83 protein-coding genes, 4 pseudogenes and 1 riboswitch are annotated in these 107,424 nt (G+C 63.8%); of the genes and pseudogenes, 29 read left to right on the forward strand and 58 right to left on the reverse strand.

Annotated features, from left to right (window positions below):
- The 6 genes and pseudogenes from LO50_RS01270 to LO50_RS01295 form a co-directional block, all read right to left on the reverse strand.
- Positions 1 to 218, reverse strand: a pseudogene (locus LO50_RS01270) (esterase-like activity of phytase family protein); the annotation flags it as partial.
- Positions 215 to 2,101 carry a DNA topoisomerase IV subunit B gene (parE, locus tag LO50_RS01275; RefSeq protein ID WP_044313840.1) on the reverse strand — a complete coding sequence of 629 codons (1,887 nt, stop codon included), beginning with the start codon at positions 2,099 to 2,101 and terminating at the stop codon, positions 215 to 217. The pseudogene LO50_RS01270 and the gene parE, both read right to left, overlap by 4 nt.
- 152 nt (positions 2,102 to 2,253) lie before the next feature.
- Positions 2,254 to 2,859: a YqiA/YcfP family alpha/beta fold hydrolase gene (locus tag LO50_RS01280; protein ID WP_044313841.1), complete on the reverse strand. Its 606-nt coding sequence runs from the start codon at positions 2,857 to 2,859 to the stop codon at positions 2,254 to 2,256.
- Positions 2,860 to 2,995: 136 nt separating this feature from the next.
- Positions 2,996 to 3,808 (reverse strand): 3',5'-cyclic-AMP phosphodiesterase, encoded by an 813-nt coding sequence (gene cpdA, locus LO50_RS01285; protein ID WP_023444890.1) that lies wholly within the window; start codon positions 3,806 to 3,808, stop codon positions 2,996 to 2,998.
- Positions 3,809 to 3,960: 152 nt separating this feature from the next.
- Positions 3,961 to 4,407, reverse strand: coding sequence for a DUF1249 domain-containing protein (locus tag LO50_RS01290; protein ID WP_003301652.1), 447 nt, complete (start codon positions 4,405 to 4,407; stop codon positions 3,961 to 3,963).
- Positions 4,404 to 5,021: an NUDIX domain-containing protein gene (locus tag LO50_RS01295; RefSeq protein WP_044313842.1), complete on the reverse strand. Its 618-nt coding sequence runs from the start codon at positions 5,019 to 5,021 to the stop codon at positions 4,404 to 4,406. Before LO50_RS01295 ends, LO50_RS01290 begins: the two co-directional genes overlap by 4 nt.
- Before the next feature lie 216 nt (positions 5,022 to 5,237).
- Here LO50_RS01295 and LO50_RS01300 point away from each other — a divergent pair, with 216 nt between their 5' ends.
- Positions 5,238 to 5,975: an RsiV family protein gene (locus LO50_RS01300; protein ID WP_044313843.1), complete on the forward strand. Its 738-nt coding sequence runs from the start codon at positions 5,238 to 5,240 to the stop codon at positions 5,973 to 5,975.
- Between the two features lie 71 nt (positions 5,976 to 6,046).
- On the opposite strand, the gene thiC is transcribed toward LO50_RS01300, so the two are convergent.
- Entirely contained in the window at positions 6,047 to 7,927 is a 1,881-nt protein-coding gene (gene thiC, locus LO50_RS01305; protein WP_003285206.1) for a phosphomethylpyrimidine synthase ThiC, read from the reverse strand.
- A gap of 100 nt (positions 7,928 to 8,027) precedes the next feature.
- A riboswitch (TPP riboswitch) is annotated at positions 8,028 to 8,134 on the reverse strand.
- A gap of 175 nt (positions 8,135 to 8,309) precedes the next feature.
- Here thiC and LO50_RS01310 point away from each other — a divergent pair.
- On the forward strand, positions 8,310 to 9,770 hold the full coding sequence (locus LO50_RS01310) for a TolC family outer membrane protein (protein WP_003301646.1): 1,461 nt from the start codon (positions 8,310 to 8,312) through the stop codon (positions 9,768 to 9,770).
- 200 nt (positions 9,771 to 9,970) lie between these two features.
- Here LO50_RS01310 and waaA read toward each other — a convergent pair whose 3' ends face one another.
- Positions 9,971 to 11,239, reverse strand: a complete 1,269-nt coding sequence (gene waaA, locus LO50_RS01315; RefSeq protein WP_044313844.1) for a lipid IV(A) 3-deoxy-D-manno-octulosonic acid transferase — start codon at positions 11,237 to 11,239, stop codon at positions 9,971 to 9,973.
- Between the two features lie 119 nt (positions 11,240 to 11,358).
- Here waaA and LO50_RS01320 point away from each other — a divergent pair, with 119 nt between their 5' ends.
- From LO50_RS01320 to LO50_RS01335, 4 genes are all read left to right on the forward strand, one after another.
- Complete coding sequence (locus tag LO50_RS01320; protein WP_044313845.1) at positions 11,359 to 11,691, forward strand: DMT family transporter; 333 nt, start codon at positions 11,359 to 11,361, stop codon at positions 11,689 to 11,691.
- A gap of 60 nt (positions 11,692 to 11,751) precedes the next feature.
- A complete protein-coding gene (locus LO50_RS01325) occupies positions 11,752 to 12,927 on the forward strand; it encodes an NAD(P)/FAD-dependent oxidoreductase (protein WP_023444874.1) in 1,176 nt (391 codons plus the stop codon).
- On the forward strand, positions 12,924 to 13,733 hold the full coding sequence (locus tag LO50_RS01330; RefSeq protein WP_023445102.1) for an aldo/keto reductase: 810 nt from the start codon (positions 12,924 to 12,926) through the stop codon (positions 13,731 to 13,733). The genes LO50_RS01325 and LO50_RS01330 overlap by 4 nt, the downstream gene beginning before the upstream one ends.
- Before the next feature lie 91 nt (positions 13,734 to 13,824).
- Positions 13,825 to 14,712, forward strand: coding sequence for a hypothetical protein (locus LO50_RS01335; protein ID WP_044313846.1), 888 nt, complete (start codon positions 13,825 to 13,827; stop codon positions 14,710 to 14,712).
- 70 nt (positions 14,713 to 14,782) lie between these two features.
- Here the strand turns inward: LO50_RS01335 and hldE are convergent, their stop codons facing one another.
- The 3 genes and pseudogenes from hldE to LO50_RS25620 all read right to left on the reverse strand — a co-directional run.
- Entirely contained in the window at positions 14,783 to 16,204 is a 1,422-nt protein-coding gene (hldE, locus tag LO50_RS01340) for a bifunctional D-glycero-beta-D-manno-heptose-7-phosphate kinase/D-glycero-beta-D-manno-heptose 1-phosphate adenylyltransferase HldE (protein WP_044313847.1), read from the reverse strand.
- Positions 16,205 to 16,289: 85 nt separating this feature from the next.
- Entirely contained in the window at positions 16,290 to 18,104 is a 1,815-nt protein-coding gene (msbA, locus tag LO50_RS25260) for a lipid A export permease/ATP-binding protein MsbA (protein ID WP_044313897.1), read from the reverse strand.
- Between the two features lie 255 nt (positions 18,105 to 18,359).
- A pseudogene (locus LO50_RS25620) lies at positions 18,360 to 19,280 on the reverse strand (O-antigen ligase family protein); the annotation flags it as partial.
- Between the two features lie 92 nt (positions 19,281 to 19,372).
- On the opposite strand from LO50_RS25620, the pseudogene LO50_RS01350 reads away from it, so the two are divergent.
- Positions 19,373 to 20,001, forward strand: a pseudogene (locus LO50_RS01350) (BUD32 family EKC/KEOPS complex subunit).
- Here LO50_RS01350 and LO50_RS01355 read toward each other — a convergent pair.
- The 15 genes and pseudogenes from LO50_RS01355 to glnE all read right to left on the reverse strand — a co-directional run bounded on the left by LO50_RS01355 (position 19,926) and on the right by glnE (position 37,462).
- Positions 19,926 to 21,077, reverse strand: a complete 1,152-nt coding sequence (locus LO50_RS01355) for a glycosyltransferase (RefSeq protein WP_044313848.1) — start codon at positions 21,075 to 21,077, stop codon at positions 19,926 to 19,928. The pseudogene LO50_RS01350 and the gene LO50_RS01355 overlap by 76 nt on opposite strands.
- A 30-nt stretch (positions 21,078 to 21,107) precedes the next feature.
- A complete protein-coding gene (locus tag LO50_RS01360; RefSeq protein WP_044313898.1) occupies positions 21,108 to 21,971 on the reverse strand; it encodes a DUF6625 family protein in 864 nt (287 codons plus the stop codon).
- A gap of 53 nt (positions 21,972 to 22,024) precedes the next feature.
- Entirely contained in the window at positions 22,025 to 22,984 is a 960-nt protein-coding gene (locus LO50_RS01365) for a glycosyltransferase family protein (RefSeq protein WP_044313899.1), read from the reverse strand.
- A 21-nt stretch (positions 22,985 to 23,005) separates the two neighbouring features.
- Positions 23,006 to 23,827 (reverse strand): hypothetical protein, encoded by an 822-nt coding sequence (locus LO50_RS01370; RefSeq protein WP_044313849.1) that lies wholly within the window; start codon positions 23,825 to 23,827, stop codon positions 23,006 to 23,008.
- Positions 23,828 to 24,002: 175 nt separating this feature from the next.
- On the reverse strand, positions 24,003 to 25,121 hold the full coding sequence (locus tag LO50_RS01375; RefSeq protein ID WP_044313850.1) for a glycosyltransferase: 1,119 nt from the start codon (positions 25,119 to 25,121) through the stop codon (positions 24,003 to 24,005).
- Complete coding sequence (locus LO50_RS01380; RefSeq protein WP_044313851.1) at positions 25,118 to 26,860, reverse strand: carbamoyltransferase family protein; 1,743 nt, start codon at positions 26,858 to 26,860, stop codon at positions 25,118 to 25,120. The genes LO50_RS01375 and LO50_RS01380 overlap by 4 nt, the downstream gene beginning before the upstream one ends.
- 108 nt (positions 26,861 to 26,968) lie before the next feature.
- Entirely contained in the window at positions 26,969 to 28,390 is a 1,422-nt protein-coding gene (locus LO50_RS01385; protein WP_044313852.1) for a lipopolysaccharide kinase InaA family protein, read from the reverse strand.
- A 65-nt stretch (positions 28,391 to 28,455) separates the two neighbouring features.
- Positions 28,456 to 28,722, reverse strand: a pseudogene (locus LO50_RS01390) (lipopolysaccharide kinase InaA family protein); the annotation flags it as partial.
- The gene (locus LO50_RS01395) at positions 28,719 to 29,456 is read right to left on the reverse strand and encodes a lipopolysaccharide kinase InaA family protein (protein WP_003301617.1); all 738 of its coding nucleotides are present in this window, start codon (positions 29,454 to 29,456) and stop codon (positions 28,719 to 28,721) included. The pseudogene LO50_RS01390 and the gene LO50_RS01395, both read right to left, overlap by 4 nt.
- Complete coding sequence (gene rfaP, locus LO50_RS01400) at positions 29,453 to 30,268, reverse strand: lipopolysaccharide core heptose(I) kinase RfaP (RefSeq protein WP_003301615.1); 816 nt, start codon at positions 30,266 to 30,268, stop codon at positions 29,453 to 29,455. The genes LO50_RS01395 and rfaP overlap by 4 nt, the downstream gene beginning before the upstream one ends.
- A gap of 43 nt (positions 30,269 to 30,311) precedes the next feature.
- A complete protein-coding gene (locus tag LO50_RS01405; RefSeq protein ID WP_003301613.1) occupies positions 30,312 to 31,433 on the reverse strand; it encodes a glycosyltransferase family 4 protein in 1,122 nt (373 codons plus the stop codon).
- Positions 31,433 to 32,434, reverse strand: coding sequence for a lipopolysaccharide heptosyltransferase I (gene waaC, locus LO50_RS01410; RefSeq protein ID WP_044313853.1), 1,002 nt, complete (start codon positions 32,432 to 32,434; stop codon positions 31,433 to 31,435). Before waaC ends, LO50_RS01405 begins: the two co-directional genes overlap by 1 nt.
- On the reverse strand, positions 32,435 to 33,469 hold the full coding sequence (gene waaF, locus LO50_RS01415; RefSeq protein ID WP_044313854.1) for a lipopolysaccharide heptosyltransferase II: 1,035 nt from the start codon (positions 33,467 to 33,469) through the stop codon (positions 32,435 to 32,437).
- Between the two features lie 74 nt (positions 33,470 to 33,543).
- Positions 33,544 to 34,467, reverse strand: coding sequence for a branched-chain-amino-acid transaminase (gene ilvE, locus LO50_RS01420; RefSeq protein ID WP_023445089.1), 924 nt, complete (start codon positions 34,465 to 34,467; stop codon positions 33,544 to 33,546).
- Positions 34,468 to 34,516: 49 nt separating this feature from the next.
- Positions 34,517 to 37,462, reverse strand: a complete 2,946-nt coding sequence (glnE, locus tag LO50_RS01425) for a bifunctional [glutamate--ammonia ligase]-adenylyl-L-tyrosine phosphorylase/[glutamate--ammonia-ligase] adenylyltransferase (RefSeq protein WP_044313855.1) — start codon at positions 37,460 to 37,462, stop codon at positions 34,517 to 34,519.
- A gap of 266 nt (positions 37,463 to 37,728) precedes the next feature.
- Here glnE and aceE point away from each other — a divergent pair, with 266 nt between their 5' ends.
- Both aceE and aceF read left to right on the forward strand, forming a co-directional pair.
- Positions 37,729 to 40,374, forward strand: coding sequence for a pyruvate dehydrogenase (acetyl-transferring), homodimeric type (gene aceE / locus LO50_RS01430; RefSeq protein WP_044313900.1), 2,646 nt, complete (start codon positions 37,729 to 37,731; stop codon positions 40,372 to 40,374).
- 27 nt (positions 40,375 to 40,401) lie between these two features.
- A complete protein-coding gene (gene aceF, locus LO50_RS01435) occupies positions 40,402 to 42,408 on the forward strand; it encodes a dihydrolipoyllysine-residue acetyltransferase (RefSeq protein ID WP_044313856.1) in 2,007 nt (668 codons plus the stop codon).
- Positions 42,409 to 42,495: 87 nt separating this feature from the next.
- Here aceF and LO50_RS01440 read toward each other — a convergent pair whose 3' ends face one another.
- On the reverse strand, positions 42,496 to 42,984 hold the full coding sequence (locus tag LO50_RS01440) for a hypothetical protein (RefSeq protein WP_044313857.1): 489 nt from the start codon (positions 42,982 to 42,984) through the stop codon (positions 42,496 to 42,498).
- Positions 42,985 to 43,133: 149 nt separating this feature from the next.
- Between LO50_RS01440 and LO50_RS01445 the strand changes: the two genes are divergently transcribed.
- Entirely contained in the window at positions 43,134 to 45,806 is a 2,673-nt protein-coding gene (locus LO50_RS01445; RefSeq protein WP_044313858.1) for a bifunctional diguanylate cyclase/phosphodiesterase, read from the forward strand.
- A gap of 111 nt (positions 45,807 to 45,917) precedes the next feature.
- Positions 45,918 to 46,565 (forward strand): peptide-methionine (S)-S-oxide reductase MsrA, encoded by a 648-nt coding sequence (msrA, locus tag LO50_RS01450; RefSeq protein WP_044313859.1) that lies wholly within the window; start codon positions 45,918 to 45,920, stop codon positions 46,563 to 46,565.
- 414 nt (positions 46,566 to 46,979) lie between these two features.
- On the opposite strand, the gene LO50_RS01455 is transcribed toward msrA, so the two are convergent.
- From LO50_RS01455 to bioB, 9 genes are all read right to left on the reverse strand, one after another.
- A complete protein-coding gene (locus LO50_RS01455; protein ID WP_044313860.1) occupies positions 46,980 to 48,758 on the reverse strand; it encodes an acyl-CoA dehydrogenase C-terminal domain-containing protein in 1,779 nt (592 codons plus the stop codon).
- Positions 48,759 to 48,897: 139 nt separating this feature from the next.
- The gene (locus LO50_RS01460) at positions 48,898 to 50,187 is read right to left on the reverse strand and encodes a GGDEF domain-containing protein (RefSeq protein ID WP_044313861.1); all 1,290 of its coding nucleotides are present in this window, start codon (positions 50,185 to 50,187) and stop codon (positions 48,898 to 48,900) included.
- Between the two features lie 162 nt (positions 50,188 to 50,349).
- Positions 50,350 to 52,155, reverse strand: a complete 1,806-nt coding sequence (locus LO50_RS01465; protein WP_023445082.1) for a phenylacyl-CoA dehydrogenase — start codon at positions 52,153 to 52,155, stop codon at positions 50,350 to 50,352.
- Positions 52,156 to 52,530: 375 nt separating this feature from the next.
- Positions 52,531 to 52,788: a hypothetical protein gene (locus LO50_RS01470; protein WP_044313862.1), complete on the reverse strand. Its 258-nt coding sequence runs from the start codon at positions 52,786 to 52,788 to the stop codon at positions 52,531 to 52,533.
- Positions 52,789 to 52,875: 87 nt separating this feature from the next.
- Positions 52,876 to 53,562, reverse strand: coding sequence for a dethiobiotin synthase (gene bioD / locus LO50_RS01475; RefSeq protein ID WP_044313863.1), 687 nt, complete (start codon positions 53,560 to 53,562; stop codon positions 52,876 to 52,878).
- A complete protein-coding gene (bioC, locus tag LO50_RS01480; protein WP_044313864.1) occupies positions 53,562 to 54,377 on the reverse strand; it encodes a malonyl-ACP O-methyltransferase BioC in 816 nt (271 codons plus the stop codon). The genes bioD and bioC overlap by 1 nt, the downstream gene beginning before the upstream one ends.
- Entirely contained in the window at positions 54,370 to 55,095 is a 726-nt protein-coding gene (locus LO50_RS01485; RefSeq protein WP_044313865.1) for an alpha/beta fold hydrolase, read from the reverse strand. The genes bioC and LO50_RS01485 overlap by 8 nt, the downstream gene beginning before the upstream one ends.
- The gene (gene bioF / locus LO50_RS01490; RefSeq protein WP_044313866.1) at positions 55,088 to 56,266 is read right to left on the reverse strand and encodes an 8-amino-7-oxononanoate synthase; all 1,179 of its coding nucleotides are present in this window, start codon (positions 56,264 to 56,266) and stop codon (positions 55,088 to 55,090) included. Before bioF ends, LO50_RS01485 begins: the two co-directional genes overlap by 8 nt.
- Before the next feature lie 117 nt (positions 56,267 to 56,383).
- Complete coding sequence (gene bioB, locus LO50_RS01495; protein WP_044313867.1) at positions 56,384 to 57,439, reverse strand: biotin synthase BioB; 1,056 nt, start codon at positions 57,437 to 57,439, stop codon at positions 56,384 to 56,386.
- A 93-nt stretch (positions 57,440 to 57,532) separates the two neighbouring features.
- Here bioB and LO50_RS01500 point away from each other — a divergent pair, with 93 nt between their 5' ends.
- A complete protein-coding gene (locus LO50_RS01500) occupies positions 57,533 to 58,237 on the forward strand; it encodes a ComFC family protein (RefSeq protein ID WP_044313868.1) in 705 nt (234 codons plus the stop codon).
- A gap of 71 nt (positions 58,238 to 58,308) precedes the next feature.
- Positions 58,309 to 59,283, forward strand: a complete 975-nt coding sequence (locus LO50_RS01505) for a serine/threonine protein kinase (RefSeq protein ID WP_044313869.1) — start codon at positions 58,309 to 58,311, stop codon at positions 59,281 to 59,283.
- A 137-nt stretch (positions 59,284 to 59,420) separates the two neighbouring features.
- On the opposite strand, the gene LO50_RS01510 is transcribed toward LO50_RS01505, so the two are convergent.
- Entirely contained in the window at positions 59,421 to 60,260 is an 840-nt protein-coding gene (locus tag LO50_RS01510) for a 23S rRNA (adenine(2030)-N(6))-methyltransferase RlmJ (protein ID WP_044313870.1), read from the reverse strand.
- Positions 60,261 to 60,395: 135 nt separating this feature from the next.
- Between LO50_RS01510 and LO50_RS01515 the strand changes: the two genes are divergently transcribed.
- Together LO50_RS01515 and LO50_RS01520 are read left to right on the forward strand one after the other, a co-directional pair.
- Positions 60,396 to 61,439: an NAD(P)H-dependent flavin oxidoreductase gene (locus LO50_RS01515; RefSeq protein WP_044313871.1), complete on the forward strand. Its 1,044-nt coding sequence runs from the start codon at positions 60,396 to 60,398 to the stop codon at positions 61,437 to 61,439.
- An 82-nt stretch (positions 61,440 to 61,521) separates the two neighbouring features.
- The gene (locus LO50_RS01520; RefSeq protein ID WP_044313872.1) at positions 61,522 to 62,055 is read left to right on the forward strand and encodes a sterol desaturase family protein; all 534 of its coding nucleotides are present in this window, start codon (positions 61,522 to 61,524) and stop codon (positions 62,053 to 62,055) included.
- Here LO50_RS01520 and crtB read toward each other — a convergent pair.
- From crtB to fni, 5 genes are read right to left on the reverse strand one after another with little or no spacing between them, the layout of a single operon-like run.
- Positions 62,015 to 62,941, reverse strand: coding sequence for a 15-cis-phytoene synthase CrtB (gene crtB, locus LO50_RS01525; RefSeq protein ID WP_044313873.1), 927 nt, complete (start codon positions 62,939 to 62,941; stop codon positions 62,015 to 62,017). The genes LO50_RS01520 and crtB overlap by 41 nt on opposite strands.
- On the reverse strand, positions 62,938 to 64,455 hold the full coding sequence (locus LO50_RS01530; protein WP_044313874.1) for a phytoene desaturase: 1,518 nt from the start codon (positions 64,453 to 64,455) through the stop codon (positions 62,938 to 62,940). Before LO50_RS01530 ends, crtB begins: the two co-directional genes overlap by 4 nt.
- Positions 64,452 to 65,618, reverse strand: coding sequence for a lycopene beta-cyclase CrtY (gene crtY, locus LO50_RS01535; protein WP_152623945.1), 1,167 nt, complete (start codon positions 65,616 to 65,618; stop codon positions 64,452 to 64,454). The genes LO50_RS01530 and crtY overlap by 4 nt, the downstream gene beginning before the upstream one ends.
- Positions 65,608 to 66,894: a glycosyltransferase gene (locus tag LO50_RS01540; protein ID WP_044313876.1), complete on the reverse strand. Its 1,287-nt coding sequence runs from the start codon at positions 66,892 to 66,894 to the stop codon at positions 65,608 to 65,610. The genes crtY and LO50_RS01540 overlap by 11 nt, the downstream gene beginning before the upstream one ends.
- 19 nt (positions 66,895 to 66,913) lie before the next feature.
- Positions 66,914 to 67,954 (reverse strand): type 2 isopentenyl-diphosphate Delta-isomerase, encoded by a 1,041-nt coding sequence (gene fni / locus LO50_RS01545; protein WP_044313877.1) that lies wholly within the window; start codon positions 67,952 to 67,954, stop codon positions 66,914 to 66,916.
- 158 nt (positions 67,955 to 68,112) lie between these two features.
- Between fni and LO50_RS01550 the strand changes: the two genes are divergently transcribed.
- The 5 genes from LO50_RS01550 to selO all read left to right on the forward strand — a co-directional run bounded on the left by LO50_RS01550 (position 68,113) and on the right by selO (position 77,762).
- Positions 68,113 to 69,003 carry a polyprenyl synthetase family protein gene (locus LO50_RS01550; RefSeq protein WP_044313901.1) on the forward strand — a complete coding sequence of 297 codons (891 nt, stop codon included), beginning with the start codon at positions 68,113 to 68,115 and terminating at the stop codon, positions 69,001 to 69,003.
- 102 nt (positions 69,004 to 69,105) lie between these two features.
- A complete protein-coding gene (locus LO50_RS01555; protein ID WP_044313878.1) occupies positions 69,106 to 70,908 on the forward strand; it encodes an acyl-CoA dehydrogenase in 1,803 nt (600 codons plus the stop codon).
- A 135-nt stretch (positions 70,909 to 71,043) separates the two neighbouring features.
- Positions 71,044 to 72,789 (forward strand): potassium/proton antiporter, encoded by a 1,746-nt coding sequence (locus LO50_RS01560; protein WP_044313879.1) that lies wholly within the window; start codon positions 71,044 to 71,046, stop codon positions 72,787 to 72,789.
- Between the two features lie 128 nt (positions 72,790 to 72,917).
- Complete coding sequence (mscK, locus tag LO50_RS01565) at positions 72,918 to 76,211, forward strand: mechanosensitive channel MscK (RefSeq protein ID WP_044313902.1); 3,294 nt, start codon at positions 72,918 to 72,920, stop codon at positions 76,209 to 76,211.
- A gap of 90 nt (positions 76,212 to 76,301) precedes the next feature.
- A complete protein-coding gene (selO, locus tag LO50_RS01570; RefSeq protein WP_044313880.1) occupies positions 76,302 to 77,762 on the forward strand; it encodes a protein adenylyltransferase SelO in 1,461 nt (486 codons plus the stop codon).
- Between the two features lie 109 nt (positions 77,763 to 77,871).
- Here the strand turns inward: selO and LO50_RS01575 are convergent, their stop codons facing one another.
- The 5 genes from LO50_RS01575 to LO50_RS23955 form a co-directional block, all read right to left on the reverse strand.
- On the reverse strand, positions 77,872 to 79,062 hold the full coding sequence (locus LO50_RS01575) for a hybrid sensor histidine kinase/response regulator (protein WP_023445222.1): 1,191 nt from the start codon (positions 79,060 to 79,062) through the stop codon (positions 77,872 to 77,874).
- Between the two features lie 2 nt (positions 79,063 to 79,064).
- Positions 79,065 to 79,667: a chemotaxis protein CheB gene (locus tag LO50_RS01580; protein WP_042921919.1), complete on the reverse strand. Its 603-nt coding sequence runs from the start codon at positions 79,665 to 79,667 to the stop codon at positions 79,065 to 79,067.
- Positions 79,664 to 80,482, reverse strand: a complete 819-nt coding sequence (locus tag LO50_RS01585) for a CheR family methyltransferase (protein WP_044313881.1) — start codon at positions 80,480 to 80,482, stop codon at positions 79,664 to 79,666. The genes LO50_RS01580 and LO50_RS01585 overlap by 4 nt, the downstream gene beginning before the upstream one ends.
- Position 80,483: 1 nt before the next feature.
- Positions 80,484 to 84,005, reverse strand: a complete 3,522-nt coding sequence (locus LO50_RS01590; RefSeq protein WP_044313882.1) for a response regulator — start codon at positions 84,003 to 84,005, stop codon at positions 80,484 to 80,486.
- A gap of 188 nt (positions 84,006 to 84,193) precedes the next feature.
- Positions 84,194 to 84,352 carry a YqaE/Pmp3 family membrane protein gene (locus LO50_RS23955; RefSeq protein WP_003282625.1) on the reverse strand — a complete coding sequence of 53 codons (159 nt, stop codon included), beginning with the start codon at positions 84,350 to 84,352 and terminating at the stop codon, positions 84,194 to 84,196.
- A 427-nt stretch (positions 84,353 to 84,779) separates the two neighbouring features.
- Here LO50_RS23955 and LO50_RS01600 point away from each other — a divergent pair, with 427 nt between their 5' ends.
- Entirely contained in the window at positions 84,780 to 85,772 is a 993-nt protein-coding gene (locus LO50_RS01600; RefSeq protein ID WP_044313883.1) for an SDR family oxidoreductase, read from the forward strand.
- On the opposite strand, the gene LO50_RS01605 is transcribed toward LO50_RS01600, so the two are convergent.
- Complete coding sequence (locus LO50_RS01605; RefSeq protein ID WP_044313884.1) at positions 85,769 to 85,966, reverse strand: hypothetical protein; 198 nt, start codon at positions 85,964 to 85,966, stop codon at positions 85,769 to 85,771. The genes LO50_RS01600 and LO50_RS01605 overlap by 4 nt on opposite strands.
- 249 nt (positions 85,967 to 86,215) lie before the next feature.
- Here LO50_RS01605 and LO50_RS01610 point away from each other — a divergent pair, with 249 nt between their 5' ends.
- From LO50_RS01610 to LO50_RS01625, 4 genes are all read left to right on the forward strand, one after another.
- Positions 86,216 to 87,595 (forward strand): NfeD family protein, encoded by a 1,380-nt coding sequence (locus LO50_RS01610; RefSeq protein WP_044313885.1) that lies wholly within the window; start codon positions 86,216 to 86,218, stop codon positions 87,593 to 87,595.
- Complete coding sequence (locus LO50_RS01615) at positions 87,585 to 88,343, forward strand: slipin family protein (RefSeq protein WP_041015830.1); 759 nt, start codon at positions 87,585 to 87,587, stop codon at positions 88,341 to 88,343. The genes LO50_RS01610 and LO50_RS01615 overlap by 11 nt, the downstream gene beginning before the upstream one ends.
- Complete coding sequence (locus LO50_RS01620; RefSeq protein WP_023445230.1) at positions 88,344 to 88,847, forward strand: LEA/WHy family protein; 504 nt, start codon at positions 88,344 to 88,346, stop codon at positions 88,845 to 88,847.
- 302 nt (positions 88,848 to 89,149) lie between these two features.
- On the forward strand, positions 89,150 to 90,412 hold the full coding sequence (locus LO50_RS01625; protein WP_044313886.1) for an OprD family porin: 1,263 nt from the start codon (positions 89,150 to 89,152) through the stop codon (positions 90,410 to 90,412).
- Positions 90,413 to 90,496: 84 nt separating this feature from the next.
- On the opposite strand, the gene LO50_RS01630 is transcribed toward LO50_RS01625, so the two are convergent.
- The 10 genes from LO50_RS01630 to kdgD form a co-directional block, all read right to left on the reverse strand.
- A complete protein-coding gene (locus LO50_RS01630) occupies positions 90,497 to 91,387 on the reverse strand; it encodes an aldose 1-epimerase (protein ID WP_044313887.1) in 891 nt (296 codons plus the stop codon).
- 108 nt (positions 91,388 to 91,495) lie between these two features.
- A complete protein-coding gene (locus LO50_RS01635; protein WP_044313888.1) occupies positions 91,496 to 92,422 on the reverse strand; it encodes a 2-hydroxyacid dehydrogenase in 927 nt (308 codons plus the stop codon).
- 41 nt (positions 92,423 to 92,463) lie between these two features.
- Positions 92,464 to 92,787: a DUF3325 family protein gene (locus LO50_RS01640; RefSeq protein ID WP_014818835.1), complete on the reverse strand. Its 324-nt coding sequence runs from the start codon at positions 92,785 to 92,787 to the stop codon at positions 92,464 to 92,466.
- A gap of 2 nt (positions 92,788 to 92,789) precedes the next feature.
- Positions 92,790 to 94,316: a PepSY-associated TM helix domain-containing protein gene (locus tag LO50_RS01645; RefSeq protein WP_044313889.1), complete on the reverse strand. Its 1,527-nt coding sequence runs from the start codon at positions 94,314 to 94,316 to the stop codon at positions 92,790 to 92,792.
- Positions 94,313 to 94,609, reverse strand: a complete 297-nt coding sequence (locus LO50_RS01650) for a DUF3649 domain-containing protein (RefSeq protein WP_023445236.1) — start codon at positions 94,607 to 94,609, stop codon at positions 94,313 to 94,315. Before LO50_RS01650 ends, LO50_RS01645 begins: the two co-directional genes overlap by 4 nt.
- Positions 94,610 to 94,658: 49 nt before the next feature.
- Positions 94,659 to 96,782: a TonB-dependent siderophore receptor gene (locus LO50_RS01655; RefSeq protein ID WP_044313890.1), complete on the reverse strand. Its 2,124-nt coding sequence runs from the start codon at positions 96,780 to 96,782 to the stop codon at positions 94,659 to 94,661.
- Positions 96,783 to 96,919: 137 nt separating this feature from the next.
- Positions 96,920 to 98,473, reverse strand: a complete 1,554-nt coding sequence (gene garD / locus LO50_RS01660) for a galactarate dehydratase (RefSeq protein ID WP_044313903.1) — start codon at positions 98,471 to 98,473, stop codon at positions 96,920 to 96,922.
- A 138-nt stretch (positions 98,474 to 98,611) separates the two neighbouring features.
- Positions 98,612 to 99,952 carry a glucarate dehydratase gene (gene gudD, locus LO50_RS01665; RefSeq protein WP_044313891.1) on the reverse strand — a complete coding sequence of 447 codons (1,341 nt, stop codon included), beginning with the start codon at positions 99,950 to 99,952 and terminating at the stop codon, positions 98,612 to 98,614.
- 93 nt (positions 99,953 to 100,045) lie between these two features.
- Positions 100,046 to 101,488: an aldehyde dehydrogenase family protein gene (locus tag LO50_RS01670; RefSeq protein WP_044313892.1), complete on the reverse strand. Its 1,443-nt coding sequence runs from the start codon at positions 101,486 to 101,488 to the stop codon at positions 100,046 to 100,048.
- A 70-nt stretch (positions 101,489 to 101,558) separates the two neighbouring features.
- Entirely contained in the window at positions 101,559 to 102,470 is a 912-nt protein-coding gene (gene kdgD, locus LO50_RS01675; protein WP_042921940.1) for a 5-dehydro-4-deoxyglucarate dehydratase, read from the reverse strand.
- 452 nt (positions 102,471 to 102,922) lie between these two features.
- Here kdgD and LO50_RS01680 point away from each other — a divergent pair, with 452 nt between their 5' ends.
- The 4 genes from LO50_RS01680 to LO50_RS01695 all read left to right on the forward strand — a co-directional run bounded on the left by LO50_RS01680 (position 102,923) and on the right by LO50_RS01695 (position 107,396).
- Positions 102,923 to 104,305 (forward strand): enolase C-terminal domain-like protein, encoded by a 1,383-nt coding sequence (locus tag LO50_RS01680; protein WP_044313893.1) that lies wholly within the window; start codon positions 102,923 to 102,925, stop codon positions 104,303 to 104,305.
- Positions 104,306 to 104,337: 32 nt separating this feature from the next.
- On the forward strand, positions 104,338 to 105,306 hold the full coding sequence (locus LO50_RS01685; protein ID WP_044313894.1) for a tripartite tricarboxylate transporter substrate binding protein: 969 nt from the start codon (positions 104,338 to 104,340) through the stop codon (positions 105,304 to 105,306).
- A 64-nt stretch (positions 105,307 to 105,370) separates the two neighbouring features.
- Complete coding sequence (locus tag LO50_RS01690; protein ID WP_044313895.1) at positions 105,371 to 105,865, forward strand: tripartite tricarboxylate transporter TctB family protein; 495 nt, start codon at positions 105,371 to 105,373, stop codon at positions 105,863 to 105,865.
- Positions 105,866 to 105,875: 10 nt separating this feature from the next.
- Positions 105,876 to 107,396 carry a tripartite tricarboxylate transporter permease gene (locus LO50_RS01695; RefSeq protein ID WP_044313896.1) on the forward strand — a complete coding sequence of 507 codons (1,521 nt, stop codon included), beginning with the start codon at positions 105,876 to 105,878 and terminating at the stop codon, positions 107,394 to 107,396.
- Positions 107,397 to 107,424 lie beyond the last annotated feature (28 nt).

Consider the following 107,424-nt stretch of genomic DNA (forward strand, 5'->3'; position numbering starts at 1 on the left):
TGCCAGGGCGAGACGCTGGTATCCAGACGATAGAGAACGTCGTCCTCGCGATCGGAAACGGCCCACAAGGCATCGCCACACCAGGCCATTCCAGAAAGGTTGCCACCGGCCATTCCGGCCACCGGGTGCTCGTCGAGCAGCTTCAGTTCGGGCGCCGGCTCGTTGGCCCAGAGCGGTGCCGAGGCCAGACTCAGCAGCGCTATCCAGCGACGGATCAAACCAGCACCTCCGCCAGGTTGCCCTTGGACTCGAGCCAGCTCTTGCGATCGCCGGCGCGCTTCTTCGCCAGCAGCATGTCCATGATTTCCCGGGTACCCTCGAAATCATCCAGGGTCAGCTGTACCAGTCGACGCGTGTTGGGGTCCATGGTGGTCTCGCGCAGTTGCGGCGGATTCATCTCACCGAGGCCCTTGAATCGGGTGACCTGAGGTTTTCCACGGCGCTTTTCAGCAACCAGACGCTCGAGGATGCCGTCCCGCTCGGCCTCATCCAGCGCGTAGAAAATGTCCTTGCCCAGATCGATGCGGTACAGCGGCGGCATGGCGACATACACATGGCCGGCCTCGACCAGAGGGCGGAAATGCTGAACGAACAGGGCGCAGAGCAACGTGGCGATGTGCAGGCCGTCTGAGTCGGCGTCGGCGAGGATGCAGATCTTGCCGTAACGCAGCTGGCCCAGATCGGCCGCGCCCGGATCGACGCCGATGGCGACGGCGATGTCGTGAACTTCCTGGCTGGCCAGCACTTCGCCGCCGTCGACTTCCCAGGTGTTCAGGATCTTGCCGCGCAGCGGCATGATCGCCTGGAACTCCTTGTCCCGCGCCTGCTTGGCCGAGCCGCCGGCCGAGTCACCCTCGACCAGGAACAGCTCGGCGCGCATCGGGTCCTGCCCGGCGCAGTCGGCCAGCTTGCCCGGCAGCGCCGGGCCCTGGGTGATCTTCTTGCGTTCGACCTTCTTGCCGGCCTTGAGCCGGCGCCCGGCGTTGCTGATCGCCAGTTCCGCCAGCTGCATGCCCAGTTCCGGGTGGGCGTTGAGCCAGAGGCTGAAGGCATCCTTGACCACGCCGGAGACGAAGGCGGCGGCCTCGCGGGACGACAGACGTTCCTTGGTCTGCCCGGAGAACTGCGGCTCCTGCATCTTCATCGAGAGGACGAAGGCGATGCGCTCCCAGATGTCTTCCGGCGCCAGCTTCAGCCCGCGCGGCAGCAGGTTGCGGAACTCGCAGAACTCGCGCATGGCATCCAGCAGGCCTTGGCGCAGACCGTTGACATGGGTGCCGCCCTGGGCCGTTGGAATCAGGTTGACGTAGCTCTCCTGAACGCTCTCGCCGCCCTCCGGCAGCCACAGCAGCGCCCAGTCCACCGCCTCGGTATTGCCGGCCAGGGCACCGACAAAGGGTTCGTCCGGCAGGCGCAGATACTCGCTGACCGAGTCCACCAAGTACGAACGAAGACCATCCTCGTAATGCCACTCGACCTTCTCACCGCTGGCCTTGTCCTCGAAGCTGACGCTCAGCCCCGGGCAGAGCACAGCCTTGGCCTTGAGTACATGCTTGAGCCGGCTGATGGAGAATTTGGGGGAATCGAAGTATTTCGGATCGGCCCAGAAGCGCACGCTGGTACCGGTGTTGCGCTTGCCGACGCTGCCGATGACTTCCAGGTCGGTAGCCTTGAAGCCATCGGCGAAGCTCATGCGGTACTCGTTGCCGTCACGCTTGACGGTCACTTCGACCCGCGTCGACAACGCGTTGACCACCGAGATGCCGACGCCGTGCAAACCACCGGAGAACTGATAGTTCTTGTTGGAGAACTTACCGCCCGCGTGCAGCTTGGTGAGGATCAGCTCGACGCCCGGCACGCCCTCTTCCGGGTGAATATCCACCGGCATGCCACGGCCGTCGTCGATCACTTCCAGCGAATTGTCTTGATGCAGGATCACCTGAACCGAGCGGGCATGGCCGGCGAGGGCTTCGTCGACGCTGTTGTCGATGACTTCCTGGGCCAGGTGGTTTGGCCGCGAGGTGTCGGTGTACATGCCCGGGCGCTTGCGCACCGGGTCGAGGCCGGAAAGAACCTCGATGGCTTCTGCGGTATAAGACATCTGTCTGGCACTGTCCTTATGTTCTGAATTAATCAGCCCTTGCGGGCAGCGAAATTCGCGCAACGCCGGAATGAAATGGCCGGTCCACGTTCGCGAAACCACCCTGACCGCCGACTAGCCGCGCTAACGTTGCGCCGCGCATCAGCAGCCCTTCAGAGCCGATCAAGCCATGCCTGCGGCTCGAAGCCGGCAAAGGCCAGCAGCGCCGGCAGACGCTCGGCAAATCCCTGGAAGCCATGGTCGCCACCGGCCTGAATGCGCAGTGCACAGCCACGATAGAACTGCGCGGCGTCACGGTAATCCAGTGTCTCGTCGCCCGTCTGCAGCCAGACCTGATAGCGCTCGGCATTCTGTGGTGGCGCGGTTTCCAGTTCCGCCAAGGCGGTTACATGATCGTCGGTGAGGTCCCAGACTTCCCCGCTATACAGATTGGTCTGCGGCCCAAGATAACCGTCGAACCGGCGGTGCGGTGTCACGGCCGGATTGATGAGCAATGCCTTGAGGCCATGGCGCTCGGCGAGGTGCGTCGCATAGTAGCCGCCAAGCGAGCTGCCGACCAGCAACGGCCGGCCGAGCTCGGCCAGGCATGCTTCGAGTTGGGCGATGGCCTGACGCGGATGATGGTGCAGCGCGGGGACCCGCAAGCGTTCGGCCATGCCCAGTTTCTCCAGCGCAGCGGACAACTGGCTGGCCTTCTGCGAGACCGGTGAGCTGTTGAGACCGTGGATATAGAGAATCGAAGGTGAATAGCTGGACATGGATACAGTTCGTAGGAAAACCGCAAGGCTACAAGGCACCTGCCGCCGTCTGCAAGCAGGCCGGCGGCATGATGGGTGGGTTCGGGGTATCTGCTGGCAAGTACCGCCAGCGCGTGTCACTGCGCGCAGAGGCGCGTTAGTAGCCCTTGACGCTGTAGTCGATCTCGAACTCGATACCGCTGACCCGGGAAACTCCGGTTTCCAGCTGCCCATCGGCATATAGCCGCAGCCAGCGATAACCCGGCGCGACGTTGTCGACCTGAAAGTCTTCGCTCTGCGGGGCGAACTGCACGCCGGTCGATGGCGACGCCAGCAGGCGTACGTCGTTACGCCAGCTATCAAACTCCTGGTGGATATGACCCCAGAGCAATGCACGCACGTTGCTGTGACGATCCAGCACCTCGAACAGGGCGTCAGGATTGCGCAGCCCGATGGTATCCATCCAGCGGCTGCCGATGGACACCGGATGATGGTGCAGACAGATCAGGTGGTGATGGTCCGGCGCCTCACTCAGTGCACGCTCGAGCAGTTCCAGCTGATCGTTGCGCAGCATGCCGAACACCGAGCCCGCCACCAGCGTATCGAGCATCACCACACGCCAGCCGCCGATCTCCAGCACCGGTTCCATCAGTGCACTGCCACGGCAGGCCTCACGCATTGCTGCCAGCTCGTCGTGGTTCCCCGGACACCAGCGCGCTGGTGCTTCGATGCGTTCGGCAAGCCGGCGGAACCGCTGGTAGGACGCTACCGAGCCATCCTGCGACAGGTCGCCGGTGGCAAGGATCAGGTCGATGCGCGGCTGCTCGTCGATGGCCAGCTCGACCACCTGCTCCAGGCTGTCACAGGTATTCATGCCCAGCAGCTTGCCGTCCGCTTCGGCAAACAGATGGCTGTCGGTAAGCTGCACCAGCAGAACCGAATCTTCAACAGTCAGGGACGCACCAGGCAATGCCCTTCTCCTTGAGCTAAATCGCAACGGAATTATGGTAGGTGCCCGGCAGGGGGGTAAACCTCGGGATGTGGGCTTGGATCACAGAATAGCGCTGCGCATCCAGGGCGGATCAAGCGCACTATCAGGCTATCAAGGCATGGTGCAAGGGGTCAGAGCACCGGTTCCAGCTCGTGCCCGCAGGCCAGACAGTGGCCCAGCCATTCGCCGAGGAACAGATTGAGTTGGTTCTTCTCGTCCGGCTGGTGCATCTGCGCGTTGGGGTAGTGATAAATGCCGCGGAAACGTCGCGCATTCTCGGCGCGAATGACTTCGGCCATGCGCGCATCGTGGTAAACCCGCACCTCCATCTTCGGCACCGGCAACCAGGTCAAGCAGTTCTCCTGACTGACCTGCAAGGTCGTGGTGTAAGGGCAGCTCTCCAGCACCTCGAGCACCAGCACACCGAGCAACATGTCGCCCTGACTGATGGCGATGCGGCGCGCGTCGCAACCGTTACGCATGCCCGGCAGCAGGCGCATCAGGCGCAGGTAATTGGCCTCGCAGGCCGACTGCAGCTCGAGCAGGTCGACTCGGTATCGCTCGCGCGTCTTTCTCATGTCCACGCCCCCCGCACCTGCTCTCGATTCAAGGCCAGCCACTGCAGTGCAATGATGCTGGCCGCGTTGTCGATACCACCCTCGTTGACCGCGCGGAGTGCCTTCTGCAGCGGCCAGACATGCACGCGGATATCCTCGCCTTCCTCGGCCAGACCGAAGACGCCTTGTGCGCCTTCGCTGTCGCAGCGACCGATGTAGAGATGCACCTGTTCATCGCTGCCGCCTGGGGACGGGAAGTACCGGGTGATCGGCCACAGCTCGCCCAGCTCCAGCCCGGCTTCTTCGACCGCCTCGCGCCGGGCCACCGCGTCAGGTGACTCGTCCTTGTCGATCAGCCCCGCCACCAGTTCGATCAGCCAGGGGTTCTCAACCTTGCCCAGCGCACCCACGCGGAACTGCTCGATAAGCACCACCTGATCGCGCTGCGGATCGTAGGGCAGCACGCACACGGCGTCATGCCGCACGAACAGCTCGCGACTCAACTCCGCACCCATGGCGCCGCTGAACTGGCGATGACGCAGGTGCAGGCGTTCCAGCCGGTAAAAGCCGCTGAAGCATTGCTCTCGTCGGAGGATCTGGACATCATCCGGTCCGGGCTTGAAGGTCTCGCTCATCGGGTACTACTCATATCGGTTTGAACCGCGCCTTACGTGACGGCGGGCGACTGCAACCGTCACAACGTGAGCGGCTTCGTCGCCATCCTAACGCGGCATCGCCGCTGGCGCAGCCCTTTGCAGACCACCGTAGCCGAAGAAAGCTCCACCTGCAGCGCCGCACGAACTTCAGGTGTCTTCGGCAATCGAAAGCGCACTGCCATGCCTGGACCAACCATGAATCGAACCGCCTCCATCCGCACTCTGATCCTGCTGAGCAGCCTTGTCGTGCTGCTGAGCGGCTGTCAGCACCTTGCCTCCGAACGCCCGGTGGAGGTGCGGCAGAACCTCACCGAGCAACGCCCGCAGGGCTGCCAGGGCGAAGACTGCCCGCTGGTGAACATCGACACCCTGACCTTCACCGACGAACCCGAACTGAACAACCTGATCGACGCGCGCCTGCGCCGGACGACCATCAATGGTCCGGATGATCGCCTGCCGGACTCGCTCAAGGGTTACCAGCAGCAGTTTCTGCGCGCTGCCGAACCGGGCTGGAGCAGCTACCTGCAGGCCAAGCTGCGCGAGCAGCACGGAGACATCTTGGTCGTCGAGCTGTCCAGCTATCTGTATGTCGGTGGCGCCCACGGTATGCCCGGTCGCGGCTTCATCAACTACGACCGAGAGGCCGATCGGGAATTACGTCTCGAAGACCTGCTGATCCCAGGGCAGGAGGGCAGCTTCTGGCGCGTTGCGCGCCAGGCCCATCAACGCTGGCTGGTGGAGAACGGCCACGCCCAGGACGCCGAGTTCACCGGCTTCTGGCCCTTCCAGCAGACAGAAAACATCGCGCTGCTGAAAGACAGCGTGTTGCTCAAGTACGACGTGTACAGCATTGCGCCGTACTCGAGCGGGCACCCTGAACTGTTCATCCCCCATGAACAGCTGGAAGGCATTCTGAAGCCGGAATATCTCTGAGGATACGAAGCGGGCCGGTATATGCCGACCCGCTTCGAGTCGGCTACAGCCAGTCGATCACACCTCGCCGGTCACACCTGCTTGTAGATCACCGAGCCTTCGTCCTTGAAACGCGAGGACTGCTCGGCGAAGCCCGCCTCGATGGCCTTCTGCTCGTCGGTCAGGCCGTGCTCAGCGGCGTATTCGCGCACTTCCTGGGTAATCTTCATCGAACAGAACTTCGGTCCGCACATGGAGCAGAAGTGCGCCACCTTGGCCGATTCCTTCGGCAGCGTCTCGTCGTGGAAGGCACGCGCGGTGTCCGGGTCGAGGCCGAGGTTGAACTGGTCTTCCCAGCGGAACTCGAAGCGCGCCTTGGACAACGCGTTGTCGCGAATCTGCGCGCCCGGATGACCCTTGGCGAGGTCGGCGGCGTGCGCGGCGATCTTGTAGGTGATGATGCCGGTCTTCACGTCATCCTTGTTCGGCAGACCAAGGTGCTCCTTCGGCGTGACGTAGCAGAGCATGGCGCAGCCGAACCAGCCGATCATCGCCGCACCGATGCCACTGGTGATGTGGTCGTAACCCGGCGCGATGTCGGTGGTCAGCGGGCCCAGGGTGTAGAACGGCGCCTCGTCGCAGCATTCCAGCTGCTTGTCCATATTCTCCTTGATCATGTGCATCGGCACGTGACCCGGGCCTTCGATCATGCACTGCACATCGTGTTTCCAGGCGATCTTGGTCAGCTCACCGAGGGTTTCCAGCTCACCGAACTGTGCAGCGTCGTTGGCGTCAGCGATCGAGCCCGGACGCAGGCCATCACCCAGCGAGAAGCTGACGTCATAGGCCTTCATGATTTCGCAGATTTCCTCGAAGTTCGTGTAGAGGAAATTCTCCTTGTGATGCGCCAGGCACCACTTGGCCATGATCGAGCCGCCACGGGAGACGATGCCGGTCACGCGCTTGGCCGTCAGCGGCACGTAGCGCAGCAGCACCCCGGCGTGGATGGTGAAGTAGTCCACGCCCTGTTCAGCCTGCTCGATCAGCGTGTCGCGGAACAGCTCCCAGGTCAGGTCTTCGGCCACGCCGTTGACCTTTTCCAGCGCCTGGTAGATCGGCACGGTACCGATCGGTACCGGCGAGTTGCGGATGATCCACTCGCGGGTCTCGTGGATGTGCTTGCCGGTGGACAGGTCCATCACCGTGTCCGAACCCCAGCGGATGCCCCAGGTCAGCTTGGCCACTTCCTCTTCGATCGAAGAACCCAGCGCCGAGTTGCCGATGTTGCCGTTGATCTTCACCAGGAAGTTGCGGCCGATGATCATCGGCTCGAGTTCGGTGTGGTTGATGTTGGCCGGGATGATGGCGCGACCGCGGGCCACTTCGTCACGCACGAATTCCGGCGTGATCTCCTTGGGGATCGAGGCGCCGAAGCTATGCCCGGCGTGCTGATCCTTGAGCAACCCAGCCTCTCGAGCTTCGGTCAGTTTCATGTTCTCGCGGATGGCAACGTATTCCATCTCGGGCGTGATGATGCCCTTGCGCGCATAGTGCATCTGGCTGACGTTATGCCCGGCCTTGGCCCGCCGCGGATGGCGTACATGGGCAAAACGCATGGCGGTCAGCTCGGCGTCGTTCAGGCGACGCTGGCCGAACTCGGAGGTCAACCCCGGCAGCTTCTCGGTATCGCCGCGCTCCTCGATCCAGGCACTGCGCACATCGGCCAGGCCCTTGCGTACGTCGATCTGCACGTTCGGATCGGTATAGGGGCCGGAGGTGTCGTAGACGGTAACCGGGGCGTTGATCTCGCCGCCGAAGTCGGTCGGGGTCACGTCCAGGCTAATCTCGCGCATCGGCACGCGGATATCCGGACGCGAACCCTGCACATAGATTTTCTGCGAACGCGGGAAGGGTTGGATCGACTGCTGGTCGACCTGGGCGGATTCACTCAGGTTCTGTTGTTCTACACGCATCAGGCTGGCTCCTAGAGAATTGTCGGAGCGAACCTGAAAACACGGATGGCAAGGGCATCGGGTGCGCCGGAACTGGCGCTGAGAGAGCTGGCCGAACGACTGGCGAGCACATCTTGTTCCCTACGCAGGCCTTAACCTGATCAGGTTCAACGGGATCCGGAACTTTCCGATCTCAGCCTTCGCTTCAAGGCACCCCGACAAGAACGCCATCGAGTCTAATCAAGACCCAGTACGAACGCCATGCCAAGGGCGAAAGTAGTCGACCGTTCGGTCATTCCGGCCGGCCGCAACCGGCATCTGAGATTGCCTCGCACACGCGCCTTGACCCCCCGTCAGCCGCCGCTTAGCCTTGCCCCTCAGCTCTATTCAGGATGGACCCAACATGCTGCGCAGACTTCCCCTGGCTCTCGCCGTGGCTTCCCTCACCGCCGGAGCAGCATGGGCACAGGAAACCGTCCCGCTCGCCAGCAAGACCGATCTGGTCAGCGTCTATCAGCAAGCCGTCAACAACAACGCCGACCTGGCTGCAGCGCGTGCGCAGTTTCGCGCACGCCAGGAAATCGTGCCGCAGGCGCGGGCCGGCCTGTTGCCCAACCTCAGCGCCGGCGCCGAGCTGAGCGATACCGAAACGGACGTCGACACCAGCAGGGGCTCCACCTCGCTGTCGCGCAGCGGTACCGTCTACCAGGCAACGCTGAGCCAGCCGATCTTCCGTGCCGACCGCTGGTTCCAGCTCAAGGCTGCGGAGGCTGTCAGCGAGCAGGCTGCGATCGAATACTCGATTGCCGAGCAGGACCTGATTCTGCAGAGCGCCCAGGCCTACTTCGCCGTGCTGCGCGCGCAGGACAACCTGGCGGCGGTGAAAGCCGAGGAAGCTGCATTCAAGCGCCAGCTCGACCAGGCCAACGAGCGCTTCGAAGTCGGCCTGTCGGACAAGACCGACGTGCTCGAAGCCCAGGCCGGCTTCGATACCGCCCGGGCCAATCGCTCCATCGCACAGCGCCAGGTCGAGGACGCCTTCCAGGCGTTGTACACACTGACCAACCGCGAATACATCGCCCTCGAAGGCATCCGCCACACCCTGCCGGTGCTGGCCCCGGTGCCGAACGAGGCCAAGGCGTGGGTCGATACCGCAACGCGGCAGAACCTCAACCTGCTGGCGGTCAATTACGCGGTGACCGCAGCGGAAGAAACCCTGCGCCAGCGCCGCTCCGGCCATGCACCGACGCTCGATGCGGTGGCGTCCTATCGCAAGGGCGACAACGATGCGCTGGGCTTCACGAACACCGACTCGACCGGTCTACCACCAGGTGTAATGCCGCGCTACACCGGTGACGTCGAGCAGCGCAGCATCGGCCTGCAGCTGAACATTCCGCTCTACAGCGGCGGCCTGACCACTTCGCAGAGTCGCGAGGCCTATTACCAGCTGAGCCAGAGCGAGCAACAGCGCGAGAGCCTGCGCCGCCAGGTGGTCGAATCCACACGCAATCTGCACCGAGCGGTGAATACGGATATCGAGCAGGTCGAGGCTCGCCGGCAATCGATCATCTCCAATCAGAGCGCGCTGGAGGCGACGGAGATCGGCTATCAGGTCGGCACGCGCAACATCGTCGACGTGCTCGACACCCAGCGCCGCCTTTACGGCGCCGTGCGCGACTACAACAACGCCCGCTACGACTACATTCTCGACAATCTGCGCCTGAAACAGGCCGCCGGCACGCTCAATCCGGACGATCTGCAGCAGCTGGCGGCGTACCTGAAGCCCGACTACAACCCGGACACCGACTTCCTGCCACCGGACCTGCCGCAAACCATCGGCCAGCCGGTGCGAATTGACTATTGATCAGAGAGCCGCTGTGTTTGCTTGACCCGCAGATTGGTGGGCTCAAGCCCACCAAGCTCGCCGCCAAGCAAAACGAAGTACCCGCAGTGGGAAGCTGCAACGCGGCCGGTCCGTAGGGTGGGCTTCAGCCCACCAAGCTCGCGCACTACGGACGGCGGCGGCAGTCGTGCAGGCTTTGCCTTCCAGGCCAGACGCAACCGCTAGCCGAGCAATCGCCCCAAACCTGCCAGCAATCGCTCCAGCGCCCCTTGATTGGCCCTGAGCACGCCGAGGCCGGCATTGCGCATACGCTCTGCCACATCCGGGTCGCGCCAAAGCTCGCTGACTGTCAGAGACAATTGCGCGGCATCCTGCACTTCACGCAGGGCGCCAGCAGCGCGCAACTGTGCCGATATCTCGAGAAAGTTGAACAGGTGCGGGCCGCTGAGCACCGGCTTGCCCAGCGCTGCGGGCTCGAGGAGGTTGTGCCCGCCGTTGGGCACCAGACTGCCGCCAACGAAGGCGATATCCGCCAGCGCGTAGAGAAACAGCAGCTCGCCCATGGTGTCGCCGACCAGTACCTGGGTGCCGGCGTCGACCACTTCCCCCGTCGAGCGCCGCACGGCAACAAACCCATCCCTGACCGCCGACTCGTACACCGAGGCGAAGCGCTCCGGGTGCCTGGGCACCAGGATCAGCAGCGCCTGCGGATGGTTGCTGAGCAGCTGGCGATGCGCAGCCAGAATGATCTCGTCCTCGCCGGCGTGAGTACTGGCGGCGATCCACAATGGACGTTCCAGCGCCGCCCACTGCTGGCGCAATTTACTGGCACGCTCCAGCAGTGCCGGGTCGATGGTCAGGTCGAACTTGATCGATCCGGTCACCTCCACGCACTCATCGCGCGCACCGAGCTGGCGAAAACGTTCGGCTTCAGCCTCGGTCTGCACGGCAATCAGGCTCAGCTTAGCCAGCATCGGCGCAGTCAGACGGGCGAAGCGCGCATAGCCGCGGGCCGAGCGCTCGGACAAGCGCGCATTGGCCAGCGCCACCGGAATGCCGCGGCGTGCACACTGATGGATATGGTTGGGCCAGAGTTCGGTCTCCATAACCACCGCCAGCTTCGGCCGCACGCGGTCAAGAAAGCGCGCCGCCGCCCAGGGCAGGTCATATGGCAGATAGCAGTGCTGCACGCTGTCGCCGAACAGCGCCTGGATGCGCTCCGAGCCGGTCGGGGTCATGCAGGTGACGGTGATCGGCAGATGCGGATAGCGCGCCATCAGTTCGCGGATCATCGGCGCCGCGGCGATGCTCTCGCCGACCGATACCGCATGCACCCAGATGCCACCCGGACGAAGCGGCGGCAAACCAAAGGCGAAACGTTCGCCGATACGACGGGAGTAGGCCGGCGCGCGCCAGGCGCGCCAGAGCAGGCGCAGAAATACCAGTGGCAGGCCGAGGTGGAACAGCAGGGGATAGAGGGTGCGATTCATGGGCGCGGAGCTTAGCAAGCCGCCTGCCGGCGAGCCACAATCGCCACGGCTGGCGAACTAGTTGACGAGGACGCGACCGAACGAAGTTGACCTCCTCCAGCCCACGATCAGGATTTCCCATGTCCGGTTACGTTTACCTGGCCATAGCCATCTGCGCCGAAGTGATCGCCACCACCTCGATGAAAGCCCTGGCCGGCTTCAGCCGCCCGCTGCCCCTGTTGCTGGTGATCTGTGGCTATAGCCTGTCGTTCTGGATGCTGGCGCTGGTGGTGAAGACCATTCCGGTGGGGATCGCCTACGCCATCTGGGCGGGCCTGGGCATCGTGCTGGTCAGCATCGCTGCGGCGCTGATCTATCGCCAGCACCTGGACCTGCCGGCAGTGCTCGGTATGGCCCTGATCATCGCTGGCGTGGTGGTCATTCAGCTGTTCTCCGGCAGCACCGCCCTCTGAGCGCCCCGCGAACTGCATGCAGTTATACTGCGCGTCCGTTTCCCCGTATGAGGCCTGCACATGCCTGAATCCCTCAGCACCGATGTCCTAATCGTTGGCGGCGGCGTCGCCGGCCTCTGGCTCAACGCGCGCCTGCGCAGGCAAGGTTTTGCCACGTTGCTGGTGGACAAGGGAACGCTGGGTGGCGGGCAGAGCGTGAAGTCCCAGGGCATCATTCATGGCGGTACCAAATACGCCTTGAGCGGCGCCCTAACCGGCGCATCCGAAGCCATCGCCGACATGCCACGGCGCTGGCGCGAGGCTCTTGAAGGCAAGGGCGAGCTGGATCTCAGCGGCGTGCGCCTGCTGTCCGATGCGCATTACCTCTGGTCGCCCGGCACGCTGGCCGGCAACCTCACCAGCTTCTTCGCCAGCAAGGCAGTGCGCTCGCGGGTTGGTCAGGTCAAGGGCGACGAACTGCCACCCGCTCTGCAACACCCGAAATTCAAAGGCAAGGTCTACCGCCTCAGCGAACTGGTGCTCGATGTGCCCAGTCTGATCGCCCGCCTGGCCGAACTGGCCGGCGACAGCCTGCTCGCCGGCCAGCAGGTCGAACCGCTGCTCGATGGCGACGAGCTGGTCGGTCTGCGCGTCGACGGCCGCGAGATCCGCGCTCAGCGCATCGTTTTCAGCGCCGGCGGCGGAACGGCCGAGCTGCTCACTTCGCTCGGCCTGCAGCAGCCGGCCATGCAGCGCCGACCGCTGCACATGGTCATCGTCAAGGCGCCGACGCTCAAGCCGCTCTACGCCCACTGCCTGGGCGGCGGCACCAAACCGCGAATCACCGTGACCAGCCATCCGGCGGCAGACGGCGAGTGGGTCTGGTACCTGGGCGGCGATCTGGCCGAAGCCGATGGCGTGGCGCGCGACGAAGCCAGCCAGATCGCCGCGGCGAAGAAGGAACTGGCCGAGCTGGTACCCTGGATCGACCTGTCCGCAGCGCACTGGACCACGCTGCGCATCGACCGCGCCGAGCCGGCGCAATCGGCCCTCGCCCGTCCGGACAACGCCTTTCTCGCCGAGCAGGGCCGCCTGCTGGTCGGCTGGCCGACCAAGCTGGCGCTGTCACCGGACTTTTCCGACCGCGTCGAAGCCGCTCTCGCCCGCGACGGCATTCGCCCCGTCCAGCATCCTGCACTACCGGAACTGCCGCGACCACCGTTGACCGGGCCGTTCTGGGAAGGGCTGCTGCCATGAACGCGACGCTGCATGACATGCACCGCCCACTGGGCAGCACCGGCCTGCGCATTTCGCCGTTGGGTCTGGGCACGGTCAAGCTGGGTCGCGACCAGGGCGTGAAGTACCCCAGCGGCTTCGCCATCCCCGACGATGCCCAGGCTCGCGAACTGCTGACCCTGGCCCGCGAACTGGGTATCAACCTGATCGACACCGCGCCGGCCTACGGCGTCAGCGAGGAACGGCTCGGCCCGTTGCTGGCCGGACAGCGCGAGGATTGGGTGATCGTCAGCAAGGTTGGCGAGGAGTTCGAGAACGGCCAGTCGCGTTTCGACTTTTCTGCCGCCCACACGCGCTTCTCGGTGGAGCGCAGCCTCAAGCGTCTGCGTACCGACCGCATCGAGCTGGTGCTGGTGCATTCGGACGGCAACGACTTCGATATCCTGCAGCACACCGAGGTCTACCAGACCCTGGCCCAACTCAAGCGCGAGGGCAAGATCCTCGCCTTCGGTCTGTCCGGCAAGACGGTCGATGGTGGACTGCTTGCGCTGCAGCAGGGCGACTGCGCGATGGTGACCTACAACCTCAACGAGCAGGCCGAACGACCGGTCCTCGACTACGCTGCTGCACACGGCAAGGGCATCCTGATCAAGAAAGCCCTGGCCAGCGGACATGCCTGCCTCAAGCCAGGCGACGACCCGGTCCGCCGCAGTTTCGAGCTGCTGTTCGGTCACCCAGGGGTCAGCGGCGCGATCATCGGCACTATCAATCCGCAGCATTTGACGGCTAACGTACGGACTGCTGCTGCCGTTCTGACCGGCAACTGAAACGGTCCTGGCGGCAACGTTCATCCGCTGCGCGGAAAGCGCATTACGCTGATGCCGCGCGGTTACTTTCTTCGCCGCAAGGAGAAACCGAATGCCAAGAGTTCTGGTGCGCAAGAGCCCTGCCGCATTCAAGACCCTGCCTCTCTACGTCGAGGCCAGCCAGGACAACCTGAGCTACCAGAGTCTGGGCCGGCCGCTGAACTTCAGCGAAGTGATCGAGCGCCGCCGCCCGGTGGAGGTGTCCGATCCGGGCCGTTTTGCCATCGAACTGGCCAATCTCGGCGTTTCAGTGCGTCTGACCATGAGCTGGCAGGGCCGCGAATACTGGGTGCTGGTCCGTCAGCAGCGGCCGGACCGTGGTGACGTTGTGCTCAAGCTGATTTCCGGCTACATCCCGGCGCATGAGCTGAACCTGCCGCTGCTTACCGCCATTCAGGAAATCGCCGAAGAATGCCTGCTGGAAACCCCTGAAGGCTGGCTTGCCGGGCGTTTCGGCGATACCTGGCTGCCCACTCCGTACCAGGCCAGCCTGCACTACCGAGAGGCGGTGCACTTCAAGCTCGCCTCGCAATCCGGCGCCACGCGCCCGGTGCAGTGCGGCAACATGGTGCTGATGGAGCGTCCTCGCGCCTATGTACACCTGCCGACCGCATCGTTGCAGCTGGTATATGACATGCGCATGGAGCTACCGAAAGAGACGCGACAGCTGAGCCTGTTTCATGTCGACGAACGCTTGGAAGACGGGCAATTGGTTGCGCGCCTGGAGCGCAGCCGGCCCGACATCTACCTGATACCGCTGCATCAGGGCCAGCCGCAGGATCAGCTGCTGCAACTGCGCAATGGCCAGTTCACCCCGGTGAACACTCGCGGCCTGTGGCTATCGGAAAGCTTTGCGCCGCAGGAAGGCTGGGTGGTGCGCGACGAGCGCGTTCGCTGGCGGGATTGGTGGGCGGCACGGCCGATGGCGGCCGCCCGTTAACGCGTAGTGGGTAGCCGCGAAAAGCGGCTATCCACCTACTGACGATACGCGGTAGGCGTATCCAATAGACTCAGCGGCTGCGGATCTTCTCGACGATGGCTGTGGTCGAGCTGTTTTCCACCAGCCCCAACACCTTCACCACGCCACCGTACGCCTTGACCAACTCGGCACCGACCACCTGATCGACGCCATAGTCGCCGCCCTTGACCAGCACATCGGGGCGGACCTGGGCCAGCAGGTTTTCCGGCGTGTCCTCCGAAAAGCACACCACCCAATCCACCGCTTCCAGACCGGCCAGCACCGCCATGCGGCGATCTACCGAGTTGATCGGCCGCCCCGGCCCCTTCAGGCGGCTGACCGAGCCGTCGTCGTTGACTGCCACGACCAGACGGTCACCTTGCGCCCGGGCCTGTTCCAGATAGGTCACATGGCCAGCGTGCAGGATGTCGAAACAGCCATTGGTGAAGACGATCTTCTCGCCCTCTGCCCGTGCATCCTCGACCGCAGTGAGCAGTTGTTCGACGGTCATTACACCGCGCTCGGAGCCCTCTTCGCGCTGTACGGCTCGGCGCAACTCGGGTGCGCTGATACAGGCGGTACCCAGCTTGCCGACCACGATGCCGGCGGCTAGGTTGGCCAGTGCCACGGCCTGCGGCAGCTGCTCACCGGCAGCGATGGCTGCCGCCAGAGTTGAAATGACGGTATCCCCGGCGCCGGTCACATCGAACACCTCGCGCGCCCGCGCCGGCAGATGCAACGCGGCGTGGTCGGGGCGCAGCAGGGTCATGCCGTGCTCGCCGCGGGTCACCAGCAGAGCGTCCAGCTGCAGGCGGCGCATCAGCTCGGCGCCCTTGGCGACCAGCTCGGCCTCATCGGCGCAATGCCCGACGATCGCCTCGAACTCGCCGAGGTTCGGCGTGATCAGCGACGCGCCACGATAGATCTCGAAATCCTTGCCCTTGGGATCGGCCAGCACCGGAATCCCGCGGCGGCGCGCCGCCTGGATCAACGCCTGATGATTCCTCAGCGCGCCCTTGCCGTAGTCAGACAGCACTAGCACCTTGACCCCGGCCAACAGCGCCTCGACCTCAGCCAGGATCGCCGCCGGATCGGTATCGAACGGCTCCTCGAAATCCATGCGCAGCAATTGCTGATGGCGGCTCATCACGCGCAGCTTGACGATGGTCGGCTGGTGCTCAATGCATTGGAAATGCGCTTCAACGCCGGCGGCTGCGAGGCTGTCGACCAGGCTCTGACGCGCCTCGTCCTCGCCGGTCACGCCGACCAACCGGGCAGGCGCGCCCAGTGCAGCGATGTTCAGCGCAACGTTGGCTGCGCCACCGGGGCGATCCTCGATCTGCTCGACCTTGACCACCGGCACCGGCGCCTCCGGCGAAATCCGCGACGTGCCGCCATGCCAATAGCGATCGAGCATGACGTCACCCACCACCAGGACGGGGGCTTGGTCGAAACGGGGCATGGACAGCTTCATTGAGAGGGCTCCGGGGCGCTGGAAAACGCCGCGGATCATAGCATGCCGGCGCGCCGCGGCTCGCGCGCCCCAGCGGACACGCGGATCACGCCGGCTCGTCGTCTTTGAACTGCTTCTCGTGCAAACGAGCATAAGCACCGTTGGCCGCCAGCAGCTGCGCATGGTTGCCGCGCTCGACGATACGCCCCTGCTCCATCACCAGAATCAGATCGGCCTTCTCGATGGTGCTTAGACGATGGGCGATGACCAGCGTGGTGCGTCCACTCATGGCGTGGTCCAGCGCGCTCTGGATATGCCGCTCGGATTCGGTGTCCAGCGCCGAAGTCGCCTCGTCGAGGATCAGTACCGGCGCGTTCTTCAACAGCGCGCGGGCGATCGCCAGACGCTGGCGCTGACCGCCGGAAAGCAACACACCATTCTCGCCAACCAGCGTCTGGTAGCCTTGCGGCATCTGCTGGATGAACTCGTCCGCATAGGCATCGCGAGCCGCGCGCTGAATATTTTCCAACGGGGCACCAGCCAGATCGCCGTAGGCGATGTTGTTAGCAACAGTGTCGTTGAACAAGGTCACCTGCTGAGTCACCAGAGCGATATGCCGGCGCAGGTTGCGCAGCGTGTAGTCCTCGATATCCACACCGTCGAGCAGAATCTGCCCTTGATCGTGGTGGTAGAACCGCGGAATAAGATTGGCCAGGGTGGATTTGCCACTGCCCGAACGGCCGACCAGCGCGACCATCTGCCCCGGCTCGACATTGAAGCTGATGTCGTGCAGCACCTGCTTGTCGGTGCCCTGATAGACGAAGCTCAGCCCGTTGATCTCCAGGCGCCCCGCCACTCGCTCACGCTCCAGCGTACCGCCATCGACTTCCGAGGCCTCGTCCAGCTGCTCGAAGATGCTTTCGGCACCGGAAACACCCTTTTGTATGGTGGAACTGACCTCGGACAGCTGCCGGATCGGTTTCGGCAGCAGGCCGGCCAGGGTGATGTAAGCAACCAGATCGCCGGCAGAAGCATCGCCGCGCATGTACAGCACCAGAAACATCAGCACTGCCATCGCGCTGTAGATCACCAGTTGCAGCGTCGGCGTATAGACCGCATTGGTCTTGACCATGCGCAGCTGCTTGCCGGTGTTGTCCTGACTCGCGCCGAGAAAACGCGCCTGCTCGTAGGCCTCGCCACCGAAACTGCGCACGACCCGGTAGCCCTGGATGGTTTCCGAGGCCACATGGGTGACATCGCCCATCGCGACCTGGATTTTCTTGCTCTGCTTGCGAAATTTCTTGCTGGCACTGGACACCATCACCCCGATCACCGGCAGGATCGCCACCATCACCAGCGTCAGCTTCCAGTTCATCCACAGCAGCGTCGCGAACAGAAAGATCACCGTCATACCCTCGCGCACCACCACCTTGATCGCATCGGTCGCCGCTCCGGTGACCATGGTCACGTTGTAGGTGATGCGCGAGATCAGATGCCCGGAGTTGTGGCTGTCGAAGTAGCGATTGGGGAGCGTCAGCAGGTTGTTGAACAGCGCTACACGCAGGTCATGTACCAATCCCAGCGAGACGCGGGCGAGGAAATAGTTGCCAAGAAACGAACCGACACCCTGCAACAGCGCGATGACCACGATCAGCAAGGGCACCGCCTGCAGCAGCTTCAGCCCGGCCAGCCACTCCAGCTCGTTGAGATGAGGTACCTGGGCAAAAAAACTGGCGTCCGGGTTGTTCAGCCCATCGACGAAGAACTTGAGGATGTAGCCCAGCATGGGCTGCGTAGAGGCGAAGAGCAGGAAGCCGAGGATGCTGATTGCAAACAGGCTCCAGTACGGGACCACATAGCGCAGCAACCGCAGGTAGATACTCAGACTGGATGTCGTGTCGGCTTTCCGAGGGCCACTCATAGGAGAATGCAGCCTGTCTGTCAAAGGCCTGGGATGGTAACACAGCGAGCTGGCCGCCCCTGCCCCCAGCGCCAGCCCCACTGGCAGCCAGGTTAGGAACCATTCCGGGCGAGGCGAATCCCAAAGATTCGCGCCATCGAACAACAACGCAAAGGTGCTGAAAAACCACATGCCCAACAATGCGCCGCCGAGAACGGTGGCTCGCTCACGCACAGCGATGACGAAGCAACGCAGCCAAACTGCCAGCCATAAAATGAGTCCGGGCAAGCCAAGCTCTACCGCAGCATGAGTAAACAGGTTGTGAGTGTGGTCGAATATGCGCCCCAGGGCTCCGACCTGATAATCGCTGCCCAACCCCAAACCTAACCAAGGCCGATCTCCGATCATCGCGAGACTTGCAGCGAATATTTCAGGGCGGTAGGAGGTGCCCCTGGCGACAACATAACTGCCGAACAACCAGTACCCCAACGCAGCCACGACCAGCAGCAGGAACGCAACGAACAAGTCGGCACGGCCGCTCCGCCAAGCAGGCATCAGCAAGATAGTCGCCAGCAGAGCAACCCATACGCCACGGCTCTGCGTCATCACGACAAAAGTGAACAGCGCCAACAAACCAAGCGCCCACACAATGCGCAGCATGGCGCGGCTGGGTGGCAAACAGAACCACCAAATCAGCGCTATACCGAACACGTATCCACCGATAATCGGATGGTCTAGCAGGCCATAACCCTGCATCCGCCAGGCCCAAGGCTTCGCCTCGATCCCATAACGCTGAACCAGCGCTACCAGCGCTGCAAGCGCCAGTCCCAAACCAGCCCACTGCAACACCGAAACGACGCGTCGTGGCTGTCGCATGAGGCATACCAGGCCCAGCAAAAAAAGCACCACGTATATCAGCCGTTTGACTTCGCGCGCAGGCTCCTCGGCGGCGCTCCAGAACGAGCTAACGGCAGCCCACGCAACCAGCGCGACCAATGCTGTCAGCAGCGACTTTTCCTTGCGCCAGAGGTCGAGCAGCACCGTACGACAGGACCAACAAGCCCACATGGCCGGCAGCCAGAAAAACACGATCAAGCCTTGTTGGTAAAATTTAGTCGTCGAAATCCAGGTTATGCCCAGCAGGAACCACACCAACCCCAGCGTTAGCCAGGTCAACCCTAAACGACGGCTATCCATACTACCCCTTCGGAAAACGGCGAATGCGCCAGCACCAGCGATGTTAGAATGCGCGCCTTGTCCCGACGTTCGCACACTGCTTAAGGCCAACCATGCATGTAAGCCAATTATGCCAGCGAGACTTGCAACAACTCACCCATAATGCGGCAATTCTCGAAGCGGATGGTCTGGGTCCCAAGGTCCTGCAGCTTGAGAGCGGTCTATTTCTAAAATTCTTTCGTCGAAAGCGCTGGCTTTCCTCGGCATTGCTGCGGCCTTATTCGCGTCGATTCGTCAAGAACGCCGAACGCCTCCAAGCCCTGGATATCGCTACGCTAAAGGTGCGGGCAATATACGAACTGTCGGATAAATCGGCGGACGCGGTGCTTTATGCCCCGCTGCTGGGCAGCTCGCTAAGTCAACTTGCAACGCAGCCTGGCTTCAGTTGGTCAACAATCCTGCCCAAGCTGATTGGATTCGTACGCGAGCTGCATCGCAAGGGTATTTATTTCCGCTCGCTGCACTGGGAAATATTGTCCTTACTCCGCAAGGTTCGCTGGGGCTGATCGATATCGCCGATATGCGTTTCCTGGGCCGATCTCTACCGAACCATATGATTCGACGTAATCTGGCGCACTTCAAACGATATCTCGAACGTGAAAAATTTCAGAACGCCTTTCCGTTTTCGCAGTTCTGCGATGCGCTGACCGTTCCCGAGTCATCGGCCAGCAGCTCAACGTAACTCTTGCGGAACCGTTTCCAGGCCTGCTCCGATGCTAGGTGATTCCCCTGCTCGACGGCGAGCGATCGCCGATCCGAATCGAGCACATGCTCAATGGCGGTGACCCAGCCGGACACATCGTTCGGCGAGACGTAAATGCCCTTGACCCCCAACTGCTCGACGAAGACTGGCAGATCGCTGGCAACGACCGGCACATCCGCCATCACCGCTTCTTGCAAAACCAAACCCAACCCTTCACTGCGGGACGGAATCAACATCACATCGAACGCTTTATATAGCTGCGCAGCGTCCTGTCGATATCCCGCCAGCGTAACCATTCGGCCTAGGCTCAGGCGTCGGATACGTGACTCCAGTTCCGGTCGTTGCCTCCCTTCGCCCACGAGCACCAGGTGGATGTTTGTCCGCACGCGTGACAACTCACTCAGCACATCGAGCATGGGCAGAAAGCCCTTTTCCTCGACCAGCCGCCCAACCGTGCCCAGGACAATGCTTGCGCTATCAAGGCCCAGTCTGCCCCTGGCTTCGTCGCGAGAAATCAGTTCCTGCTTGAACGAATGCGGGTTTATCGCTGTTCGTGCAGCGAACACCGCTCTACCCAGCTTCGCGCCCAGAGATTCGGCGAGCGCCTCGGACACCGCGACCAGCCTCAGACGATGCGCAGCAATCGCGTCGAACAACTTCGGATCGCTCCGACGCATGCGGCTTTGCCCGTGGAACACGACGATGACCCGGGACTTAAGGTGCAATCTCGCCACCACCGGAATGATCAACCGAGCCACGCCAATGCCATCGAGCAACAACACTTTCGGATTGAGTCGCTCGATCTCGCGGGCAAGGTGCCGCTGCAACCACCACTGCGATAGTTTCCAGATGCCCCGACCTTTGAGCGCCCTCGAGCTCAGCCGCCAATGCAGCATTTGCCCGCAATCAGAGTTCCGCGCAGCCTCGCGCCCCATCAGCATCCAAGTGTGCATTTTTTCTCTTTCATCAGCCACTAGGGAAAGAATCTCCTCATGCACTCGATGAATGGAGGTATGCGCCTTGCCGGAAGACCACAAAATACTAAGGATACTCAAGCCGAATGCTCCAGCATGAGCACTCTGGGGTTAAAGCGAGCCATCGGTACTCGTTCTCCGTCCGATAACAGCCAGCCCGTCTAAAGCCCGAAACCCTTGTTCTGTAACGCACCACGATTGCTGAGCGGCAAGATTTTCAGGCTGCACCAGTGACTCGAGGGTACAGCCTGACCACTTGGCGTTCTTCCAGGTTATGAAATGGAAATAGGGAAAATCTCGCGCACCATCCCGGTTGTTGGTCAGCCGCCCATCGTTCCATATCCAGCAGTCGGGGAAATCGAAGCCACCGCTGAGCCAGGGAACCCGCGCATGCGGCGTACTGAACGCCTCGTTAAATTCACTGCATCGACGCCACGGATTGAAGCGATCAGCCATCCGCCGAAGCGCCTCGGGCCAGTTTTTTCGCCGAATGAACAATCGGCTGAACGCCGCTTCGTCGAACGCGCGGTGCTCGGGATCTTCGAAACAAGCCTGCCAGCCGGGGACGCGCATGAACGCCTGGCGCATACGCTCGTTATTGCGCAGCAAACACAAATGGCCCGAAACGCGACGTGCGTGGGTAGACAGCAGATCGTATCGGGCGAGTCGCTCCTCGGAAAAATAGCCGCGCAACTGACCGTAGACGAGATCGATATCGCTGAACCCCCAGAAGTCGAAGCCATCCAGATACTCGGCGTGGATATGCCCTAGCGCAGGCTTGATATCGCAGAGCTTGTAAGGATTGGTCGGCTTGAAGCATATGCCCAGACGCTCGCTGACCAATTGACAGTAGTCAGCAAACGAAATCGGTACGATCCGTACGTTATCCGGAAGGTCGTCTGGCGTTCCGCAATCGCTGAAAAAGAGCCAGTCTATATCGGCGTTCCGCTTGCAGGTCTGCAGGAAAAACGGCATCCAGAACGGCCATCGGCCGAAATAGGGAATCAGCAAGCGAATACGTGATTGATTCACTTCAGCCTCCAGTACAGACGCAGCCGATCCCACAGGCCCATCGGCGGGCGGTCCCGTAACGGCTTATCCAACGCCAGGACGATACGCTGCCCGACACGCGAGAAGCTGTACTCCCGCTCCGCCAAGGCCCGACCCGCAGAAGCGATGCGCGCCGCCAGGTCGGGATCCGAACGCAACATCGCCAGCTTGCTTCGCAGCTCATCGACACTGCGGTAAAGCACCAGGTTCTCCATATCGACGAAACCCAGCGCCTTGTTTTCCGCTTCGCCCTGATCCCACGCCAGCAATACACAACCGCAGGCCATAGCCTCGAAGTTCTTGATCATGTATTCGCCCATACCGACGTCGGCACTGACGAAGAAGCGAATGCGGTTGAGGGTATTGCAATAATCTTCACCGGAATTGGTGCGTGTAACGACCAGATCCTCGACTTTTGCCAGCTCATCGAGTAACGCCTTGCGTTCGCTATAGGCGCCGCTTTTGGTGCTGCCCACGAAGGCCAGCTCAATATCTCGCGCCTGCCCCAGGTCGCACAGTAATGTCTGGTCGTAACCCTTAGGGACGAAGACTGCATCGAAACCTTCCTGGCGAAGCCGCTCGCTGACCATGGAACCGGAGCTGATCACACGCACCCACGGCAAGCGGCGATAGTGTGCGCTGAACTTCCCGGTGTATTTGCAGGCGATGTAGTTCTGATAAGCGTCGTGCTCCAGTATCACCAGATTCGGCACACTGCGAATGAACCCAACTTGCCGAATCTCCTGCTTGAAGCGCACGAAGAACACAATGCGGTCATACCCCTGCGGGTTTACGCTCTCGGCGAAGTAGCGCTTCAAATTGGCCTGCTCTTCACGGCTCAGCCACCGAGTGTCGCATTCACAATTGTGCGCAATACTTTCATACAAGCGGTCAAGCATGACGCGCTGTTCTTTTTGCACAAGTAGCAGAACTTTCAGCATTGGACGGTCTTCCATAAATCAGCCAAGCGTACCGCCCTGCCGATACCGTAGTTTGTCGAACTGCGAGCGCAAACGCGCCATCGGCAGCACGAAACGACTCTCTCGACGACCCATGGAATGCTTGGATGAGAACGTTTCCTCGACCAACTCCCCATTCAGTCGAACCCGGGATGCCCGCATATCAAGTGTGCGCACCAAAGCGCCAGCCTTGCCCAAGGAGAAACGCAGCAATCGCTCGGCATGCAGACTACGCTGCTCCTGCAGACAGAAAGGAATCATAAGCTCTGCACGACGACCGTAAGCGCCATAGACGTCACGACCGCAAACAGCAAAACGATCGTTCAGACCGTTCCACCACTGCCAATGGGGGATGTAGACCGCGCGGCGGTCTGATGTACAGGCGTTGAGCGCGAACCTGGGCAGAGCATCGTGATAGTGCAGGTCGGGACGTACGAAAAGCACGACATCGGGATCGAGCCCATCGACCAGCGCGGTTACCGCATGCAGAGAGTTCAATTGATGGATCAGATTGGACAAAGACTTGAAATCGTCCCGCCATACATCTCCGTGTTTCTTGATCTCGTCGAAATCCCAGCGCTTCAGGCAGGCGCCAGCTTCCTCGATACGACCATCCATACGAGCGAAAGGCAGATAATTGGACTCGCCAATGAAACCGTTCTCCCCAGACCTCGGGTTATTGACCAGCTGGGGCTCGTATAGGTGGTAATAAGACCGCACCTGCGCATTTCTTGGCAGGTGCTGATAGATGTTCTGCTCAATAGACGGGAAGCAGATGGAACTGTTGCGAGGAATTCCGAAAAATGCGACTGCTATTTTCATGCACTATTCAACGCGTAAATGCGCATGCTGCGCAGCGCTAGATCCATATCCGACGGCACGTTGCGGGCACGGTCGAAAATCTGGCTATACGCTGGCGATGTCAAAGAAGCATGGCGTTGCCTTCGAGTAACGTTCGATTGCTTGAATCCCCGGTTAACAGGCGTGCAATTGTTGATCATCCGTGAAAGAACCTTTTCGACAGAATCGCATTGAAATCACGCTGCGCACGTGCATCGGAAAAACGTTCGGTGAGACGCTCGAGAGTCGTGGCTGCCGGTCGAGCCGAACCAGCATCCGGTTGTGCCGCTGCCACCAACTCAGCGGCTAACGCATCGCTGTCCCCCAAATGAAATACCTTTCCGACGCCGTCCACCACTTCACGCCCACCGCCACAATCGGTGCAGACCACCGGCACCCCTGCCGCCATGGCTTCAAGCAGCACCATGCCGAATGGCTCGTGGTCTGAGGTCAAGGCAAAGAGATCGAACGCTTTGAAGTAGCGTCTGCCGTGCTGCACCTGCCCGAGAAATCGCACCTGATCGGCGATGCCCAGGTCCTTGGCCAGTTGGCGAAGCGGCGCTTCCAATCGGCCGCTGCCCATGATTGCAAGCAGGCTGTCGGCGGGCAGTCGTGGCAATGCCTGGGCGAAACCTCGGATCAGGGTGGCCTGATCCTTGTCGGGGTGCAGGCGGCCGGCGTTGCCAACTACCCAGGCATCCGGAGGCAGCCGCAGCGCCGTACGGGCGTCGAGGCGGGAGACCTGCTCGGCCTGCATGGCGGCGACGTCGATGCGATTGTAAAGGGTTTCGATACACGCGCTTTCCCAGCCGGGGAGATCAGCACGCATCTCGTCACGCACCGCATTGGAAACGCCGAGCAGCAGCAAGCGGGCACGAAAACGATTGACGAACCAGCGGCGCATGGGCCGGCTATAAACGCCAAAGGCATGATGCACGCCAATTACCGGCAGCCCGGTCGCCAGCAATGCGGTGTAGATTGGCTTGAACCGATGGGCGATGCAGAACCGATAATCTCGCTTGGCCACGATGCTGCGCAGCCGGCGCATGGCGCCGAGCTTGAGCCCACGAACATCCTTGCTGTCGTAGCCGAGAAAGATCACCTCATCCGAAGCCGAACCGCGAATGACCTCGTCGCTCGGCGACCCGGTCAGGTAGACGGTACAGATCTTATATGGCGTGCCTGTGAAAAGCGCGGCGTACTGACGTGCGCAATCGAGAAACGGGCCGTCATAGCCATGGCAGAACTGCAAAACCCATGGATCGGACGCTGTCATGCCAGCTTGTCGCCCTTCACAACCAATATATCTTCCATGATCAGGTACTGCAGATCCGACCCGTAGAACATATTCAACGCATCGGTCGGCGAGCAGATCATCGGCTCACCGCGGCGGTTGAGTGAAGTATTGAGCGAGACGCCGTTGCCGGTGAGCTTTTCCAGCTCCAGCATCAGGTCGTACCAGCGCGGATTGTGGCGGCGCTCAAGGACCTGGGCGCGGGAGGTACCGTCTTCGTGGACGACTTCGCCGACGCGCTCTTTCCAGCCCTCGTTGACCTCGAAGGTGAAGGTCATGAAGGGGCTGGGATGGTCGACCTTGAGCATCTGCTCGGCCACGGTATCAAGCATCGACGGGCAGAAGGGCCTCCAGCGCTCACGAAACTTGATCTGTTCGTTGATGCGGTCGGCCACGCCCGGAATGCTCGGGCAGCCGATGATGGAACGGCCACCGAGTGCGCGCGGGCCGAATTCCATGCGGCCCTGGAACCAAGCAACCGGGTTGCCGTCGACCATGATCTTGGCGATGCGCTCAGGCACGTCATCGATTTTCTGCCAGACCGGCTTGCTCGGATGGCGCGTGCAGGCGGCGATAACGTCTTCGTTAGAGTAGGACGGGCCGAGATAAACGTGTTCCATCTTCTCCACCGGCACGCCGCGCTGGTGCGAGACGTAGGCGGCGGCGCCCACGGCAGTGCCGGCATCACCGGACGCTGGCTGAACGAACAGCTCCTTTACTTCATCGCGGGCGATGATTTTTTGGTTGAGTTTGACGTTCAGCGCGCAACCGCCGGCGAAGGCGATCTTGCCGGTCTGGCGGATGATATCGCCCAGGTAGTAGTCCATCATTTCCAGCGCCAGCTTCTCGAACAGCGCCTGCATGCTGGCGGCGTAATGAATATAGGGGTCGTCAGCGATGTCGCCTTCGCGCTTGGGCCCGAGCCAGTCGATCAGCTTGGGCGAGAAGTAGTAGCCCTTGCCGTTTTCCTTGTAGCGACGGAAACCGATGACGTTGGCGTAGTCGGTGTTGATGGTCAGCTCGCCGTTCTCGAACTTCGCCAGGCGGGAGAAATCGTACTTGGCCGCATCGCCGTAAGGCGCCATGCCCATGACCTTGAACTCGCCATCGAGCATCTCGAAGCCAAGGTATTCGGTGATCGCGCCGTACAGGCCGCCCAGCGAATCCGGGTCGTAGAATTCCTTGATCTTGTGGATCTTGCCGTTCTCGCCCCAACCAAAGAAGGTGGTGGCGTACTCGCCCTTGCCGTCGATACCAAGGATGGCGGTCTTCTCGGTGAAACCGGAGCAGTGGTAGGCGCTGGAAGCATGGGCCAGGTGGTGCTCGACCGGCTGCAGCTTGACCTTCTTCAGGTCGAAGCCGAGCTGCTGCAGGCACCACTGGATACGCTTCTTGTAGCGGTGGTAGCGGCGGTTGCCCATGAGGATGGCATCCAGCGCGCGATCCGGCGCATACCAGTAGCGCTTGGCGTAGTGCCAACGCGCCTTCTCGAAGATGCTGATAGGCGCGAAGGGAATCGCCACCACATCGACGTCGGACGGTTTGATACCGGCCTGCTCCAGGCAGAATTTGGCCGACTCGTAGGGCATGCGGTTCTTGGCATGCTTGTCGCGCACGAAGCGCTCTTCTTCAACGGCAGCGATCAGTTTGCCGTCGATATACAGAGCGGCGGAAGGGTCATGACTGAGGGCGCCGGAAAGGCCGAGAATCGTCAATGCCACGGGAAAAGCCTCTTGAAAGCAGCTTCAAGCTACAAGCTTCAAGCAAACAGCGGTGATTGTTCCTGCCCCGTGGGGCTTTACTTGCAGCTTGAAGCTTGCCGCTTGAAGCTACTTTTTGGGTATTCGTTCGTCCAACAGCCGATACAGCGCCGATTCGGCCGGCCAGTTGCGCAGGAACCGCGCACGGTCCTTGGCATAGGCACGGGCGAAGCTGGTGTCGCTGCCGTGTTGCTGAGCGGCGTCCAGGTCGATCAGCGACCAGCGTTCCTGCTCCCACAGCAGGTTAGTGCCCTTCATGTCGCCATGGCTGATGCGCTCGCGGCACAAGGCGCCGAACAGCTGATCCAGCGCCAACAACTCTGGCTCAGGCGGCGAGCTGGCGAGATATGGCTGAAAGCGGGTGATTATATCCTCGCCCGCGGCGTATTCGGTAATCAGATAGCTGCGCCTGCGCAGACCCAGCCAACGCAACTCCAGCATGGCCAGCGGCCGGGGCGTGGCGATGCCAAGAAAATCCAGGCGATTTCCCTCGACCCAGCTGTGCCAGGCACGACTGGGCCGCCAGCAGCGACGCAGCCAGTGGCCCAGGCCCTTTATGTTGTAGCGCTTGATGACCAGCGGCCGGCCGGCTGTCTCGATCAGCGCCACGCTGGCACTGCCGCCCCGCTTCATTGCACGTCCCGACTCGAGCGCCATATCCGGCGCGTCCAGCAGACTCTCCAGTACAGTCGCCTCGCTGCGACGAACGATGCGTAGCTCACTCAGGCTGCGCCTTGCGCTGAACAGCGAGCAGTCGCGGCCAAGCTTGCCGAGATAGTCGCGCAGTCGCCAGCGACGTACGCCTGCGATCTCCCGCAGCAGAGCCTCCAACGGCAGGGCATGCTCGCCGTTGACCAAGATGTAGTGCACCAGCAGTTCTTCGATGTACGGCTCCAGACCAGCCGGCAGCTGCGCGAAGAACACGCCGAGGTTAGCCAGTACCTTATCGCGTGCCAGCGGCTGGCCCGGAGTCTGCGCCTGAATGCCGCCGCCATCGATGATGAAGAGATGGCCATCATGTCGCAGCAGATTGTCTAGGTGGAGATCATCCTGCCACAGGCCGCGCGCGTGTAGTTGCGCGATGGCGCCCAGTGCTTCCCCCAGCACCATCTGCTGGAGATCGGACAACGGCGGTTCGTGCTCCACTGCCCGCCAGGCCTGCTCCAGACTTTCGGCGCCGACCAGGAAGTCGAAGAGCAGCCAGCCACCCTGCCCGGCCTCGAAGCCCTCAGCGAGCAACGCCGGAGTGATCATGCCCTGCTCGGCCAATAAGCGAGCACCTTGGCGCTCGCGCTGAAAATGGCGCTCGGCCTTAGCGCCGACCAGCAGCTTGGCCAGCACAGTACGCCCCTGCCATTCGGCCCGACCTACATATCGCTGCCCCGGCAGTACACGCAGCCACTGCAGCATGCGCAGTTCGCCGGCCGGCAGCAGGAGTGTCAGAGGTAATGTTGGCGAGCGGCCGCCACGGGTGAGATCCGTCAGTACCATATGCTTGCCATCCTGCACTGCTGGCGGCCGGCTATCATCTCCAGCCTGGGGTCGTTAGTCGCATCACTCCGACACCGCTGGATATTGCGAAATTCGCAAGCAACGGTCAGCTCGCCGAACGGATGGCGCAGGCTGTGGGTCAGGTAGTTGCTCTGTCGCTTCAGGTAATAGGCCGTATCGCCCAACTCCAGGCGAAACACGCTACTCCAGCCGCCGCGACCGGTATTGGGCATATCGACCGATTCGAGCTGCACGGCCCAGAGTGCATCGAAGCTGGCCAGGCCGTGCGCCTTGAGCAGGGGCCGATCAGCGACAGAAAAAAACTCGTTCATTCGCGCCCCTCGAAATACTCCAGCACCTGCGCGATCAGCGCTCGATCAGTCGGTATCAGCCGCCCACGCCGCTGGTACTGCAGGTAGAAGCGCAGGCGCTGGGTGCGACTCAAATGGTACTTGGCCACCTTGTCCAGGCAGGCCAGATCCTTGATGATGCGCCGCCGCAGGAAAGGCCCCCACCAGAAGTTGCCCGAGGGGCAGTCGATCAGGAACAGCTCGCCGTCCTCATTGATCAGCAGGTTGCGCCATTTCAGGTCGTTGTGGGCGAAATGATGGTCATGCAGGGTGCGGGTGGCGTGCGCCAGTTGGCGACTGATACGCGCGACCCAGTGGGGATCGCCAAGACGGGGGTCGTTGTTCGTCGCCATTGCCGCCATGTCGACGGTATTGGGCACCTCCAGCGTGATCAGCGCCCCGCGCAGGAATACGCCGCCGCGACGCTCCATGCCCCACGCCACCACCGGCGCGACAGGAATACCCCAGCGCGCAAAGTGCCGCAGGTTCTGCCATTCGGCCTTGACCCGCGGCCGCCCGAGAAAGCGCCGCAGCCCTTTGCCGGCAGCCCAATAACGTTTGACGTAATAGCGCAAACCGCCGCATTCGACGCGAATCACTTCGGATAACGGATCGCGGGCAATCGCCTCGCCGGTCAGCGCGAACACCGTCGGCAGATCGGCGAACGCCGAGGCTGCCTCGACGGGCATGCCGGTCGCGAGCTGCCAGCCACTCACGCCTGTGCGCCCGGTGCGTACCTGCGCGCATAGCGACTGGATAGCCGCTCGGCCTTGCGCTGCAGCCAGGCGAGCAGACGCGCCTCGTCGTGCAGGATGTCGCGCAAGGGCCGCTGAAAATAGCCGCGCAGAAAGCGCAGCCTATCGCCGCGCGTCAGGCCAATGCCCAGCGCCGAGAAGTACAGCCCGGCCAGATCCTTGTCGCGCCAGCGGCGCGGTGTCTGCGCTCGGGTCTGGGCACGGTGCAAGTCGATCAGCGACAGGCGGAAATCACTTGCTATCACCGGTTTGTCGGTATGCAGCAGAAAGTGGCAGATGTAGAAATCGCGATGATTGACGCCGGCGCGATGCATGGTGCCGGCCATGCGGGCGACTTCGGCGATAAGGGCGCGCTTGAGCGACGGTGCCGGTGGCTGTTCCAGCCAGTTGGCCGTGAAGTCCTCGAGGCTGACGGTCGGGGCCAGTTCTTCGGTGATGATGAACGAATGCTGGCTGGCCGGATTGGCTCCGCGCTCGCCGTAAGCCACCGCGGTCATGGTCGGCACACCCACTTCGTGCAACCGCTGGATCGCTCGCCATTCCTGGCCAGCACCGAGAACGGGCGCCTTGGCGGTAAGCAGGTTCTTGGCGATCTCGCCCCAACCGATACCGCGATGAATCTTGACGAAGTAGCCCTGCCCTTCGACTTCTGTACGCAGCGTGCGTCGCCCCTCCAGCTCGCGGTACACCTGCCCGTCGAGACGCTCGACTTCGACGAACGGGTCCTCGCCGTGCCAGAGGCTTTTGAACGGCTCCAATAGCATCAGGCGCATGGAGCCTCCGCCAATCGGCAGGGCGCTGACCGAGCTGCAGCGCTCATGCGCTTGCCCCGAGAATCACGTCTGCCGCCTTCTGCGGCATCGAATAAAGGTCCGCCGTGTCGGCGAACGTCAGCGCATTGCGACTCCAGACCGCGCGCTGCTGATCATCGGCCAGCATCTGCACCAGCATCTGGTCGAGCACCTGCTGCTCGAAGGGGCTGGGTACCACGCGACCGCAGTCGGCGTCGGTAATGTAGTGCGCATAGCCACATACATCGGTGACCAGCACCGGCAGCCCGGCGACCAGCGCTTCCAGCAGTACGGTACCGGTGTTCTCGTTGTAGGCTGGGTGGATCAGCAGATCGGCGCCCAGCAGGAACCGCGGTATATCGCTGCGCCCCTTGAGGAATTCGACCATGCCGGAAACGCCCAGCGTCTTGGCCTGCAGCTTGAACGGCTTGGGATCGTCCTGGCCGATCACCAGCAGCCGGGTGCGCTGACTCAGTTCGCGCGGCAATGCGGCGAGCGCCTTGAGGCTGCGGTCCAGACCCTTGGTCTTGAAACCGGAACCGATCTGCACCAGCAGCAGCTCCTCGGGCCGCACCTCGAATTCCTCGCGAAACTCGGTACGGATTTGCGCGGCATTGGCCGGCGCGCGGCGATCCTGGGCGATGCCCGGCGGCAATAGGTGAAAGCGTTCGGCGGGCGTGCCGTAGTGTTTGACGAACAGCGGCTGCTGTACCTCGGAGATCATCAGGATTTCGGTCTTCGCCTCGGGCGCAAACACCGCGCGCTCGTACTCGGCGAAGTGCTTGTAGCGAGCCCAGCGGCGGTAGATCGGATTGCGCAGGGTCTGCGCCTTGTCCTCGAAGCAGGGGTCGGCGGCGTAATACACGTCGAGTCCCGGCATCTTGTTGAAGCCGATCACCCGGTCCACCGGCCGCCGCGCCAGATCGGCCTCGACCCAGGCGGTGAAGCGCTCGTTGCGGGTGTGGTTGAACAGCGCCTTGACCGGCGCGATCAGCACCTCGAAGCCTTCGGGCACGTCACCTTCCCAGATCATCGCATAGACGCGGATCGTGTGGCCGCGACCCTGGCATTCGAGGGCAATGCGCATGAAATCGCGCTGTAGTCCACCAAAAGGGAAGTACTTGTAGAGAATGAAGGCCAGTTGCATCAGACGGACTCCGGGGCCCGCAGCAGGGCTTTCAGTTCGGTGACGACGCGCTCGGAACGCAGATCGTCGAAACAGGGCTTGTGGCGATCACCGCGACCGGCGTTCGGCCCGCCGGCGCACAGGTGCACCTGCGAGCGCCCATAGGCGCCGACCCGCCCGGGCAGGGTCGGACCATAAAGCGAAATGCTCGGCACATCCAGCGCCGCGGCCAGATGGCCGAGGCCAGTATCCACTGCGACGCAAGCCCGCGCACCAGCGATGACCCGTGCAACGCCGGCCAGATTCAGCTTCGGCAGCACCGCTGCGTTGGCCACGCCGCTGACGATACGCTCGGCGCGCGCCTTCTCTTCGGCATTGCCCCATGGCAGGCGGATCGCCCAGCCGAAATCGCTCATGCGTTCGGCCAGTTCGCGCCAGTAGGTTTCCGGCCAGTGCTTGCTCGGCCAAGTGGTGCCGTGCAGAAACAGCAGATACGGCTGATCGCTGGGCGCGGCCATCTGCTCGCGATTCAGGCCGTAGTCGGCAACATCCTGCGGCAGCGGGTAACCGAGCGCCTGAGCGAACAGCTGACGCACCCGCTCCAGCGCATGCTGCTCGCGCGGCACGGCATAGCACCGATCATAGAAGCGTGTCGCCAGCGGCTCGCGGGCCGAATCGTGGTCCAACCCGGCGACCGGCGCCTTGACGTAGCGGGTCAGCCAGGCGCTCTTGAGCAAGCCCTGGGCGTCGATCACCAGGTCGTAACGACCTTCGCGCAGACGAGCCTTGAAGCGGCGCCACTCGCCGCTGCGCAGGGTATCGATCGGATGTTTGCGCCAGCGACGAATCGCCACCGGAATCACCTGCGCCACCGCTGGATGCCAGGCCGGGATCTCGGCGAAGCCCTCCTCCACGACCCAGTCGAACTGGATGCCAGGCAGCGCCCGCTGCGCATCGGTCAGAGCCGGCAGGGTATGCACGACATCGCCCAACGACGAGGTCTTGACCAGCAGGACCTTCAATCAGCGCACCTCAACTGACTGCGGGGCCAGGCGATCCAGCGCCTCGATCACCGCGCGCGGCTTCAGCTCGCGCATGCAGTTGTTGTGGCCGAAGCGGCAGGTGCGTTCAAAACAGGGGCTGCAGTCGAGACCCAGCCGCACAACCTCGACCTGCTCGGAAAGCGGCGGGGTGAAGGCCGGTGACGTCGAGCCATAGACTGCAGCCAGAGGCCGGCCCAGCGCGGCTGACACGTGCATCAGCCCGGAGTCGTTGGACACCACTGCGTCAGCGCAGGAGAGCAGATCGATAGCCTCGGCCAGGCTGGTCTCGCCGGCCAGGTTCACCGCCTCTTCGCGCAACCCAGGAATCAATCGCGCGAGGATGTCCTCGCCCACCGGGTGGTCGTTTTTCGAGCCGAACAGCCAGACCTGCCAACCCTCGCGAATCTTCAGCTCGGCGACTTTGCCGAAGTGCTCGGCCGGCCAGCGCTTGGATTCGCCGAACTCGGCGCCCGGACACAGCGCCAATACCGGACGATCCAGGCTCAGGCCGAAACGTGCCAATGCCACATCGCGAGTCACGGGGTCGATACGCAGCGAAGGGTTCGGATACGGTCTGGGCAACTCGGCGCCCGGCTCGAACGCCAGCGCCATGAAGCGTTCGATCATCAGCGGATAGCGTTGTTTGTCGAGCTTGCGCATGTCGTTGAGCAGGCCGAAGCGCATTTCGCCGCGCCAGCCGGTGCGCTTGGGAATACCGGCGAAGAACGGCACCAGCGCCGACTTCAACGAATTGGGCAAGAGGATCGCCTGCTCATACTGACCACGCAGGCTCTGCGCCACCTTGCGCCGGGTCGCCATGTCGAGCACGCCGTGCCCGACCGGAAAGCTCAGCGCCTGGCGTACCTCGGGCATGCGCTCGAGAATCGGCCGGCTCCACTCGGGCGCCAGCACGTCGATCTGGCAGTCGGGATGGCGCTGTTTCAGGCAGACAAACAACGTCTGCGCCATCACCATGTCGCCAACCCAGCTGGGTCCCACAATCAAAATATTCATAAGGGCAGCTTCAAGCCACGAGCCTCAAGCTGCAAGCGGCAAACCATCGGCCGCGTGCAGCTTGGCGCCTGCGCTTACTTGACCAGTGTCCGCCATTCGGCATGAGCAGCGGTCTTGCCGGAGACCAGATCGAAGTAGGCCTTCTGCAACTTTTCGGTCACTGGGCCACGGCGACCGATGCCGATGGCGCGGCCATCGACTTCGCGAATCGGCGTCACCTCTGCGGCGGTGCCGGTGAAGAAGGCTTCGTCGGCGATATAGACCTCGTCGCGGGTGATGCGCTTCTCGACCACCTTCAGGCCGTGCTCGGCGGCCAGGGTCAGCACGGTGCCACGAGTGATGCCATTCAGGCAGGCGGTCACTTCCGGGGTGTAGATCACGCCATCCTTGATGATGAAGATGTTCTCGCCCGAACCTTCGGCCACGTAGCCTTCAGGATCCAGCATCAACGCTTCGTCAGCGCCACCGGAAATGGCTTCCTGCAGGGCCAGCATCGAGTTGATGTAGGCACCGTTGGACTTGGCGCGGGTCATGGTGATGTTGACGTGGTGACGGGTGAAGGAGCTGGTGCGCACCTTGATGCCCAGTTCCAGCGCCTCGTCGCCCATGTAGGCGCCCCAGTGCCAGGCGGCGACGATCACGTGCACTTTCAGGCCGCTGGCGCGCAGGCCCATGCCTTCGCTTCCGTAGAACACCATCGGGCGGATGTAAGCGCTTTCCAGGTTGTTCTCGCGCACTGCGGCGCGGGTCGCTTCGTTGATCTCTTCCTTCGAGTACGGCATCGGCATGTTCATGATGTGTGCCGAATCGAACAGGCGGTCGGTGTGCGCCTGCAGGCGGAAGATCGCCGTGCCGTCCGGGGTGTTGTAGGCGCGTACGCCTTCGAATACGCCCATGCCGTAGTGCAGGGTATGGGTCAGCACATGGGTGGTCGCATCACGCCACTGCACCAGTTCGCCATCATACCAGATGACGCCATCACGATCGGCCATCGACATCGTTGCCAGCTCCTCAGAATTCGAATTTGCCAGTAGCCCGACGAGGGGCTCAGCTTAGGCCCAACTCACGCCAGATACGCATGACAGCGCGGCGCTCGTCGTGGAATTGATCCCCACTCACCACTCCGGGCTGCTTCTGCAGTGATTGCCGGTGCGCTGCGGCGCGGTAGGCCTTGTAGGCATCCTGCAGCAGCCGAACCTCATCGCCGGTCATCAACCCGGCCTGCTCCAACCCATCGAGAATGCGGATATTATCGGTATAGCGCAGCAGTTCGGGATGCTGGTGCGACCACGCCAAAGCCGCGTATTGCACCATAAATTCGATATCCACGATACCACCGGCGTCCTGCTTGAGATTGAACTCGGCCGCGCCGTCGAAGGCTTGCTCGGCAGTCCCCGCATGTGTCGCGCGGGTCCCGAGGTTGTCGCGCATCTTCGCGCGCATGTCGCTGACTTCGCGACGCAGCGCATCCAGATCACGTTCACGACCGAGCACACCGGCGCGCACCCGTTCGAAGTCGGCAGTCAGCTGCGGACAGCCAACCAGCACCCGCGCACGCACCAGCGCCTGGTGCTCCCAGGTCCAGGCTTCCTGACCCTGGTAGCGCTCGAAGGCGCCGAGGGAGCTGACTAGCAGCCCAGAAGCGCCGGACGGACGCAGGCGCATGTCCACCTCGTACAGCTGGCCGGAGGTGGTCTGGGTGGTCAGCAGATGAATGATGCGCTGACCGAGACGGGTAAAGAACTGCGCGGTGTCGATGGGCTTGGCGCCATTGGTCTCGGCGGCAGGGTCGCCGTCATGGATGAACACCAGGTCCAGGTCGGAACCGTGACCGAGCTCGATCCCGCCGACCTTGCCGTAACCGACGATGACGAAGGCCGGATCGCAGAGCGTGCCGTCGCTGCGCTGCGGCTGACCATGACGCGCGACAGTGTGGCGCCAGGCCAGGGTTAGCACTTCCTGCAGAATGGCCTCCGCCAGCCAGGTCAGGTAGTCGCTGACCTTCATCAACGGCAGCGTCCCGGCGATCTCCGAGGCTGCGACGCGCAGGCGATGCGCCAGCTTGAAATGACGCAGCGCCTCCATCTGCTGCTCGAGGTCATCCTCGGGAATACGCATCAGCCGCTCGCGCAATTCTGCGGCCAGCTCCGGCGCCAGCGGTGGGCTGTACAGCCGCCCAGCATTGAGCAATTCGTCGAGCAGCAACGGGAACCGCGCGATCTGCTCGGCGACCCACGGGCTGGCCGCGCAGAGTTCGAGCAAGCGCTGCAGCGCGCCGGGATTTTCGGTCAGCAATACGAGATAGGCCGAACGCCGAGCCACCGCCTCGACCAATGGCAGCACGCGTTCGAGCACCAGATCCGGGTCGTCCTGCTCGACAGCCTGCGCCAGCAAACGAGGAATGAAGGCATCCAGACGCTCGCGACCGAGACGCTGCATGGTCCTGACCTGACTGGCATTACGCAGTGCGGCGAGGCGCTGACAGGCAACCTGACCATCACGGAACCCGGCTTCGGACAGCTGTCGACAGGCAAACTCCTCGTCCCAGTCCTGCTCCCACAGCGGCAGCCACTCGCCGCCGACCAGCGCCTCGCCTTCGGCATTCTCGTCCTCGTCCGGGTCGGCGATAACCTGGTGAAAATGCCAGTCGATACGCCCACGCCAGTGCAACAGCTGCTCGTGGAAGGCCTGCCAGCTGTCGAAACCGAGCATGAAGGCGACCCGCGCGCAGTCGACTTCAGTCTCCGGCAGCATCTGCGTCTGGCGATCAGCGATGGCCTGCAGCGCATGCTCGGTATAGCGCAGAAACTCATAGCCTTCGCGCAGCTCCTTCACCGCCGCACCCGGCAGATAGCCCTGACCTTCCAGGGTAGCCAGCACCTTAAGCAACGGCCGCTGTTGCAGGCTGAGATCGCGCCCGCCGTGAATCAGCTGAAACGCCTGGGCGATGAACTCCACCTCGCGGATGCCACCGGCACCCAGCTTGATATTCGAAGCCATGCCCTTGCGCCGCACTTCCTGCTGGATCAGCTGCTTCATGGTGCGCAGCGCTTCGATGGCGGAGAAATCAAGGTAGCGCCGATAGACGAACGGCCGCAGCATTTCCAGCAGCTCCTTGCCGGCCTGCTGGTCGCCACCGATGACACGCGCCTTGATCATCGCGTAGCGCTCCCAGTCACGCCCCTGGTCCTGGTAGTACTGTTCCAGCGCGTTGAAGCTGTAGACCAGCGGACCGGACGAACCGTACGGGCGTAGGCGCATATCGACGCGGAAGACGAAGCCATCGACGGTGATGGCGTCCAGCGACTTGATCAGCCGCTGACCGAGCCGGACGAAGAACTCCTGATTGTCCAGCGAGCGCTTGGCACCCACGGTTTCGCCACCTTCGGGGTATCCGAAGATCAGGTCGATGTCCGAGGACAGATTCAGCTCATGGGCGCCCAGCTTGCCCATGCCAAGGATGACCATGTGTTGCGGGTTGCCGCTGCGACGCCCGGTGGGTACGCCGAACTGCTCGCAATGGCGTGTGTACAGCCAGTGATACGCCAGATCGACCGAAGCGTCGGCGAGATCGGAAAGGTCGCGACAGGTTTCGGCAAGGTCGGCCTGACGGGTCAGGTCGCGCCAGATGATCCGCACCTGCTGGCGGGTCCGGAAGCGGCGCAGGGTCAGCGCCAGGGCATCCTCGCTGTCGCACGCGGCGACCTGCTCGCTCAGTGCGTCACGCATCTCGGCCGGCGCGAGAGATCTGTCCAGCCAGCCCAGCTCGGCCAGCTGCAGCAGCATCTGCGGATCTCGACTAACCTGTTCGCTGACGAAGTCGCTCGCCGCACAGACCCGGCCGAACGCCTCGCGCTGCTCCACCAGCCAGGCGCGGCAACGTGCCGCAATGGCATCCGACAGGCTGCCGGCAGCAGCGAGGAACGACTCTTCGGCACGACTGACAAAAGGCAGAAGCGAGGGCGGCAATGCAACCAGCGATGGCAGACTCATTGAGGTTTCCTTCACAGCAACACAGTGAAACCGCGCGATTCAGAGCCTCGCAGATGCCTTTCTCAGGAAAATGCCAGCGCCGCTGATCTGTAGTTTTACTACTAAAGAGTATTTCAGGGGGCTGATCCCGACGTCATTTTGTAGTAAAACTACAGACGCCCGGTCCTACCCCCGGCACTCGTCCAAGAACATTACACGCACCGGCCCACAAAGCCGGTCGCGAACAGGCAACCGATTCTGGAAGCCTTTCCGCCATGGAGCAAGCCATGCAAGATCTCGATCCCGTCGAAACCCAGGAATGGCTGGACGCCCTCGAGTCCGTCCTCGACCGCGAGGGTGAAGACCGCGCTCACTACCTGATGACCCGGATGGGTGAACTGGCCACACGTAGCGGCACCCCCCTGCCCTACGGCATCACCACGCCGTACCGCAACACCATCCCCATTACCCGTGAAGCCAAGATGCCTGGCGACCTGTTCATGGAGCGCCGCATTCGCTCCCTGGTCCGCTGGAACGCACTGGCGATGGTGATGCGCGCCAACCTCAAGGATCCGGATCTGGGTGGGCACATCTCCACCTTCGCTTCCAGCGCGACCCTCTACGACATCGGTTTCAACTATTTCTTCCAGGCCCCAACGGAAGAGCACGGCGGCGACCTGATCTACTATCAGGGGCATGCCTCCCCTGGCATTTACGCCCGCGCCTTTCTCGAAGGCCGCCTGAGCGAAGACCAGATGCTCAACTTCCGTCAGGAAGTCGATGGCAAGGGCCTGTCGAGCTACCCGCACCCGCACCTGATGCCGGACTTCTGGCAGTTCCCGACCGTGTCCATGGGCCTCGGCCCGATCACCGCGATCTACCAGGCGCGCTTCATGAAGTACCTGGAAAACCGCGGCTTCATTCCGAAAGGCAAGCAGCGCGTCTGGTGCTTCATCGGTGACGGCGAGTGCGACGAGCCGGAAACCCTCGGCGCCATTTCCCTGGCCGGTCGTGAAAATCTCGACAACCTGGTGTTCGTCATCAACTGCAACCTGCAGCGTCTGGACGGCCCGGTTCGTGGTAACAGCAAGATCATCCAGGAACTGGAAGGCGTGTTCAAAGGCGCCAACTGGAACGTGAACAAGGTCGTATGGGGCCGCCTGTGGGACCCACTGTTCGCCGCCGACGAAGACGGCCGCATGCAGCGCCGCATGGACGAAGCCATCGACGGCGAATACCAGAACTACAAGGCCAAAGACGGCGCCTATGTGCGCAAGCATTTCTTCGGTGCCGACCCTGAGCTGCTCAAGCGTGTCGAGAGCATGTCCGACGAAGAAGTCTGGAAGCTCAACCGCGGCGGCCACGATCCATACAAGGTCTATGCCGCTTACCACCAGGCGGTCAACCACAAGGGCCAGCCGACAGTCATCCTGGCCAAGACCATCAAGGGCTACGGCACCGGTGCCGGAGAGGCGAAGAACATCGCCCACAACACCAAGAAAGTCGATATCGACAGCCTGAAGAAATTCCGCGACCGCTTCGACATCCCGGTCAACGATTCGCAGCTCGAAGAACTGCCGTTCTATCGTCCAGCCGAAGACAGCGCTGAAATGCGCTACCTGCGCAAGTGCCGCGAGAAACTCGGTGGCTCGCTGCCGCAGCGCCGGCCGAAGAGCTTCAGCATCCCGACGCCGCCATTGGACACCCTCAAAGCCGTGCTCGACGGTTCCGGTGATCGCGAGATTTCCACCACCATGGCCTTCGGCCGGATTCTCTCGCAGCTGGTGAAGGACAAGGATCTCGGCAAGCGCATCGTGCCGATCCTCGCCGACGAGGCCCGCACCTTCGGCATGGAAGGCATGTTCCGTCAGCTGGGCATCTACTCCCCGGTGGGGCAGCTGTACGAGCCGGTCGACCGCGACCAGGTGATGTATTACCGCGAAGAAAAGGATGGTCAAATCCTGCAGGAAGGCCTGAACGAAGCGGGTGCCTTCTCCTCATTCATCGCGGCGGGTACCGCCTACAGCAACTACAACCAGCCGATGCTGCCGGTCTACATCTTCTATTCGATGTTCGGCTTCCAGCGGATCGGCGACCTGGCTTGGGCGGCCGGCGATGCCCAGACCCGTGGTTTCCTGCTCGGTGGCACCTCCGGACGCACCACCCTGAACGGCGAAGGCCTGCAGCACGAGGACGGCCATAGCCACATCCTCGCCAGCACCATCCCCAACTGCCGCAGCTATGACCCCACCTACGGCTACGAGCTCGCGGTGATCATGCATCACGGCATGCACGAGATGATGGAGCTGCAGAAGAGCGTCTACTACTACATCACCGTGATGAACGAGAACTACCAGCAGCCGGCCATGCCGCAGGGTGTCGAGGACGGCATCATCAAGGGCATGTACCTGCTCGAGGAAGCCAGGGGCGACTTCAAGCACCGCGTACAGCTGCTGGGTTCCGGCACCATCCTGCGTGAAGTGCGTGCTGCGGTGGACATCCTCGCCAAGATGGGCGTCGGCGCCGACGTCTGGAGCGTAACCAGCTTCAACGAGCTGCGCCGCGATGGCCTGGCGGTCGACCGCTGGAACCGTCTGCACCCGACCGAGGAGCCGCGCAAGAGCTATGTCGAGCAGTGCCTGGAAGGCCGCGAAGGCCCGGTAGTGGCCTCGACCGACTACATGAAGCTGTTCGCCGATCAGATTCGTCAGTGGGTTCCGTCGCGCGAATACCAGGTGCTCGGCACTGACGGCTTCGGCCGCAGCGACTCGCGCGCCAAGCTGCGTGACTTCTTCGAAGTCGACCGCCGCTGGGTTGCCGTCGCGGCACTGCAGGCACTCGCCGATCGCGGCGCCATCGAACGCACCGTGGTGGCCAATGCCATCACCGAGTTCGGTATCGACCCCGAGAAGCGCAATCCGCTGGATTGCTGATGCTGCGTGCGCACAGGAGAACCTATTGTGAGTGAAACCATACGCGTACCCGACATCGGCAGCGGTGAGGGTGAAGTAATCGAGTTGTTCGTCAAGGTCGGCGACCGTATCGAAGCGGACCAGAGCATCCTGACGCTGGAGTCCGACAAGGCCAGCATGGAAATCCCGGCACCCAAGGCTGGCGTCGTGAAGGCCTTGAAGGTCAAGCTCGGCGACCGCCTGAAAGAAGGTGACGAGCTACTTGAGCTGGAAAGCGAAGAAGGAACTGACAGCGAAGCGCCGGCGCAAGCCGCGGCCGAGCCTGCCGCTGCCAGCACTGGCGGCCCGACTGATGAAGCCGAAGCACCTACGCCTCCGGGAGATGACAATCCTTCGGCCTCCGCCGAGGAAGGCGAGTCGCAGGAAATCAAGGTTCCGGACATCGGCTCCTCCGGCAAGGCCAGCGTGATCGAGATTTCGGTGAAGGCCGGCGATACCATCGCCGCCGAGCAACCGCTGATCACTCTCGAGTCCGACAAGGCCAGCATGGAGATCCCCTCTCCAGCCGCTGGCGTAGTCGAGAGCATTTCGGTCAAGGTGGGCGACGAAGTCGGTACCGGCGATCTGATCCTGATCCTCAAGGGTACCGCCTCGAGCAAGCCGGCAGCGGCCAGTGCTCCGGCCAGCCAGCCACAAAGCCCGGCCAAGGAGAAACTGACCGAGCAGGCCGCAGAAGCACCGGCCGAAACTGCAGGCGAGTCCGTGGAGGAGGTTCGTATTCCGGACATCGGCTCCAGCGGCAGCGCCAAGGTCATCGAAGTCATGATCAAGGCTGGCGACAGCGTCGAGGCGGACCAGTCGCTGATCACCTTGGAATCCGACAAGGCCAGCATGGAAATTCCGGCGCCCAAGGCGGGCGTGGTGGAGTCGCTGTCGATCAAGGTGGGTGACGATGCCAAGACTGGTGACCTGATCCTGACCCTCAAGGTCCAGGGCTCGGCGCCCGCGAAAAAGGCCGAGAGCAGGCCGCAGGAGGCCGCTTCCCAGCAGCAGGCCGTCGCTCCGAACAAGCAGGGCGTACCGGAGGCGAAGGCCGCGGCGACGCCGGCTCCGGCCGTGAGCGGTCCGAGCAAGGCCGGCACAAAGGTTCACGCCGGGCCGGCGGTTCGCATGACCGCGCGCGAGTACGGCGTCGACCTGGCCGATGTTCCGGCCACCGGTCCCAAGGGCCGGATTCTCAAGGAAGATGTCCAGGCCTACGTCAAAAACATGCTGCACAAGGCCAAGCAGGCTCCGGCAGAAGGTGCCTCGGGCGGTGCCGGCATTCCGCCGATCCCGGCCGTGGACTTCAGCAAGTTCGGCGAAGTCGAAGAAGTCGCGATGTCGCGCCTGATGCAGATCGGCGCAGCCAACCTGCACCGCAGCTGGCTGAACGTACCGCACGTGACCCAGTTCGAATCGGCCGACATCACCGAACTGGAGGCCTTCCGCGTCTCCCAGAAGGCTGCCGCCGAGAAGGCCGGCGTCAAACTCACCGTGCTGCCATTGTTGCTCAAAGCCTGTGCGCATCTGCTCAAGGAGCTGCCGGACTTCAACAGCTCGCTGGCACCAAGCGGCAAGGCGCTGATCCGCAAAAAGTACGTGCACATCGGCTTCGCCGTGGATACTCCGGATGGCCTGATGGTCCCGGTGATCAAGAACGTGGATCAGAAGAGCTTGCTGCAGTTGGCTGGCGAAGCGGCCGAGCTGGCAGAGAAAGCGCGCAGCAAGAAGCTCTCGCCTGACGCCATGCAGGGTGCCTGCTTCACCATTTCCAGCCTTGGCCACATTGGCGGCACCGGCTTCACGCCGATCGTCAACGCGCCGGAAGTGGCGATTCTCGGGGTATCCAAGGCGACGATGCAGCCAGTCTGGGACGGCAAGGCATTCGAGCCGCGCCTGATGTTGCCGCTCTCGCTGTCCTACGATCACCGTGTAATCAACGGGGCTGCTGCCGCACGCTTCACCAAACGGCTGTCGGAGCTGCTGGCGGATATCCGCACCCTGCTGCTGTAACGGCTGAGCCAAACGAAAAACGCCGCATCTTCTGAAGAGGATGCGGCGTTTTCTATTGTGCAGGGATCACGCGCACCAACTGCTGCGTCAACCCTTCTGCAGATTACGAATCAGAAAAGACAGCGCCTTGGCCAGCTCTTCGGCACCCTGCGGGTCGCGCAGAATGACCAGCAAGGGCAGGCCGTCGATGGGGCTGCTGATCGAACAACTGAACCCTTGCGCAGGACACTGATATTGCAGGTAGGGATCAAGCCCGAATACCGACAGACTGCGGTTGCGCACGGCAACACCGCCGCTGCTGCTGCGGACTTCCTCGCGTATGCGCAACTCGCCAGGAGTGGCCACGCTCAGCTCGTAGAGAAAGTCCTGCGGATTGGCCTGACCAACCTGATAACCCGCTCGCAATGCGTAGGTATCGAGCAATCCGTTACTATGCGCGAGCAGCGCTTCGCGATCGCTGCTGGTGAGATAAAGCTTTTTCAATTCAGTGAGATAGCGAACCGACTCATCCGAGCCGAACTCCACCACTTCACTCGCGATCAGAGGTGTTCCGATCACGCAGAGAACCGAGACCATCACTAACTTTGCAAGCCGACTTGTCAGTCCCTGTCGCATGATGCACCCTTGCCGAAATTAATATTATTTAGCCATCGTCCTTCGCTGGAACGGCGCCTGGAGCACAGGCCAGCCCAACTCCGTGGAGCATACTGGAAGCCAACCGCTCGATGAAAATACATACCGATGCCGCCAGCCGTCTGGCGACCGAGGTTGTGACGCAGTTGCCAGTGCCTTCACGGCTCGGCATGCTGCGTTTCGAGCGCTTGAACGAGTCCAGCTGGACACTGCTGTTTCTCGACCCCGCTTGCGAGCGTTATCTCGGTGTTTCCGCCGGCGACCTTTGCTCCCTGGTCGACGCCCCCTACGCCAGCCTGATGGAGCCCAGCGTCCGTCACCAGCTACACGAAGAGATTCAGCAACAGCTGACAGGCCGCAGCCACTATTCAGTCAGCTATCGACTGCACACGCCTGACGGCGTGCAAGACATCACCGAACTCGGCGAAGTTTGCCAGCAGTATGGTCGCGAGCTGCTCAGGGGCTATCTGATGCCCGGACGCCAGCCTGAATCGGATCAGGATCTCAGGGCGCAGAACGCCCGACTGCGCACGGCGCTGCAGCAACATCAGCAAGCCCAGGACGAACACATCGAGCACATGCTGCGCTCGCGCACCCAGCAGAGCCTGATCGTCAGGCTGGCTCGGCATCGCTACGGCTCCGCCAATCCGGAACTGGAAGCGGCACAGCTGATCACCCAGGCCGCCTGCGAAGTCTACGAGCTGAACCGCGCGACAATCTGGCATCTGGACGGCACGCGCCTGGAGCCAGTGTCGTGCTACCGACTCGACAGCGACCATTACGAAACGCCCTCAGCCCTGGAACTCGCACCCTTTCCCCGCTACTTGCAGGCGCTGCAGAGCGGTCGCGCCGTCGATGCGCAGGACGTGTCCCAGGATCACCGCACCTGCGAACTTGACCAGCTTATCTATCGCCCGCAGGGCGTTCGCTCGATCCTGGACGCCAGCATTCGAGTCGGTGGGGAGGTAATCGGCGTTCTCAGCCTGCAACACACAGGCAAACCGCGCGCATGGCAGGCCGACGAGATCGCCTTCGCCGGCGAGCTGGCCGATCAGTATGCGCAGGTGCTGGCCAATCAGCAGCGGCTCAGCGCAACCCATATGCTCGGCCTGTTCCAGCGCGCCGTGGAACAGAGCGCCAGCGCCTTCATCCTGGTCGACCGAGAAGGCCGGGTGGAATATGTGAATCCGGCATTCACCGTCATCAGCCAGTTTTCCTCAGCCGAGGTACGCGGTCAGCGTCTGGCCGAACTGAAGGCTCTGGAAAACCTCGGCGAGCTACTGTTCGACACCTCTTCGGTACTTGCCCACAGCAACAGCTGGCAGGGCGAGTTCCGCTCCCGACGCAAGAACCTCGAGCCGTACTGGGGTCAGCTTTCCATCTCCAAGGTCTTCAATGAAGACGGCGCGCTGACCCACTACATCGGCATCTACGAGGACATCACCCGCAGCAAACTGGCGCATCAGCATATCGAGCGCCTGGCCTATACCGACAACCTGACCAACCTGGGCAATCGCCCGTACTTCATTCGCAGCATCGAGGAGCGCTTTGCCGCCGGGGCCGAGCCCAGGCTCTGCCTGTTGCTGGTGGACATCGACAACTTCAAGCGCATCAACGACAGCCTCGGCCACCAGACCGGCGACAAGCTGCTCACCAGCCTTGCCCGCCGACTGCGCAACGGACTCAGCCAGCAGGCCGTACTGGCACGCTTTGCCAGCAACGAGTTCGCCCTGCTGTTCGATGACAAGGGACTGGATGAAGGCGTCCGCCTGGCAGACCAGGTGCTGCGCATCCTCGATAAGCCGCTATTCGTCGACAAGCAGCTGATCAGCGTCAGCGGGTCACTGGGGCTGGCGTGCTCGCCTCAGCACGGGCGTGACCCGGAAACGCTGATGAAGCATGCCGGGCAAGCGCTGCACAAGGCCAAGGCGAACGGCAAGAACCAGGTGCAGATATTTACCGAAGCCCTGCATGCCGAAGCCAACTACAAGCTGTTCGTCGAGAACAACCTGCGCCGTGCGCTGCTGCAGAACGAGTTGGAGGTGTTCTACCAGCCCAAGCTATGCCTGCATACCGGCCGGCTGCAGGGGCTGGAAGCGCTGCTGCGCTGGAACCATCCGGAAAAGGGCATGATCCGCCCGGATCAGTTCATCAGCGTCGCGGAAGAAACCGGGCTGATCATCCCGATCGGCAAGTGGGTCGCGCGGGAAGCTTGCCGGATGGGCGTCACCCTTTCCGCGCTAGGCCTTGGCACACCCCAGATCGCAATCAACCTTTCACCCAAGCAGTTCTCGGATCCGGATCTGCTTGGCACGATCGCCGCAATTCTGCTCGAAGAGCAACTTCCCGCCGCGCAGCTGGAGCTGGAGCTGACAGAAAGCCTCCTGCTCGAAGCCACCGAGGAAACCCGACAGCAGCTGATCGGCCTCAAGGCGCTCGGCCTGACGCTGGCCATGGACGACTTCGGCACGGGGTATTCCTCGCTGAGCTACCTGAAGAAATTCCCCATCGACGTGATCAAGATCGATCGCAGCTTTATCAAGGACATCCCCGGCAACCAGGACGACGTGGAGATCACCTCGGCAGTGATCGCCATGGCCCGCAAGCTGCACCTGAAGGTCGTCGCTGAAGGAATCGAAACACCGGAGCAGCTGAAATTCCTGCGTCGTCATCGCTGTGATATCGGTCAGGGCTACCTGTTCGACAAGCCGATCCCCGGCAACATCCTGACCGAGGCTCTGCGCCGCTATCCCCAATGGTGCTGAGCGCCAGTCGTTTGCGCAGAACTCTGCGACGCGTGGTAGCCGTGGCGCTTTCACTGACTCCCGGGCTTTTGTAGCCTAGCTCGTCAGCCACCTTCCCCGCTCGAGGCTCGCATGTCGCTACGCTCGCAGATTCTGATCAACAAACAGGCACTGCCCACCGCCGAGCAGGCCTTGCCCGGCCGCTCGACACCCATACCGGTCCCCCCCGCCCACTACGTCAATGGCAACCCGCTGCAGCCACCCTTTCCAGCAGGGCTTTGCCAGGCGGTGTTTGGCATGGGCTGCTTCTGGGGAGCGGAACGCCGGTTTTGGGAGCAGCCGGGAGTCTGGACGACGGCTGTCGGCTATGCCGGAGGCCTGACCCCGAACCCGACGTACGATGAAGTCTGTTCCGGGCTTACCGGGCATACGGAGGCGGTACTGGTGGTCTTCGATCCTCAGCAGATCGACTACGGCACGCTGCTACGCGTTTTCTGGGAGGCACACAACCCGACCCAGGGGATGCGGCAGGGTAACGATGTCGGCAGCCAGTACCGTTCGGCGATCTACTGCATGGATGCACAGCAGCGCCGCGAGGCAGAGGCAAGCCGTGAACGTTTCCAGCGGCAACTAAGCGCAGCGGGCTTTCCGGCCATCACCACCGAGATAGACGATGCACCGTCGTTCTACTACGCAGAGGCCTATCACCAGCAGTATCTGGCAAAGAATCCTGGGGGATATTGCGGGCTTGGTGGGACCGGTGTGTGCCTGCCGAATTGATGCCGAGGGAAGTCGGGCTAAGCCTAAGCGGTCGCAAGGCCGCCTGAATGGCTGACTGCTGGCATAAGAACTAAGCAGAAAAGAAAAACCCCGCCGAAGCGGGGCTCTGCAGACTGAATCCTGACATCCATGATCGCGCGCCATCCTGGCGCCGCTCCCTGTGTGGTCCGTTTTATTGATTTGCGCTTTCCATGCGCCACGTCCTTAAGCAGTAGATTACCGTCAGACCTTGTGAGCCTGTAGTAGCCATTGTGCATCACGCCTTGTAAGCCTTTTCCTACATCGCGTCATCCTTGATGCAATGCTGTAAGTCCAGGCTTACATGGTGCGGTTTTTATGACCTGAAGGGCGGCTTAATCGTTCCGCGTCATGGCCAAATAATTTCATATTGCCTTTAGATTAAGCCGCGGCTTCTCAGAATTGAGCAGCGTCGAGCAGGTACAGCGACTCGCTTCCGGCCTTGACCGAAGCACTCAGCGAATGAATTCGCGGCAACAGGCGAGCAAAGTAGAAACGCGCGGTTCCCAGCTTGCTCTGGTAGAAGTCGCCTTCATCCTGTTTGGCGAATGCCGTCGCCGCCATGCGTGCCCACATGTACGCATAAGCGGTGTAGCCGAACACGTGCAGGTACTCCACCGAGGCGGCGCCGATTTCGTTCGGATTCACCTTGGCCTGATCGATGACCCAGGCGGTCAGCTCATCCAGATTGTCCATGGCAGCCTTGAGGGGCTCGGTGAACTCCGCCAGCTCTGGAGCGGCATCAGCGATGAATGCACGAATTTCATCGACGAAGGCCTGATACATGGTGCCACCACTGCCGACGATCTTGCGCCCAACCAGGTCCAGCGCTTGAATGCCGTTGGTGCCCTCGTAGATCTGAGTAATGCGGCAGTCACGCACCAGCTGCTCCTGGCCCCACTCGCGGATGAAGCCATGGCCGCCGAAAATCTGCTGCCCATGTACCGTGGTTTCCAGCCCCATGTCAGTGAGGAAGGCCTTGGCTACCGGTGTCAGCAGCGCCACCTGCGCCTCGGCTCGCAGTCGCGCCTCGTCATCGTCACTGAACTTGGCGATATCGAGCTGCAGCGCGACATAACTGGAGAACGCGCGACCACCCTCGTTCAGCGCCTTCATGGTCAGCAGCATGCGGCGTACATCCGGATGCACGATGATCGGATCGGCTGCCTTGTCCTGCGCAACCGGCCCGGTCGGTGCGCGGCTCTGGATACGCTCGCGGGCATACTCGATGGCGCTCTGATAGGAGCGCTCGCCAGTCGACAGGCCCTGAATACCGACGCCCAGACGCTCGTAGTTCATCATGGTGAACATCGCTGCGAGGCCCTTGTTCGGCTCGCCGACCATCCAGCCGGTGGCACCGTCGAAGTTCATCACGCAGGTCGCCGAGGCCTGGATACCCATCTTGTGCTCGATGGAACCGCAGGACAGCGAGTTGCGCTCACCTAGGGTACCGTCCTCGTTGACCATCACCTTCGGCACCAAGAACAACGAGATGCCGCGGGAGCCAGCTGGCGCATCCGGCAGCTTGGCCAGCACCAGGTGGATGATGTTCTCGGTCAGGTCATGCTCGCCGCCGGTGATGAATATCTTGGTGCCGCTGATCTTGTAGGAGCCGTCTGCCTGCGGCTCGGCCTTGGTGCGGATGATGCCCAGGTCGGTACCGGCATGAGGTTCGGTCAGACACATGGAGCCGGACCAGACACCGGCATACATGTTCGGCAGGTACTTCTGCTTGAGCTCCTCGCTGGCGTGGGCGTAGATCGACAGGCAGGCGCCGGACGTCAGCATCGGATAGAGGCCGAAGGCCAGGCTGGCGGAGTTCATCATCTCCTCAACCTGAGCCGAGATGACCTTGGGCATACCCATCCCGCCGAACGCCGGATCGCCACCGACACCGACCCAGCCGCCTTCGGCGTATAGCTGATAAGCCTCGCGGTAGCCGGCGGGCGTAGAAACCGCCCCGGCGTCCCAGCGGCAGCCTTCTTCGTCACCGCTGCGGTTGAGCGGCGCGATGCTGTTGGCGGTGATCTTGCCAGCTTCCTCGAGAATTGCATCGGCCGTCTCGGCATCGACCACCTCGGCCAGCGCTGGCAGCGACTGCCAGAGTTTCGGCGCGTCGAAGACTTCATTCAGGACAAAACGCATGTCGCGCAGCGGCGCTTGGTAGTCAGCCATGGCAAGGTTCCTCGCAAGACACTGGGTTGCGGCCACTATGGGCCGTTTCCAGCGAGTCTAACCGAATAACCAGGACAGGATTAAGCGTCTTTTTATGACCAGATAGTTTTGACCAGTCACTATCAATACCGATGCAACCCTAACGCGAATGCTCGGCCATGCGCACCGCGCCGCGGCCACTGCCATGCGCTCGCAAACAGTTTCTTCCTGCTTTTTTTGCACTGTACAGCGCTTGGTCGGCGGCCTTGATCACCTCTTCCGGACTGCGCTGCTCGCCTTGTCGCTCCGCCACTCCGATGCTGATGGTCACCGAGACCTGGTTCGCCGACGCCGCTCCCCGGGCCATACGGCCGCGACGATCATCCTTCGGCCGATTGTCTGCGTCACGCAGCTGCAGGGCATAAGCCTCCACCGACTGGCGTACCGCATCGAGGTGCGGCAGGCACTCCTCGATACTGTGCCCAGGAAATACCAAAGTGAATTCCTCACCGCCATAACGATAGGCGCGCCCACCGCCGCCGATCTTGCGCAGCCGGCTGGCAACCATCTTCAGCACCTGATCACCGACGTCGTGACCATAGGTATCGTTGAAGCGCTTGAAGTGGTCCACGTCAGCCATCGCCAGCACGTACTGCCGCCCCAGGCGCTGCAGTCGCTCATTCAGAGCGCGACGCCCAGGCAAGCCGGTCAGCTCGTCACGAAAGGCCATGAGATAAGCCTCATGAGCGATTGCCGTCACCAGCATCAGCAGCACATGGCTGCTCAGAATGTTGAGGGCGGCATAGCGGCTGAACGTCTGCGGCAGCATCAGCAGAATGCCGAGCAGCGCGATGATCTGCGCCGCATGGGAAGGTCGCGGCTGGCGAAGGTACTGGACGATCAGCAATACCAGCGCCACGAGGAACACCGGATACGCCAGCTGGATGAGCGGTAGCCAGTCGGCCTTGAGCGCGGGCCAGCGAATCACCACCAGCCAGGCATGTAACGCTTCCGGAAACCGCTTTGCCAGCGCCACGGCGACGACGCCGACGGCAAACAGCACGGCGGCACGGGCCAGGCCGTCCTGCGCCAGGTGACTGCGCTCTCGCCACACGCCATACAGGCCGTAAAGCAGCGGCAGCAGCAAGCTGCAGAGATGAAAGGTCAGTGCAGCATCGTCCAGCAGAGTGCCATGCGCCCGGTAGTGATCGGCGTGGATATCGAGGAGGAAATAGGCAAGATAGACGCAGAGCAGCAGAAACAGCTCGCGGATGCGGCCGTACATCATGCAAAGCGCACCGCCGAGCAACAGCAGTACGGTCGGCAGGACGTTATAGAGCGACGTGAAGAACTCGTTCAGCGAAACCTGACGCGCGATGACCTCTCCGCCGAGCAACAGGGCCAATGGCGCGAGAAAATGGCTGAAGCGAGGCGGGACGGTACGCGACACGGCAACTCCGGCATGCTGCCGAGAAAAGCTAGCATTTTGCCTTCTTGCTACCCGTTGTGCAGCCGAAATACCGGCGAAGATGCGGCAAAAGCAATACAACGTCTGGATTGGGCACAAAAAAGCCGCTGCAAAGCAGCGGCTTTTCTTTACAACCTCAACCCGTCAGTAACCGAGAGCGAAGTCTTCCTCAGCCATCTGCATCAGGTTGTCGGCACCGGACAGCATGGCGTCGACATGCATGCGGGTACGCGGCAGGATGCGCTGGAAGTAGAATCGCGCGGTCTGCAGCTTGGCCTTGTAGAACGCCTCCTCGGAGGTGCCCTCAGCCAGTTTCTCGGCAGCAACCCGAGCCATGTCAGCCCAGAAATAGGCGAGACAGGCGTAGCCGGAATACATGCAGTAGTCGACCGACGCCGCACCGACCATTTCACGATCCTTCATGGCGGCCATGCCGATCTTCATGGTCAGCTCGCCCCACTCCTTGTTCAGCTGATTCAGGGGGGTAACGAACTCCTTGATGGCTTCGTTGCCTTCCTGGTTCTGGCAGAACTTGTGCACGATCTTGGTGAAGGACTTCAGCGCCTCGCCCTGGGTCATCAGCACCTTGCGGCCCAACAGATCCAGCGCCTGGATACCGGTGGTGCCCTCGTACAGCATGGAGATACGCGCGTCACGCACGTTCTGCTCCATGCCCCACTCGGCGATGAAGCCGTGACCACCGTAGATCTGCACGCCGTGGTTGGCAGCTTCGAAGCCTACTTCGGTCATGAACGCCTTGGCGATCGGCGTGAGGAAGGCCAGCAGCGTGTCGGCCTGCTTCTTCTGCTCTTCATCCTGGCTGTTCTTGACGATGTCGACCTGCTTGGCGGTGAAGTAGACCATCGCGCGGTTGCCCTCGGCGAACGCCTTCATGGTCAACAGCATGCGACGCACGTCCGGATGCACAATGATCGGGTCGGCTGGCTTTTCCGGCGCCTTGGGGCCGCTCAGCGCACGCATCTGCAGGCGCTCACGAGCGTACTTGATGCCGCCCTGGAAACCGATCTCGGCATGTGCCAGACCCTGCAGTGCGGTACCCAGACGTGCGGTGTTCATAAAGGTGAACATCGCGTTCAGGCCCTTGTTCGGCGGACCGATCAGAAAGCCGGTGGCGCCGTCGAAGTTCATGACGCAGGTCGCGTTGCCGTGGATGCCCATCTTGTGTTCAAGCGATCCGCAGTTCACACCGTTGCGCTCGCCCTTCTCGCCTTCGGCGTTGGGCAGGAACTTGGGCACGATGAACAGAGAGATGCCCTTGGTGCCAGCCGGAGCATCGGGCAGGCGAGCCAGAACAATATGGACGATGTTCTCGGCCATGTCGTGTTCACCGGAGGAGATGAAGATCTTGGTGCCGTTCAGCTTGTAGCTGCCGTCGGCCTGGGGCTCCGCCTTGGTGCGCAACATGCCCAGATCGGTACCGCAGTGCGGCTCGGTCAGGCACATGGTGCCGGTCCACTGGCCGGACACAAGCTTGCTCAGATAGGTGTGCTTCTGATCGTCGGTACCGTGGGTAGCGATGGTGTTCATGCAGCCATGAGACAGGCCGGGGTACATGCCCCAGGACCAGTTGGCCTGACCGATCATTTCGCTGATCGCCAGACCGAGGGACTCGGGCAGACCCTGACCGCCGTGGTCGACGTCATGGGCCAGGCTCGGCCAGCCGCCTGCCACGTACTGCTCATAAGCTTCCTTGAAACCGGTCGGCGTCTTCACGCCCGACTCGCTCCAGGTGCAGCCTTCGATGTCGCCGACGCGATTCAGCGGAGCGAGTACCTGCTCACAGAACTTCGCGCCCTCATCGAGAATCGCGTTGACCATGTCCGGGGTGGCGTCTTCACATCCCGGAAGGCTCTGATAGTGCGCTTCGTAGCCGAGCAGCTCGTCACGTACGAAACGGATATCGCGCAAGGGGGCCTTGTAGTCGGGCATAGCGTAAACCTCAGCGGTGAGTTCTTGTAACAAGCTGACCGGGCGACCCAGCCATCTGAATTCGATTTCGACCGTCGGACTACCAGCCCGAAGGGTCAAACAGGCGTTTGAAACATACGTTTCGACCTGAGCGATGTCAAGCGCGGAACAGGGCACCACTTATCGGCTGAATCAGCCAAATTCAGGTCGAGCGAAGGCCACGCCTGGCGAAATTCGGGAATAGGAACTCTGATGTTGCAAAGACGCAGCAAGCCCGGCGCCTGCCGAGCTGACTGGCAGGAACGAAGATGCAGGAAGGAGAAAAGCGAAGCTGGCCGAGCGCATGAATGACGACTCGAATCAGCAAGGAGAATCGATGAGCGCCGGAGGACGCGATCAGGCCTGGGTATCGATCAGCGTGCCGAGGACTTCGTCAGCGCTCTGGATCATACGGGCACCTGCCTTGGCACTGTGTTCACCGACCTTCAACTGGATGAGCTGCTCGGTGATTTCGGCGATTTCGGTGACCGCCTGGGAGTTGCCCAGCACTGGCGCGTTGGCGGAGGCGATGGAAGAAGCGGCCTGCTCGACGCGCTGCTGACCGCCCTGGTAGGCACTGAGGCCCGCGCCCAGAAGGTTATTGGTGATTTGCATGGTGACTCCACGCGCTATCAGGTTGCCAGCATTCAAGCAGATGCCGACACGTACCGCAAGGCGCGAGTCGCCGCAATGCGCGTCCGCTCACACCGGCTGCAACGCGGGCAACGTCAGGTAGCGCGCGACCTGACGCGCCGTTGGCGCAGCGAGGCGAGGCACCTGGCCAAGGCAGGGTGCCGGTAGCAGCTCAGCGAGCGTGGCGAGGTTGTCATCCAGCCGCGACGTGGCAGGGTCGATGATATTCGCCACCCAGCCAGCCAGCGCCAGCCCGTCGCGGGCGATCGCTTCAGCACTGAGCAGCGCATGGTTGATACAACCCAAGCGCACCCCTACTACGAGAATGACCGGTAAACCCAGCGCCGCGGGCAATGCCGACAGATGCTCACGCGCATTCAGCGGGACTCGCCAGCCTCCCGCGCCCTCGACCAGAGTGACGCCGGCCTGCCGGGCCATTACCGGTTGCACGGCCTCGATCAGACGAGCGGCGGTCAGTTCGACACCCGCTTCGCGGGCGGCTATATGCGGGGCAATGGCCGGCTCGAACGCGAACGGATTGACCGTCGCATAGTCCAGCGCAAGGCTGCATTCGGCCAGCAGGGCCAGCGCATCGCTGTTACGTAAACCCTGCTCGGTCCTTTCGCAGCCTGAGGCGACCGGCTTCACCGCCGCGGTGGACAACCCCGCCAGGCGCGCTGCATACAGCAGGCCCGCGGCGATAGTGGTCTTGCCAACATCGGTATCGGTGCCGGCAATGAAGAAAGCGCGATGCATCATGGCTCCTTGTGCAGAATGCCGTAGATCACCTGGTAGGTCGCCGGAAGCCCCTCGGGACGGCGGAATCCTTCGTAGGCCTCGACCAGCGCGCGGATGCGTGCACGCCCGGTCAGTCCATCCGGGCGACCCGGATTCAGGTTGTGCGCCCCCAGCGCCTTGAGCTCATGGGTCAGCTGGCGCAGATCGGGGAAATGCAGCACTTCCGGGCGCACTTCGAGACTCGCCAATCCAAGACCGCAGCCCCTACACAGCGTCTGGTAGGCCTCCCGCGAGCGGAAGCGGTTGACGTGAGCGAAGCCGTCCACCGCCTGCCAGCTGTCCCGCAGCTCCTGCAGGGTACCGCTGCACAGACTGGTGAAGGCAAAGATGCCGCCCGGACGCAGCACCCGCCGCACTTCGCTCAGCACGCTGGCGAAATCCTCGCACCACTGCAGGGCCAGGCTCGAATAGATCAGGTCGACAGTGCCATCACGCAGCGGCAGCCGCTCGGCGTCACCGGTGACGAAATGCCGTGCGCCGCCCTGCGGCCGTGCATGGCGCAGCATGCCCTCGGCGATATCCAGTGCCAGGCCATCGGCCTCCGGAAAGGCCGCAGCCAGGACGCGGGAGAAGTAGCCGGTGCCGCTGCCGAGATCGAGCCAGCGGCCGGGTTGCCGAGTGGAGGGCAGTCGGGCCAGCAATTGATTGCCGACCTGTCGCTGCAGCGCGGCGACGCTGTCGTAACTGCCCGCAGCACGGGAAAACGATGCCGCGACCTGGCGCTTATCAGGCAACTGCGCCGGCGAACGCTCGCTGAGCGATGCTTCAGTCATCCTCGCCATCACCCATAAACGCCAGCATTGCCGTCGCCACGTCGTCGGCACGCTCCAGCGGCAGGCCGTGGCTGGCATTGGCCAGCACATCGACTTCCACATCCGGCAGACAGGCCAGCAGCGCATCTGCCGCTGAAGACGGCACCAGCGCATCACCATCGGCGAACAGATGCAGCTGTGGCCCCACATAACCTTGCAGCGCCTCGCGGCCGTCCAGCTCGGCGAGCAGGCGCAGACCCGCGGCCGACACCGCCTGCGGCTGCTCGAGCAGGCTAACCTGCAGTTGCCGCGCCAGCGTGCGCGGATCGTAGGCACTGCGACTGCACAGCAGGCTGAAGCGCTTGAGCGTGTCATCCGGCCCGAGGAGGAAGGCCTCCTCGAAGGCATCGAACACTTCGGCAGGCATCGCCGTCGGCCAGTCGTCACGGCTGCGGAAGCAGGGGTTGCTACAGATGGTGATCAGGCCAGGGCAGTTGTCGCCACGGCGTGCTGCCAGCTGCGTGGCCAGCATTCCGCCCAGGGACCAGCCCGCTATCCAGCTGTCGACGGGCAGCCGTGCATCCAGCTCGTCGAGCCAGGCATCTGGTCGTTCCAGCGCCGGCAGCGGGACAATGTCGACCTGCAGCCGCGGCTCACGATCACGCAACAGCTCGGCCAGGGGCTCCAGAGCAGCCGGGCCGAACGCCCAGCCTGGCAGAAGAATCAGTCGATCACGCATCGTCGCTCTCCTTGGGCAACAAGGCCCAGCACTCGGCCAGCGCCTCCAACAGGCGCTCGAGCTGCGCATCGCTGTGGCTTGCGGTGAAGGTGATCCGCAACCGTGCGCTGCCGGCCGGAACGGTCGGCGGGCGAATGGCGCCGACCAGGATGCCGCGTTCGCGCAGCAATGCCGACAGCCTTAACGCCCGTTCGCTGCTGCCCACCAGCACCGGCTGGATCGGCGTCGGACTGTCCATCAGCGTCAGTCCGATCTGCTGCGCGCCCTCGCGGAAACGCGCGACCAACCGGTTCAGATGCGCTCGGCGCCAGCCTTCGCTGCGCAGCAGCTCCAGGCTTTTGAGTGTGGCACAGGCCACCGCAGGCGGCTGGCTGGTGGTGTAGATGTACGGTCGCGCGAACTGGATCAGCGTTTCGATCAGCGCCTCGCTACCGGCGACAAAGGCGCCTGCGGTGCCAAACGCCTTGCCCAGCGTACCGACCAGTACCGGAACGTCATCCATGCCCAGACCGAAATGCTCGACGATGCCGGCGCCCGTCGCGCCCAGCGGACCGAAGCCATGGGCATCGTCGACCATCACCCAGGCGCCACGCTGCTTCGCCGTGGCACAAATCGCCGGCAGTTCTGCGAGATCGCCGTCCATGCTGAATACGCCATCGGTCACCACCAGAGTATTGCCGCTGGCTTTCTCCAGGCGCTTGGCGAGGCTTTCGGCATCGTTGTGCAGGTAGCGCGAGAAGCGCGCGCCGGAGAGCAAACCGGCGTCGAGCAGGGAGGCGTGATTGAGGCGATCCTGCAGCACCGTATCGCCCTGCCCGACCAACGCCGTCACCGCAGCCAGATTCGCCATATAACCGGTGGAAAAAAGCAGCGCCCGTGGTCGGCCGGTGAATTCGGCAAGGGCTTCCTCGAGCTGGTGATGCGGCATGCTGTGGCCGATCACCAGATGCGAGGCGCCGCCGCCCACACCCCACTTCGCAGCGCCCTGCTGCATGGCGTCAATCACCTCGGGATGATTGGCGAGGCCCAGATAGTCGTTGGAACAGAACGCCAGCAGGCGGTCGCCATCGACCATCACCTCCGGCTGCTGCGGCGCTTCCAGCAGCGGACGTTGACGATAGAGATGGGCCGCGCGGCGCTCGGCGAGACGGGCGGAGAGATCGAAGCTCATGGGTGCACCGAGAGGAGGTGGTTGACCACGCGCGGGTCATCCAGCCTGCAAATGGGTTGGCCAGGCCAGCGGCGGACGCGTGCAACCGATGCCGCACTCATCCACCGGACCCGATCATCAGACCGCGGCGTTGTAGAACAGCTTGCTGTCGCGCTGTTCGATCAGCGCCTGCTCGATGGCCGCCTGGTGTACTTCGTCGGCATGCTCGTGGCGCTCTTCCGGCTTGATGCCCAGACGCGCGAACAGCTGCATGTCCTTGTCCGCCTGCGGATTGGCGGTGGTCAGCAGCTTCTCGCCGTAGAAGATCGAGTTGGCACCAGCGAAGAAGGCCAAGGCCTGCATCTGCTCGTTCATCTGCTCGCGTCCGGCGGACAGCCGCACATGGGATTTCGGCATCATGATCCGCGCTACGGCTAGCATGCGGATGAAGTCGAACGGGTCGACGTCCTGCTCTTCGGCCAACGGGGTGCCCTTGACCTTGACCAGCATGTTGATCGGCACCGATTCCGGGTGCTCAGGCAGGTTGGCCAGCTGGATCAGCAGGCCGGCGCGATCGTCCAGCGACTCGCCCATGCCGAGAATTCCGCCGGAGCAGATCTTCATCCCCGCCTCGCGCACGTAGCTCAACGTCTCCAGACGCTCGCCATAGGTGCGGGTGGTGATGATGTTGCCGTAGTACTCCGGCGAGGTATCAAGATTGTGGTTGTAGTAGTCCAGGCCTGCTACTGCCAGCGCCTTGGTCTGCTCCTGATCGAGCTTACCGAGGGTCATGCAGGTTTCCAGGCCCATGGCCTTGACCCCTTCGACCATCTTCAGCACGTAGGGCATGTCCTTGGCAGACGGGTGCTTCCAGGCGGCGCCCATGCAGAAGCGCGTCGAGCCGATGGCCTTGGCTTCGGCCGCCGCCTCCAGCACCTTCTGCACCTCCATCAGCTTTTCCTTGTCCAGGCCGGTGTTGTAATGGCCGGATTGCGGGCAGTACTTGCAGTCTTCCGGGCAGGCGCCGGTCTTGATCGACAGCAGCGTGGACACCTGCACGCGGTTGGCATCGAAGTGCTGACGGTGCACGGTCTGCGCCTGGAACAGCAGATCGTTGAAGGGTTGCTCGAAGAGCGCCTTGACCTCGGCGAGGGTCCAATCGTGACGCGTAATGGAGGCGGAGGTGGCGCTCATGGGCATTCCTTGTAATTAATAGCGGCTCGGCGGCCTGGCACGGATGCGGAATGTTTAGCCAAGCTCGATACGCTGTCAACCAGGAAAGGAATCATGGTTTACAACTGGTCAATTAATATACAGCACTGCCTGCTGTGCGATGAACCTTGCGACGGTCACCCACTGTGCGGCCCTTGCGAAGCCGAACTGCCCTGGCTCGATGGCCGGTGTGCAACCTGTGCCGTGCCACTGCCGACACACGGGCTGGCCTGCGGCGAATGCCAGAAAAGGCCGCCAAGCTATGACCACGTCGAGGTGCCCTGGCGCTTCGCCTTTCCCGTGGATGCGCTGATCACCCGTTTCAAGCATCAGGCGCGCTGGCCGTTTGGGCGATTGCTTGGCGAGCGGCTGGGGCTGCATCTGCAGCACGCCTTCACCGACGGGCTGCCGCAGCCTGATCTTCTCGTGCCGGTGCCGCTGGCCCGCCGACGCCTGCGCCAACGCGGCTTCAATCAGGCGCAGATGCTCGCCCAGTGGCTGGGCGGCGCGCTGAAACTGCCGGTCGACGAGCATCTGCTGGAACGCGTCGTCGATACGCCCCCGCAGCAGCAACTGGACGCCGCCACGCGACGGCGAAATCTGCGCCAGGCGTTTTGCCTGGCGCCGGGCAACGACATCAAGGGCCGCCATCTGGCGCTGATCGACGACGTGCTGACCACCGGTGCGACCGCCGAGGCGCTGGCGCGACTGCTCAAGCGTGCGGGTGCGGTTCGAGTGGACGTCTACTGCCTGGCACGCACGCCCAAGCCAGGCGACTGATAGCGGCGGACGCGCGGTTGTTTAAAAGCCCCGGTGCAATACACTGATCGGTCTATTCTGCGGAGCCGGTCATGTCTCATCCCTTCGATACACTCACGCCGGACTTGGTCCTCGACGCTGTGGAAAGCATCGGTTATCTCAGCGATGCCCGCGTGCTGGCGCTCAACAGCTACGAGAACCGCGTCTATCAGGTGGGCATCGAAGACGAAACACCACTGATCGCCAAGTTCTACCGTCCCGGTCGCTGGAGCAACGAGGCGATTCTCGAGGAGCACCAGTTCAGCCTGGAACTGGTCGAGCGCGAGGTGCCGGTGGTGGCGCCGCTGGAACGCAACGGCACAACACTATTCGAGCACGCGGGCTTCCGTTTTGCGCTATTTCCACGTAGAGGAGGCCGCGCACCGGAGCCAGGCAATCTCGACCAGCTCTATCGCCTCGGCCAGCTGTTGGGGCGGATGCATGCGATAGGTGCAAACCGGCCGTTCGAGCATCGCGAAACCCTGGGCGTACAGAATTTCGGCCACGACTCGCTGAACAGCTTGCTGCAAGGTGACTTCGTGCCCAAAAGCCTGCTGCCGGCCTACGAGTCGGTGGCACGCGATCTGCTCAAGCGGGTCGAAGACGTCTTCGCCAGCACCAACTTCACCCCGATCCGCCTGCATGGCGATTGCCACCCGGGCAACATCCTCGCCCGCGACGATGCCTTTCATCTGGTCGACCTCGATGATTGCCGCATGGGCCCATCGGTGCAGGACCTGTGGATGATGCTCGCCGGCAAGCGCCATGAACGTCTTGGTCAGCTGGCCGAACTGGTCGACGGCTACAACGAATTCCATGATTTCGCCCCGCGCGAGCTGCCGCTGATCGAGGCGTTGCGCGCGCTGCGGCTGATGCACTACAGCGCCTGGCTCGCCCGCCGCTGGGACGATCCGGCCTTTCCGATGAGCTTTCCCTGGTTCGGCAGCGAGCGTTACTGGGGCGACCAGGTGCTGATCCTGCGCGAACAGATATCGGCGCTGCAGGAAGAGCCGCTCAGGTTGTTCTGACGCATGGTGTGGCTGCGGACCCGTGACGGTGGATGTGAAAAGCGACATCCACCCTACGAATCCCGGCGTCTGCGTAGGGTGGATCGCGCTTTATCGATCCACGGTGTGGACGTCCACCGGGTGGCGATCTCCGCGACTCAGGCCTCCTCGATCAGCCAGTCCAGCCGCCAGCTGCCCTGGCTCTGCGCCAGCTGCTCGGCCAGCCACGGCAACAGCTCACGCAGCTCATTCTCCAGCCCCCACGGCGGGTTGACGATGGCCAGACCCGAACCGCTCAGGCGGCTGGCGTCGTCGGCGGGGTGGACGAACAGTTCGGCACGCAGCAACTTGGGCGCCCCGCTGCGCGCCAGGTCCTGATAGAAGCGCTTGAGCTGGCGCTCGTCCTTGATCGGATACCAGATCACGCCGATGGTCTGGCGCATGCGCCCCAGCGCTTCCTTCATTGCCGTGACGCAGCGGCTCAATTCGTCGGCCTGTTCGAACGGCGGATCGATCAGCAGTACCACGCGCTTTTCCTGCGTCGGCATCAAGGCCCGCGGCACATGCCAGCCCTCGCCTCGGTGCACGGCCACGCGGCGGTCGCCGGCCATGTTGTCCTTGAGCAGCGCGCCGTCCTCGGGATGCTTTTCGTTGAGCTGCAGACGATCCTGCTCGCGGGTCAGTTGCCGCGCCAGCTCCGGCGAGCCGGGGTAATAGCGCAGCGCCCCGTCCGGGTTGAGCTGGCGGATCACGCCGAGGTAGTCATCGAGCAGCGCCGGGTGCGCCTCAGCCTGCCAGATGCGGGCGATGCCCTGCAGCCACTCGCCGGTGCGGCTGGCCTGGTCGCCGGCCAGATCGTAGAGGCCGACGCCGGCATGGCTGTCGAGGTAGGCGAAGGGCGCCTCCTTGCGCGACAGCAGGGCGAAGATCCGGCTCAACACCAGGTGTTTGAGCACATCGGCGTGGTTGCCGGCATGGAAGGCGTGGCGGTAGTTCATCTGATCCTCCTCGAGAGCCGCGCAGTTTACCCGTCCGCCTTGCGCCGCGCAGGTCCGGCATGACCGGCGTCGTTTTCCCCGGCCACCGACACGGGCTACAGTGGCGCCCCACGACGACTGAACGGAGCTGACCTCATGGACCTGCGCGATCTTTTCGGCATCGAGCACCCGATCATCCAGGCGCCCATGGCCGGTGCGCAGAATCATCTGCTGGCCGCGGCTGTCTGCGAGGCCGGCGGGCTGGGCTCGATCCCGGCCGGCATGCTCAATGCCGAGGCGCTGGACGCCGAGCTGACCGCCATCAAGGCGCTGACCGACCGACCGTACAACGTCAATTTCTTCTGCCACCAGACGCCGGCCGCCGACCCGACGGCCTTCGACGCCTGGCACCGGATGCTGGCACCGCTCTTCGCCGAATTCGACATCGACCCGGCAGGCATTCCCGCCGGTGCCACCCGCCAGCCGTTCGACGCGGCCATGGCCGAGGTGCTGGAGCGGCACAAGCCGGCGCTGGTCAGCTTCCACTTCGGCCTGCCTAGCCCCGAACTGTTGCAGCGCGCCCGGGCCACCGGGGCGAAGATCGCCTCCAGCGCGACAACGGTCGCCGAAGGCCTCTGGCTGCAGCAGCACGACGTCGACCTGGTGATTGCCCAGGGCCTGGAAGCCGGCGGTCACCGCGGCATCTTTCTCAGCGAGGACCTGACCACCCAGCTCGGCACCTTCGCGCTGCTGCCACAACTGGTCGCCGCGCTGGATGTGCCGGTGGTCGCTGCCGGCGGCATCGCCGACACCGGGGGCGTGGCCGCGGCGCAGAACCTCGGTGCCGCTGGCGTGCAACTGGGCTCGGCCTATCTGCTGTGCCCGGAGAGCCGTACCAATGCGCTGCATCGCGCCGCGCTGAAGAGCCCGCAGGCAGCGCATACCGCGCTGACCACCCTGTTCAGCGGGCGCCCGGCGCGCGGCATCGTCAACCGCATCATGCGCGAACTGGGCCCGCTACCCGAAGGCGTGCCGCCCTTCCCGCTGGCCGGCAACGCCATCGGCGCGCTGCGCGCCCAGACCGAGAAGCAGGGCCTGGATCACTGCACGCCGCTGTGGGCCGGGCAGAACGTCAGCGGCTGCCGGGAGATCCCGGCCGGCCAGCTGACCCGTGAACTTGCGGCCGGCTGGCGGGCCTGAGTCATTACGCAGTCCGTCGCGGCGAGCCCTGAGCCGCCGTGACGGAGCGTAGAATCGACCGCACGTCACACGGAACGCCGCCATGAGCCCACTGACCAATACGCTCGTCTTCCTCGCCACCCTGGCCGGCATGGAAGTCTTTGCCTGGTGGGCACACAAGTACGTGATGCACGGCTGGGGCTGGGGCTGGCACAAGTCGCACCACGAGCCACGCAGCGGCTGGTTCGAGAAGAACGACCTGTATGCGGTGGTGTTCGCTGGCGTGGCGATCCTGCTGATCGCCCTCGGCACGGCCGGTTATCACCCGCTGGAATGGATCGGCGCCGGGATGACAGCCTACGGCTTTCTCTACTTCGTCGCCCATGACGGGCTGGTCCATCATCGCTGGCCGCTGCGCTATGTGCCGCGCAACGGTTATCTCAAGCGGCTGTATCAGGCGCACCGCATGCACCATGCGGTGGAAGGCAAGGAGCGCTGCGTGTCCTTCGGCTTCCTCTACGCGCCGCCGCTGCCGGTGCTCAAGCGCCAGCTGCGCGAGCTGCACGACGGGCCGTTGCGCAAGCACCAGAGTGCATCTAGCGAGGACGTCTCCAGAGATCGACAGGACGCGGCCTGACCTGCATCCGCCGCGAGGCCAGCGCCAGCACACCACCCCCCAGCAGAAACTGCAGCTTCTGCCCTTTGCTGGTCGAGACGCGCGTATCCCATGCCGCCGCGCCCCGAGCCTTCACCTCGACGCCAATTTGCCGGTAGACGCCATGCGCCGTGGCGATCGACCAGGCCGAGCGTAACGGCAGGTCCCGCAAGCCCTGAGATGCTGATTGATAGTAGGGTTCGGCCAGATCCACCAGTCGCGCTGCCAGCGTGGCCAATGCCGCACGATGCTCAGGTAGCGCGACCTCATCTTCAGGGATGCCCACTTCGGCCAGCCACTCGGCCGGCAGGTAGACGCGCCCGATCTGCGCATCCTCGACGATATCGCGGGCGATATTGGTCAGCTGAAAGGCCAAGCCCAGATCACAGGCGCGATCCAGCGTCGGCTCTGCTTCGGCGCCCATCACCCGCGCCATCATCAGCCCCACCACGCCGGCAACCCGGTAGCAGTAGAGCAAGGTGTCGTCGAGGGTCCGGTACTGGTAATCCTGTACATCCATGCGAAAGCCGGCCAGATGCTCCAGCGGGTACTCACTGGGGATCTGGTGACGCTGAATCACCTGCTGGAACGCCGCAAAAGCCGGATCGCTCATCGGCTCGCCGGCATAGGCGCGTTCGGTCAGGCCAACCAGCTCGGCCAACCGCGCCTCGCCAGTCGATCGATCACCCTCGACCTGACCATGCCCCAGCGTCTGCCCGTCGATCACGTCATCACAGTGACGGCACCAAGCGTAGAGCATCACGGCGCTCTGGCGGGTGCGCTCGTCGAACAGCTTGGCCGCCGCCGCGAAGCTCTTGGAGCCGACGTTGATCGCCTGGGTCGAGTGATCGACGACCTTGTCGTTCATCCGGCCTGCTCCTTCAATAGGAAGTCCTCCAGCATCAGCCCGGCAGTGGCCTTGGCCGAACCTACGACGCCCGGAACTCCAGCGCCCGGATGGGTACCGGCGCCGACGATATAGAGGTTGGGAATCACGTCATCACGGTTGTGCGGGCGGAACCAGGCGCTCTGGGTAAGGATCGGCTCCAGCGAAAACGCCGAGCCGAGATGAGCGTTGAGCTTGTCGCGGAAATCGTGCGGCGTGAAGATGCGGTGGGTCACCAGATCACCGCGCAGACCGGGAATATAGTGCCGCTCGAGGTAGTCGAAAATGCGGTCGCGGTATTTTGGCCCCTCCACCGCCCAATCGATATCTGCCGTGCCCAGGTGTGGCACCGGCGCCAGCACGTAGTGGCTGGCACAGCCCTCCGGTGCCAGCGACGGATCGGTCACGCAGGGCGCGTGCAGGTAGAGGGAGAAATCATCGGCCAGCGTTTCGCGCTTGAATATCTCGTCGATCAGCTCGCGATAGCGCGGGCCGAAACACACCGTGTGGTGTTGCAGGTGCTCATGGCGGCGCTTGAGGCCGAAATGGATGACGAACAGCGACATCGAGAAACGCTTGCCGGAGAGCCGTTTGGCCTCATCGCGACCACGCTGCTCATGCCCGAGCAGCTGCTTGTAGGTGTTGACCACATCGGCGTTGGAGGCGACCGCATCGGTATCGAAGCGCCGACCGTCACCCGTGATCACCGCCTTCGCCCGCCCTTCGGTCAGCTCGATGCGCGCCACCTCGGCGTTCAGCTCCAGCTTGCCGCCCAGGTCCTCGAAAAGCCGGACCATCCCCTGTACCAGCGCACCGGTACCGCCGCGCGGAAACCAGACGCCGCCCTGGCGCTCCAGCGCATGAATCAGCGCGTAGATCGACGAGGTTTCGAAGGGGTTGCCGCCGACCAGCAGCGAGTGAAAGGACAGCGCCTGCCGTAGCCGGTCGTTCTCCACGAACTTGGCCACCATGCTGTACACGTTGCGCCAGGCCTGCAGCTTGGCCAGCTGCGGAGCGACGCCAATCATGCTGCGGAACGACAGGAAGGGCACGGTGCCGAGTTTGACGTAGCCCTCTTCATACACCGCGCGCGAATAGGCGAGAAAGCGCTGATAGCCGGCGACGTCACGGGGGTTGAGCGCATAAATCTGCCGGTCCAGCTCGACCTGATCGTTGACGTAATCGAAGCTGTAACCGTCCTCCCAGCACAGCCGGTAGAAGGGGCTGACCGGCAGCAGCTCGACGTAGTCGGCCATGCGCTTGCCGGCGCCGCTGAAGAGTTCTTCCAGCGCCGGCGGATCAGTGATCACCGTCGGCCCGGCGTCGAAGGTGAAGCCCTGGTCGCGGTAGACGTAGGCGCGGCCGCCCGGCTTGTCGCGCTTCTCCAGCAGCGTCGTCTGGACGCCGGCGCGCTGCAGGCGGATCGCCAACGCCAGCCCGCCGAAACCGGCACCGATCACCACCGCCCGCCTCACACCGCCTGTTGCCTGGTTCATCGTCTGTCCTTGTGCAGATTGCTGGCGGCCAGCGCCCGCAGCGCCTCGCCCACCGGCACGGGAGGTTTGCCCGAGACGATGCGCAAGCGGTCCCAGGCAGTCAGCTCGGCCGCATAGAAGCGCTGGATCAGCGGTTCGCGCAGCCGGTAGAAACGCTGCATCACCGCCCAGCGGCGATCCGCCGGGCCGGCCATGAACAGCATGCGATTGAGCAGGCGGAAGAAGCCGCGCCGGCGCCACTGCAGCGTGGAATAGTCGCGAATCGCGGCGAACAGGCTGCCTGCATCCCAGCGATCGAGGGCGACCAGGTGGTCGGCCAGGCGCACCGCATCGGGCAGCGAATAGCCCGTGGTGGGGTGGAACAGCGCGGCCGACAGTCCGCTCTGCGGCACGCCACGCGCCTCGCCCCAGAACGCCGCGATATCGCCGGACAGCACGATGGGCAGCACGCCCTGCTCCTCGCGCAGCACCTCGCGGATCGCCCAACCGCGGCCCTCGGCGTAGCGCTGGATATTGGCGCGCAGAGCCTCCGGCGCCACCGCATCGCCGTCGGCGTAGTAGGTGTCTTCGATCAGCACGCTGTCGACGCTGAGCGGCAGCACGTAGACGAAGCGATAGCCGTCTTTCTGGGCGACGCTGGCGTCCATGATGATCGGCACCTGCAGGCCATGGGGCTGCTGCAGACGCAGCTCCTGGCCGAGAAACTTCTGGAAGCCCAGCGCCAGCTGATCGGTCCGCCGCACGCCGCGTCCATCGATCACGGCGCCGGCCTGCAGGATGTCCCCCGAGCCCAGACGCACCCTTTGTGACTCCACGCTGGCGACGGTCGTGCGCAAACGCACGCCATCGCTCAGTTCTGGCATCAGGTACTGGTGAAAGCGCTCCGAGAAGATGCTCGCGTAACCGCTGCCCAGCCGGCGCTGCAGGTCGGGAAAGATCACTTCATAGCCGGGCCAGCGCTTGCCCACCATGGGCTCCAGCCAACGGTGCTGAGCCGGCGTCAGATCGTGCTGGTGAAAGGACCAGGTGTGATTGCCGCCCAGGGTGTCGCCCTGCTCGACGAGCAGCAGGCGCAGATCGGGCCGCTGCTGACGCAGGCGCAGGGCCAGGAGCCCGTTGGCCAGCCCGCCGCCAACCAGGATCAGGTCCGCATCAAGCGCCACTCGCCACCTCCGGTCGTAGTCCATCTGTCCCGAGCGCAGCCTCGATCAGCTCGGCGGCACGCACCGCACCACCGGCCTCACGCACTTCTGCTCCCAGTTGCGCCGCCCGCTGGCGAAACTCGCCTTCGTTCAACAGCCGCTGCAATGCGTGGCCGATCCGCGCCGGGCTCGCCAGTTGCGGCTGCAGGCGCAGGCCGACGCCGGCATGTTCGATACGCCCTGCGACACCCGGCTGATCGAAGGCAATCGGCAGCGCCAGCATCGGCACACCGGCCTCCAGGGCATCGAGCACGGTATTCAGCCCGGCGTGGGTGATGACCGCCGCAGCCATGGCCAATGCCGCCCGCTGGGGCGCGAAGTCGGTGACCCAATGCGCGCCCTCGCCCTGCAGCCGCGCCGATTGCGCGGCATTCAGCCCGCCGCAATGTGCGATCAACAGCTGTACGCCGAGCGGCTTGCAGGCGCGGGCGATATTGCGCAACAAGCTGTAGCGATGACCCTGGAGGGTGCCCAGCGAGGCGAAGACGAACGGCCGCGTCGGATCGATTGGCAGGTTCAGCTCGGCTTCGTTTTCCAGCGGGCGCCGCAACGGCCCGACAGCATGAAAATTCGCCGGGAGCTGGCGGCGCGGAAAGTCGAAGCCTGGCACCGTCTGGCTGACCTGCAGCAGCGGCGACAGGCACTCGCTCAAGGTCGAGCGCGGCGCCAGGCCGAACGCCTGACAGTAGTGCTGGATCACCTCGGCGTGGGGGCGCATCAGGCGGTCGTAGACACGACTGCTGTGCAGGTTGAGCTGCTCGCCCCAGTCAGTCGCCCGGTAGCGCCAAGGCATCACCGGCAAGGGCACCAGCGGCTCGCGATTGAACGGCAAGGCGCAGGCGATGGATACGAACGGCAGGCCAAGATGCTCGGCCACCAGCGCACCCGCTGGCTCCATCTGATCGGCCAGCACGGCGTCGACCTTCAGCGAACGCAGCATGTCCGGCGCCTCGCGACAGAACAGTGCAGTACTCGCCGCCATGTCGGCGATGACCCGCCGAATGCCGAACGGCCCCGGTTGCGTGGCGCGGCGGACCACCGCAGCCAGGCTACCCGGCGGATGGGAATCGGCGCCGATGACGGTAAATCCGGCGTCGGACAGCTCCAACAGCGCAGCGACATCGGCCTGCTGAACGAAGGTGACGCGATGACCGCGCTGCACCAGCTGCCAGACGACCGCTTCGAACGCGCGCAGGTGGCTGAGAAAGGGCGGCGCGATTGCCGCGAAATGAGTCATCTGGCGGCTCCGCCCGGCATCAGGCAGTGGGCACTTGCAGCAGCCGCGCCTGCCGCAGCTCGGCCAGGCCAGCCGAACCTGTACAGAAACAGGCGATGCGCAGCTGCTCGATCAGCACCTCGAAGTGCTTGACCACCGCCTCACTGCTCAGCATCGCGGCTTGCAGCACGCCCGCTGCCTGCCCGACCAGATCGGCGCCCAGGCAGATCGCCTTGGCCGCCGCCACACCGTCGCGAATACCACCGGAAGCGATAAGCGGCGTTTCCGGGCAGGCCTTGCGCACGGCCTGCAGCGCGTGCGCGGTGGGGATGCCCCAATCGGCGAAGGCCTGGGCGATCGCGCGCTGACTGACATCGCTGGCGCGCTCGGCTTCCACCGCGGCCCAGCTGGTACCGCCGGACCCCGCGACATCGATGGCGGCAACACCGGCGTCGACCAGCTGCCGTGCCACCGTCGCGGATATGCCGGCACCGACTTCCTTGATCACCACAGGCGCAGCCAGGCGGCTGGCAAGCGCTTCGATCGCCCGCAGCACGCCTCGCCAATCACGGTCGCCACCCGGCTGCTCCGCCTCCTGCAGCGGGTTCAGGTGCACGATCAGCGCATCGCCATCGATCATCTCGACCGCGCGCCGCGCCTCGTCCACACCGTAGCCGCGTACCAGCTGCGCGGCACCGAAGTTGGCCAGCAGGAGGATGTCCGGCGCCAGCTGGCGCAGCTGCCCGGTCAGGCCCTGATCTCCCGCGGTTTCAAGCGCAACCCGCTGCGAACCCACAGCCATGGCGATACCCAAGTGTTGCGCGGCTTCCGCCAGGTGCGCATTGATCGCGGCAGAACGTGCGGCGCCGCCAGTCATCGAGCTGATTAGCAGCGGCGCCCGCAGCTGGCGGCCGAACAGCGCGCTATGCAGGTCGATCTCATCAAGGTGCAACTCGGGCAGGGCGCAGTGCTCAAAGCGAAATGCGCCGAAACCGGTACCCGTCGCACCGGCTGCCCGCGTCGGGTCCAGGACGATATCCAGATGATCGTTTTTGCGGTTGACCAACGATTGTTTGCTCATGGAAATCGGCTTCCGGGAAGACTTGTTTGGACGTGACGCCCTGAAAAAAGTGCTATGCGATGGCAACGAGTTGTACAGGTTTTTGTCATAACGTCCAATCGTTGTACAACATTGCACAACCCTGGTGCTCGAACTGGGGCGCCAGCGAGGGCACCGCCATGCAAACGCAGAATTCCACCCTCCCGCTTCCGCAATGCGACAGCCTGCTGCGCCTGCGGCGACAGGTCGACGAGCGCCTGGCCATGCGCCTGCCGCGACCCGAGTTGGAGCTGGACAAGGTCACGCTGGCGTTACGTGAAGGCACCCTCGCTCCCGGCAAACGAATCAGGCCACTGTTGTTGCTGCTGGCGCTGGGAGATCTCGGCGTTGACCCCGATATCGGCCTGGACCCGGCCTGTGCGCTGGAGATGATCCACGCCGCCTCGCTGTTTCTCGACGACATGCCATGCATGGACAACGCCAGCCTGCGGCGCGGCCAGCCGACCATTCATCTGCGTTTCGGCGAGGATGTCGCCGTCCTCGCCTCAGTGGCCCTGCTCAGCCATGCCTATGGCATAACCGCCACCGCGCCCAGGCTCACCCCCAGGCAGCGCAACGACGCGGTGGCCACACTGGCGCGAGCGGTCGGTGCGCAGGGCCTCGTGAGTGGGCAATTTCGCGACCTGCATGACGCACAAGAAGCACAGCAGCTCGATGCGGTGATTGCCACCAATCAGCTGAAAACCGGCTCACTGTTCACCGCCGCATTGGAAGTTGCGGCCCTGCTCGCGGGGGCTGAGCGGACGCGGACACGCTATCTGCAAGGCTTTGCCAACGAACTGGGCCTGGCGTTTCAGCTGCTCGACGATATCGCCGATGGCCTGACGCCCGAACAGACCGGCAAGGACTGCCAGCAGGACCGGGCCAAGGCTACCGTGGTCTCGCTGCTTGGCCAGCAGGCGGCAGAGCAGCAGCTGGCAACCCATCGAGAGGCCGCCCTCACCCATCTTGATGCCGCCGGCCTGGGCGATGGCGAACTGGCCGCGCTCATGCGCCAGCTGTTCGGCTGAATGGAGCGACCCCGTGTTGACGCTTCATCAGTGCAATGGATGAAGCTAGGCAATGGAAAACCGCGGTCCTTAGACTCGGGCCGATAAAAATGGAGGTTGACCATGACCGAGACCCTGCTCTGCCCGCGTAACCTGGCATTCGAACTCTACGAAGTGCTGGACGCCGAGGCGCTGACCCGCCGCGAGCACTTCGCCGATCACAGCCGCGAAACCTTCGACGCCGCCATCGGCACCGCGCGCACCATCGCCGAGAAATACTTCGCACCGCACAACCGCAAGTCCGACGAGCACGAGCCGCAGTACGTCAACGGCGAAGCGGTGCTGATTCCCGAGGTCAAGCCGGCCGTGGACGCCTTCATCGAGGCGGGCTTTCACAACGCGCAGCGCAGATTCGACGACGGAGGCATGCAGCTGCCGAACCTGCTGTCGCGGGCCTGCTTCGCGCATTTCCAGTCGGCCAACATCGCCACCAGCTCCTATCCAATGCTGAGCATGGGCGCCTCGCACCTGATCGAGGCCTTCGGCTCCGACGAGCAGAAGCAGCGCTTCCTGCAGCCGATGCTCGAGGGCCGCTTCTTCGGCACCATGGCGCTCACCGAGCCGCATGCCGGCTCGTCGCTGTCGGACATCCGCACCCGCGCCGAACCGGCCGGTGACGGCAGCTATCGCCTCAAGGGCAACAAGATCTTCATTTCCGGCGGCGACCACCCGCTGTCGGAAAACATCGTGCACATGGTGCTGGCCAAGCTGCCGGACGCGCCGCCCGGGGTGAAGGGTATCAGCCTGTTCATCGTGCCGAAGTTCCTGGTCAACGACGACGGCTCGCTGGGCGAGCGCAACGACGTGCTGCTGGCCGGCTTGTTCCACAAGATGGGTTGGCGCGGCACCACCAGCACGGCGCTGAACTTCGGCGACAACGGCAATTGCGTCGGCTATCTGGTAGGCGAGCCGCACAAGGGCCTGGCCTACATGTTCCAGATGATGAACGAGGCGCGCATCGGCGTCGGCATGGGCGCGATCATGCTCGGCTACGCCGGCTACCTCTACTCGCTGAACTACGCCCGCGAGCGTCCGCAGGGTCGCCTGCCGGACGGCAAGGACCCGGCCTCGAGCCAGGTGCCGATCATCGAGCACACCGACGTCAAGCGCATGCTGCTGATGCAGAAGGCCTATGTCGAAGGCGCCTTCGATCTCGGCCTGTACTCGGCACGCCTGGTGGACGACGAGCACACCGCCGAGAGCGACGAGGAGCGGCGCAACGCTGGCGAGCTGCTCGACCTGCTGACGCCGATCGTCAAATCCTGGCCGTCGGAGTATTGCCTGAAGGCCAACGAACTGGCCATCCAGATTCTCGGCGGTCATGGCTACACCCGCGAATATCCGGTGGAGCAGTACTACCGCGACAACCGACTCAACCCGATCCACGAAGGCACCCACGGCATCCAGTCGCTGGACCTGCTCGGCCGCAAGCTGATGCAGAACAAGGGTGCCGGCCTGCGCCAGCTGCTCGGGTTGATCCAGGCCAGCTGCGCACGCGCCGCCGAGTACGACTCGCTGACCGCACTGCGCCAGCCGCTGGAGCAGCACATCGCCCGCCTGACCAGCGTGACCCAGGCGCTGCTCGGCGATCTGGCAGCCGGCAAGGTCAACCAGGCGCTGGCCAACTCGGCGCTGTACCTGAAGGTGTTCGGCCATGCAGTGATCGGCTGGCGCTGGCTGGAGCAGGCACTGCGCGCCGAACGCGGACTGGCCGAAGGCAACTCGGCGGATGCTGACTTCTACCGTGGCAAGCTGCAGGCCGCGCGCTACTTTCTGACCTGGGAAGTGCCGGCTTGCGCGCACGAGCTGGCCGTCCTCGAAGCACGCGACGACACCTGCCTGACGATGCAGGACGCCTGGTTCTAGAGCGTGCCGCACATGCTGTAACAGCGCCCCGCTCCTGCGGGGCGTTTTTTTGACAGGCTGTCAAATCATCAGGTTAGAATCGCTGGCATATCCCGTGCATGGGCACGCGGCAGCTATCTCTAACGGAGACTTCATTTGGACGTCGGCAACATCAACCACCTGTTCTTTATCGGTGCCTTGTTGGTGGCGGCGAGCATCCTGATGAGTTCCCTTTCGGCGCGTCTCGGCGTGCCGATCCTGGTGATTTTCCTCGGCGTCGGCATGCTTGCCGGGGTCGATGGCGTAGGCGGTATCGTCTTCGAGGACTATCAGCTGGCCTTCGTCATCAGCAACCTGGCGCTGGCGGTGATTCTCCTCGACGGTGGCATGCGTACCCGTACCGCAACCTTCCGCGTGGCCCTGAAACCGGCGTTCTCGCTGGCGACCCTGGGCGTGGCGATCACCTCCGGCCTGACCGGCCTGGCCGCCGCCTGGTTATTCGAGCTGCCCTTGCTGCAGGGCCTGCTGATCGGCGCGATCGTCGGCTCCACCGACGCCGCCGTGGTGTTCAACCTGCTCAACGGCAAGGGGCTGAACGAGCGGGTCGGCTCGACGCTGGAGATCGAGTCGGGCAGCAACGACCCCATGGCCATGTTCCTGACCGTGGCGCTGATCGACATGCTGCTGGCCGGCCAGACCGGCTTCAGCTGGGACTTCCTGCTCAAGCTGGTCCAGCAGTTCGGCATCGGTACGCTGCTCGGCCTGGCCGGTGGCTGGTTGCTGCTGCAACTGATCAACCGTCTTTCGGTAGCCGACGGGCTCTATCCGCTACTGGCGGTGGCCGGCGGCCTGATGATCTTCGCCCTGTCCAGCGCGGTCGGCGGCAGCGGCATCCTGGCGATCTACGTCTGCGGCCTGCTGCTGGGCAACCGGCCGATCCGCAACCGGCATGGCATCCTGCACATGTTCGACGGCCTGGCCTGGCTCAGCCAGATCGGCATGTTCCTCGTGCTCGGCCTGCTGCTCACGCCCAGCGATCTGTTGCCGATCGCCGTGCCGGCATTGGCGCTGTCGCTGTGGATGATCCTTTGCGCCCGCCCGCTCGCGGTGTTCGTCAGCCTGCTGCCGTTTCGCAGCTTCCATCTGCGCGAGCGGCTGTTCATATCCTGGATCGGCCTGCGCGGCGCCGTGCCGGTGATCCTGGCGGTGTTTCCGCTGATGGCCGGACTGGAAAATGCCCAGCTGTTCTTCAACGTGGCGTTCTTCATCGTCCTGGTGTCCCTGCTGCTGCAGGGCTCGACGCTGGCGTGGGCGGCGAAAAAGGCCAAGGTCGAGGTTCCGCCCTCGCCACTGCCGATCTCGCGTACCGGCCTGCAGGTCCATACCACCAGCCAGTGGGAGCTGTTCATCTACCGCTTGAGCGCCTCCAAATGGTGCGTCGGCGCCGCCCTGCGCGAACTGAAGATGCCGCCGGGCACCCGCATCGCTGCGCTGTTTCGTGGTACCGAGCTGCTGCACCCGTCCGGCAGCACGCGGCTGCAGGTCGGCGACATCCTCTGCGTGATCGGCCATGAAGAAGACCTGCCGGCGCTCGGCAAGCTGTTCAGCCAGGCGCCCAAGCGCGGCCAGGACCTGCGCTTCTTCGGCGACTTCATCCTCGAAGCCGACGCCCAGCTCAGCGCCATCGCCGCGCTCTACGGCCTCAAGCTCGGCGAGGTGGATGGCGAGCAGACCATCGGCTCCTTCATGGCCGAGGAGGTCGGTGGTCGCCCGGTGGTGGGTGATCAGGTCGAATGGAACGGCCTGACCTGGACCGTGGCGGCCATGGAAGCTGGCGAAGTGCGCAAGGTCGGCCTGAAGTTTCCCGAAGGTGACAAGCCCGGCCCGCAACTGATGTTCTGATGCCAGTACAGCCGCCGGCTGACGCGGCCTCACCGCTCATCTGCCGGTCGACTGTCGGGTACTCGCGCTGGGCCGGCACAGTCCGTAGACTTCCGCTCTTTCCGGTCATCCGCTACGTCACTGCCCTCATGTCACTTCTGCGCACGCTGTTGCTCTCGACGCTCTGCCTGATCGTCGCCCCTTTGCATGCCCAATCGCTGGACAGCCTCACTGGCACGCCGTCCAGTGCCGAAGGCGAAGCGAAGCCCGCCCAACAATCGCTGGGCGAACAAACCCTACGCATGGTCGAGCAGACCGAAACCAGCAAGGCCCGCCTCGACGAGCTGAAGACGCAGCTGGCGCAGGCGCCGAAGGAAATCGCCGAAGCCCAGCGCGAACTGGCAAGGCTCAAGGCCAGCCCTGAACAGGACCCCGCCGAGCGCCATGCCCAGTTGTCGGTCGAGGCGCTGGAACAGCGTCTCGGCGCGCGGGTCGAGGAACTGGCGGAATGGCAGAAGCAGTACAGCGCCGCCAACAGCATGATCATTTCGGCGCAGACCCGCCCCGAACGCGCCCAGGCGCAGATCGGTACGGCGCAGACGCGTATCCAGGAGATCAACAACCTGCTCAAGAGCGGCCGCGAATCGGGCAAGCCACTGAGCGAAGAGCGCCGCGCACTGCTCGATGCCGAGATCGCCTCGCTCGAGGCGCAGATTGAATTGCGCCGCCAGGAGCTGGCAGGCAACAGCCTGCTGCAGGACCTGGGTAAGGCCCGCCGCGACCTGCTGGCCGAGCGCATCGCCCGTGCCGAGCAGGACACCCAGGCCCTGCAAGGGCTGATCAACGAGAAGCGCCGTGCCGAATCGGAGCAGACCGTCGCCGAGTTCTCGGCACGGGTGCAGCAGGCGGGCTCGGACAAACTGCTCGCAGCCGAAAGCGCCGAAAACCTCAAGCTGTCCGATTACCTGTTGCGTGCCACCGAACGCCTCAACCGCCTCAACCAGCAGAACCTGCAGACCCGCCAGCAGCTCGACACCCTCAACCAGACCGATCAGGCACTGGAGGAGCAGATCGCCGTGCTCGAAGGCAGCCTGCTGCTGTCGCGCATCCTCTATCAGCAGAAGCAGGCGCTGCCGAGCCTGCAGCTGGACAAGAATCTTGCCGACGAAATCGCCGATATCCGCCTCTATCAGTTCGAGCTGAACCAGCGTCGTGAAGCCTCAGGCAATGCCGCCGCCTATGTCGACCAACTGCTCGCCCAGCAGAACGAAGAGGAGGTCACACCTGAACTGCGGCGTACCCTGTTGGAACTGGCGACCACCCGTAGCGAGCTGCTCGACCGTCTCAACCGCGAGCTGGATGCACTGCTCAACGCATCCATCACCCTGCAGCTGAACCAGAAGCAGCTGCAGGACACCGCCAGCGCGCTGCGCAATACCCTCGACGAGCAGATGTTCTGGATTCCCAGCAACAAGCCGCTGGACTTCGACTGGCTGCAGGGCGCCGCCCAGCGCTTGAAGAATCAGCTCGCGGCGATGCCTTGGCTGTCCGCGCTGCAGGAACTGGGGGCAGGGCTCAAGGAGCGCCCGTTGTTCTTCCTGCCGCTGCTGCTGTTGATCGCCGCCCTGCTCTGGTGGCGCCGGAAGATCGAGGCCAAGCTCAGCTCGCTGAGCGAAGAAATCGGTCACTTCCGCAACGATAGCCAGCTGCACACCCCACTGGCGCTGCTGCTCAACCTGCTGCTGGCATTGCCCGGCGCCTTGTTCCTGACACTATGCGGCTACCTGCTGCAGATGGACGCGCGCGGACAGAATTACGTTCTTGGCGCCGCCCTTTATGAAATGGCTCAGGCCTGGTTGGTGTTCTACAGCGCCTATCGCATGCTCTCACCGGGGCGTGTGGCGGAGCTGCACTTCGGCTGGTCGAGGCCGCAGGTCGCCTTCCTGCGCGATGAGATCCGCCGCCTCGGCCTGATCGTCATGGCCCTGGTCGCTGTGGTCAGCGTCGCCGAACACCAGCCGGCGCGGCTGGCCGACGACGTCCTCGGCATCCTCGTGGTGCTGACCTGCTTTGCCCTGATGAGCTGGCGCCTCAACCGCCTGCTGCTCAAGGGCCCGTCGAGCCAGAACGCCCCGCCGCTGCGCCTGATGATCGGCCTGCTGTTCAGCGTGCTGCCGATCGCGCTGATCGTCGCGGTCGGTTTCGGCTACTACTACACCGCGCTGAAGCTGACCGACCGTCTGATCGACACCCTCTACCTGCTGATGATCTGGATCGTCGTCGAAGCCGCTCTGATCCGCGGGCTGACGGTGGCGGCGCGGCGCCTGGCCTACAAGCGTGCCCTGGCCAAGCGTCAGGCGCAAGGCGACGACGGCAGCAACACGATTGAAACCCAGGGAGAACCGGGGCTGGACATCGAACAGGTCAACCAGCAGTCGCTGCGCCTGACCCGCCTGACCATGTTCGGCGTGTTCCTCGTGGCGCTGTACTGGGTCTGGTCCGACCTGATCTCGGTGGTGTCCTACCTGGACAACATCACCCTGTACGAATACACCACCGGCAGCGGCGATGCCCTGACCACCGCGGCGATCAGCCTGAACAACCTGCTCGGCGCACTGCTGATCGTCGCCATCACGGTGGCCCTGGCGCGCAACCTGCCCGGCCTGCTGGAAGTCATGGTGCTGTCCAAGCTGCGTCTGGCGCAGGGCAGCGCCTACGCCACCACCACGCTGCTGTCCTATGCGCTGGCCGGCTTCGGCATCGTCACCACGCTGTCCACCCTCGGCGTCAGCTGGGACAAGCTGCAGTGGCTGGTAGCCGCGCTATCGGTGGGCCTGGGTTTCGGCTTGCAGGAGATCTTCGCCAACTTCATCTCCGGCCTGATCATCCTCTTCGAACGCCCGGTACGAATCGGCGACGTGGTGACCATCGGCAACCTGTCGGGCACGGTCAGCCGGATTCGCATCCGTGCCACCACCATCACCGACTTCGACCGCAAAGAAATCATCGTCCCGAACAAGACCTTCATCACCGGTCAGCTGATCAACTGGTCACTGAGCGACACCGTGACCCGCGTGACGGTCAAGGTCGGCGTGGCCTATGGCTCGGATCTGGAGAAGGTCAAGGAGCTGCTCTACAAGGCCGCCCAGGATAATCCGCGGGTGCTCAAGGATCCGGAGCCGCAGGTATTCTTCCTCAACTTCGGCGAGAGCACGCTGGACCATGAGCTGCGCATCCACGTGCGCGACCTCGGCGACCGCAACCCGGCGACCGACGAGATCAACCGTTTCATTGACCGCGAGTTCACCAAGGCCGGCATCAACATCGCCTTCCGCCAGGTCGACGTGTTCCTGAAAAACTTCGCCGGTCAGCAGCTGCAGCTCAGTGCCACACCGAAGCCTGCCGGCGATGAGCAGAAGCCGGCGACCGACGATCGCGGCTGAGGAACGTCCGGGCATCGCGTACCCTCCAACGTCCAGAACGCCCGGCTGCGGCCGGGCACTCCTCGCCCGCCTGCCGCCGCCGGAGACATCTTGAAAAGCCTGACCCAGCTGACCTTCGACAACCGCTTCGCCCGCCTCGGCGATACCTTCTCCACTGAGGTCTCGCCGCAGCCACTGAACGATCCGCGCCTGGTGGTCGTCAGCGAGGCGGCCATGGCGCTGCTGGATCTGGACCCGGCCGAGGCCGAGCAGCCGCTGTTCGCCGAACTGTTCTCCGGGCACAAGATCTGGTCGACCGCCGAACCGCGGGCGATGGTTTACTCCGGTCATCAGTTCGGCAGCTACAACCCACAGCTGGGCGATGGCCGCGGGCTGCTGCTCGGCGAGGTGGTCAACGAGGCCGGTGAGCACTGGGACCTGCACCTCAAGGGTGCCGGCAAGACGCCCTACTCGCGCATGGGCGATGGCCGCGCGGTGCTGCGCTCGTCGATCCGCGAGTTTCTCGCCAGTGAGCACCTGCATGCGCTGGGCATCCCCAGCAGCCGGGCGCTGTGCGTGACCTCCTCGAGCACGCCGGTCTACCGCGAGCGCCCCGAACGCGGCGCCATGCTGCTGCGCCTGGCGCAGAGCCATGTGCGCTTCGGCCATTTCGAGTTCTTCTATTACACCCGCCAGCACGCCGAGCTGAAACAACTGCTCGAACACGTCATCGAGGCGCACTTCACCGAACTGCTGGAACACCCCGAGCCGTTCCACGCATTCTTCCGCGAGGTGCTCGAACGCACTGCCGCACTGATCGCCCGCTGGCAGGCCTACGGCTTCTGCCATGGGGTGATGAACACCGACAACATGTCGATCCTCGGCATCACCTTCGATTTCGGCCCCTACGCCTTTCTCGACGACTTCGACGCGCGCTTCATCTGCAACCACTCCGACGACACCGGTCGCTACTCCTTCGAGAACCAGGTGCCCATCGCCCACTGGAACCTGGCAGCGCTGGCCCAGGCACTGACGCCTTTCATCGAGGTCAAGGTGCTGCGCGAAACCATGGAGCTGTTCCTGCCGCTGTACGAAGCCGAATGGTTGGACCTGATGCGCCGGCGTCTGGGTTTTGCTCAGGCCGAGGCAGATGACGAGGCGCTGGTGCGCCGCCTACTGCAACTGATGCAGGCCAGTACCGTCGATTACACGAACTTCTTCCGCGAACTTAGCGAGAGCCCGGCCGAACAAGTGGTCCGCCGCCTGCGCGAGGACTTCGTCGATCTGCAGGGCTTCGATGCCTGGGCCGCGGACTATTGCGCGCGCACCGCACGCGAGGGCAGCGAGCCGGCCGAGCGACAGGCGCGCATGCAGGCGGTCAACCCGAAGTACATCCTGCGCAACTACCTGGCGCAGCAGGCAATCGAGGCGGCGGAAAAAGGTGATTACGCCCCCGTGCGCGAATTGCACGCCGTGCTCAGCCGCCCCTTCGAGGAACAGCCGGGCATGCAGCGCTACGCCGAGCGGCCGCCGGAATGGGGCAAGCACCTGAAGATCAGCTGCTCGTCCTGAGGCGGAAAATCAATATCGCGCCGGGGCCGGCGCTGATGGATAAGGCACCTTCTCCGCTGGGGCGGAGATACGCTCTTGCGGCCCTACAGCCCAGCGAGCGTACCGGCAGCTACTCGCCCAGCGGCAGCAGCACGCGGAACAGCGAGCCCTGGCCTTCCTCGCTCTGCACCTGAATGCGCCCGTTGTGCGCACGGACGATCTGGTCGGCGATGAACAGACCCAGTCCCAGGCCGGCGCTGCTTTCACTGCCTTCGGCACGTTCGAACTGGCAGAAGATGCGCTCCAGACTCTGCGGGCTGATGCCGATGCCGTGGTCGCGCACCTCGATGCAGGCACCGTCTGCACACGACACGACACTGACGTGCACCGGCTTGCCAGCCCCGTAGCGCATGGCATTTGTCAGCAGGTTGGCCAGTACCTGTTCGATACGGAAGGCGTCCCAAACACCGATAATCGGCTCATTTCGCTCCAGCCGCAGCTCGCAGCCACAGGCTTCCATCTGCGCCGCAAAGCTCTCCACGACGTTGCCCACCAGCTGCGCGAGGTCGGTGCGGCTCGGGCGGATCGATAACTTGCCGGTACGGATGCGCGAGACATCGAGCATGTCGTCGATCAGGCGGATCAGGCTCTGAATCTGCCGCTCGTCCTTGTCCACCATGTTGCGCAGGCGCTCTTCACTGAAGGCCTCGAGATTGTTGCGACTGAGCTGCAGCTTGCGCAGCTGCACCTCGAGAATCAGGGTGTTGAGCGGCGTTTTCAGCTCGTGGGAGACGATCGACATGAAGTCATCGCGCATGCGCACGGCGCCCTCCAGCTCGGCCTGGGTGCTGCGCAGTTCGTCGAGCAGCACTTCCTGCTCACGACGGCTCCGTTCCAGGGCCTCCAGCTGGCGCGCCAGGCGCTTGCGCCCGCGATAAAGATCGACGAACACACTGACCTTGCTGCGCACCGCGTGGGCATCCAGCGGCTTCTGCATGAAATCCACCGCGCCGCTCTCGTAACCCTTAAAGGCATAGTTGAGCTCACGGCCGGCGGCGCTGACGAATACGATAGGGATCTGCTTGGTGCGTTCGGTGCCGCGCATCAGCTCGGCCAGCTGGAAGCCATCCATGCCCGGCATCTGCACGTCGAGGATTGCCAGCGCGAACTCGTGCCGCAGCAACAGCTCCAGCGCCTGCTCGGCCGATTCGGCCTGATGAACCCGTATGCCGGGCGCCTGCAACAGCGCATCCAGAGCCAGCAGGTTCTCCGGCAGGTCATCGACGATCAGCAGATTCACCTCGTCGGTACGGTCGGGCATGGTCACTCCAGTTCTCGCAACAATCGGTGAATGTCGCGTAGGGGCAAGATGTAATCCGGCGCGAAGCGCCGCAGAGCGGCGCGAGGCATGGTTGGTACGGCCGCTTCGACGGGGTCCTGAATCACGGTCAACCCGCCGCCGCGGTGAATCGCCTCGAGGCCGGCGGCGCCATCCTCGTTGGCGCCGGTCAGCAGGAAACCCGCAACCTGCGGTCCCCAGGCATCGGCCGCCGATTCGAACAGCACGTCGATCGACGGACGGGAAAAATGCACCGCATCGTCCTGGCTCAGGGACAGGCTGCGGTCGCTCTCGACCAGCAGGTGGTAGCCGGGTGCGGCAAAGTACAGCATTCCGCAGCGTAACTGGTCCTTGTCGTCGGCTTCCTTGACCAGCAGCCGGGTTCTGCGTCCGAATATCTCGGCCAGATGCGTCGGGCCATTGGCCGGCACGTGCTGGACCACCAGGATCGGCAAGCGGAAACCGCTCGGCAGGCCTTCGAGCACTATCCCCAGTGCTTCGAGTCCACCTGCCGAGGCGCCGATCACCACGGCCTCTATCGGCGGCTGGCGGCGGATCTGCAGAATCGCCTGCGCGGAGCTGCTCATGACTTGCGGAAGATCCTTTCCGATTTGTTGAACGGCTCGTAGTAACCGGCGTAGCCGGAGAACTCGACCGTTTCCTTGCTCCCCAGACCAAGAAATCCGCGGTGGCAGAGCGATTCGTGGAACAGACCGAAGGCGCGGTCCTGCAGCGGCTTGTTGAAATAGATCAGCACGTTGCGGCAGGAGATCAAATGCGTTTCGGAAAATACGCTATCGGTGGCCAGGCTATGGTCGGCAAACGTAACCGTTTCTTTCAGCGATTTGTCCATGATCGCCGAGTCGTACGCGGCGGTGTAATAGTCGGAAAAACTGCGCGTGCCGCCGGCCTGTTGGTAGTTCGCCGTGTACTGGCGCAGGTGGTCGATGGCGAAGATACCCTGGCGCGCCTGCTCCAGCGAACGCGGGTTGATGTCGGTGGCGTAGATGATCGAGCGCTCGAGCAGCCCCTCTTCCTTGAGCAGGATGGCCATCGAGTAGACCTCTTCGCCGGTGCTGCAGCCGGCAATCCAGATCTTCAGCGACGGATAGGTGCGCAGCACTGGCACCACCTGTTCCCGCAGCGCGCGGAAATAGCCGGGATCGCGGAACATCTCGCTGACCGGGATGGTGAGGTACTGCAGCAGGTCCATGAAGGCCTGCGGGTCATAGAGGATCTTGCGCTGCAAGGCCGAGATGCTCTCGCATTGCAACTGCTTCAACGCCAGCAATACCCGGCGCTTGAGCGAAGCTCCGGAGTAGTCACGGAAGTCATAGCTGTACTTGAGGTAGATCGCCTCGATCAGCAGCTTGAGTTCGATCTCGACGTTACGGTCGCCCATTTCACAGCAGCTCCACTTTCGGCAGCCAGACGCGGATCAGCGAAAACAGCCGGTCGAGGTCGATGGGTTTGGCCAGGTAATCATTGGCGCCCGAACGCAGGCAGCGGTCCTGATCATCCTTCATCGCCTTGGCGGTCACCGCGATGATCGGCAGCTTGGCGAAGCGGGCATCCTTGCGGATTTCCTGCATGGCGGTGAAGCCATCCATCTCCGGCATCATGATGTCCATCAGCACCAGGTCGATGCCGGCATCGTGCTGCAGCTTGTCGATGGCCTCCAGGCCGTTGCGGGCGATCTCCACCAGCGCGCCCTTCTGCTCCAGCGCGCTGGTCAGGGCGAAGACGTTGCGCACGTCGTCGTCCACCACCAGGATCTTGCGGCCCTCGAAGGCCTTCTCGCGGCTGCGCGCGCTTTTCAGCATCTTCTGCCGCTCCGGCGGCATGTCCGACTCGACCTTGTGCAGAAACAGCGTCACCTCATCGAGCAGGCGCTCCGGCGAGCGCGCGCCCTTGATGATGATCGAGCGCGAGTACTTGAGCAGCGCCGCCTCCTCGTCGCGGGTCAGGTTGCGCCCGGTGTAGACGATCACCGGCGGGAAGGAGCAGATGTCCTCCTTGGCCATACGCTCGAGCAGTTCGCTGCCGTCCATGTCCGGCAGCTTGAGGTCGATGATCATGCAATCGAACACCGTGTCGCGCAGCAGTTCGAGCGCCTGGGCACCGAACTCGACGGCGGTGATCTCGATGTCCACGTCCTCGATCAGCCGCGACATGCTCTCGCGCTGCAGGGCGTCGTCCTCCACCAGCAGGATGCGCTTGACCTTCTGGGCCAGCTTGGCTTCCAGTCGACCGAACACGTCCTTCAGCTCCTCGCGGGTGGTGGGTTTCATCGCGTAGCCCACCGCGCCCATCTGCAGCGCAGCTTCCTTGCGATCCTCCACCGAGACCACGTGCACCGGAATATGGCGGGTCGCCGGGTTTTCCTTGAGGCGCTCGAGCACGGTCAGGCCGGAATGGTCCGGCAGGCGCATGTCGAGCAGGATGGCATCGGGCTTGTACTGCACCGCGGTGTCGAAGCCGTCGTCGGCGTTCTGCGACAGCAGGCAGCTGTACTCGAGTTCGTGGGCCAGGTCACGGAGGATGCGCGCGAACTGCGGCTCGTCCTCGATCACCAGCACGCAGCGCTCCTTGAACGGGAATCTGTCGCGGTCATCGGCCAGGCGCTCCTGCGGCACCGGCGCGGCACGATTGAGCAGCGCCTGCTCGTCGTGACGCGCCGGTGCTTTGCTCGCCGCCGGCATCGGTACGCTGCTCGGCTCCGGCTGGCGGCTCGGTTGCGCCACGTCCGGCTCGGCGACGAGCGCTTCGCTGTAGGTCTGCGGCACGACCAGGGTAAAGGTGCTACCGGCGCCCGGCTGGCTCTGTACCTCGATCTCTCCGCCGAGCAGATTGGCCAGCTCGCGGGAGATCGACAGCCCCAGGCCGGTGCCGCCGTAACGGCGATTGGTGGTGCCGTCGGCCTGGCGGAACGCCTCGAAGATCGCCGCCTGCTGCTCCTCGGCGATGCCGATGCCGGTGTCGCGTACGGCGAAGGCCAGCAGGTCACCACCGCGCGGTTCGACGTGCAGCGTCACCGAACCTTTCTCGGTGAACTTGAAGGCGTTGGCCAGCAGGTTCTTGAGAATCTGCTCCAGGCGCTGGCGATCGCTGAACAGGCTGGCCGGCAGGTCGTCCGCCAGTTCCACGCTGAACTGCAGGGATTTCTCCATGGCCAGCGGCAGGAACAGATTCTTCATGCCGTCGACCAGGCGGGTGAGGATGGTCAGTTCGGGATGCACCTCGAGCTTGCCGGCTTCCACCTTGGAGATGTCGAGGATGTCGTTGATCAGCGTGAGCAGGTCGTTGCCCGCCGAATAGATGGAACGGGCGAACTGCACCTGATCGTCGCTGAGGTTGCCCTCGGGGTTGTCGGCCAGCAGCTTGGCCAGGATCAGCGAGCTGTTCAGTGGCGTGCGCAGCTCGTGGGACATGTTGGCGAGGAATTCGGACTTGTAGCGGCTGGCACGCTGCAACTCGTCGGCGCGCTGTTCGAGCATCAGCTGCACCTCGTTCAGACGCTGATTCTTCTCGTCCATCTGGTCGCGCTGGCGGGCCAGTTCCTCGGTCTGCTCGGCCAACTGCTCGTTGGTCTGCTCCAGCTCGGCCTGCTGCTCTTCCATGTGCGCCTGGGATTCGCGCAGGGCGTTGGACTGTTCTTCCAATTCCTCGTTGGCGGCGCGCAGTTCTTCCTGCTGCACCTGTAGCTCCTCGTTGAGCTGCTGGGTCTCGGCCAGCACCTTCTGCAGGCGCTGGCGATAGCGCGCCGCCTCGATGGCCGAGCCGATGCTGGGCACGATGCGCCGCAAGAGCTCGCTGTCCTGCTCGCGCAGCGGTCGCAGGAAGCCCAGCTCGATCACGCCATTGAGCAGGCCACTGTCTTCCACCGGCACGATGAGCACCGAACGCGGCTGGGTGCCGCCCAGCGCCGAGGTCACCTTGAGGTAATCCGCCGGCAGGTCCTCGACCGCCATCACCCGGCGCTCCAGCGCGGCCTGGCCGACCAGTCCGGAGCCGACTTCCAGGGTCCGCGCGCTCTGCAGATGCTCCGGGTCGTAGGCATACTCGGCGACGCGCTGCAGCTTGCCGTCCTGCACCACGTAGAGCGCGCCGACGGCTGCATCGATGTATCGGGCAAGGAAATTAAGCACCCCCTGACCGAGAGCCGGCAGCGCCAGCTCGCCGATGATGGAGTCGCTGAGCTGGGTCTGCCCGGTGCGGTACCAGGCCTGTTGCTCCAGCGCCTCGGCATGGGACTGCTGGCGCTGCAGCGACGCCGAGTAGCTTTCCGACAGCGAGGTCAAATCGCGGCGGCCAAGGTAGACCAGCAGGCCGCTGAAGATCAGGCTGAACAGCAGGAACCCTCCGATCAGCGCGGTGGTGATGACCTCCGAGACATCGGTACGCTCGCTGCGCAGCTGGCGTTCGCGGGCGATGAAATCGTTGAGCAGCCGGCGCTGATCCTCCTTCAACTCGAGCCCACGTTTGCTCTGCACGTCCTCGATGACCGAAAGCCCCTGACCGCGCTGGCCGATCAGGTCCTCGGCAAAGGCCAGCCATTGGCTGTGCAGCATCGCGACGCGTTCGACGCGTTCGAGCTGCTCGGCATCTTCCGCCGAGTACTTGCGCATCAGTTCCAACTGCTCCTCGAACAACGGCCGCTCGCGCTCGTAGGGCTCGAGGAACCGCTCCTGGCCGGCGATCAGATAGCCACGCATCGAGGATTCGATGTCGTTGAGCATCTTCTGCGCCTCGTGCGCATAGGCGACGCCTTGAACCGAGCGCTCGACCCATTGGCCCACGCTCAGCAGGTAATAGACGATGGCGCTGAAGAAGAAGGCGCTGAGAAAACCGAACCCCAGGGGCACCGCCACGTTGCGGTTGAGGATCCGCCTGAAATTGTTCTGGTCGATGAAGGACTCGCTCATCTGGTTTCCTTTCCGTATACCTGGCGCGGGCGGCTGAACGCAGGCGTCACCCACGGGCGATCGCGCTCGGTTAGCGGCGTTTTCTTGAGTGTTTCGCGCGTGATTGGTTCCGTAGCGCAGGAAGCGCGACTCTACACGGCCAGGGGAAGGAGTTCAAAAGCAGCCCGGTCGAGCCGGGCCGCTGACGATCAACGGCGAGCGATGATCCAGACCGCGTGGATGATGCCGGGGATATAGCCGAGCAAGGTGAGCAGGATGTTGAGCCAGAACGCGCCGGCGAAGCCTACCTGGAGGAACACGCCAAGCGGTGGCAGCAGTATCGCGATAATGATGCGGATGAGGTCCATCATGGTCTCCGTCAGGTAAGTGTGGCCATATGCGGCTTACCTGAATCGACCGGAACAGCGCAGAGGGGTTCCTTCCACGCTGCTGGCGGAGCGCCGCTGCCGAGGGGCAGCGGGCTGAAGTCCGAGGGCGACCGGATAAGCCGCCGAGGGCATCGGTTAGATGCACGGAGGGGGAAGACGCAGCCCGTCTTTCACGTGGGCATCGTTGCGTCATGCCGCTTCGCCTTTTGAGCCAAGGGGCGGCGCCAAGCGTATCGCTTAGCCTGCTAACAATCTCAGACGAAAGGCGTAGACGCCATTGGCCATTGGTCGATAGCCGCGCATTTCGCTCGGGCTCATCCGAACTCCCCCATGCCCGCACGGGTCGTCTAAGCAGACCGCGGGCCGCCGAGCGCGACCGCCAACTGCAACGATCAGAGGACTTCTCATGCCAGAACCAATCGCGGTGATCTGCGGGGCAACCGCGGGCGTCGGCCGCGCGACCGCCGAGGCCTTTGCCACGGCCGGCTACCGGGTGGCGCTGATCGCCCGGGGGGAACAGGGCCTGCGCGACACCCGCGATCAACTCGAAGCACTGGGCGCGACGGTGCTGGCGATTTCCGCCGATGTCGCCGATGCCAAGGCGCTGGATGCCGCGGCCAGCCGCATCGAGTCGGAACTGGGGCCGATCGATGTCTGGGTGAACGCGGCGATGGCGACAGTGTTCGGCCCCTTCGCGTCTCTGACCGCCGAGGAAATCCGCCGCGTCACCGAGGTGACCTACCTCGGCAGCGTGCACGGCACGCTGGCTGCGCTGCGCCACATGCGCCCACGCAACAGCGGCACCATCGTCCAGGTCGGCTCGGCACTGGCCTACCGCGCCATCCCCTTGCAGTCGGCCTATTGCGGCGCCAAGTTCGCCATTCGCGGCTTTATCGATTCGCTGCGTTGCGAGCTGATCCACGACAACAGCGCCATTCGCCTGAGCATGGTTCAGCTGCCGGCGCACAACACGCCACAGTTCGATTGGGCACGCAACAAGATCGGCTGGCGCGCGCAGCCGGTGCCGCCGATCCACACACCGGAAGTCGCGGCGCGGGCCATCCTCCGTGCGGCGCGTGAAGCACCCCGGGAGCTGTGGGTCGGCACGGCCAGCCTGAAGGCGATCATCGGCACGCTGTTCATGCCCGGCCTGCTCGATCGCATGCTCGCGCGGCAGGCCTGGGACGGACAACTGGTGCCCGAACGCGTGCCGGAAAACCGCCCGGACAACCTGTTCGAGCCAGTCGAAGGCCTGCACTCGACCGACGGCCGCTTCGGCGATCAGGCGCAGTCACATGCGCTGACCATCAGCGCGGCAAATGTTGGCAAGCTGGCCCTGGGCGCCGGCGCCCTGCTGGCACTGGGTGCGGGTTGGGCATTGGGCAGAGGCCGACGCTAGCGCTCAGGCGGCCGCGGCGAACGCTTGCGACGGATGTTGAGCCAGGACAGCACGGCCAGCGCCAGCATCGCACCGGTCATGTTGTAGTTGCCGATGGCAGCATAGCCGACGGCCGCCAGCGAGCAGGCGGCGAAGCCGATCCAGCGCACGGCGCCCATCATCTTCTCCACGGTCTTGCTGCGCGGTGCGGACATCAGCGCAGCCCATCCTGCCGGCTTCTCGATACGGGCGCGGAGCGCTTGTCGGGGCAAGGAATCATCGGCATATCTCCTTTTTCTGCAGGCGACGGACAACCATCCCTCTGCACCTGTGAGGTGTTAACGCCGAGCAGAGTTCAGCGATTGCGCCGCACCGCGACACACTCGCGCAGCAATCGGCGCGCGAGCAGCCGTCGTCTACGCTGAAATGACCGGCAGTATCCTGCACTGCCCGAGGAGAGCGCCATGCTCCGCTCCATGCGCCTGCTGCGCTGGTCGCTGGCCTTGCTGCTGTTTCTGGCTGGCCCCGCACTGGCTGCGGCGCCGGTCACGCTGCTGCGGGTCGACGGCGCCATCGGCCCGGCCAGCGCCGACTACCTGCTGCGCGGCCTCGAACATGCCCGCGACGAGGGGGCACAGCTGGTAGTGCTGGAATTGGACACCCCCGGCGGGCTGGACACGTCGATGCGCGCGATCATCAAGGCGATCCTCGCCAGCCCGATCCCAGTCGCTACCTACGTCACCCCCAGTGGCGCCCGGGCGGCCAGCGCCGGCACCTACATGCTCTACGCCAGCCATGTCGCGGCGATGGCGCCGGGCACCAACCTTGGCGCGGCGACGCCGGTGCAGATCGGTGGCATGCCCGGCGCACCGCCCGAGCAGCCGCAAGGCGAGCGGGACGAGCCATCCAAGCCCCCCGGCGATGCCATGAGCCGCAAGCAGGTCAACGACGCCGCCGCCTATATCCGTGGCCTCGCCCAGTTGCGCGGACGCAATGCCGAGTGGGCCGAGCAGGCCGTGCGCGAGGCGGTCAGCCTGTCGGCGAGCGAAGCGCTGGAACAGAAGGTGATCGACTACCTGGCGCGCGACGTTGCCGACCTGCTGCGCCAGCTCGACGGCAAAACCCTCGCCACCGTCGAGGGTGACGCCACGCTAAGCACCGCCGACGCCCCGCTCATCGAGCACGCACCCGACTGGCGGGTGCGCCTGCTGGCGGTGATCACCAACCCCAGCGTGGCGCTGATCCTGATGATGATCGGCATCTACGGGCTGATCCTCGAATTCTCCAACCCCGGCATCGGCGCCGGCGGCGTGCTCGGCGGCATCTGTCTGATCCTGGCGCTGTATTCGCTGCAGCTGCTGCCGGTGAACTACGCCGGCGTGGCGCTGATCCTGCTCGGCATCGCTTTCATGGTCGCCGAATCGTTCCTGCCGAGCTTCGGCGTGCTCGGCATCGGCGGCGTGGCCGCGTTCGTCGCTGGCGCGGTGATCCTCATCGATACCGAGGTGCCGGGTTTCGGCATTCCGCTGAGCCTGATCGTGCCGCTGGGCATGGTCAGCGCACTGCTGGTGTTCGGCATCGTCGCCATGGCGCTGAAGGCGCGACGGCAGCGCCTGGTCGGCGGCGACAGCGAGCTGATCGGCAGCGTGGTACTGGTCGACGCAGTGCCGCCACAGAATCCGCACAGCGGCTGGGTGCATCTGCACGGCGAGAACTGGCAGGTGCGCAGCGCCTTACCGCTGCAGGTCGGCCAGCAAGTACGGGTGATCGCCCGACACGGCCTGCAACTGGAGGTCACCGCACAGCCATCCACCCATCGAGAGGAGCTGAACCATGGGCTATGAAATGAGTTTTCTGGTGTTGCTGGTGCTGCTGTTCGGCCTGCTGGCTTCGACCTTTCGCATCCTGCGCGAATACGAACGCGGCGTGGTGTTCATGCTCGGCCGCTTCTGGAAGGTCAAGGGACCAGGGTTGATCCTGGTGATTCCTGGAATCCAGCAGATGGTACGGGTCGATCTGCGCACACTGGTACTCGACGTGCCGACCCAGGACGTGATCTCCCGCGATAACGTCTCGGTGAAGGTCAACGCGGTGGTGTATTACCGCGTGCTGGATGCGCAAAAGGCGATCATCGAGGTCGAGGACTACCACTCGGCGACCAGCCAGCTGGCGCAAACCACGCTGCGTGCAGTGCTCGGCAAGCACGAACTGGACGACATGCTGGCCGAACGCGAGCGGCTCAACAGCGACATCCAGCAGGTGCTCGATGCGCAGACCGATGCCTGGGGGATCAAGGTGGCCAACGTCGAGATCAAGCACGTCGACCTCGATGAATCAATGATCCGCGCCATCGCCCGGCAGGCCGAGGCGGAACGCGAGCGGCGGGCGAAGGTCATTCATGCGGAGGGCGAACTGCAGGCGTCGGAGAAACTCATGCAGGCCGCCGAGATGCTTGGCCGGCAATCGGGCGCCATGCAGCTGCGCTACATGCAGACACTGAGCAACATCGCCGGTGACAAGAGCTCTACCATCGTCTTCCCGCTGCCCATCGAGCTGCTGCAGGGGATCAAGAACCTCGACAGGAAACCCTGAGTGCACATATTCCCCACGTTTCACCGACCACTGCGGTTGCTGTTGATCGCCCTGCTTGCCTCGGCGCTGGGCGCCTGCACGGCATTTTCACCGCGCGACCCGCTCAACGTTCAGGTCGCCGGCATCCAGCCGCTGCAAGGCGAAGGCCTGGAGGTGCGCTTCCTGGTCAAGCTGCGCCTGCAGAACCCCAACGATGGCGCCATCGACTACAACGGCGTCGCGCTGGACCTGGAGGTTAACGGTCGCCGGCTGGCCAGTGGCGTCAGCGACCAGCGCGGCACGGTGCCGCGTTTCGGCGAGAGCGTGCTCAGCGTGCCGGTGACCATTTCCGCCTTCTCGGCCGCGCGCCAGGCACTGGGACTGGCGGAACACATCGGGCTCGACGAAGTGCCCTACGTGTTGCGTGGCAAGCTTGCCGGCGGCCTGTTCGGCACCCAGCGCTTCGTCGAGAAGGGCACATTCGACTTGTCGCCGGTAACAGGTTCTCCCTACCAGCGCCCCTGAGTCATACGACCACCACCAGTAACCATAAGGATTCCCTAGGCGCTGTACGAGCGGCGCCTGTGCTTCCTCGACGCGCTAAAAATCTCCTCCTATCGCCTCTAATTCTGCTTATAGCCTGAAATAGCGGTGTGTGCATGCGGGACCCCTTCGACTTTCAGCGACATTGACAACGACGTGCTCATCGTCATAATCCCTGCAGTCATATGACAACTGACGTCATTAGACTTGCCGATCAGGCATAGACCACCGCCCCCACGGTGGCCACACCGGGGCGGCCCATCAAGCAAGGGAGCACAACAATAATGACCCCACGCACACCCTCGTCCGTCGCACTGTTCGCGGGCGGCTGCATGACCCTCGCATCGCTCGGCTTCACTGCCGGCGCCCAAGCCGAAGGCTTCGTCGAAGATGCGAACTTTTCGCTGAACCTGCGCAACTTCTACATCAACCGCAATTTCGTCGACTCCGACTACCCACAGAGCAAGGGCGAAGAGTGGACGCAGAGCTTCATCCTCAATTTCCAATCCGGCTACACGCCCGGCCCGGTGGGCTTCGGCGTCGACGCGCTGGGCCTGCTGGCGGTCAAGCTGGATGGCGGTGGCGGTACCTATGGCACTGGCCTGCTGCCGGTGCATGGCGCACCCGGCGATCGGCATCCGCCGGATGACTTCGCGCGCCTGGCAGTCGCGGCGAAGGCCAAGTTCTCCGAAACCGAGGTGCGCGTCGGTGAATGGATGGTGGTACTGCCGATCCTGCGTTCGGACGACGGTCGCTCGCTGCCGCAGACCTTCCAGGGCGGCATGATCACCTCCAAGGAAATCAAGGGTCTGTCGCTCTACGGCGGGCAGATGCGGCAGAACAGCCCGCGCGACGACGGCAGCATGGACGACATGTTCTACGGCGGCGCGAGTTCCGACCGCTTCAACTTCGTCGGTGGCGAATACGAACTGGGCGCGAAGACCAAGGTCGGCGCCTGGCATGCGCGCCTGGAAGACATCTACCAGCAGAACTACTTCCAGCTGCTGCACACCCAGCCGCTCGGCGAAGGCGTGGCGCTGACCGCCAACCTCGGCTACTTCACCGGCAAGGAAGAAGGCAGCGCGCTGGCCGGCGATCTGGACAACAAGACCTACTCCGGCCTGTTCGGCCTGCAGGTCGGTGGCAACACCTTCTACGTCGGCCTGCAGAAGGTCAGCGGCGACAACGGCTGGATGCGCGTCAACGGCACCAGCGGCGGCACCCTCGCCAACGACTCGTTCAACTCCGCGTACGACAACGCCAACGAGCGTTCCTGGCAGCTGCGCCATGACTACAACTTCGCCGGCATGGGCGTTCCGGGCCTGACCATCATGAACCGCTACATCAGCGGCGATCAGATCGAAGCCGGTGGCGTGGACGATGGCAAGGAATGGGGTCGCGAGTCCGAGCTGGCCTACACGGTGCAGAGCGGTCCGCTCAAGAGCCTCAACATCAAGTGGCGCAACTCCAGCATCCGTCGCGACTACAGCGCGACCGAGTTCGACGAGAACCGCCTGATCTTCAACTACCCGTTGTCTCTGCTGTAAGCGGTAGCGCAGTACGCAACCCTCCTCGCTCCGGTTGCGATAAATCTTTGGCCCGTCGAATGACGGGCCTTTTTTCGTCCGCCTTCAGCAACGCGTGACGCGCAGGCGGCAGCGGCGCTCCAGCCGCTCGCCCGGCTGCAGATACAAAACGCCATGCCTGGCCGGGTCCGGCGCATTCAACGCGTTGTTGCGATGGGACACCGGCTCCACGGCGAAGAAGCCCTGCGCGGCCGGCGGCGTATAGACCACCAGATGCGTCATCGACGGGTCCGCCTTGAGCTCGAGCCGGACGCCTGCCGTCGGCCACTGCAAGGTTGCCGTGGCATCCCAACCGGCGAAGCAGTGATCCAGCTCGGGCTCGCCCAGCTCCCGCGTCTGACGGAAGTCCCAGCGTGACGGTACATCCACCACCTCGCTCGGCAACTGCTGATCGTCACTCAGCCAGACCTGCTCGGCAGCGAAACGCAGCGTCACGCCTGCATGGCGCGGGAAGTACGGGTGCCAGCCGAGCCCGGCCGGCATCACCCGCTCGCTGCGGTTGATCAGCGCCAGCCGCAGCCAGGCGCCCTGCTCGTCGAGCCCGAGCTCATGCTCCAGCTCAAAGGAGAACGGCCAGTCCTGCCGGCCATCGCCTTCGGCCCGATGCAGCAGTGTCAGCAGCAGTCGGTCGGCCTCCTGCGCAGCCAGTGTCCACGGGCGCTTCCAGCCCACGCCGTGAATCGGCAAGGCATGTTCCGCGGAATTCAGCCGCAAGCGGTGCGACTCGCCGTCCGCCTGGAACATGCCGCCGCCAACCCGGTTGGAGTACGGCGCCAGCACGAAACAACTGGTACGACGCACCTGCTCGCTGCCATCCCAGGGACGTAGCAGGTCGAAATCATCCAGGGCAAAGCGGGTAATTGCGCCGCCTAGCGCCGGGCAGACCGAGAGCCGGAAACCGGCGTGGGCGAGGTGCACTTCATCGAGGGAAGCCATGCGCGCTCCTGATGGTGGCCGCTCAGAGATGGAGCGACGTTGCTTGCGAATGAGGCTGCGATTTCTCGCGTAGACAAAACGCCGCCACCCAGCGGTCGACTGCCGCGGTCAGACCGGCGTCAGCAGCCGTCCCTCGCGAAGAAAGCTGTCGAGGTTGTCCAGCAGCAGATCCTCCATGGCGCCGCGGGTTTCATGGGTGGCGCTGCCAATGTGCGGCAGCAGCACGACATTGGGCAGTTCGCAGAGGGCCGCCGGGACCCTCGGTTCGTCGGCGAAGACGTCCAGTCCGGCACCGCCGAGCCGGCCCTCCTGCAGTGCCGCGACCAGTGCCGGCTCGTCCACCACCGAACCGCGCGCGACGTTGATCAGGATGCCCTTGGCACCCAGCGCGTCGAGCACTGCGCGGTCGATGAGGTTCTGCGTCTGCGGCCCGCCGGGACAGCTGAGCACGAGAAAGTCCGCCCAGCGCGCGAGTTCCAGCAGGTTCGCTTCGTACTCGTACGGGCTACAGGCCACTGGCCGACGATTGTGATAACGCACGGCCATGTCGAAGCCCGCCGAGCGCTTGGCCACCGCCTCGCCGATGCGGCCCAGCCCGACGATGCCCAGCCGCTTGCCGCTGACCCGACGGCCGAGTGGGAGGTTAGCCTCGGCCCAGCGCCCCTCTCGGACGAAGCGGTCGCCCAGGGCGAGCTGTCGCGCGCTGTCGATGATCAAGCCGAAGGCCAGATCGGCCACGCATTCGTTGAGCACATCCGGCGTATTGCTCACCGGAATGCCTCGCGCCCTGGCGGCTTCTACGGCGATGGCGTCATGGCCGACGCCAAAACTGCAGATCGCCTTCAACCGGGGCAGCCGTTCGATCAACGAGGCCGGGCAGCCGAAGCGCGCAGAGGTAAGCATGATCTCGATGCGCCCGGCATGCTCGGCGAGCAGCGTTTCGGCGTCGCTCTGCCAGTAGGCCAGCACCTCATGCCCGCTCAGGCGTTGCTGGACTCGCTCGGACAAGGGGCCCATCTGGAGAATGCAGCTCATCGATTTTCCTCTGCGTTGGCGGGCCGCGGCCCATGGGTTGTTTACAGCACGGTCTGCACCACCCCGCATGCCGCCAGCAGCGGTACCGCTGGCAGTACCCAGCGCGAACGCCAGGCCAGCAGCAGCACCAGCAGCAAGCCGGAGAGCATGACCAGGCACAGCCAGATGACCGTGCCAATCTCGCCGCCCTGGCTGTTGACGCCGAGCCACAGCGCGAAGCCAAAGCAGCCAACGGCCAGCGAACGGATGATCGCCGGGCCCGGCAGGCGCGTATCGGCGCGCAGCAGCGCACCACGGTGGCGGTTCATGGTCAGGCAGAGCAGCGTCATGCCCAGGTAGGCCAGCGCGAACGCCAATAGCAGCATGATCAGGCCTCCTGTACACGGGTTGAGCGACCGCGCACCGCAGCGGCAGCCGGCGTTGCGTTCAGGCGCCAGGCGCAGGCCGCACAGACCAGCCCCGCGACGATCATGAACAGATCGACCGATGCCAGGGCCCAGTCGCCACGTCCGAGGCTGGCGATCAGGTGGCCATCGGTGGTCAGCGCGTTGATGATCGGCAAGCCGAGCGCAAGCACGGCACCGAGCAGCAGCTGCTCGCGCAGCAGGCGGCGGCTCTGATGGCGGCGCAGAACGGCCCAGAGCACCGCTAGCAACCAGGCACCGACGAACACCCAGCCTTCGGCCACGGCGCGTTCGGCGAATGTTGCCGGAATCAGACGATTGCCCCACAGCAGCGCCAGGCTGACCAGCGGCAGGCCGGCGAACACCGAGGCGTTCAGCGCGCGCACCCAGGTCACGCTGCGGTCGCCGCGCTGTTCGCGCTTGGCCAGCCAGACCTGCAGCCCGCCGACCAGCATGGCGCAACCGGCAAGGCCCATCAGCAAATAGAGCAGGCGCACCAGCGTGCCGCCGAACTGCGCCATGTGCAGCCCCGCCAGCCAGAGGTAGGCGCGGTAGCCGGTGGATGCGTCCTGGCGATTGAGCAGCTCGCCGGTGCCGGCGTCATAGCTGAGGGTGTCCTGCGGCGAGCCGATCCGCGAACGGTCCCGACGACGGACGTCGACCACCGCCGAGGCATCATCGGGATGATGCACGCTGACCCAGCCCGCCTCGCCACCGCCCCACTGCTGGCGCGATTCGGCGATCAGCGCATCAAGGGACACCGGAGCCGGCGGCGGCTGGCCCACCTCTTCGCGCTCGAAGCTGCCCATCACCTCGCCGAAGTACTGCATGACGTTGCCGGAATAGCTCACCTGCGCGGCGGCCGGCATGTAGGACGCGACGAAGATCGCCACGCCGGTGTAGGCCAGCACCAGATGGAATGGAAAACCGACCACGCCGAACAGGTTGTGCGCATCGAGCCAGGCACGCTGGCCGTTGGCCTTGGGCCGCAGGGTGAAGAAATCCTTGAAGATGCGCCGGTGGATGATCACCCCCGACACCAGCGCGACGAGCATGAACATGCCGGCCAAACCGACGATGTACATGCCGATGTCGCCGGCGTGCAGGTTGTAGTGCAACTTGAAGAAGAACTCGCCACCCAGCGTTTCCGGCATTGGCTCGGCCTGCGCGCTGCGCGGGTCGAAGGCGATGTTGTGGATCATCTTGGTGGCGTCTACTTCCCAACCGAGTCGCCAGTAAGGCTCGCGCTCGGTCGGGCCGTGCATCCAGAAGGCATGCAACTCCTCGCTGACGTTCTGCTGCAACCAGCCACGCACATCGTCCGCACCGAGGCTGGATACCACGCCGTCATGCAGCGCCGGGCGCATCCAGCGGGTGAGTTCCTTGTCGAAGCAGGCGACGGTGCCGGCAAAGATGATCACGAACAGCAGCCAGCTCGGCAGCAGGCCACCCCAGGTGTGCAAACCGGCCATGCTTTGGCGCAGTTTCATGGACGAACCCTCCAGTCGCCGGAAAAGAACGCGGCCAGACACAGCACCGCGGTCACACCGACGATCAACAGCCAGACCCGCGTGGCACTGCGGGCGGCGAATACGTAGATCACCACCGCCGTCCACACGGCAAAGCTGGCGAGACTGGAAAACACCACGCGATCAGGCCGTGCCAGCGGCAGGTAGACCGCCAGAAAGGCGGTCACCGCGTAGGCGACCGCATAGCCGCCGACCAGCGCCGCAAGCACGCGCGACGCGATGTTCCAGCGGTTGATGGATGCGTTGCGACTCACCTCGAATCCTCCCTTGCAGGCCGGCAAGCGGCGCGTGGCTCAACGACGCTCAAAAGCTGTAGCTCGCGGTTGCCACCACGGTGCGGCGGTTGCCGGTGAAGCAGTCGCCACGCGACAGGCAGGTGGTGTAGTAGGTCTCGTCTTCCAGGTTGGTGGCGTTAAGGGTGAACGCCCAGTCCTGATAGGCGTAGCCGAGCATGGCGTCGAACAGCGTCGTCGACGGCGTCTTGAGGCTGTCGGTGCCATCCCAGCTGGCGCCGACGTAGCGCACACCGGCCCCGGCGCTGAAGCCGGAAATGCCGGCGATGCTGAAGCGGTGCTGCGACCACAGCGAGGCCATGTGCTCGGGCACACTGGCGATGCGCTTGCCCTGCTGGGCAGATGGGCCCTTGACCACTTCGCTGTCGAGGTAGGTGTAGGTGCTGATCAGATCCCAGTTGGAGTTCATCTCCACCAGCCCTTCCAGCTCCAGCCCCTTGACCCGCGCTTCGCCGGCCTGGATGGTGCTCAGCGGGTTCGCCGGGTTCGGCATCTGGCGATTCTTCTCGCGCAGATCGAACACCGCTGCAGTGAGCAGCGTGTTGCTGCCTGCCGGCTGGTACTTCACACCGAGCTCCCACTGCTCGCCCTCGAGCGGCTTGTACGACTGCTGAGTGAAGTTGTCCAGCCCGATAATCGGCGTAAAGGACTCGCTGTAACTGATGTAAGGCGCAACGCCATTGTCGAACAGATAGGTCAGGCCCACCCGGCCGGTCACAGCATCGTCCTTCTGCCGGGTGCCCTGCTCGACGCGGGTGTCAGCCCAGTCCTTGCGTAGCCCCAGGGTTGCCAGCCACTTGTCGAGACGGATCTGGTCCTGAACGTAGAGGCCTTGCTGGGCAACGCGCTGCTGCGGAACATCGGAAAGCGTAATGCCGGATGGGTCGAAGGTGCCGTACACCGGATCGTAGAGATCCAGCGGGGTGGCGGCCCCGCCGGCGGTCTTGCTATCGGTGACCGAATGCCGGTAGTCGATGCCCACCAGCGTGGTGTGCTGCAGCGCGCCGGTGTCGAAGCGTGCCTCGGCCTGGTGATCGGCGCTCCAGATGGTCACCTCCGGCTTGGAAATGGACCAGACACGATTGACCGTGCGGTCGTTGGCACCAAGCACCGGCGGCCAGCCATACATGGTCTGGTAGCTGACCTTGCTCTTCTGCCAGCGCAGGTTCTGCCGCAGCGTCCAGGTGTCGTCGACACGCCAGGCCATCTGCGAGGTCAGCGCTTTCTGCTCGGTGTCATATTCGTCGAAGCCGGGTTCGCTGACGAAGCGCTCGCTGCCAATCTCGCCGTAGGGTGCGCTGAGTACCGTGCCGCGGTGCGGCAGGAAGGAGCTGGTGGTGCCGCTATCGTCTTTCTGCACGTTGGCCATCAGCGTCCATTCGAACTGCTCGTTCGGGCGCCAGGTCAATGACGGCATGAACACCAGACGGTTGTCCTTGGTGTGATCGACCTGGGTCTGGCTGTCGCGCTGGATCGCCACGACGCGATAGAGCAACGTGCCGTCTTCATCCAGCGGACCGGTGCTGTCGAAGGCGATCTGCTTGCGGTCGAAGCTGCCGTACTGCAGCTGCAGCTCGCTCTTCTGTTCCGCCTGCGGACGCTTGCTGACGAAGTTGAGCAAGCCGCCGACCGAACTCTGCCCATAGAGCATGGACGACGGTCCTTTGATTACCTCGACGCGCTCCAGGGTGAACGGATCGGTGCGTGAGTTCGTGTAGAAACCCACGCTCTGCTGCAGGCCATCCAAGAAGAGTGTTGGCGCGACACCGCGAATCAGCGCGAAGTCGCCGCGACTGTCCAAACCATAAGCCTCGCCACGCATGCCGGCGACATAGCGCAGTGAGTCCTGGATGGTCAGCGAGCCCTGGTCGCGGATGCGGTCGGCGGTGATCACGCTGATCGACTGCGGCGTTTCGATGATCGGTGTGTCGGTCTTGGTGGCGCCGACGCTGCGCTTGGCGACGTACCCTTCGACCGGGCCATTGCCCTGCTCGACTGCACGTGGCGCGGTGATCTGTTGTGCCTCCAGCTCGACCGCTTCCTCAGCGTCGACAGCAAAGCAGGCGACCAGCACCGGCAGGCCCAACACCAGCGGGCGCAACGAAAACGGGGGCGAAGCGACAACGCGACTCATGAGTGCTACCTTGTTGTTTGATGAGAACGCGCATGATATTTATAAATGTTCCCATTTAGAAGATAGCAGTTGCCAATCTCCTACGATTGCAGGCAATAGCACTCGCTGCGAGATCGACGCAGCGGGACCGCTCCGGCTCAGGTGATGGGCGCCGGGTTGAACAGCACGATGTCATTGTGCAGCCGATGGCGCTCTGCCCAGGTCTGCTTGCGGCCGCTGGCGACGTCCAGGTAATAGTGGAACAGCTCCCAGCCGAGTTCCTCGATGCTCGCGCGGCCACTGGCGATGCGCCCGGCGTCGATATCGATCAGGTCCGGCCAGCGCTCGGCCAGCTCAGTACGCGTCGCCACCTTGACCACCGGCGCCATGGCCAGGCCGTACGGCGTGCCACGACCGGTGGTGAACACGTGCAGGTTCATCCCGGCAGCCAGCTGCAGCGTGCCGCAGACGAAATCGGATGCGGGGGTGGCGCAGAAGATCAGCCCCTTTCGTGCGACCCGCTCACCCGGCCCGACCACGCCGTTGATGGCGCCGCTGCCGGATTTGACGATGGAGCCGAGGGATTTCTCGACGATATTCGACAGCCCGCCCTTCTTGTTGCCCGGCGTGGTGTTGGCGCTGCGGTCGGCGGCGCCGCGCTCCAGGTAGCGGTCGTACCAGTCCATCTCGGCGATCAGCGCATCGGCCACTTTCGGCGTTTCGGCGCGGGCGGTGAGCATATACACCGCATCGCGCACCTCGGTGTTCTCGCTGAACATCACCGTGGCACCGGCGCGCACCAGCAGATCCGCCGCATAGCCCAGCGCCGGGTTGGCGGTGATGCCGGAGAAGGCGTCGCTGCCGCCGCACTGCATGCCGAGGATCAGCTCGCTGGCCGGCACCGTTTCGCGTCGGCGCTGATTTAGCTTTTTCAGCCGCGTTTCGGCCAGCGCCATGATCTGCTCGATCATCTCGCCGAAACCGCTGTTGGACTCCTGCAGGCGGTACAGCCAGGGGTCGCGCAGGTCCACCGAGGGATCGCCCTCGTGCATCACCTGCTCGGCCTGCAGCTTTTCGCAGCCGAGGCTGATGACCAGCGCTTCGCCGCCCAGGTTGGGGTTGCGCGCCAGGTTGCGCACGGTGCGGATGGGGATGTAGGCGTCGCGGGCGTTGATCGCCACGCCGCAGCCGTAGCTGTGGGTCAGCGCGACCACGTCGTCGACGTTCGGGTACTTGGGCAGCAGCTCGTCGCGGATGCGCTTGACCGCGTGTTCCAGCACGCCAGTGACGCACTGCACCGTGGTGCTGATACCGAGAATGTTGCGCGTGCCGACGGTGCCGTCGGCGTTGCGGTAACCCTCGAAGGTGTAGCCCTCGAGCGGCGCGAGCCGGTCCGGCACGGCGGTGGCACGCGGCAGGCTGTCCAGCCGCGGCGCGCTGGGCATCTTCAACTGGGTTTCCCTGACCCAGCTGCCACGGCGCAGGGGTTCGAGGGCATAACCGATGATCTGTCCGTAACGGCGCACCGGCTCGCCTATGCCGATGTCGACGAGCGCGACCTTGTGGCTCTGCGGCACGGCCTCGACCGTGACCAGCCCGCCCTCGAACTGCGCACCGACCGGCACGCCGCCATCGTTGACCACCACGGCGACGTTGTCCGCCCCGTGCAGGCGGATGCAGCGCGGGGAGTCCTGGTGGGGTATCAGTTGCACGGTTTCGCTCATGTCTGCTCCGGTTAGGGTCCGGTTGTTGTTCTGTTCGGTGATCGCCGGGGGGGTGCCATACACGTGGCTCGCCTCGTAGGGTGGACGGCCGAAGCCGTCCAGCGGAGCCGGCCCGGCAAGCGTGCCTCAGCGCACCATGCAGGGGTTCTTGTTGTTGAAGGTCCAGTCGGGGATCAGGTACTGCATGGCGATGGAGTCGTCGCGCGCGCCCAGGCCTTTTTCCTTGTGCATCGCATGTGCCTTGCCCAGCGCATCCCAATCCAGCTCGACGCCCAGGCCCGGCTTCTGCGGCACCGCGACCTTGCCGCCAACGATCTTCAGCGGCTCGCGGGTCAGGTGCTGGCCGTCCTGCCAGATCCAGTGGGTGTCGATGGCGGTGACGCGGCCCGGCGCGGCGGCGGCGACGTGGGTGAACATCGCCAGGGAGATATCGAAGTGGTTGTTCGAGTGCGAACCCCAGGTCAGGCCAAAGTCGGCGCACATCTGCGCCACGCGCACGGAGCCGGCCATGGTCCAGAAATGCGGGTCGGCCAGCGGAATGTCCACCGAGTTGAGCTGCACGGTGTGGCTCATCTGCCGCCAGTCGGTGGCGATCATGTTGGTCGCGGTGGGCAGGCCGGTGGCGCGGCGGAATTCGGCCATCACTTCGCGACCGGAATAGCCGTTCTCGGCGCCGCAGGGGTCTTCGGCGTAGGCCAGCACGCCGTGCAGGTCGCGGCACAGGCCGATGGCCTCGTCCAGCGACCAGGCGCCGTTGGGGTCAAGCGTCACGCGGGCGTCGGGGAAGCGTGCGGCCAGGGCGCGGATCGCCTCGACTTCTTCTTCGCCGCGCAGCACGCCGCCCTTGAGCTTGAAGTCCTTGAAGCCGTAGCGCTCATAGGCCGCCTCGGCCTGGCGGACGATGCTATCCGGCGTCATGGCCTCCTCGTTGCGCAGGCGGAACCAGGCGTCGTCGGCGCCGGATTCGTCGCGGTAGCCAAGGTCGGTTCGGTTGCGATCACCAATGAAGAACAGGTAACCGAGCATCTCGACCTCGTCGCGCTGCTGGCCGTCGCCGAGCAGTGCGGCGACCGGCACGTCCAGATGCTGGCCGAGCAGGTCGAGCAGCGCCGATTCCAGCGCGGTGACGGCGTGAATGGCGATGCGCAGATCGAAGGTCTGCAGGCCGCGGCCGCCAGAATCGCGGTCGGCGAAAGCGCGGCGCGCACGGTTGAGCAGGGCGTTGTATTGGCCGATGGGCTCGCCGATCATCATGCCGCGGGCGTCTTCCAGCGTCTGGCGGATGGCTTCGCCGCCCGGCACTTCGCCGACGCCGACATGCCCGGCGCTGTCCTTGAGGATGAGGATGTTGCGGGTGAACCAGGGGCCGTGAGCGCCGCTCAGGTTCATCAGCATGCTGTCCTGCCCGGCGACGGGCACGACGGTAAGTTCGGTAATGCGGGGCGTGCCCGTTGCGGCAATGGTCATGGGTGTCCCTCTGTTGTTCTTGTCGGGTATGCGGCGCCCGCGCGGGGCGCCGTTACACAGTTTCGCAGCGCGGCCTTTCGACCGGCTTTCACCTCAGCCGATGTAGGTGGTCTTCACCGTGGTGTAGAACTCCTGGGCGTAGCGGCCCTGTTCGCGCGGGCCGTAGGACGAGCCTTTGCGGCCGCCAAACGGCACGTGGTAATCCACCCCGGCGGTGGGCAGGTTGATCATCACCATGCCGGCCTGGGCGTGACGCTTGAAGTGATTGGCGTACTTCAGCGAGGTGGTGCAGATGCCGGCGGACAGGCCGAACTCGGTGTCGTTGGCCATCGCCAGCGCCTCGTCGTAGTCCTTGACCTTCACCACGTTGGCCACGGGGCCGAAGATCTCCTCGCGGCTGATGCGCATGTTCGGGTTGCTGTCGACGAACAGCGTCGGCGCCAGGAAGTAGCCCTCGGTGCCGCACTTCACCCGCTCGCCGCCGCAGACCAGGCGCGCGCCCTCCTGCTTGCCGATCTCGATGTAGCGCAGGTCCTGCTCCAGCTGCGCCTCGGACACCACCGGACCGACGTCGACGCCCTGCTCCAGCGCCGGGCCGACTTTGATCTTCTTGATGCGCTCGATCATCGCTTCGACGAAACGATCGTAGACGCCTTCGGTGACGATGATGCGGCTCGAGGCCGTGCAGCGCTGGCCAGTGGAGTAGAAGGCGCTCTGGGTGCAAAGCTCGACAGCGACCTTGAGGTCGGCGTCGTCCAGTACGATCTGCGGGTTCTTGCCGCCCATCTCCAGCTGCACCTTGGCGCCACGCGCCACGCAGGCCTGGGCGATGCCGCGACCGACGCCGACCGAACCGGTGAAGCTCACCGCGTCGACATCCCTGGCATTGACGATGGCTTCGCCGACTTCACGACCTCGGCCCATCACCAGATTGAACACACCGGCCGGGAAGCCCGCGCGGGAGATGATCTCGGCGATGGCCCAGGCGCAGCCCGGCACCAGATCGGCCGGCTTGATCACCACACAGTTGCCGAAGGCCAGCGCCGGGGCGATCTTCCAGGCGGGGATGGCGATGGGGAAGTTCCAGGGGGTGATCAGGCCGATCACGCCGAGCGGCTCGCGGGTGACCTCCACGCCGACACCGGGGCGCACCGACTGCAGCGTCTCGCCGGCCTGGCGCAGGCATTCGCCGGCGAAGTACTTGAAGATATTGCCGGCGCGGGCGACTTCGCCGATGGCTTCGGGAAGAGTCTTGCCCTCTTCGCGGGCCAGCAGCGTGCCGAGCTCTTCACGGCGAGCGAGGATTTCCAGGCCGACCTTTTCCAGCGCATCGGCGCGCGCCTGGATGCCCAAGGTCGCCCAGGCCGGGAAGGCGCGGCGGGCGGCGGCGATGGCCTGCTCGACCTGCCCGACATCGGCCTGGGCGTATTCGCCGATCACGTCAGAGAGGTCGGACGGGTTGGTGTTGGCCTGGTAGCGATCCGAGCCGACCCACTGGCCGTCGATGTAGTTGTCGTAGCGTTGTACGTCAGCCATGCAAAGTGTCCTCTGATGATGCCCGGCGCGGCCATTCGGCAGGGCGGCGCCGGGGCGATTCCGGAAAGGCTTACTGGGCGCCCTGCTTCTCGATCAGTACTGCCAGGCGCTCATATTCGTCGGGCTTCAGCTCGGTCAGCGGCGCGCGCACCGGGCCGGCGTCGTAGCCGGAAATGCGTGCGCCGGCCTTGACGATGCTGACCGCATAGCCCTTGCAGCGATTGCGAATGTCCAGGTACGGCAGGAAGAAATCGTCGATCAGCTTGCCGACAGTTTCGTGATCTTCGCGGGCGATGGCCTTGTAGAAGTCCATGGCGGTCTTCGGAATGAAGTTGAACACCGCCGAGGAATACACCGGCACGCCTAGCGCCTTGTAGGCCGCGGCATAGACTTCCGCGGTCGGCAGGCCGCCGAGGTAGCTGAAGCGCTCGCCGAGGCGGCGGCGGATCGACACCATCAGCTCGATATCGCCGAGGCCATCCTTGTAGCCGATGAGGTTCGGGCAGCGCTCAGCCAACTGCTCCAGATGCGTCGCGGTCAGGCGGCAGACGTTGCGGTTGTAGACCACCACACCGATGTTCACCGATTTGCAGACCTGCTCGACATGCAGCGCCACGCCTTCCTGGCTCGCCTCGGTGAGGTAGTGCGGCAGCAGCAGCAGGCCCTTGGCCCCCAGGCGCTCGGCCTCCTGTGCCATCTGGATGGCGAGGCGGGTCGGGCCACCGACGCCGGCGAGAATCGGCACGGTGCCCGCGCAGGTATCCACGGCAGTCTTGATGATCTCGCTGTACTCGCGCGGCTCCAGCGAGAAGAACTCGCCGGTACCGCCGGCAGCGAACAGCGCCGAGGCACCGTAGGGGCCGAGCCATTCCAGGCGCTTGACGTAGCCGGCGCGATTGAAGTCGCCCTGCGCGTCGAAGTCGGTGACCGGGAATGACAGCAGGCCGGAAGAGAGGATGGCCTTCAATTCTTGTGGGTTCATTATTCGAGCATCCTGAATGCATGTGGAGGAGGTACAAGGGCATCAGCCTTGAGATACGTTATCGTATAACTAAAAATACTCCAACCGTTTTTTCTGCGCATTTTCTTCAGCGTTGAAAGCTGACTGAAAGCTTTCTGCTTTTCACTCGCCCGGCCAGGTTAATCACCATGAGGGCGGCAGCTTAAAAGGCATAAGCAGTTGCGGATGCCCCAGCCAAATGCACTGATGATTTCGTTTGACAGGTGACGTAGCGAACTGTAAAAAATCCCACATAGTCGTACGACGACCTATAACCACAATAACAATAGCGAGGCCCCGGACATGTTCCGCAATTGCCCGTCCCCTGCGCAGCCGCTGGCTGCCGATAACGCCATCCGCCGCGCTGCCTCAGCAGATGCGTGCACAGCGCCCGCCCCGGTCGCTCGCCTCGCCTGCAGCGGAGGCCGCGCACAATGAGTCAGCCGTTCAGTGCAACGCCCCGCGTACAGAGCATGCAGGTCATACCCGTGGCCGGCTACGACAGCATGCTGCTCAATCTCTGCGGCGCCCACGCCCCCTACTTCACCCGCAACCTGGTCCTGCTCACCGACAATGCCGGCAACACCGGTATCGGCGAAGTACCCGGTGGCGAGGGTATCCGTCAGGCATTGGAGCGTAGCTGCCCGCTGGTCATCGGCCAGCCGATCGGCGCCTACAACCGGGTGCTCAACCACCTGCGCGCGATGCTCGCCGGCAATGGCCGCGACACCCGCCACGAGGTGACCTCCGCAGCCGAGGCGGCGGTGCTCAAGCAGCCCCACGAGATCAACCTGCGCCTGGACAACGTGATAACCGCAGTCGAGGCCGCCCTGCTCGACCTGCTCGGCCAGCACCTCGACGTGCCGGTAGCCGAGCTGCTCGGCAGCGGCCAGCAGCGCGATGCCGTGCCGATGCTCGCCTACCTCTTCTATATAGGTGATCGCCAGCGCACCGACCTGCCCTATCTGGCCAGCACCGGCGAGGACTGGTACCACCTGCGCCACCTGCAAGCGCTGACCCCGGACGCCATCGCCCGCCTGGCCGAGGCCGCGCATGCGCGCTATGGCTTCGCCGACTTCAAGCTCAAGGGCGGGGTGATGCGCGGCGAGGAGGAGATGCAGGCCATCGCCGCGATCAAAGCACGCTTCCCGGATGCCCGCGTAACGCTGGACCCCAACGGCGCCTGGTCGCTGGACGAGGCCATCGCCCTGTGCAAGGGCCAGGGCCACCTGCTGGCCTACGCCGAGGACCCCTGCGGTCCGGAAAATGGCTACTCCGGCCGCGAGATCATGGCCGAGTTCAAGCGCGCCACCGGTATCCCCACCGCCACCAACATGGTCGCCACCGACTGGCGGCAGATGGGCCATTCGCTGCGCCTGGAGTCGGTCGACATCCCGCTGGCCGACCCGCATTTCTGGACCATGCAGGGCTCGGTGCGCCTGGCGCAGATGTGCGAGCAGTTCGGCCTGACCTGGGGCTCGCATTCGAACAACCACTTCGACGTCTCGCTGGCCATGTTCACCCACGCCGCAGCCGCCGCGCCGGGCCGTATTACCGCCATCGACACCCACTGGATCTGGCAGGAAGGCCACGAGCGCCTGACCCGCGAGCCACTGCAGATCGTCGGCGGCCAGGTCCGCGTGCCCGACCGCCCAGGCCTGGGCATCGAGCCGGACATGGACCGGATCATGGCCGCCCACGAGTTGTACAAGAAGGTCGCCAGCGGCGCCCGCGACGATGCCATGGCCATGCAGTACCTGATTCCGGGCTGGCAATACCATCCCAAGCGGCCGAGCTTCGGACGCGCACCCGTCTGACCCGCAGTACCCCAACCACTGGAGATCGAACAATGAAAAAAGCGATATGCGCCTCCCTGGTATCCGCCGCAATGGCCTTCAGCAGCAGTGCCTTCTCTGCCGATGAGGTGAAATGGCCGACCCGCCCCGTGCAGGTGGTGGTGATCGCCAACCCCGGCGGCGACACCGATTTCAACGCCCGCACCATGGCCAAGTACTTCAACCAGATCACCGGCAAGAGCATGGTGGTGACCAACATCGCCGGCGGCGGCGGCACCCTGGCCGCCGAGCAGGTCAAGGGCGCGGCGGCGGATGGCAACACCATCCTCTTCACCCACCCCGGCCAGCTGATCGTCAACGAGGTCGCCGGCCTCACCGAGGACAGCTACGAAACCTTCGACGTGTCATGCATCGCCGGCGTCGACAAGAGCACCGTGTTCGTCGCCTCCAAACAATCTGGCGTGACCAGCATGCAGGACCTGATCGCCAAGTCGAAGGCCGAGCCGGGCAGCATCACCTACGGCACCGAGATGGGCAGCTTCTCCCACGTGCAGGGGCTGATGCTGGAGAAGCTGACCGACACCAAGCTGAAGATGGTCGACGGCGGCACGGTTTCCGACCGCGTGGTGGGCATGCTCGGCGGACGCCTGGACCTCGGCGCGATCACCTACGGCTCGATGCAGGACTACGTCAGCGGTGGGCAGATGGTCGCCCTCGGCCAGCCCAACGAGGAGCGCAACCCACTGCTCGGCGAGGTGCCGACACTCAAGGAGCAGGGCCTCGACATCACCATGGACAAGCCCTACGTGGTCGCTTTCCCGAAGGGCACCGACCCGGCGATCGTGAAGAAGATGGCCGACGTGATGAGGCAGATCACCGAGATCCCCGAGTACGCCGAGGAACTGAAGAAGTTCAAGCAGCCGGTCGCCTACTACGGCACCGAGGAGGCCAAGGCGATTCTGGCCAAGACCCGCGAGGACTTCATGCAGTTCAAGGACGAACTGCGTCAGGCCAAGAACTGATCCCTGACGTGTCGCCAGCCGGCCACGCCGGCTGGCTGTCTCTCCTCGCGCACGGAGGTTTGCCATGACCACTACGAACAAGAAAGATCTGATCATCGGCGTGGCCATGCTCGGCGCCAGCATCGCCTATCTGGTGATGGCCTACCGCGTACCCGGCCACGACGGCATCGATGCCGCCACCGTCCCCACCCTGCTGGCCATCCTGCTCTGCCTGCTCGGGGCGCTGCAGACACTCAGCGCCTTCGGCAACCGCGCGCGGCCCGCGGCCGAGAGCGACGCCGACGCACCGGAGCAAACCAGCGCCAGCGTCGTCGAGCCACTGACCGTACTGAAGACCCTGGGCCTGATTTTGATCTACGTGGTGCTGCTCGGCCCGGTGGGCTTTCCGGTCATGACCGCGCTGTACCTCTACCTGCAGTTCATCGTCCTGACGCCCGTTGACCACAAGGTCCGCCACCTGCCCTACGCGGCCATCGCGGTGGTCACGTCGGCCGTCATCTACCTGCTGTTCCGCGAGGCCTTCGACCTGTTGCTGCCCGCTGGCCTGCTGAATTTCTGAGGAATCGACCATGCTCGAATTACTGCAGCAAGGCTTCGGTGCCGTCTTCTCGCTCAACATCATGCTGCTGATGCTCGGCGGCGTCGCGGTCGGCATCGTCTTCGGCGCCGTGCCCGGCCTGTCGGCGACCATGGCAGTGGCGCTGTGCCTGCCACTGACCTTCACCATGGGGCCGCAAGCTGGCCTGTCGCTGCTCGTCGCGTTGTTCATCGGCGCCACATCCGGCGGGCTGATCTCGGCGATCCTGCTGAAGATCCCCGGTACGCCATCGTCCATCGCCACGGTGTTCGACGGCGGCCCGCTGATGGAGCAAGGCCTGGGCGTGAAGGCGCTCGGCGTCGGCATCGTGTTCTCCTTTCTCGGCACCATCTTCAGCATCATCGCGCTGATGTTCATCGCCCCGCAGCTGGCCAAGGTGGCGCTGAGCTTCGGCCCGCACGAATACTTCGCCATCGCGGTGTTCTCGCTGACGCTGATCGCCACCCTGTCGGCCGGCTCGATGGTCAAGGGGCTATTCGCCGGCACCCTCGGCATCGCCGTATCCACCGTCGGCATCGCCCCGGTGGAGGCGGTGCGCCGCTTCACCTTCGGCGTCAGCAAGCTGAACGGCGGCTTCTCCATGCTCACGGTGATGATCGGCATGTTCGCCGTGGCCGAGGTCATCAAGCTCGCCGAAACCGGCCGGCATGCCGTGCGCAGCAAGGCCGGCTCGGTGAGCATGAAAGACATCAAAGGCTTCGGCTTCTCGCTTAAGGAGTTTCGCCAGGAGCTGCCCAACGCCAGTCGCTCCGGTCTGATCGGTCTGGCGGTGGGCATCCTCCCAGGCATCGGTGCCGGCACCTCCAACCTGCTGTCCTACATCGTCGCGAAGAAGCGCGCCAAGCAGCCGGAAACCTACGGCAAGGGCAACATCGGCGGCGTGGTCGCCAGCGAGACGGCGAACAACGCCGGCATCGGCGGAGCCATGATGCCGCTGATGACCCTGGGCATTCCCGGCGACACCACCACGGCGATCCTGCTCGGCGGCTTCCTGATCCACGGCATCCAGCCCGGACCGCTGCTGTTCGTCAGCCAGGGCCCGCTGGTCTACACCATCTTCGCCGCGCTGCTGGTGGCCTCGGTGATGATGCTGTTCATGGAGTTCTACGGCCTGCGCCTGTTCATCAAGCTGCTCGACGTGCCCAAGCACATCCTGCTGCCGATCATTCTGGTGCTCTGTGTGGTCGGTGCGTTCGGCCTCTCAAGCCGGCTGTTCGATGTCTGGTCGATCCTGCTGTTCGGTGTGCTTGGCTATGGCTTCGTCAAGGCGGGCATGCCGGTCGCGCCCTTCATCATCGGCTTTATCCTCGGGCCGATGGCGGAGACCAACCTGCGCCGCGGCCTGATGCTCTCCGACGGCAACTTCGCCTCGTTCTTCACCAACCCCATCGCCGCGACCTTTCTCGGGCTGGCCCTGGCCTTCGTGCTCTGGCAGCTGTACAGCGCGGTGCGGCCCAGGACCGGTGTTCTCGGCCAGGTGCTGCGCACCTGAACCTGCGCCCCTCTGCGCCAGCAGAGGG

Source organism: Stutzerimonas stutzeri, from assembly GCF_000935215.1.
Classification (GTDB): Bacteria; Pseudomonadota; Gammaproteobacteria; order Pseudomonadales; family Pseudomonadaceae; genus Stutzerimonas.

Excerpts from the sequence above, each read along its gene's own strand:
- parE (WP_044313840.1), bottom strand. The coding sequence starts at position 2,101 with ATGTCTTATACCGCAGAAGCCATCGAGGTTCTTTCCGGCCTCGACCCG.
- LO50_RS01280 (WP_044313841.1), bottom strand. The coding sequence starts at position 2,859 with ATGTCCAGCTATTCACCTTCGATTCTCTATATCCACGGTCTCAACAGC.
- LO50_RS01290 (WP_003301652.1), bottom strand. The coding sequence starts at position 4,407 with ATGAGAAAGACGCGCGAGCGATACCGAGTCGACCTGCTCGAGCTGCAG.
- LO50_RS01295 (WP_044313842.1), bottom strand. The coding sequence starts at position 5,021 with ATGAGCGAGACCTTCAAGCCCGGACCGGATGATGTCCAGATCCTCCGA.
- LO50_RS01300 (WP_044313843.1), top strand. The coding sequence starts at position 5,238 with ATGAATCGAACCGCCTCCATCCGCACTCTGATCCTGCTGAGCAGCCTT.
- thiC (WP_003285206.1), bottom strand. The coding sequence starts at position 7,927 with ATGCGTGTAGAACAACAGAACCTGAGTGAATCCGCCCAGGTCGACCAG.
- LO50_RS01310 (WP_003301646.1), top strand. The coding sequence starts at position 8,310 with ATGCTGCGCAGACTTCCCCTGGCTCTCGCCGTGGCTTCCCTCACCGCC.
- waaA (WP_044313844.1), bottom strand. The coding sequence starts at position 11,239 with ATGAATCGCACCCTCTATCCCCTGCTGTTCCACCTCGGCCTGCCACTG.
- LO50_RS01320 (WP_044313845.1), top strand. The coding sequence starts at position 11,359 with ATGTCCGGTTACGTTTACCTGGCCATAGCCATCTGCGCCGAAGTGATC.
- LO50_RS01325 (WP_023444874.1), top strand. The coding sequence starts at position 11,752 with ATGCCTGAATCCCTCAGCACCGATGTCCTAATCGTTGGCGGCGGCGTC.
- LO50_RS01330 (WP_023445102.1), top strand. The coding sequence starts at position 12,924 with ATGAACGCGACGCTGCATGACATGCACCGCCCACTGGGCAGCACCGGC.
- LO50_RS01335 (WP_044313846.1), top strand. The coding sequence starts at position 13,825 with ATGCCAAGAGTTCTGGTGCGCAAGAGCCCTGCCGCATTCAAGACCCTG.
- hldE (WP_044313847.1), bottom strand. The coding sequence starts at position 16,204 with ATGAAGCTGTCCATGCCCCGTTTCGACCAAGCCCCCGTCCTGGTGGTG.
- msbA (WP_044313897.1), bottom strand. The coding sequence starts at position 18,104 with ATGAGTGGCCCTCGGAAAGCCGACACGACATCCAGTCTGAGTATCTAC.
- LO50_RS01360 (WP_044313898.1), bottom strand. The coding sequence starts at position 21,971 with ATGCCGTTTTTCCTGCAGACCTGCAAGCGGAACGCCGATATAGACTGG.
- LO50_RS01370 (WP_044313849.1), bottom strand. The coding sequence starts at position 23,827 with ATGAAAATAGCAGTCGCATTTTTCGGAATTCCTCGCAACAGTTCCATC.
- LO50_RS01375 (WP_044313850.1), bottom strand. The coding sequence starts at position 25,121 with ATGACAGCGTCCGATCCATGGGTTTTGCAGTTCTGCCATGGCTATGAC.
- LO50_RS01385 (WP_044313852.1), bottom strand. The coding sequence starts at position 28,390 with ATGGTACTGACGGATCTCACCCGTGGCGGCCGCTCGCCAACATTACCT.
- rfaP (WP_003301615.1), bottom strand. The coding sequence starts at position 30,268 with ATGCGCCTGATGCTATTGGAGCCGTTCAAAAGCCTCTGGCACGGCGAG.
- LO50_RS01405 (WP_003301613.1), bottom strand. The coding sequence starts at position 31,433 with ATGCAACTGGCCTTCATTCTCTACAAGTACTTCCCTTTTGGTGGACTA.
- waaF (WP_044313854.1), bottom strand. The coding sequence starts at position 33,469 with ATGAATATTTTGATTGTGGGACCCAGCTGGGTTGGCGACATGGTGATG.
- ilvE (WP_023445089.1), bottom strand. The coding sequence starts at position 34,467 with ATGTCGATGGCCGATCGTGATGGCGTCATCTGGTATGATGGCGAACTG.
- glnE (WP_044313855.1), bottom strand. The coding sequence starts at position 37,462 with ATGAGTCTGCCATCGCTGGTTGCATTGCCGCCCTCGCTTCTGCCTTTT.
- aceE (WP_044313900.1), top strand. The coding sequence starts at position 37,729 with ATGCAAGATCTCGATCCCGTCGAAACCCAGGAATGGCTGGACGCCCTC.
- LO50_RS01440 (WP_044313857.1), bottom strand. The coding sequence starts at position 42,984 with ATGGTCTCGGTTCTCTGCGTGATCGGAACACCTCTGATCGCGAGTGAA.
- LO50_RS01445 (WP_044313858.1), top strand. The coding sequence starts at position 43,134 with ATGAAAATACATACCGATGCCGCCAGCCGTCTGGCGACCGAGGTTGTG.
- msrA (WP_044313859.1), top strand. The coding sequence starts at position 45,918 with ATGTCGCTACGCTCGCAGATTCTGATCAACAAACAGGCACTGCCCACC.
- LO50_RS01455 (WP_044313860.1), bottom strand. The coding sequence starts at position 48,758 with ATGGCTGACTACCAAGCGCCGCTGCGCGACATGCGTTTTGTCCTGAAT.
- LO50_RS01465 (WP_023445082.1), bottom strand. The coding sequence starts at position 52,155 with ATGCCCGACTACAAGGCCCCCTTGCGCGATATCCGTTTCGTACGTGAC.
- LO50_RS01470 (WP_044313862.1), bottom strand. The coding sequence starts at position 52,788 with ATGCAAATCACCAATAACCTTCTGGGCGCGGGCCTCAGTGCCTACCAG.
- bioD (WP_044313863.1), bottom strand. The coding sequence starts at position 53,562 with ATGCATCGCGCTTTCTTCATTGCCGGCACCGATACCGATGTTGGCAAG.
- bioC (WP_044313864.1), bottom strand. The coding sequence starts at position 54,377 with ATGACTGAAGCATCGCTCAGCGAGCGTTCGCCGGCGCAGTTGCCTGAT.
- LO50_RS01485 (WP_044313865.1), bottom strand. The coding sequence starts at position 55,095 with ATGCGTGATCGACTGATTCTTCTGCCAGGCTGGGCGTTCGGCCCGGCT.
- bioF (WP_044313866.1), bottom strand. The coding sequence starts at position 56,266 with ATGAGCTTCGATCTCTCCGCCCGTCTCGCCGAGCGCCGCGCGGCCCAT.
- bioB (WP_044313867.1), bottom strand. The coding sequence starts at position 57,439 with ATGAGCGCCACCTCCGCCTCCATTACGCGTCACGATTGGACCCTCGCC.
- LO50_RS01500 (WP_044313868.1), top strand. The coding sequence starts at position 57,533 with ATGGTTTACAACTGGTCAATTAATATACAGCACTGCCTGCTGTGCGAT.
- LO50_RS01505 (WP_044313869.1), top strand. The coding sequence starts at position 58,309 with ATGTCTCATCCCTTCGATACACTCACGCCGGACTTGGTCCTCGACGCT.
- LO50_RS01510 (WP_044313870.1), bottom strand. The coding sequence starts at position 60,260 with ATGAACTACCGCCACGCCTTCCATGCCGGCAACCACGCCGATGTGCTC.
- LO50_RS01515 (WP_044313871.1), top strand. The coding sequence starts at position 60,396 with ATGGACCTGCGCGATCTTTTCGGCATCGAGCACCCGATCATCCAGGCG.
- LO50_RS01520 (WP_044313872.1), top strand. The coding sequence starts at position 61,522 with ATGAGCCCACTGACCAATACGCTCGTCTTCCTCGCCACCCTGGCCGGC.
- crtB (WP_044313873.1), bottom strand. The coding sequence starts at position 62,941 with ATGAACGACAAGGTCGTCGATCACTCGACCCAGGCGATCAACGTCGGC.
- LO50_RS01530 (WP_044313874.1), bottom strand. The coding sequence starts at position 64,455 with ATGAACCAGGCAACAGGCGGTGTGAGGCGGGCGGTGGTGATCGGTGCC.
- LO50_RS01540 (WP_044313876.1), bottom strand. The coding sequence starts at position 66,894 with ATGACTCATTTCGCGGCAATCGCGCCGCCCTTTCTCAGCCACCTGCGC.
- fni (WP_044313877.1), bottom strand. The coding sequence starts at position 67,954 with ATGAGCAAACAATCGTTGGTCAACCGCAAAAACGATCATCTGGATATC.
- LO50_RS01550 (WP_044313901.1), top strand. The coding sequence starts at position 68,113 with ATGCAAACGCAGAATTCCACCCTCCCGCTTCCGCAATGCGACAGCCTG.
- LO50_RS01555 (WP_044313878.1), top strand. The coding sequence starts at position 69,106 with ATGACCGAGACCCTGCTCTGCCCGCGTAACCTGGCATTCGAACTCTAC.
- mscK (WP_044313902.1), top strand. The coding sequence starts at position 72,918 with ATGTCACTTCTGCGCACGCTGTTGCTCTCGACGCTCTGCCTGATCGTC.
- LO50_RS01575 (WP_023445222.1), bottom strand. The coding sequence starts at position 79,062 with ATGCCCGACCGTACCGACGAGGTGAATCTGCTGATCGTCGATGACCTG.
- LO50_RS01580 (WP_042921919.1), bottom strand. The coding sequence starts at position 79,667 with ATGAGCAGCTCCGCGCAGGCGATTCTGCAGATCCGCCGCCAGCCGCCG.
- LO50_RS01585 (WP_044313881.1), bottom strand. The coding sequence starts at position 80,482 with ATGGGCGACCGTAACGTCGAGATCGAACTCAAGCTGCTGATCGAGGCG.
- LO50_RS01590 (WP_044313882.1), bottom strand. The coding sequence starts at position 84,005 with ATGAGCGAGTCCTTCATCGACCAGAACAATTTCAGGCGGATCCTCAAC.
- LO50_RS23955 (WP_003282625.1), bottom strand. The coding sequence starts at position 84,352 with ATGGACCTCATCCGCATCATTATCGCGATACTGCTGCCACCGCTTGGC.
- LO50_RS01600 (WP_044313883.1), top strand. The coding sequence starts at position 84,780 with ATGCCAGAACCAATCGCGGTGATCTGCGGGGCAACCGCGGGCGTCGGC.
- LO50_RS01605 (WP_044313884.1), bottom strand. The coding sequence starts at position 85,966 with ATGTCCGCACCGCGCAGCAAGACCGTGGAGAAGATGATGGGCGCCGTG.
- LO50_RS01610 (WP_044313885.1), top strand. The coding sequence starts at position 86,216 with ATGCTCCGCTCCATGCGCCTGCTGCGCTGGTCGCTGGCCTTGCTGCTG.
- LO50_RS01615 (WP_041015830.1), top strand. The coding sequence starts at position 87,585 with ATGGGCTATGAAATGAGTTTTCTGGTGTTGCTGGTGCTGCTGTTCGGC.
- LO50_RS01625 (WP_044313886.1), top strand. The coding sequence starts at position 89,150 with ATGACCCCACGCACACCCTCGTCCGTCGCACTGTTCGCGGGCGGCTGC.
- LO50_RS01630 (WP_044313887.1), bottom strand. The coding sequence starts at position 91,387 with ATGGCTTCCCTCGATGAAGTGCACCTCGCCCACGCCGGTTTCCGGCTC.
- LO50_RS01635 (WP_044313888.1), bottom strand. The coding sequence starts at position 92,422 with ATGAGCTGCATTCTCCAGATGGGCCCCTTGTCCGAGCGAGTCCAGCAA.
- LO50_RS01640 (WP_014818835.1), bottom strand. The coding sequence starts at position 92,787 with ATGCTGCTATTGGCGTTCGCGCTGGCCTACCTGGGCATGACGCTGCTC.
- LO50_RS01645 (WP_044313889.1), bottom strand. The coding sequence starts at position 94,316 with ATGAAACTGCGCCAAAGCATGGCCGGTTTGCACACCTGGGGTGGCCTG.
- LO50_RS01655 (WP_044313890.1), bottom strand. The coding sequence starts at position 96,782 with ATGAGTCGCGTTGTCGCTTCGCCCCCGTTTTCGTTGCGCCCGCTGGTG.
- gudD (WP_044313891.1), bottom strand. The coding sequence starts at position 99,952 with ATGACCATTGCCGCAACGGGCACGCCCCGCATTACCGAACTTACCGTC.
- LO50_RS01670 (WP_044313892.1), bottom strand. The coding sequence starts at position 101,488 with ATGGCTGACGTACAACGCTACGACAACTACATCGACGGCCAGTGGGTC.
- kdgD (WP_042921940.1), bottom strand. The coding sequence starts at position 102,470 with ATGAACCCACAAGAATTGAAGGCCATCCTCTCTTCCGGCCTGCTGTCA.
- LO50_RS01680 (WP_044313893.1), top strand. The coding sequence starts at position 102,923 with ATGAGTCAGCCGTTCAGTGCAACGCCCCGCGTACAGAGCATGCAGGTC.
- LO50_RS01685 (WP_044313894.1), top strand. The coding sequence starts at position 104,338 with ATGAAAAAAGCGATATGCGCCTCCCTGGTATCCGCCGCAATGGCCTTC.
- LO50_RS01690 (WP_044313895.1), top strand. The coding sequence starts at position 105,371 with ATGACCACTACGAACAAGAAAGATCTGATCATCGGCGTGGCCATGCTC.
- LO50_RS01695 (WP_044313896.1), top strand. The coding sequence starts at position 105,876 with ATGCTCGAATTACTGCAGCAAGGCTTCGGTGCCGTCTTCTCGCTCAAC.